Origin of the sequence: Flavobacterium sp. RHBU_24 (genome assembly GCF_046613695.1) — a bacterium.
Lineage (GTDB): Bacteria > Bacteroidota > Bacteroidia > Flavobacteriales > Flavobacteriaceae > Flavobacterium.
In genome coordinates this window covers 57,672-167,641 of record NZ_JBKJHD010000008.1, presented here as the reverse complement: position 1 = coordinate 167,641, position 109,970 = coordinate 57,672, and the positions used below count along the sequence as shown (strand labels likewise).

Below are 109,970 nucleotides of genomic sequence, written 5' to 3'. Positions count from 1 at the left end.
TTCTTATATATTCTAAGACTGATTGAGCTCTTGCTGAGGACAAATTAAGATTATAAAGATAACTTTCCTGATTTTTCTTTTTAGGAGCGATAGTATCAGTGTGACCTTCAATTCTTATTTCGCTTATATATTTCAAATTTTTATCGTCGAGAATAATTGCTTGGTACTTAGGCCATATATCAGAAATTTTGGATTTAAATGATGGCGTCATTTCTGCCGAACCGATTTCAAACAATTCTTCTGACTTATTTACTGTATCTTGTAAAAATTTAAGTGACATGTCTTTGTCAAGCTGCACATTTTTACTCTTAAAATCTTCTTTTAAGTCTTCTCCAATTGCATTATAAATTTCATCTTTAATAATTGTATCGGAAATACCCTCTAAGATATAGGCAACTGCTATGAATAAAAATATAACTGCTAAGCACGTCATAATATCTGAATATGCGACAAAATTGTGATCCGATTTCGTATGAGTACGTGCCATTATTATAGTGACTTTAAATTACTTTGGATTAGTTTTGGAATAGCCTCGTAATGTTTCTTAAACATCTCATCCATAGAAGCCATTGTTTTTTGGATACCTATCATGTATAATCTTTCCTCTTCGATATCAATGTTTCTCAAAGCTGCTAATTGATCGTTAAGCAGTTCTATATTTGCTCGTAAATTGGTAATGCCACTCAAATGACTTTTTGTATTTTCCAATTCCTTGGTAAATTGTTGTAGCGAATCTTTTATATGTCTTGAAGCCTCATTCAAATTAGTTGTGATTTCTTTGAAAGTTGAATCATTTACCATTACTGAATTTAAAGCATCTATTATATCATATAATTTGCCATTTTGAGCTAACAGATTGGAGTTCGTAATCACTATTTTCTCCAAGTTTAAATTCATGTCTTCAGTATACTTAACAATTTTTTCATATCGCTGGGCAAAATTTTCTATATAGAGCTTATTTTCCTTTTGCCAATTGTTCAGAGCATCAATAGAACTAGTAAGTTCGTTGAAATTTTGTTTGACAAGTAAACCAAGAGTGTCGCGGAAACCCGAATTCAAATCTGATATAACTTCTTCTAGTGCTTCAATTAAAGCATCATGATTTGATGTAGCTAAGTTTTCTCCAAACTTTGAAAGATTATCAGCCAGTTTTTTATTAGATTCTTGAATTTTGTTTATAAGCTCCTCTGAAAAAGCTCTATTTAAACTCGATATACCTTTATTTAAGTCTCCCAATAAAATATTAGTTTTTTGCATCTCTAAGAATTCCGGGGAGGCAGGTGGTTGTATATCACCATATTTATGAAGAATAGAGTTTACACGTTTTTTATATATTAGGGAAAATATCAGTCCCAATATAGTAACTATAAAGGCTAACTTGAGACCTTCTAAAAGATCATTCACACTCTCTTTAATTTCGCCAGCATTCGTTTTAAAACCAAATAATCCGATTACAATTCCACAACATGTACCTAACAAGCCAATTGTGACAAATGTACTAGGCATGTTTTCTAATTGATAGTAGTTTACAAATTTTCTAAACGAGGGATTTTTTGTTTTACTTATTATTGACTCGCAATAAATGGCATATCCGATTATTATTACGAAAGCTAAAACAATTATTATTAACTCTTTATTCATAAGGTTGATTATATTTTATACAAATAAATAAAATATTTATAATCCTTTTTTTGTGAGCTTAAAAAATAACCATTTTTTTTAATAAATAATCATTGCAGCTATTCACTCCTTTTCTACAATTTCAAACAATTTATACTTATCCTTCACTAATCGGTACTTCATACCTAGGTTAAGCTTATTTATTGGAAAATAACTTCTTAGTGTTTGTATGCTAATTTCTTCATCACCATGCTGGAAGTAACGTGATATCATCTTAACCCACACCATTTCAGTAGAAGGTCGTAACAACCGTACGCCATCTTTATTAGGAAGCCTGAGTTCACCCAATTGCTGTATAATGTCGACGAGTGTGTATAGATAACCTTTTGTAATGCGGATTTTTTGATCGGTCTCAAATACCTTCATTTCTTTAAGAAGCTGTTCTTTGTGTGCAAGCTGTTTTTTAAGTTCATTAATTTCAGAATTGTATCGAGTTATGGTAATATCTACGGGGTCAAGGTATCCATAGGTATTTATGGATATGAGATAATCCCTGAATATACGCAGCATTTTCAAATTAGCCCGGTTCCGTCCATGATTACGGGAAAACGGCGATTCTTTCCGTAACGCTTCAATATGGTCGGCTACAATTTCACGCACATGCGCATAAAACTCTGCTTCGCTACATTTGCCGCTACTTACAGCGTATTTTAAATGATAGCCATAAAACGCTTCCTGTTCATCGTTCCCTATTTGATACAACCTTGCCAGGAAATGGTTGTCATCGTATAAGTTCCAAAAGCCTACAGGGCTGCCAATATCGTATCGGTGTTGCCTTCTTGTAAATGGACGGCGTATTTTGAAATAGGTATCTTTCATAGCGGTATTTTTACAAATTACACTAATGCAAAGAGGCAGTCATAAAAGACTGCCTCTAACAAAGATACGAAATTATTTGCCTGTGAATTGGGCAGACAGTGTCTGACCTTTTGAAAAGCGCATACACTGTCTGCGCTTTTCAAACATGTGTTTTCTATCCTAAAACGACATTCAGACGTTCCTGTAGCCTACCCATATCTTCACTCAATTTACTTTCAACAACCTTGACATAAATCTGTGTAGTCCGGATACTGGTATGCCCAAGCATCTTGGAAACACTTTCAATCGGTACGCCGTTGCTCAAGGTAACAGTGGTCGCAAATGTATGGCGGGCAATATGGAACGTCAACGTTTTGGTTATACCACATATATCTGCAATCTCTTTCAGGTACCCATTCATGCGCTGGTTAGAGATAACAGGGAATACGGTACTGCTGTATTGTGCCCGTGGATCATCTTTGTATTTATCTACTAAAACCTTTGCCTGTGGCAATAGCGGTACACGGACACTGGTGTCTGTTTTAACCCTGCTGGTTGATAACCAAAGCCCGCCATCAATACCTTTGATGATATTTTCTTTAGTAAGCTGTGTCATGTCAATGTAGGCAAGTCCGGTATAACAGCTGAACAAAAACATATCACGCACATGCTCAAGCCTGTCAATTATAAATTCTTTGCTAGCCAGGCTTGCAAGTTCTTCCGCATTCAGGCACTGGCGTTCCACTTTATCAAAGTGCTTCTTAAAACTTGAAAAGGGGTCTTTAGGTAACCAATCTAAGGTAATAGCAAGGTTTACCATCTTGCGCAACCTTTCAATGTGCTTCATAATTCCATTGTTGTTAAGGGGCTTTTGATGGTCTTGGGGTATATAGGTAGCAAGATAGCTCTCAAAGTCCATTACAAAGCGGTAATTTAACTCTACAAGGGCAATATCATTCCGCTTGTACTTATCCTTCAGGAACTTTTCAATATACCTTTGGGTAGTAATATAATTCTTCATTGTGCCGGGCGCAAGTTTATGGGCTGCCTCCTGGTTATGGTAGACTATGAGTTTACCAAGTGTCATCGTTTCTTCGTCACCGCCAACGAACAAAGACTTTACCGCATCAACTGTTACAGTTTTACGTTGTTGTACCAAGTCATTATAGCCGTCGGCTATAATAGTGCGTACACGCTCGATGTGACTGTTGAGTTTTATTATCTCTTCACGTTTGCCCTTTGCACGCCCCTTTACGTCATCCCAGTCTTTAGGCTGGACTTTTTGTTTAAGGGAGATTTCAGACCTCCTTCCATTTACCGTTATGCGAGCATACACGGTCGCTTTTTCATTCTTTTGCTGTTTAGGCATCCTGATAATGAACTGGATACCAAATGTGTTCTTGCTTTTCATACCAAATACATTTTGGGTTAAACTGATACATTTTGCCCGAACCTGCTCAAAAGTGCTCACAGAAAGCGGATAAAAAGGGTATCAAATCGTAACAAAAAGCATTAAAATAATCGACACAATATATTGTATTACAATTATTTAAGTGCTAATAGGTGAGTAAATTTATAACTTCAAATTCGCTCACGCAATTGCTCACATTCAGATTGATATTCTTTGGTATTTACTGGTATGAAATAAAAACAAAAAACCCGCAAATACTGATGATTTGCGGGTTTTTGACTGCCGTTGAAGGCTTTTTAGTCGGGGTGGCAGGATTCGAACCTGCGACCTCCTGGTCCCAAACCAGGCGCGATGACCGGGCTACGCTACACCCCGAGTGGCTCTAGTGAAGTGTAAACTTCACTGAAAGCGGTTGCAAATATAGTATTAAATTATTATAGTCAACAGGTATAATGTATTTTTATTTTTGGATAGCCAAAACTGATGTTTTTTAGTGGTATATAAATATGATAAAAGCTACATTTGTACTTTATTAATAAATAGATTTCACGATATACATTATGCCTGATACTATAGAAAAAATTAAATGCCTTATAATAGGCTCGGGACCTGCGGGTTATACCGCGGCAATATATGCCGCCCGTGCAGATATGAACCCGGTACTATATACGGGCCTGGAGCCGGGAGGCCAGCTTACCACCACCACCGAGGTAGATAATTTTCCCGGTTACCCTGAAGGGATAGACGGGCCTACCATGATGATACAGCTGCAGCAGCAGGCAGAACGATTTGGTACACAAGTGCGTATAGGCATGGCTACGGCGGTAGAGTTTAGTACCGTAACAGGCGGGTGGCACAAAGTAACCATAGACGGCAACAAAGAAATTCTTGCCCATACCATAATTATATCTACCGGGGCAACTGCTAAATACCTGGGCCTGCCAAGCGAGCAGCGCCTGCGTGGTGGTGGTGTTTCGGCCTGTGCCGTGTGCGACGGTTTCTTTTATCGTGGGCAGGATGTAGCAATAGTGGGGGCGGGCGATACCGCTGCCGAAGAGGCTACTTACCTTGCTAACATCTGCAAAAACGTAACCATGCTTGTACGCAAGGATGTAATGCGGGCCAGTAAAGCCATGCAGCACCGCGTTGCTAATACACCAAACCTTACCGTATTGTACAATACTGAGGTTGACGAAGTATTGGGCGACCAGGTGGTTGAAGGGTTGCGTGTAGTAAATAATGTTACCGGCGCTAAAGAAGAGATTGCCATTACGGGATTATTTATTGCGATAGGGCATAAGCCAAATACCGATATTTTTAAAGGCCAGCTGGATATGGACGAAACAGGTTACCTGATTACAGAAGCCAAGTCGACCAAAACAAACCTGCCGGGCGTATTTGCATCGGGTGATGTGCAGGATAATATTTACCGCCAGGCAATTACTGCAGCAGGCACAGGCTGTATGGCAGCCCTTGACGCTGAGCGCTACCTTGCCGACCTTGAAAGCTAATTTACGCAATGCAACTGCCGGTATAAGGCAATTGATTACAGCTAATAATATAAATAGGCCGTTTAATTTTTTTTAAACGGCCTATTTATATTATCTGAATTAAGCTAATTAAAATCGCTCATTTTATTTTTTAATAATTTTTTGAGTATAAACAGTGCCATTGTCATCCTGCAAAGTCATCACATAAACGCCCTCAGGCAGAGCAGCTATGTTAATAGTTGACGTTTCCTTTGCAGAAAGCACCCGCTGGCCCAAATGGTTATAAATAGCAATACTTATAATTTTATTGGCGGCGTCAATATTTAAAATTCCGTTAGCCGGGTTAGGGTATACTTTTATGTTCTCTTGTTTAAAGTCTTTAACCGCCAGTGCTTCAGTAAATGCTGTAACCGCAGTGTTTGTTATAATGGGCGGATTAAAATCAAAATAAATATCTGCTGCCGCCTGGATGATATCTCCTACCGCCACATCGTGCTTTGGTTTAATCCTGTAGGCAATAAAACCATGTGAATCCGGCTCGTTACTGCTGCTGTCCGGGAGGTTGATGTTATTGAATATAAAACTCACATCACTTCCGTTGTGTATGTTTACCCTGCCGTCATGGCTAAGGCTTTCCAGTTGCATGGTGCTCCAGTCCAGTTTATCGTCCAGCACATGGTCTACGCGTACGTTAATGGCGCTTGCCGTACCCGTGTTTTGAAAGCGGATAAGATAGTGCAGGTATTTGTCGGCATTTTCTATTAACACCTCATCTCCTTCAATGCAGGTAATGTCATTAGGGTCATAAGAACCTACTACAATTTGATTGTATGAAATTACATTATCATCTTCCGTATAATCACCTTCTACAGGGTTTATGGTTGCAGTGGTTATCAAAACATCGTCAATATTTGTAATGGGTGGTGCAAAAACATTAAACCTCAAATCGATAGTTTTAACTTCAAAAGGGTTTAGCCCTGTAAAATCAAACGCTATGGCATTTGCAGATTGAGAGGATACCGTTTCGGTAGCATTAAGAAAACTTAATTTTGAGCCATCATATTCAAAAGATACAGTTCCGCTTAATTGTGTAGTACCTATGTTGCGGTATACCATGCGGTAACCCGTGTCAAAGCCCGGCCTTGGGTCGTTCATTATAGGATAAAAGCTTACGGCCAGATCATTTATGGCGGCTTGAGGCGTTACACAAAAATTTGCTTCGTCAGTATTTCCATAACCTGCAAAATCCGACTCGAAACTTGAGGGGCTGGCCTCATAGTATGCAGGTAACTGCGACGTAATTTGTGTTGTTACCGTTCCCACTCCGGTGGTATATATTTGATACTGCCCGTTTTCCTGGGAAAATGTAGCGTTTGTACCCGTGTTGTCAGATGCTACCAGCAAAATGCCACTCAGCACAGCGTCTGCTTCGGTACAGCCGTCGCCCAGCAAGTCGAAACGGACTGTGCCATTAATGCTGTTAGATACAGGAGCGCCTGAATTTTGATGCCATACAATTTTATCATCATGTTCTGAAATAGACACAATATCTACAGTATTATTGTTATCAATGTCAGCGGCAAACATATCAAAGGGGCTGTTGAGGCTTTGCGAAATTATCTGCTGGGTATTTTCAAAGTTGCCCTGCCCGTCTGTATTTTCATACCAGGCAACTACGCCACCGTCGCCCGCTGCGGAAGATGCTACATCTGTATCGCCATCATTATCAAAATCTGCCACAACAACGCTTTTAGGATCTGTAATTATCGTTGTAATTACTTGAATACCGCCAAAATTTCCGGAACCGTTCAGATTTTGAGACCATCCCACAAAAGCAGAAGCTGAATTTTCGCCTGTATACACTATGTCGTTATCTCCGTCATTATCTATATCAGCAATTTTTGTTGAAACAGATTCATAAGACCCATCTTCTATAATTTGCCTTGTGCTAAAGGTACCCTGGCCATTTAAATTAAGGTAATATAAAAGCCCATAGTTTGAGGCTACCGAAATATCCAGGTCGCCATCGCCATCCAAATCACCAAAATCGACAGCATACATGGCAAAATTATTTATATTATCTATGGTTTGCTGGGCACTGAAAGTACCCTGGTTATCCAGGTTTTCGTACCATGTAATTCTCCCGCTGCCTAAACCAAAAATGTCCTGGTCACCATCATTGTCAATATCCGACAGGTACACCCTGTACGCCAGGTAAAGATTATCGTCTATAATTTGTGGTGGTGCAAAATTTCCAAGTCCGTCGGTATTTTTAAACCAGACAATTTTGTCTTCTAACCGGGAGGTAGCTAAAACATCTGCAAAGCCATCGTTGTCTACATTACCGGCAAATACCGATTCTGCCCCGTTAACGGTATCAGATATAATTACCTGCGTATTATAAAAGTTACCGTTACCGTCAAGGTTTTTAAACCATGATACTTTATCATCCCAGTAGGACGCCGCAACAAGGTCTTTATCTCCGTCGCCGTCTATATCCTCTGCCACTACAACGCGCCCGCCATCTATATGTTTTGTAAGTATTGCAGGGGCATATACTCCTTCGCCGTTAGTATTTTTAAATAACGTTATGTTATTATCTATATTAGTTGCGGTAAGGAAATCCAGGTCGCCATCAGCATCCACATCAAAAAAATCCATAGACCGTATATCGCCTGAATTTGGGCCAATAAAAATTTCACCACTAAAATTTCCAAGGCCATCGGTATTTTCAAACCAGCCAATCTTTTGGTCGGTATTAGACCCAAATGCAACATCAAGGTCTCCGTCGCCATCTACATCGGCCAGCCTCACCACCGAAGCTGCATCGGCAGTAACAGACAACACCTGCTGCGGGCCAAAGGTACCGGCACCATCTACATTTTCATACCATGCAATTTTATCGTCCCCCGCCGAAGCAGATACTACATCCATGTCGCCGTCGCCGTCTATGTCGCCCGAATGTACAGCCATTACAGAGTTAACCGCATTAGATATTAACTGCATGGCCCCAAAGCTGCCCGTTCCGTTAGTATTCTTATACCAGGTAACACCCTGCGAACCTCCCTGTATGGAATAGGAAGATACAATATCCAGGTCGCCGTCGCCATCAATATCAGCAGGATGAAACCCGGGAATCCTTGATGTATTAGTTTCAATATTAAAACTGTTGCCTAAAGTGCCTAAGCCATCAGTGTTTTTAAATCCTTTCAGGTCCCCTTCTGATGAGGAAGACCAAATAATATCCAGGTCAGTGTCATTGTCAATATCCGCAGCCATCACAAAATTTGCCCTAAAAGCATAGGTTGCCTGCTTAAGTACAAATGTGCCGTTGCCATCGGTATTTTCAAACCAGGTTATCGTGTTGCCTAAGCTCGATGCCACTATTGCATCTACATCTCCATCGGCATCTAAATCAGCGGCATATACGCCCCATGCATTTTGAATTTCTGACGAGATGGTATGGGCGGCAAAGTCACCGCCGGCACCGTCGAGGTTCTCCAGCCAAACCAGCCTGCCCCCATAGTAGGATGAGGTAAGGACATCTGAATCTCCGTCACCGTCTAAATCCGCAGAAAAAACTGAATTTGGCGATTGCACATAGAGCGAGTTGTCCATAACAAGATGGTCCTCAAATTCAACCTGGGCATTTACAAACAGGGAGGTGAAGAATACTGCAAAAAGTGTAATTTTTGATTTCATAAGTTGGTTTTGTTGATGTGCAAATGTAAAAAAAGATTATAAATGAGTACCAAATATCGATATGGATTTATTTTGCATAAACCTGGTTTCTACGTTGCTATCTATAGGCAGAGCCAGTTTTGATACTACTCAAACCCTAAAAGACCGTAGAATTTTAGGCATTTCCGGTCTTATTCAGGTAACGCCTCGGGAGTATTGCCTAAAATCAGGTGGTGCAAAATTATACCTGCACCATTATTATTTGGTTACATATACCCAGCCGGTAATAGGTTCAGGGAAACCGGGCTCGTTAAGCTCAAGTACAAAGTAGTAGGTACTGTTTGGCACGGTAGTACCTTCCGGGCCTACCTTTTTTTCGTTGGCTATGCCGTCCCAGTCAGACATGCTGTGGTTGCCTGTCCATACCAGGTTGCCCCAGCGGTTGTATATCGTCATTTTAAAATTAAAGAACACATTACGCAATCCCTTTACAAAAAAGGTATCGTTAATGCCGTCGCCGTTTGGCGTAACGTAGTTGTAGGTTTCAGGCTTGCATTTCTCGGTACGCAGCAAAAAGGAGGCTGTGGTATGGCAGGTGCCGTTGTCGAGGCGTGCGTAAATGCGCTGTGGGTTCTGGCTGGTCTGGAACATCGTTGTGTTAAAAATACGGTCGAGGTCCTGGTCGGCCAGCTGCTGGGTGGGGTAGAACGTAACCGTTTCATTAGGGTAGTTCTTAAGCAGCTCTTCATACGCCGAAAAATCGAACACCCCTACACCAAAGCCCTGGTCGCACTGCACAATGTCTTCGGGCTGGGCAATTTCAGGCGATAGCACAAGGCTTGTAGGCAACGTGTTGCTGTTATTGGTTTCATCGAGCTCTATTACAATTCCTGTGCTGTCTCCTGTATCATCGGCTACAAAGGTAAGCTCAAAATCCAGCGGAACACCTACCGGTATGGTAAGCGTAATATAATTGCTTTCACTTTCTCCAATAGCTATGGTGTCAATGGTTTCGGTATAGTCTAAAAATACGCCATTAACGTAAATGCTTACCGGGGTTCCGGCAGGCAGCACATCCGTACCGTTAAAGTTACCTACCGTATAATGCACGTGTATAACGCGCGAGTTACACTGTTTGTATACATCTTCAATCACCACGGTAGCATCAGGGAAATAACAGTCGATAATACGCAGGGTAAACTGAGCCGTATCAAAACAGCCGTGCTCGTCTTCCAGTCGCACATATACTATTGTATCCGGAGCAACCACGTAGGCACCCGGCGTATCAATACCGGCAGTGCCGTTAAGGGCGTCATTTAGCGTGGGGTGAAAAGTAACAACATCTGTAGGGCTAACTTTTAATGACTGTGCGTAAGCCGAAAAATCAAAACTGCCCACACCGGAGCCGTTAAAGGTTTCGCAGGCCTCTATATCGGCGGGCTGTGTAAGTACCGGCGATACCCAAAGGTTAACATTTAGTACCGTGCTAAAGTTATTATTTTCATTGGTTTCCTGAACGATACCCGTGCCATTTCCGGTATCATCGGCCTTGAAATATATTTCAGCAACGGGCCCCATGGCATCAGGAATAGTTACTGTAATGCTTTGTACCAATGTACCGTTTATTGCAATATCAGCCGTGGTTAGGGTAGTGGCGAGGTATTGCGAATCGGCATATACCGAAATGGGTGTGCCCTGCGGCAATATGTCAAAGCTATCAGGGTTACCTACGGTAAAATTAAGCGTAATGGTACGTGAATCACACGCCTGCTGCACCGTGCCGACTTGCACCACCGCATCCGGGAACAGGCAGTCTATTGCGGTTAAAGTAAATGTGCCTATGGTATAGCAGCCGTTTTCATCTTCAAGCCTTACATATATGGTTTGCGGGTTGGTGCCGTTTGAGGTGTAATTCGCCGGGTTTGTAATGTTGTCATTACCGCCTATTTCGGCAGCGGCCTGCGTAGTGTAAAAAGTTACGGTATCGGTAGGCTCATCTTTCAGCGAAGTTTCATAACCTGAAAAATCAAAGATGCCCGTGTTAGTGCCGTTGTCGGTTTCACATGCGGTAAGGCCAGCTATCTGGGGCAATACCGGTGGCAGCCACAGCGATACCGGCAGTATAAAATTGTTGTTGTTTTCTATTATTTCCTGCACGGTATTGCCGTTATCTACAGTAAGCCTCAGGTTAAAATTCAGGGGCACGCCTGCAGGTATGGTAAGCGTTATCGTAGCGGTTTCGCTGCCGTTTATGGGCAATTCAGTAGTGGTAGCGGCGGTAGCCACAAGGGTGTTGCCTGCATAAAAGCCTATGGGTGTACCGGCAGGCAGCACATCAAGGCCGTCCTGGTTAGTAACCGTATATGTTATGGTTATAACACGGCTGCTGCACGCCTGCACCGGGTTAGTGGCGGTAATAACGGCATCAGGATAAATACAATCGTCAATTAGCAACTGGAACGAGCCATAGCCCACACAGCCGTTAGCATCCTGCACACGCACATATATGGTATCCGGGCCGGAGATATAATTTGTAATATTGCCAATGGCATTTTGGGGCACCTGCGCATCAGCCATTGAGGTATAAAAAGTAACCACATCCGTAGGGTCATCCTTAAGCGACTCGGCGTAGCCCGAAAAATCAAACTCGCCCGTATTAGCACCCGGCGCCGATTCGCAGGCGGTAAGGTTGCCCGGATTTACATTGGCCTGCGCCCAAAGTGTTTCGTTTATGGTAAGGCTGTTGTTTGTTTCGTCGGTTTCGGTAACGTTGAAATTATAGTCTACTATAAAAAGCAGTTGCAGGTCGTCAGGGTACCCGGCGGGTATGGCAAGGTTTAGCGTGCCGCTTTCGCTGCCGCCTATGGGCAGTTCTGCAGTAGTAGAAAAGGTAGCCAGCAGGTCGCCGTTTACGTATACACCTACCTGTGTACCGGCAGGCAGCACATCAGTACTGTTAACGTTGTGCACGGTGTAGTCTATAGCCAGGGTGCGGCTGTTGCATTGTTTTGTAATATCCTCTACGGTAATGGTGGCATCGGGCAGCTGGCTGTTTAATTTTGTGATGATGGCATTTACCATTACAAAATCGCCTATGCTCCCGTTTCCGGATGTAAGCTGTATGTCTGCACTTTCATCTCCAATGGCAATATAATTTTGTATATCATAAATGTCGAGGTCCATATTGTGCATGTCCTGTGCACCGGTTACTGTATTGGAGCCGTTAAATGCATTATCCGGTGGATTTATACTGTTGCTTAATATGTTGCCGTTTATACGCAGGGTTTCGTTTACATGCAGCCCGGCGTCACCTTCCCAGGCTACAAAGCCTATTTTAGCGCCATCGTTATCAATAACATTAAGACTTGGGAGGGTTATGTCTATACTAAGAGGTACATAGCCCAAGCCATCATACAAGTTAATCTGGTTTAGGGGTAGGCTTGGGTTTTCGTAAAACACAATAATAACCCATCCACCAAAGTTTGTCTTATTCCCGCAATACATATTATCGGTCACCACTTCAGTAAGATCGAGGTCTGTAAGGGTATAGGTGGCGTTTCCGGTAGCTTGTACCTGTGTGGTGACATCGGCCCATGCACCAAAATAATCCCTCGAAAAAGGATCTCCACCTAAAAATGCCTGAAGCAGAAAATCGCGTTCGGCAGTAATGTCCTGGCCGTTCAGCTTAACTTCAAAATCACCCGAACCGGATCCTGCCCAGTACAGGTAGGCCTTAAATACATTGTCGTCAGCAGAAAGGTTAAGCACTGCCGACGAGGAAGTATCGATTAGGCATGGGTCGCCGGTTGGAATGGTGTTGTTTTCAACAGGGTTTAGGGTATTCCCCACGAATGTAAAGTCATACCTGCCGTTAAACTGCTGGTAGAGGGCTATGTCCTGACAATAAACCAGTGGCGATATCAATAGCAGCAGAAAAAGTAGTAGTTGGTTTAATTTCACGGCACTATAAATTTTTCCTAAAATTATGAAAAATAAAACAATACAAAAGCAGTTATTAAGAATACAGTGTTAAAAGCACATATAATGCTTTATGAAGCCTGTTTTTGCTTAAAATTATTTACATTAGCACGATAATATATTGTTATGAAATTACCATTTTTATATTTTGACCCCGGTACCGGTGCCCTTATAGTGCAGGCAGCCGTGGCCGTGGGCGCATCGGTTATGCTGTTTTACAGGAGGATAGTAACCGGTGTGAAGTCGGTATTTGGCAAAAGGGAAGAAAAAGACCTTATGGGCGATATAGACGATACTACTGATGGAGAAAAACAGGCATAGCGCTTCTTATAGGGACCCTTCCGGCTATATAGAGGTGATGGACGGTGAAATCTTGAGGCATATAAACCCCGTTTATTTTGCCCAGTACCATAAAATAAAAGCCGCCGGTTTTTTTGATACCCTGTTTAAAAATAAACTGCTTATACCGCATACCGAAGTTGATGCCAATGCCCGCCGTATACTACTAAAACCTGATGTGGTACCTTTTATTACCTATCCCTACGAGTGGAGTTTTAGCCAGTACAAGCACGCGGCACTGCATACCCTTAAGCTGCAAAAATACTGCCTGCAGCACGGTTTTTCGCTTAAAGATGCCACTGCTTTTAATATTGCATTTTATAACGGCGCGCCCGTTTTTATAGATACCCTATCAATAGAAGATTATACTGATGGCCAGCCGTGGCGGGCATATAAGCAGTTCCTGATGCACTTTTTAGGGCCGCTGGTACTGGCTAAGTATTTTGGCAATGATATGCTAAAAACGTTGCAACAGTATATAGACGGCATGCCGCTGCAAAAGGTTGTGGCACTGCTGCCCTTTACCGCGCGGTTTAATGCGCTGTTATATACCAGCCTGTACCTTACCGCTAAGTATGAAGATAAATACAGCGTTGAGAATAAAGTACATAAGGAGAGCGCAGGCAGGTCTGCTGTTAGTAAAGCATCACAGGTTAAAATAATAGATGCCCTGTATGGCTATATAAAAGGCCTTACACTAAATGAAAAAACCGAATGGAAAAATTATTATTCGGTTACTAATTATGATGCTGCAGCCTTTGAGCATAAAAAGCATCTGGTTAAAGACTGGGTAAACAGGATACAGGCCAGAAAGATTATAGACCACGGCGGTAATGACGGTACCTTTTCCCGTGAGGTTATGGCGGGCGCAGAGTTAGTGCTTACTACTGATATTGATGCCAATGCGGTAAACCAAAATTACATACAGGTGCTTGAAAACAAAGAGGGGAACATCTATCCGATAGTAAGCGATATGATGAACCCCGCGCCGGCAATAGGGTTTGCCAATAACGAAAGGCAGTCGCTGGAAGCCCGTATAGCGGCGCAGCAGTTTGATGCCTCACTCGCGCTGGCACTTATCCACCACATATCGCTGAGCGGCAATGTACCTTTTTCCATGTCGGCAGCCTATTTTGCAAAGCTGTCACGTTACCTTATTATCGAGTTTCCCGACAGGGACGACTCCTGGGTAAGCTTTTTGCTGGACAGCAAGCGCGAATTTAAAGGGCATTTTGATTACTACAGCCCATCAAATTTTGAGCGGGACTACCAGGAATATTTTACCCTGAAAGAGAAAGAAGTTATACCCGGCACCAGCCGCACGCTATATTTATTTGAACGGAAATAATGATAGAGAAACTACGGCAAAAAATAATACGCTTCATTACAAGCCCCGATGATGCCCCGCTACTGGCAGGCATTGCCATAGGGATATATATGATAGCGCATTATTATGCTAAAAACCTGGCGCTTGCAGCCTCATGGGGGCATTTGTTGTTTTTTACCATATACTATTTAATTATACCTGCCGTGGTTTTATTTTTGGGTTACAAATTGTTTTCCCTAAAAAAACTATTGCCGTACCGCAGCCATTTTTTATTTGTAACCATACCGTTGTTTGTAGCGTTTTATTTACTGCAACTGAGTTTCCTGGGGGTATATAAGCGGTTTATATTTGCCGGTGTGCTTATAATAGTTGTGCTGGCTTCGCTGCGGATTGCCCGTTATTATAAGCTTTTTGTAGTACTATTACTGTTGCTTTCTTTATTTAATGTGGTTCCGGTGGCATACGCGGGATATAGCTATATAACGGCATCAGATGCATGGCAGCATCAGCCTGACGGTATACTTACAACACAGTTTAAGAAAAAGCCTAATGTATACTACATCCAGCCGGATGGCTATACAAATAAGCCCAACCTTGATGGTAGTATATACAATTTTGACAATACTGGTTTTGAAAACTATTTAAATAGCAACGGCTTTACAACCTACACAAATTACCGCTCTAATTATTACAGTACGCTGCTGTCTAACGCGTCTATGTTCAGTATGAAGCACCACTATTTGCAGCCGGATGTGGAAGAGTTTAACGCACGCAATATTATTATGGGCAACAATCCTGTGCTACAGGTATTTAAAAACAATGGCTATACAACCCATTTTATAACAGAGCGCCCATACCTGCTTATGAACCGGCCTGAGCTGGGCTACCATTCCGCTAACTTTAATTACAGCGAACTGCCGTACCTTAAGGATGCCTGGGAATATACCCGTGATGAGGTGGCCGATTTTAAAAATATGAAACCTGCACCGGGTCCCCATTTTTATTTTATTGAGAAAATGCTGCCGGGGCATATAGCGGTATTCGGTTCTAAAGGGGCGGATGATGAGCACGCTAAATACCTTAAAAAGGTGCGTGAGGCAAATACATGGTTAAAGAACCTGATAACCGAAATAGAAAAAAAGGACCCTCATGGGATTATTGTAATAGCAGCAGACCACGGTGGTTTTGTGGGGTTTGAAACCAGCCTGCAAAGCCAGACGAAAACGGATAACCCATTACTTGTAAAAAGCATGTATGGCGCGTTGTGTACCATAAAATGGAACGCTGATGGCCATGATGTGTATGATAAAAACCTTAAAACATCGGTAAACCTGTTCCGGGTGCTGTTTGCATTTTTATCGCAAGACACCGCTTTACTTGAAAATTTGCAGGAAGATGCCAGTTATATCGATGCTGTTCGGCCCGAAGGCAGGCACAGGTATATAGACGCGCAGGGTAACATTGTATTTCAAAAAATAGAGTAGATGTATACTATTGAGCGTTATAATAAAGACTATTTTGCCGATTGGAATACTTTTGTAAAGGATTCTAAAAACGGCACGTTTTTGTTTGACCGCAATTTTATGGAGTACCATTCCGACCGTTTTGACGACTTTTCGGTGTTAATTTTTGAAGGTAAAAAGCTCATGGCAGTATTCCCGGCGCATGTAAAGAATGGCACCGTATATTCGCACCTGGGGCTTACGTATGGCGGGCTGGCTCTTGATTTTAAAATTTACCTTCATGAAACGGTAACCCTTGTAAAAGAGTTGCTGTCCTATTACAACAGCCAGGGTATCGAAAAGCTGTATATAAAAACCATACCGTTTATATATCACAAAGCGCCTTCGCAGGAACAAGAGTATTGTATGTTTCTTACCGATGCAAAACTGGTGCGGCGCGATAGTGTTAGTGTTATAGAAAATTCCGCAGGTGTAAAGTTTAATAAATCGCGTATTGAAGCCATCCGGAAAAGCACACGTAATGGGCTGGTTATTTCAGAAGATAATAACCTGGAACTTTTTTGGAACGGCCTGCTGATACCTAACCTGCAACAGCGTTATGCCGCAGCACCGGTGCACACCCTTGCAGAGATAATGCTTTTAAAAGAACTCTTCCCCAATAACATCAGGCATTTTAATGTGTACCACGAAGGGAAGCTTGTAGCCGGCAGTACTGTTTTTGTAACCGATACGGTAGCCAAGCCGCAGTACATATCGGGTGATGATGAGCGTAATGCACTGGGCAGCCTCGATTTTTTATACGACTACCTCATTACTGACGCTTTTAAACATAAAAAGTTTTTTGATTTTGGCTGTTCTAACGTGCAACAGGGCAGGAAACTGAACAGCGGGGTAAGTTTTTGGAAGGAAAGCTATGGCGCGCGGACCATAGCGCACGATTTTTATGAAGTTGCAACCGCAAACCATACGTTGCTGGATAATGTATTGATTTAAACTATAATTGAAGCTCCTAAAAAAAATAATAGCTAATCCTATAATCAGGTTATCGTCTTTAAATTCGGTAAGTGTACTTATGCGTATTGCGGGGGGATTCCTTTCAAGTAAAATGATAGCTATTTTTTTAGGCCCTTCCGGGATGGCGTTGACGGGCAGCCTGCGTAACTTTCTCACTTCAGTAGATACTTTTTCTACGTTAGGGATACAAAATGGCATTATTACCTATACCGCGAAGTTTGAAAAAGAGGAGGAGCAGCTGGCAAGGGTTGTATCTACAACAATTATTACCCTGCTTATTTCAGCCATATTTTGTGGCGCGTTGCTAATAGTTCCGGCGACGGGGTGGAGTTCCTGGGTATTTAACGGCAATAGGGGGTATGCATGGATATTCAGGGTCTTAGGGTGTGTACTACCCTTATATAGCGGAAGTATCGTTTTTATTTCGTTCTTAAACGGGCTTGGCAAGCACCACAAAGTTATTTACCTTAATATCGCGGGAAATTTTTTCGGGGTGCTTGTTTCTGCACTGCTTATATGGAAAATGGGGGTGTCAGGGGCATTTTTAGGCCTGGTAGCTTCGCCTGTACTCTTAATGTTCCTTAGTATTTATCCCTTATACAGCAGCATAAACATGCGGCTTTTACTGCAAAGAAAATACTTTGATATTGCAACATTAAAAAACCTCTCTGCTTATAGCTTAATGAGTTTTGTTACCGCACTTGTGGCACCGGTGGTATACATATCGTTAAGGAACACTATTATTGACAACGCCGGCCTTAGGGAGGCAGGTTATTGGGAAGGCATGGGCAGGCTGTCTTCGTTTTACCTTACTTTTGTTACAACATTAATTACCGTTTATTTTTTGCCGAAACTCTCAAAAGCAGTAACAATAAACGAAACAAAAAGTATTTTCAGGAGTTATTATAAAATTGTGGTGCCCATATTTATTGCCGGCATTGTACTTATATATTTTCTTAAAAATCTCATTATAAAAATTACACTTTCAGCCGATTTTTTGCCCATGTCGGGCTTATTTGTGTGGCAATTATTCGGCGACTTGCTAAAGGTATGTTCTTTTATACTGGCCCAGGAATTCTTTGCGCGCAGGCTAACCAAAATGTATATTGGCACGGAGCTATTTTCGTTTGCGGTTTTTTATACCTCGGGGCGTATTTTAATTCCATATTTTGGGGCAGAGGGTGCCGCAATGGCCCATTTTGTTACTTATCTTATCTACTTTATGGTATTGCTTATTTTATTCAGGAAAAAAGTGTTTTAGTTTTTTTTTACCCCACACCTCCACATACCTCGCCGCAATCATTTTATATTCATGCTCTTTTTCTATAAAGGCACTGGCACGTTTTCCTATTGCTATAAGTTCATCAGGGTTTTCTATAAGGTGGCTTAATGCATCGGCAATAGCATTTGCATTGGGCAGGGCGTTTATATTTACAGGTTCAGTAAGGTGGTAATGTGCTGTAAATTCGGTTTCGGCGCCGGTAAAAACCACTTTGCCCTTAGCCATGGCTTCAAGGGCGTTATACCCCTGGTCATAAGCATATACCTGGTCCAGCAGTATGTGGGCGCGGTTGTACAGGTTAATATATTCGGCATAAGGTATGTTTTCGGTAATAATTATTTCTACCTTATCGGGATATTTATGCCTGATTATTTCTAAAGCTTGCTCAAAATAATGTATCCCTTTCTTCGTATAACTCAGCCGGTTGATGCCTAAAAATATAACCACTTTGCCAGTTACCGAAAGGGGCGAAAATGCTATCGCCTCAGTATTAATGGGGTTCGGTATAAAATGTGTGGGGTAGCCCATTGCCTGCATGGGCAGTTCATAATCCAGGTCGGATGTAATGATGGCGTTAGCCCTTCCTGCTATCCATGCAAACAGGTCGCGATGGGGTTTAGTAAGATATTTAAGGGAGTAGCTGTAATAATTTTTAAGGCTTTTATCTTTAAAGTAGGGTGTAAGTACAGAGTATTTTATTTTACCCGAAAGGTTGTATGCTATAACAGGCGTTTCGTCGCCGCACACCAGCAGGCTCATGCTGTCAGCATTTTGTGCAAACAATTTTTGCAGCAGCCGTTTTGCCAGCCATGGCGGGGTTTCGAGCGCGTCGCTGTTTATAAGCTGTACATGGTCGTAACCCTTTAATTTGGGCAGTAACCTATAAAACCGTATGCCTTTTTCCCAGCGTTCCAGGTCGGCACCTGTAAGTTTATACACGCCGTTCTTAAATTTTTTTAACCACCCGTTTTTAAAAAGTGCAGGGCTTACAGATAATCCGCTGGCATAGCCCTTAAACCCGTCGCCGGGGCTAACTATTACTGCAGTGTGGCCCAGCGCCTCAAGCCCTTCCTTAAGCGAATTGTGCAACCGGCTGTATTCGCCTACTAAAAGTATTTTCATCCGCGGCGGTTAAAATTTTTATATTTGCTGATGTAAATATAAAACATTGGCAGGAGCTTTTAAAAAATCGGATATCGAAATATTGCTGTCTACCATGCACAGGGACAGCCTCGATTTTTTAATACCTATGTTTCCGTTTGCACATTTTTCTGAATTTAAAATACTTATCATCAACCAGACTTCGCCGGATAAGCAGCTGATTTCACCATATCCCGGTGTGCGGGTTGTCAATTCGTTTGAAACGGGGCTGTCTAAAAGCAGGAACCTTGCGCTAAGCAATGCAACGGGCATTTTATGCGTTATAAGCGACGATGATGTGGTTTTTAAACCCGGATTAGAAACGGCCATACTCACTGCTTTTAATGAAACCCCTGCCGCCGCGCTAATAGCATTCAGGGCAGAAAACGGTGCGGGGCAACCGTATAAAAAATACCCATTGGAAAGGGTAAGCAACCCTCCGGCGCTAAAGAGGCTCAGCATCATGTCGATAGAAATGGTGGTAAACAAAAAAAGTATAGATAAATACAAGATAAAATTTGATGAACGTTTTGGCCTGGGCAGCCCGTTTATTATGGGCGAAGAAGCTATATTTGTAAACACACTTTACCAAAAGCCGGCTAAAATTGTAATGGAGCCGGCTACTATAGTTGCGCATAATGCCGCCGATACCCACAGCCGTATCCCGGTAGCGGGAAAGTACTATGTGCAGGGTGCGCTGTTTTCGGCACTGTATGGCTCTGGATGGATTTTTTGGGTACTTTTAAAACTGGCCTTTGAAATAAAGAATAAAAAAATAAAGCTTAGCAGGGTTATTAGCGCCATAAAGGCAGCCCGCAACGGCCGGAAAGCATATTTAAAAACATGAAGAATACCACGCTTAGCGATATTAGTATAATCGACTTTCCGGTAGTTAATGATTACCGGGGCAACCTTGCCTTTATACAGGAAGGTACCATACCCTATACATTTAAGCGCATATATTATCTTTTTGATGTGCCGGCGGGGGCAGAACGAGGCGGGCACTGCCACATTGCACAGCACGCCATACTTATAGCCCTGAGCGGCAGCTTTGATGTACTACTTGACGATGGCACCAATAGGCAAACCTTTACGCTTAACAGGCCCTCAAAAGGGCTGCATATTGTAAATGGTATTTGGCGGGAGCTGCAAAACTTTTCTTCAGGCGCGGTATGCCTGGTTATCGCGCAGGATGTTTTTGATGAGGCCGATTATATTAGAGAATACCCAGATTTTTTAGCTTCTAAACAATGAAGCTGCTCTACGTAGTACCGAGGCTGGGCGGTGCCGGGGGTATGCAACGGGTGTTGCTGCTCAAGGCGGGGTATCTTGCCGATAAACTGGGCTATGATATTACGGTACTTGTTACTAACCCTGATTTGCAGGAGATACTATTTGAGGTATCCCCCCGGTTAAAAATTGTTTACCTGCAGCCCCAAAGAGGCAATGTGTTTTCTTACTTTTTGTCGTATTGCAAAGGGGTTAAAAAAACGGTTTCCGGTATACAGCCAGACGTTGTGGTAATGTGTGATAATGGCTTAAAAAGTTTTTTTTTGCCGTGGTTGCTACCCAAAAAAATACCGCTCGTGTATGAAATGCATGCTTCGAGATTTTTGATAGAAAAGGAAATAAGGCAAAATAAGCTGCTCAGGATGATCCCCCCCCGTGCATTGCTCAATTTTGTTTTTTCACGGTACAGGCAGGTTGTTACCCTAACACAGGGAGGCAGAGCCGAATGGCAGTTTAAAAACAGTACTGTAATTTCAAATTCGTTATGGTTCAGCCCTGCGGGGCAAAACCCGCTTACGTCAAAAAAAATTATAGCTATGGGCAGGCACTCACAGGAAAAGGGATATGAAAGGATGTTTAATATTTGGAAAAAAGTATCGGAATATTTTCCTGACTGGACGCTCGAAATTTATGGAGCCTATAATCCTGATTACAATTTGATATTATTAGCGGATGAAAATAAGCTGGAAAATATTATTTTTTCGGAGCCGGTTAAAGATATTGAAGCAACGTACAGCCACGCATCCATTAGCATAATGACATCAGTTAGTGAAACCTTTGGCCTGGCGCTGTTAGAAGCTATGGCGTGCGGCGTGCCCTGTGTAGCTTATAATTGCCCCACAGGCCCTGCGGAACTAATATGTAATGGTGTAAACGGTTTTCTTGTAGAAGATGATGACGAACGTGGATTTATTAGCGCCCTACAGCAGCTTATGTATAGCCAGGAATTGCGGCTACAATTTGGCAAAGCCGCGAAACAGAAGGCAGCTATGTATAATTTAGAGGCCATTATGCAGCAGTGGAACAACTTGTTTACATCATTAGCTAATGGTGCATAAATAACCCAGCCGGTAAAGGTCTAAGCAAAAAAGATCATGGTTTTTATTCATTATCCGTTTTTTAAGCAGGGGTTCAAACAGCCTGAATGCTACCGCTACAACGCCGCGCAGCCTATATTTGCCCAGTTGCCTGTAGTAACGCAGTAGCGGATTGATGTTTTCTATGCCCTCTTTATCTGCCAGCAGTTCTTTGCGTATGCGTACTGATTCAAGGCATTTTGCAAAAAAAACAGTATCTTCTTCTAAACCCAGGTGGTAAATAGGATTATCTATATGCACTACTGCTACCTTGTTTTTATACAGGCTGTAACTAAAGTAGTTGTCCATGCCATAAAAATTGCGGTTTTCAGGGTAGTTGTTTTGCAGGAAAACGTGCTTTGAGGTTAAAAAATTTCCTGAAAATACGCTGGTATAGGGTTTTTTATTGCGCTCTGCGGCAGCTTTCTCTTCGCGGGCCCTCCCATATTTAAGGCGCAATGCGGGCTGCCCCGATTCCTGTTTATAAGCATAGCCACCCATAACCACGGTGTTACCCTTATTTATAAACGGAAGGTAACGGGTTATGAATGCGCCATCGGCGGGCATAACATCGGCGTCAAGGAAAAGCAGGGTGGTATATACTGCCGCTTCGGCCAGTTTTTTTCGGGTAAGGGTACGCCCCAGGTTAACTTTGTTTTGTATAAAACGGCAGTGGCTCCATACTGTTATCCCGCTGTTTTTAATACACAAAGGAGAGCCCGGGCTATCGTCTGCCACAATAATTTCAAAGTCAATGCCTGCCTTTAAACATTGTGTGTGTACTGCCTGTACCAGTGGTGTAACGTCATAGTTATAAGCAGGTACAAGTACAGAGAGCATTGTGTTAAAAGTTTGGGCAAAAGTAGTAAATAAAGCGATACCTGTTCTTATAAATTACGGCTATACCGTATATTTGGGGTCAAAGTTTATATAATGGACAGAACCGAAATAGCTACCCTGGTTTACAATACGCTACTGGAAAATAAAGCCCGCCTTATACAGCAGTACAGCGATAGTAAAGGCGCCATAGGGTATTTTTTTGTAGACGATGTATTGCCGGAGGCCCTCGCCCTCCAAATTTATACCGCTTTTCCCGCCACACATGATATGGTACTTAAAAAAAGCCTTCGCGAAGATAAGTATGTGGCCGCCCAGATGAATAAATATAACCCACTGCTGGAAGATGTTATTTATGCCTTTCAGGACAGGAGGGTAGTGCAACTGGTTTCTGAAATTTGTAATTTAAAAGATATTTACCCCGATGAGTACCTGTATGCGGGAGGCATTTCTGTCATGGCGCACAGGCAGTTCTTAAACCCCCACCTTGACAATTCGCACGATAAAGACCGGCAGCGCTGGCGCGTGCTAAACCTGCTGTATTATGTAACGCCGGGCTGGGAAGAGAGCTATGGCGGCAACCTTGAACTTTGGCCCGACGGGCTTAAAGGAAAGCAGGTTAGGGTGCACAGCAAGTTTAACAGGCTTGCGGTAATGGCTACGCATAATGCATCGCTGCACTCAGTTTCACCTGTCGTTTTTAACGGGGTAAGATGTTGTATATCAAACTACTATTTTTCTGACCATGCCCTGCATGAAGCTGATACCTTTCATGTAACGTCTTTTAGGGGCAGGCCTGAAAACAAGCTTACCGATATAGCGCTACAGCTTGATACCATGCTGCGTACCGGCATCCGTAAAATATTTAAAAAAGGTATTGTAGAAAACCCGCATGTGTATAAAAAAGGCGAAAAGTAAGTATTATACCGTCCGTTGCACCACCTCAAACACCGTACCTTCATCGCACTTAAGCGTCTTGGCCGGAAATTTCATAATCAGGGCATAGTCGTGCGTGGCCATTACTATGGTTTTGCCGTTTTGGTTTATTTCGCGCAGTAGCTGCATTACCTCTACACTGGTTTGCGGGTCAAGGTTACCGGTGGGCTCGTCGGCCAGTATCACTTCGGGGTCATTAAGCAATGCACGTGCCACGGCTACACGCTGCTGCTCCCCACCCGATATCTGGTGCGGCATTTTGTGCAGGGCATTTTTCATACCTACCTTATCCAGCACCTCGTTTATCTTAACGTCCATTTCGGTCTTTTCCTTCCAGCCGGTAGCTTTCAGTACAAAAAGCAGGTTTTCGTGCACTGTCCTGTCCGGCAATAGCTTAAAATCCTGAAATACGATACCTATTTTGCGGCGCAGGTAGGGTATATCGCGCTCACGGAGGTTGGCCAGGTCATAGTCTACGAATGTGCCTTGCCCTTCCCTTAGCTTAAGGTCGCCATACAGGGTTTTCATAAGGCTGCTTTTGCCAGAACCTGTTTTGCCGATGATGTAAATAAATTCACCGCGGTTAACGTCAAGGTCTATATTAGTAAGCACAGCGTTATGCTCCTGGTATATGTTTACACTTTTAAGCGATAATATGGGATGAGACATGGTGTTTGTAAAATTAGTTGTGTAAAAGTAGTAATAAACCTCGGGATACAAAATAAATTTAAACAGGGGCAGGCACAGTTATTGGTTAATTTTGGGTTAAAGTTTATACTATTATTACAACGCAAACAGTGCCTGTAGTATTGCAACAGCCCTGATTACGGCCGGTTTGGGCGTTTATTTCACAAAACCAGCCTCATACTAAAAGGGCAAAGGCCTCCGTTTGTTTATGTAAGAATTGGTATATTTGGCTTACCTAAAAACAAAACACACATGCGCAGACTAAACAGGCTATTGCTGCTTTCCATTCCCTTTGCGGCGCTGGGCCTCCGGGCACAGCAATCTACTATTTATACCCACCAGCTAAAAGAGTATGATAAGGCTGTAACACTGTACAACGACAAGCAGTACCAGGCGGCGCAGATACTTTTTGAGAAGGCAAAAGAAAACAATGACGAATCTGATGTGCAGGCAGACTGCGCGTTTTATATTGCCGAGTGCGCCATAAAGCTGAACCAGAAGAACGCCGATGTGCTGATGGAAGACTTTGTTGCAGACTACCCTGTAAGCACCCGCCAAAACCAGGCGTATGTAGATATTGCCGGGCTGTACTTTAGCCGTGGCAGCTATAAGCAGGCACTGGAATATTATGATAAGGTAGACGAAAACGCATTGGGCGATACTGACCGTGACCGGTATAACTTCCAGAAGGGGTACAGCTATTTTAGTAACGGCGATAAAAAGGAAGCCGACAAATACCTGCAAAAGGTTAAGGATTCTAAAGTGTATGGCAGCCAGGCGAAATATTACTTAGGTTTCCTTGCTTATGAAGGCGACGATTATAAAAAAGCCACGGCCTATTTTGAGCAGGTAGAGGATAAGGAAAAGTACAGCGAAAAGATGTCGTACTTTCAGGCGGATATGGCCTTTAAGGAAGGCAACTTCCAGAAAGCGATAGACCTGGGCTTACCACAATTGCCCAAAAGCGATGCCAATGAAAAAAGCGAACTCAGCAAAATTATTGGCGAAAGCTATTTTAACCTTGGGCAATATGATAAAGCCATCCCTTACCTTAAAAACTACAGGGGAACCAAAGGCAGGTGGAGCAATACCGACTTTTACCAGTTGGGTTACGCCTATTACAAGCAGAGCGATTATGCCAATGCGATAACCGAATTTAATAAAATAATAGGGGGTAAGGATGCCATTGCGCAAAACGCCTACTACCACCTTGGGGAAAGCTACCTGAAAAGCGGCCAGAAACAACAGGCGCTTAACGCGTTTAAGAATGCCAGCGAAATGGAGTTTGAGCCAAAGATTCAGGAGGATGCGTTCCTTAATTATGCAAAACTGAGCTATGAGATAGGCAACCCCTACCAGAGCGTACCGGGAGTGCTGGGCGCATTCCAGGAAAAATACCCTGCGTCGCCATTCCATCAGGAGATACAGAATTTGCTTATCGACTCGTATATCAGTTCTAAGAATTATACCGAGGCGCTTTCGTTATTAGAAAAAAATAAAACCCCTGAGAACAGGATCGCCTACCAGAAGGTAACCTTTTACCGGGGTATGGAATTGTATACCGATGGCAACTACCAGGAAGCGCTTGCCCTGTTTAAAAAGAGCATAGCCGAACAGCGCGACCCGCGGATTACAGCACGTGCAACATTCTGGCAGGGGGAAACCCAGTATGGGCTGGACCAGTTTAGCGAAGCCCTTATAAGCTTTAAACAGTTTAACGGTATGGCTGCGGCCAAGACTACGCCTGAGTATAAGAACATTAACTACAATATTGCCTACGCTTACTTTAAGCAGAAGGAATATGAACAGGCGGCTAAGTTTTTTGGCGATTATGTAGCCTCCGCTAAGGATGATAAAGTTCGCATAAACGATGCGTTGCTACGCCTTGGCGACAGCCAGTTCGTTACCGCAAAGTACTGGCCGGCTATGGAGGCCTACAACAAGGCGATTGAAATGAATGGTATAGACGGCGATTATGCGCTCTTCCAGAAAGCGCTGAGCTACGGCTTTGTGGCGCGTAACGAAAAGAAGATTGAAGACCTTACCGCCTTTGTGGCGAAGTACCCTAAATCTAAATATGCCGATGACGCGCTGTATGAACTGGGTAATACCTATGTAACCGAAAAGCAGACCCCGAAAGCCATAGCAGCGTATGAAAGGCTTATTGCCGAATATAAAACCAGCAGCTATGTAAGCAAGGCGCTTATGCGTGAAGCGCTAATATATTATAATGCCGAACAGGACAATAAAGCTCTTGCCAAGTTTAAAGAGGTGGTAGCTAAGTTCCCCAACACTCCTGAGAGTGTAGAGGCGGTACAAACAGCACGCCTTATATATGTAGACAATGGCCGTACCGATGAGTATGCCGCATGGGTAAAAACACTCAACTTTATAGATGTAAGCGATGCCGACCTTGATAACACCGCTTTTGAGGCTGCCGAAAAACAGTACCTGCAAAACAATACCAAGCAGGCCATAGCATCGCTAAGCAGTTATGTGGCTAAGTTCCCTAACGGGATATCGGCGCTTAAGGCGAATTTCTATTTGGCGCAGTCGTACTATGCCGATGGTCTTGAAGCCAACTCAATCCCAAACTATGAATATGTAATATCTAAGTCGCGCAGCGAGTTTACCGAGCAGGCGCTGGCAAGGCTTTCGCAAATTTATGTAAAGCAGGCAAATTGTGCTAAGGCAACCCCGGTACTTAAAAGGCTGGAGGCAGAGGCCGACTTTCCGCAGAACGTAACCTTCGCGCAGAGCAACCTGATGAAATGCTATTATGATACCGAAGATTATGCCAATGCCGTGGTATATGCTGATAAGGTTTTGGCAAACAGCAAAACCGAAGACCGTGTTAAAAGCGATGCGCAGATTATTGTAGCACGCTCGGCGGTTAAAACCAATGACGAGCCTAAAGCCCGTGCGGCGTATGCAAAACTGCTTACCATAGCAAAAGGCGAGCTTGCTGCCGAGGCGCTGTATTATGATGCCTACTTTAAAAATAAGGACAGCAAGTTTGATGATAGTAACAAAGCTGTGCAAAAGCTGAGTAAAGACTACAGCGGCTATAAATATTTTGGAGCAAAAGGCCTTGTGGTAATGGCTAAAAACTATTACGGCCTTAAAGACAGCTACCAGGCTACCTACATACTGGAGAGCGTTATCAAGAATTTTACAGCCTACGCAGATGTGGTGGAAGAGGCACAGAGCGAACTTGACAAAATCAAAGGCCAGGAAGCCCAACGCAATTCATCCATCCAAAACTAAGACACGCCATGAAGACAGCATATAAAATAGCCATAATAGCGGCAATTGCAGCCACACAGGGTGCATACGCGCAAAAGAAAGACGAAAATATAGGTACAGAGGTGGTAAACGTGGTTAAGCCGTATACCCCCACAATATCTGATGCCTTTAAAGTAAAGGAAACCCCGGTTATAGAAGACGAGGAGAACAGCACCAAAAAAGAGATACAGTATAACATCTTTTCGTATCCGGTAGCGTCAACATTCTCTCCCGCAAAGGGCAGGGCTGCGGCAGTAGATAAGGAAGCCCGCGAAAAATACTTTAATAACTATGCCACGCTGGGCCTGGGCAACTATGGTACCATAAACGGTGAGATATTTGTTACCCAAAACCTTGACGATGGCCAGTACGTGGGCGGGTTGCTGCGGCACCTTTCGTCGCAGGGAGGTATTGAGGGGGTAAAGCTCGACAATAATTACAGCAACACCGGCATAGACCTTACTTACGGCAACCGCCAGAAGGAATATACCTGGAGCACCGACCTGGGCTTTCAGCATCAGGGCTACAACTGGTATGGGTTGGATTATTCATTGTTTGATGAAAATGCGACGTCTACCGACCTTGATGTAAAACAAACCTATAACACGGCTTATGTGGGCGGTAAGCTTACCATGCGCGATGGCTTTTTTCATGAGGCACAGGCGCAGTACAAGCGCTTTTGGGATGGGTTTAACTCTGCCGAGAACCGGTTTTTTATTACGCCATCGTTCGATATAGACATATCTGAAACCAAAGTAAAGTTTGACGTGGTGGCGGATTATGTGGGTGGTGATTTTGATCATTACTATTTTGCCCAGGATGCCATAACCTACAGCAACTTTAACCTCGGCATACAGCCCAGCATACAGTACCAGAATAAAGATCTTGCAGTACAGTTTGGCGCAGGGGTGTTTTACAGCATGGGAAAACAGAATGAGGAGAGCAAAAATAAGGTATACATCTATCCGCAAGTTAAAGGTAGCTTTAAAGTGGTGGGCGACCTGATGGTGGCTTACGCCGGCGCGGAGGGTACGCTGAAACAAAACTCCTATGCCGACTTTGCCGGTCAAAACCCGTTTGTATCGCCTACGCTTACTGTAGCCCCTACAAACCAGCAATATGATATTTATGTAGGCTTAAAAGGTAAACTGGCCAGCGCTATAAGCTATAACCTGCGCGGCTCATACATGAACGAAGACGACCGGGCATTTTTTGCGGCTAACAATCCGCTGGAAATTGCCACCGGTGCTACTTCGCTTAAGGGATACCAGTATGGCAACTCATTCACACTTTTGTATGACAACCTGAAAACAGTGAGTTTCTTTGGCGAACTTAAAGCCGATTTTAGCAATACCGTACGTTTTGGTATTAACGGCACCTACTTTAATTATACAACAGACCAGGCCGAAGCTTGGAACCTGCCGTCTATTAAAGTAGGCGCTAACCTTGATGTAGACATTACCGAAAAATGGTATGCCGGTACAAACATATTCTTTGTGGGCGACCGTAAAGACCGTATATTTACAGTAAGTTCGCCTGATCCTGCTTTTTATGACCAGCAGGTGGTAACCCTTAAAAGCTATTTTGATGTAAATGCTAATGTAGGCTACCATTATAACGACCGCCTGACAGGCTTTATAAAGCTGAACAACATTACCGGCCAAAATTACCAAAAGTGGCTATACTACCCGGTGCAGGGTTTCCAGTTTATGCTGGGGGCAACGTATAAGTTTAATTTATAAGAACGCTATAACCCAAAGTTCCACAAAGAAGGCACAAAGATGCTCAAAGAGTAAAACCTTTGTGTAGCTTTGTGCCTTCTATGCGTTTCTTTGCGGAATAAAATAATATGGATTCACTCAAACACAAAATACTCGCTTACTACAAACAGCAGACGGGCGATAAACTTGATGCATTTCGTGATATGGTGGCCGCCCTAACCGAAGGCGCCGCTAACGATGCAAAAGGGTCTGCCGGAGATAAGCACGAAACGGCACTATCAATGATGCACCTGGAGCAGGAAAAGCTGAACCATAAGATTGCCGAATTTTTAGAGCAGAAAGCACTGCTCGATAAAATTAACCCTGACGTAATTAACGACAGGGTAGTGGTAGGCAGCCTGGTAAAGGCAAATGGCTTTCACCTGTTTGTAAGTACTGCACTGCCTAAGATAACAGTAGATGGGGTAAGCATCATAGCGCTGTCTCCCCAGTCGCCGCTGGGCGGTATGATGCTGGGTAAAGTTGTGGGCGATACTTTTGAGGTGAATGGAACGAAGTATCTTATCAGTGAGGTAGTGTAATCTGACTGGTAAATTGTATATACCTGAAGCAATTGTTTATTCCACGTGAAGGCGTGAAGTTAATAAGGGCATAGCTTGCGTCTTTGCACCTTTGCGTGAAAAAATACCTTATATCTTAGAACCATCGTCAAGATGGTTTTTTTATGTTTTGTAATCTATGACACGCTTATTACCCTACTTTGCTTATAGATTAATAGAAAACAGATACTTTAAATTTAAATATGAAAGCTTATTTATAGTATGTGTTTTATAATGTAAACCAAAACCGCAACTTTGTCTTGTTGAAATAGACCAAATAAAAGGTTTTAACATCAATTTTAAAGAGACGAGTAGTATGTGCGGAATTTTAGCAATTATAGGAAAGGGAAAAGACGAGGCGCTGGTAAAACAGTTATCTAAAAGGATGTCGCACCGCGGCCCGGATGAAAGTGATTTGCATGTGACCGAAAAAGGGCATATACTGAGCCATGAGCGTTTATCTATCATCGACCTGCATACCGGCAAACAGCCGATACAGGGCACTACCGATGCATGGATGGTACACAACGGCGAGATATACAACCACCAGCAGCTGCGCGATACCGTTCTTAAAGGGCACACGTTCCGCACTACTTCCGACTCTGAAGTTATCGTTCACCTGTATGAGGAGTTTGGTTATGATTTTTGCCACATGCTCGATGGTATGTTCACTTTTGTGGTGATAGACGGCGATGATTATATTGCAGGGCGTGACCCGCTTGGTGTTAAGCCGTTATATTACGGTGTTGACGACCGGGGCAGGATGTACTTTTCAAGCGAAATGAAGTCGATAGCCGACCAGTGCAAAACGTTCTCTACTTTCCCTCCGGGGCATTATTATACCGCTAAAACCGGATTTGTAAAATACTACAAGCCCGAGTGGGAAGATGCCGCAAAAGGTGTTGAAGAAGTGGACTACGAAGCCATTCGCACTACACTAACACAGGCGGTAGAAAAAAGGCTGATGAGCGATGTGCCTATCGGGGTGCTGCTTTCGGGCGGGCTCGATTCTTCGCTTACCTCTTCAATAGCCGCAAGGTTATTAAAGGATACCGGCAAGCCGCTGCACTCGTTCTCCATAGGCCTTGATGCCATGGCGCCCGATGCCGTTGCTGCCCGTTCGGTAGCCGAATTTTTAGGCACACAGCACCACGAAGTGCATTTTACCATAGAGCAGGGCATAGAGATACTTGATAAGTTAATCTGGCACCTCGAAACCTACGATGTTACCTCTATACGTGCCAGTACACCCATGTACTTTTTAAGTAAGGCAATTACCGAAAAAGGCATTAAGGTAGTACTGAGCGGTGAGGGGGCTGATGAGATATTTGGTGGGTACCTGTACTTCCGCAATGCGCCGTCGGCGGCGGAGTTCCACCAGGAAACAATAGACAGGGTACAAAAACTGTTTACGGCCGATTTGCTAAGGGCAGACAAGAGTACCATGGCGCACGGACTTGAGGCGCGCGTACCGTTCCTGGATAAAAAATTCCTGGAGCTGGCCATAAAAATTAAACCGGAAGAGAAACAGCCAAAGACCTACGATGGCGTTGAAAAATATATTTTAAGGAAAGCATTTGATACCCCTGAGCAGCCGTATTTGCCGGACAGCGTACTGTGGAGGCAAAAGGAGCAGTTTAGCGATGGGGTAGGGTATAACTGGATTGACACTTTAATAGAGTACTGCGCAAGCCAGGTTACGGATGAGGAGCTGGAAGCCGCCGCACAGCGTTTCCCGTACAACACCCCGGCCACTAAAGAGGCGTATTATTACAGGAGCGTGTTCCATAAGCATTTCCCGCAGGTAAGCGCCGCGCAAACCGTAAGGAAATGGATACCAAAGTGGCAGGCGAATACCGACCCAAGTGGCCGCGCCAATGCCGCACACGTACAAGCCGATACTGCCATAGCGCAACAGAAGATAGTAGTTTAATTTCAGGTTTTTGGAATTTAGTTTGTTTGTTTGTGGAGACACCCCTGCTAACGCGGGGGTGTTTTGTTTTTATATTTTATGACCGGCATATAAGTTTACGCAAAGGTTGCTTAGTTTTAATAAAATGTTAATAACTTAAAAGCTAATTAGAGGCGATTTGTAGCATTATCTGCCGCGTTTTGCTATATTTGTTCGTTAAACGTAAAATTTTGCAAAGGACATAAATTTATGAGCGAAGAAGCAAAGAAAAACAATTATTCGGCAGACAGCATACAGGCCCTTGAAGGGATGGAACACGTAAGGATGCGTCCGTCGATGTATATTGGTGATGTAGGTGTACGTGGGTTGCACCACCTTGTTTATGAGGTTGTTGATAACTCTATTGATGAAGCCATGGGCGGCTATTGCGACACCATAGGCGTGGCAATAAACGAGGATGGCTCTATAACTGTTGAAGATAACGGCCGTGGTATACCGGTCGACATGCATAAAAAAGAAGGCGTTAGCGCACTTGAGGTAGTAATGACCAAGATAGGCGCCGGCGGTAAGTTTGATAAAGACTCCTATAAAGTATCGGGCGGATTGCACGGCGTGGGGGTTTCGGTGGTAAACGCACTGAGTAACCATATGAAATCAACCGTTTTCCGCGACGGTAAGATTTATGAGCAGGAGTATGAAAAGGGTAAAGCCATGTATCCGGTAAAACAGGTAGGCGAAACCGAGCGCAGGGGTACTACACAAACCTTTTACCCGGATGATACCATTTTTACGCAGACTACCGAGTTTTCTTACGATACGCTTGCCGCACGTATGCGCGAGCTTTCGTTTCTTAACAAAGGGATAACCATAACGCTTACCGATAAAAGGAATAAAGACGATAAAGGCGAGTTTGTATCAGAAGTATATCATTCAGATGAGGGCTTAAAGGAATACATCCGTTTCCTGGACGCTAACCGCGAACCCATAATCAGCCATGTGATAAGCATGGAGAATGAAAAGGGCGAAATCCCGGTTGAGGTGGCACTTATATATAATACGAGTTATACCGAAAATATCTTCTCGTATGTAAACAACATTAACACGCATGAGGGCGGTACACACCTTTCGGGTTTCCGCAGGGGGCTTACCAATACCCTTAAGAAATATGCCGACAGCTCGGGCCTTTTAGATAAACTTAAGTTTGAAATTAGTGGTGATGACTTCCGCGAGGGGTTAACGGCTATTATTTCGGTTAAGGTACAGGAGCCGCAGTTTGAAGGCCAGACCAAAACCAAGCTGGGCAACCGCGAGGTAGTGGCGCCGGTAAGCCAGGCCGTGAGCGAAATGCTGGAGAACTACCTTGAAGAAAACCCTAACGATGCCCGTACTATAGTTCAAAAGGTAATACTTGCGGCGCAGGCACGCCACGCGGCCAAGAAAGCCCGTGAGATGGTGCAGCGCAAAACTGTTATGGGCGGCGGCGGATTGCCGGGTAAACTATCTGACTGCTCTGAGCAGGACCCTGAAAAATGCGAAGTATTCCTTGTAGAGGGCGACTCTGCGGGTGGTACCGCAAAACAGGGGCGCGACAGGGCATTCCAGGCCATACTTCCGCTAAGGGGTAAAATACTTAACGTAGAGAAAGCCATGCACCACAAGGTGTTTGAGAACGAAGAGATACGCAATATATTTACCGCGCTGGGTGTAACCATAGGCACGGCCGAAGACAGCAAGGCGCTGAACCTTGAAAAGCTGCGCTACCATAAAGTGGTTATTATGTGTGATGCCGACGTAGACGGCTCGCATATATCAACGCTTATACTTACATTCTTCTTCCGCTTTATGAAAGAGCTTATAGAAAATGGGCACGTATATATAGCGACCCCGCCATTATACCTGGTAAAAAAAGGTAACAAAAAGGAATATGCCTGGACGGAAAACCAGCGCGACCTTATTACAGAGCGCATGGGTGGCGGTACAGCCATACAGCGTTATAAAGGCCTTGGAGAGATGAACGCCGAGCAGCTTTGGGAAACCACGCTTAACCCGGAGTTCCGCACACTGCGCCAGGTGAATATCGACAGCCTGCCTGAGGCCGACAGGATATTCTCAATGCTTATGGGTGACGAGGTTCCGCCAAGGAGGGAATTTATAGAGAAGAACGCCGCTTATGCCAAGATAGATGCGTAAGCCGCTGTTAAAAATAGCTTCGGTTGTCACGTGCTTTGTTGCCACGGGACGCGTAAAGGCGCAAACTGATGTTGCGCAGGTAACACAGGAAATAGGGTATCTGATTGATGATGCCCTATTTTTTTCTGACCAGTATGTAACCCCCGCTACTGATGCGGCGGTATACCAGTCGTCTTCCGGATGGATTACCAGCCCCAGGAAAAAAAAGTTTGGCGAAGTACAGTTAGGTTTCCATACCAACGTATTTTTTACACCAAAACGCGACCAGCTGTTTGTAATACGCAACAGCGATTTTAAATTCTTCCAGCTTGAAAACGGTTCTTCGGCAGGTGTGCCCACAGCATTAGGCAATGATAACCAGGTATTTTTAAGCGGCACTCTGGGCGGCAGCGCGCTGCGCATGAAAACCCCCGAGGGCATGAACATGAATACCGTGGCTTATCCTTATTTACAGGGGTCGGTAGGCTTACCGTTCGGCACAGAGCTGGTTATTAAATTCTCCCCTCACGTAAAATTAAAAAAGAGCGACTACCAGGTGTATGGCGCGGGGCTTAAATACAACTTTAGCCAGTACATAAAATCATTTGAAGAACAAAAAATACACATGGCCGTTTTTGCCGGTTACAGCAAAGAGGAGGTTTCATTTAACTTCCTGGATGTGAAGACCGATTTTGGTACGCTGGGCATTAACACCATAACCGGCACGGTAGATACCTACCAGTTTCAGTACAGCGCGTCGCAGGAATTTGGGAAACTCGAGTTTATGGGAAGTATTATCGGTAACGTGAGCGACGTAAAATATACCGTAGACGGCGAAACGGGTACCATTGAAGAAATTATACCCCTGCAGCAGATACTTAACCAGCGTTTAAAGGAAATTTATAAAACCCGTACCAATTATATAGGAGAAATGTCCTGTTGTTATAATATTGGTAATTTTAATGTTCAAACTATCGTTGCTTTTGGTAAATTTGTAAATACGAATATCTCATTACAGTATTTATTTAAGTAACCAAACTAATAAAACATACCTTATGAAAGTAACAATAGTAGGTGCCGGAAACGTGGGCGCCACCTGTGCAGACGTAATTTCGTACCGCGGGATTGCAGGCGAAGTAGTGCTTCTTGATATTAAGGAAGGCTTTGCAGAGGGCAAAGCCATGGATATAATGCAATGCGCCTCTAACACGGGCTTTAATACCAAAGTTACCGGCGTAACAAACGATTACTCAAAAACAGCTAACAGCGCCGTGGTGGTTATAACATCGGGCGTGCCGCGCAAACCGGGCATGACCCGGGAGGAACTTATAGGCATTAACGCCGGTATTGTAAAGGGCGTTGCAGAAAATATCCTTAAATATTCGCCTGACGCCATAATTATAGTGGTTTCTAACCCTATGGATACCATGGCCTACCTTACGCTTAAGGCTACCGGCCTGCCTAAAAACAGGATTATAGGCATGGGTGGCGCGCTGGACAGCTCAAGGTTTAAATACTACCTTTCTAAAGCGCTTGATAAACCTATTAATGATATACAAGGCATGGTTATAGGCGGCCATGGCGATACTACCATGATACCGCTTACCAGGCTGGCCTCCTACAACGGCAGCCCGGTATCGAGTTTTTTAAGCCAGGATGTGCTTGATAAGGTAGCTGCAGACACTATGGTGGGTGGCGCTACGCTTACCGGGCTGTTAGGTACTTCGGCATGGTATGCGCCGGGGGCATCAGTAGCCTACCTGGTAGACAGCGTACTTAACGACCAGAAAAAAATGATAGCCTGCTCGGTATACCTGGAAGGGGAGTATGGCCAAAGCGATATATGCATAGGCGTGCCTTGTATTATAGGGGCTAACGGATGGGAAGAAATTGTAGATGTGCATCTTGATGATGCCGAAAAAGAAAAATTCAGTAAAAGTGCCGATGCTGTACGCAGCATGAACGCCGCACTTGCCGATATATCCTGATAGCAAAATACCAGAAAACATAAGGGCTGCCGGGCGCAGCCTTTTTTTTGGATATAATTTACAAATAAATTGGTTAATCTTATCGTAAATTATATATTTGCTCGTTTTTAAAAAAATGGAACAATTAATTTTTAGTAATAATGCAGAATAAGGGACTCGTAAAATTTTTCGCAATCCTCTTTGGTATATTATGTATCTACCAGCTTTCATTCACCTTTGTATCTTCGGGTATAGAGAAAGACGCTAAGGCATTTGCCAAAGGCGACAGTAACAAGGAAGTAGAATACCTGAACTCGATGAAGGATTCAGTGGTATATCCGGTACTTAATTATACTTATGATGAGGTAAGGAACAAACAAATTAACAAAGGGCTAGACCTTGAGGGAGGTATCAACGTAATGCTTGAAATCTCTGTAAAAGACATCCTTAAAGGGCTGACTAAAAATACAGAAAACGCTGTTTTTAACAGGGCCCTGGCGCGTGCTACTAAAGAAAGGGAGGGTAACCAGAGTTATCTTGACGCGTTTTTTATCGCATTTCAAAAAGAATCTAACGGCACTGTAAAACTAGCCTCGCCAGAGGTATTTACAAATACACTGAATACGGACATCAACAATACAATGTCTGATTCTGAAGTTCAGAAAATCATTACTAAAAAAGTAAGTGAGTCAGTAGACAGTGCTTTCCGTGTACTTTCTGAGCGTATTGACCAGTTTGGCGTAGTACAGCCTAACATACAGAAAATAGGCGAAACAGGCCGTATCATGATTGAGCTTCCCGGCGCTAAAGATATAGACCGCGTGAAGAAGCTTGTAAGCAACATGGCACAGCTTGAGTTTTGGGAAACATTTAAACTTAATGATTTACAAGGGTTTATAATCTCGGCTAACGAAGTACTTAAAAAAACCGAAGTTCCTGTTAAGGAAACGGCCACTACAGCTAACGACTCCCTTGATAAGATATTGGGTAAAAGCGATACCAGCGCTGTAGCGAAGGGTAATAACCCGTTGATGGACAAGATACAGTTTATGGGCGGTGCCATATTAGGTATGGTAAACGTTAAAGATACTGCTGCTGTAAGCGGTTATTTTAAAAGGGACGACATCAGGAGCCTGCTGCCTGCAGAGGCGCGTTTTGCACGCTTTGTTTACGGTAAAGAATCGAAAGCAAAAGAAACTAAGGGCCTTCTTGAACTTTATGCCTTAAAAACAAATAAGCAGCAAAAGCCGCCGCTTAGCGGAAGTGTTATTACCGGCGCTATTGCTACATTTGACCAGAGCAACCAGCCCGCGGTTTCTATGACCATGAGCCCTGTAGGTGCCCAGAAATGGGAAGAGCTTACCGGTAAAGCCTTTGTAGAAAAGGGCAATATAGCCATTGTGCTTGATAATGTGGTATATTCTGCACCGAGTGTAACCACAGGCCCTATTGCCGGTGGTAACTCTATCATCAGCGGTAGTTTTGAAGTTACAGAAACGACTGACTTAGCTAACATACTGCGTGCGGGTAAACTGCCTGCAAGCGCCGAAATTGTACAGTCGGAAATTGTAGGGCCGTCATTAGGACAGCAAGCTATAGATAACGGTATAAATTCTTCTATTGCAGGTTTGCTTATCGTATCGCTATGGATGATTGTTTACTACGGTAAAGCCGGCTGGTTTGCAAACGCCGCTCTTTTAGTTAACATCCTGTTTATATTTGGTGTACTTGCAAGTATTGGTGCAGTGCTTACACTACCGGGTATTGCGGGTATCGTGCTTACCATAGGTACCGCTGTAGATGCTAACATTATTATTTACGAGCGGGCTAAGGAGGAGCTGAGGCACGGTAAAACGCTGGAGGAGTCGGTTAAAACGGCCTTTAGCTGGAGGGGCGCCATGTCATCAATTATTGATGCTAACGTTACCCACGTGCTTACCGGTTTGGTACTTTTAATATTTGGTTCGGGCCCGGTTAAAGGTTTTGCAACCACACTATTGATAGGTATCTTTACCTCACTGTTTACCTCTATATTTATTACAAGGCTATTCCTTGACCATTATGTTAAGAAAGGTAAAGAGCTGTCTTTTGTAACGCCACTTTCTAAAAACTGGTTTACTAATTTCCATTTCGATTTCCTTGGAGCCAAGAAGTTTACCTACATATTCTCTTCACTGGTAGTAATAGGCAGCTGTATTTCATTTTATGTAAATGGATTAGACCAGGGTATTGACTTTGCCGGTGGGCGTAGCTTCCAGGTTAAGTTTGAAAAACCGGTACAGAGTGAGGAAATTAAAGAGCTGCTTAGCTCAAGCGCGGCATTTAACGAAAATGTGGATGTTAAGGTATTTGGTAACGACTCCCAGCTGCGTATTACCACAAAATATAAAATTGGCGAGAATACCAATGCTGCGGATACCGAAGTGAACAACAAGCTTTATGAGGCGCTTAAAAAATACTACTCAAAGGATATTACTTACGATGAGTTTATAAAAACAAGCGATGGTAAAACACTGGGTGTGCTTCAGGCAACAAAAGTAGGCCCTACAGTGGCAGATGATATTAAAACCAATGCCTACTGGGCGGTACTGGGCGCTATGGCGCTGGTATTTGTTTACCTTATGGTAAGTTTCCGCAGGTGGCAGTATTCACTTGGTGCAATCGCTGCGGTAGCGCACGACGTTATCTTTGTATTGGGCATCTACTCGGTTTGCTACAAGTTTATGCCGTTCCACATGGAGATGGACCAGCACTTTATCGCGGCCATCCTTACGGTAATTGGCTACTCGATGAACGATACCGTAATTGTATTCGACAGGGTACGTGAGTACCTGGCCGGTAACTCAAAAGGTACGTTTGACAGTATTGTAAATGCATCAATCAACACCACCATGAGCCGTACGGTTAATACATCATTAACCATGATATTGGTATTGGGTATCATGTTCATTTTTGGTGGCGACAGCATCCGCGGATTTATATTTGCCATGCTTGTAGGTATCGTGGTAGGTACCTATTCATCACTGTTTATTGCAACACCGGTACTTGTAGATACCATGCCTGCAAAAGACAAGGAAGCTATCGTTAAAAAACACAACGAAGCCCTTGAGGCAGAAACAGTATAGTATTATATTTGTTAAAAATTATAGAACCTTCCTATGTTAATAGGCAGGTTTTTTATTTATTTGCATACGTAAAGAAAAATATCTTCGTTATAATCTAAAAAAAAGGCATAGTTTTAGACACACCTTAACAGAAATAAAACTGACAAATAATATGATGAACCTAATGTTATTATTGCAGGACACTATACCTGCCGCTGTACAGGATACTTCCGCTGCCGCTGCAACGGGCGCAAAAGAGGAACCCATACGGTTCTTTGAAATGTTAATGAACGGGGGGATAATGGTAATACCTATCCTGCTGCTGCTGTTTTTTACACTGTACGTAATCATCGAAAGGGCCATCTACTATAACAAGGTTACAAAACATAACGAAGCGCTTATAAACGATATACGTTTTCAGCTAAGTTCCGGCAAAATTGAAGCCGCCCAGATGACCGCGAGCAAGGCAAATACCGCCGAAGGCAACATACTGGAAAGCGGCATAACGCTTATAGGCCGCCCGCTTAGCGAAATAGAAGGCATGATGGAAAAGCAGACCAACGTAGAAATAGGCATGATGGAAAAGAAACTGGGCTGGCTGGGCCTTGTTGCCGGTACCGCACCTATTCTTGGGTTCATTGGTACCATTGGCGGTGTTATCGTTATCTTTCACACTATATCCGTGGAAGGTGAGATAACTATTGATACCATATCTAAAGGGTTGTACCAAAAAATGATCAGTTCCGGCCTTGGGCTTGTAGTGGGTGTAATAGCTTACTCTGCGTACCACTATTTTAACGTGGTGATAGATAATTTTTCACTGCGTTTACAAAGGCAGGCCATACAATTTATAAATGCTATAACTACAGGTAAATAATGAGGGTTAAAAGAAATAAACGCTTCCATGCAGAAATCGCGGCTTCATCGCTTAGCGACATCATGTTTTTTTTGTTCCTGTTTTTTCTTATAGTATCTACCCTTGCTAATCCTAACGTAATAAAGCTGAGCCTGCCGAAGGCAAAAAGTACGGCACAGACAACTAAAAGCCACATCAGCCTTTCTATACAGGTTGAAGAAGGCAAAGGGAACAGGTATTACCTTGACCAGGCCCCCGTGGCATTTGATTCGCTGGGGTACAGGCTGGCACGGCACGTAGAGCAAACAAAAGACAGCACGGTTATTGTAAGGTTTCCGTATGACCTTAAAGTTCAGGACATGGTAAATGTTCTTGAAATTGGAGAAAGCCAGAAACTAAAATTTGTTATTGCCACCATCAAAAAACCATAATATGGCACAGTTGACTAAAGAGGAAAAAGAATCGGGCATCATTACAGTGTGCATATTTGCCATTGTAATGCTCCTGCTATTTGTCCTGAAGTTTGATGTGGACAAACAAGACGAAGAGAAAAAAGAAATTGTGGTAATGCTTGAAGAAGGCGGCGGTGGCGGTGGCGGTACTACCATAGACTTTGGCGACAGCGAAGTGGGGGCCGGCATACGCGATCAAAGCGAGGCAAAGAGCGCTGCTGCATCGGCACCATCGGCCTCAGCCCCGGCCGAAGAAGTAGTGGGCAGCGATGATGACAAAGCCGAGGCGGTAGCCAATACAAAACCTGTAGAGAACCGCTCTACACGCGTGGAAACCCCAAAGCCTGAAACTCCTAAAAAGCCCGTGGTACCTGCAAAGCCCCGTAACGAGGCGCTGGATAACCTGCTTAATGGCAGTAACGGCGGCGACGGCAATACCGGCCAGAGTGGCAACCAGGGCAGGAATAACGGCATAAGCAATGGCGGCTATGATGGCGACGGCGGTACCGGCGGTGGCCGTGGCGGCGGAACCGGTAGTGGTAATGGTACCGGTACAGGCCCCGGCAGCGGCTCAGGATCCGGTGGGGGTAGTGGTGCCGGTAACGGTACAGGTGTAGGCAACTACAAATTAGCGGGACGTAAAGTACTTACCAAGCCCGCCCCACGCTATACCTGTAACGAACAGGGTGTAGTGGTGGTAGCCATAGCGGTAGACCAAAGCGGTAAAGTGATATCGGCTAATGCGGGTGCACGTGGCACTACTAACTCCGCACGCTGCCTGGCCGACCAGGCTGAGGCTGCCGCCCTGAATACTAAATTTGACAGTAACCCCAATGCCGCAGAAAAGCAAACGGGTACTATTGTATATAACTTTAAGCTTACGGAATAAAGGCGTTGCATTGCAACGTTCTCAAAAAAAAACAGTCAACCTGAGCGTGTCGAAAGGCGGCTGTTTTTTTTAGTTCCTTTCTTCAGGTGCTTTCATTGCGAGCGGAGGAAAGGAACAGAGCGCGGCAATCTATTTATTCTGATGAGATTACTTCGTCAGTTTTGGCTATATACTAAGGTGCTTCGTTACTAACGTTAATTTTCTATTCTACCTATCACCTTCTCTTCAAAAGACAACGTATCAATTTTTGCATTAGCTACGCTAATTATAGTGGTATGAATAGCGTTAAATGTACCATTATGCCAAAGCCGGGTGAACTTGTAATCATTAATACTGTCCCAGTTAAAATCGGTCAGCTCAATTTCGGGTGACGTGATTTTAAACTGCCGTCTCAGGTTGGTAGGAGTCAGCGCTCCATTATCATAGTCATACAGGGCATATAATTTCAGGTCAAAAGTATCTTTTAAATATTCATGCGTGTTATTGTCATAGATTAAAACTCTGGCCGTTACCTCGTCTGTTGGGTAGGATTTTAAAAGTATAACATATAGCGTATGCTTTTCATCGAATAGGCGTATGGTTCGCAGATACGCATCTGCCTGTATTTTCGGGTCATCGCTAAGTACATTTTCATCCACAAAATCTTTTATGACCTTTTCAATTTTAAACACCTTATTATCATCTAAAGCCAGGCTGTGTTTATCATTATCTAAGTTAACAGTGGCAAGCCGTAACGGAAACTGACTGTCCAGAACATTAGCCCTGTATTTTTCGGAAATGGCTTGTCTTTCAAGCTTGTTTGAACAGCTATATAGTACAAAAAAAGTAATAGATAGCAAGTAAATTTTCTTCATAACAGAATTGATTGGTAGATAAATGTATAAATTTTATTCCAATTAATAGTAGTGCTATAAATCGGTGATAATCCATTAAATCAGTGTTATCTGTGTTCCTCCATACGCCTATAACAACCCCCTCAAAAATTCCCTTTCCTCCCCAATTTTCACCGCCTTTAAATACGCCGTACCCACAATAACCCCATCCACGCTTTCAAACGCGGTTTCCTTTTTTTCTTTACTGTCAATGCCAAAGCCAATAAACAGCGGCGTATCCCCACAAAGCTGCTTCAGCTCGGCGTAGCGGGCGCTCAGGGCACTGCTAATGGCATATCCCTGCCCGGTAATGCTGTTTTGCCCCACAAGGTACACAAAGCTGTTAGCGCAGGCCTGTGCGGTTTGCTGCACGCGGGAATCGGTAGTAAGCGGGGTAATGAGGAACGTAACGGGCACACCGTATTTTTCAAAAACGGCTTTATACTTTGTTTGATATAATTCTAACGAAAGGTCGGGCAATATCAGCGCCGCAATACTCAGCTTTTGGCAACGGCTTAAAAAGGCATCAAGGCCAAATTGAAGGACGGGGTTCAAATAGCCCATCAAAACCAACGGGATGTGTATTGCATCCTTCGCGGCTTCCAGCTGTTGCAGCAGCAGTTCCAGCTTCATGCCGTTTTGCAGGGCTATGGTACTGGTTTCCTGTATCACGGGGCCATCGGCCATAGGGTCGCTAAAGGGGATGCCCACCTCGGCAAAGTCTACGCCCAGTTCCTGCAATTGCAGCAGTTGGGGTACCAGGCTGTCACGTTCCGGGTAACCGGCAGTTACAAAAATGCTGACCTGTTTTTTATCTTTTTTAAACGGATTGCTCATAAGTTGGGGAATTTTTCCAGGTAGGTATTCATGTCCTTATCGCCGCGGCCGCTAAGGTTTACCACGATAACATCATCTTTTTTCAGTTCAATTTTAGCCAAAGCCGAAAGCGCGTGCGCACTTTCCAGCGCGGGGATAATACCTTCAAGCTGTGAAAGTTCCAGGGCGCTTTGCAGGGCTTCGTCGTCGGTTATGGATATGGCTTTTGCCCGCCCGGTGGCAATGGTATGCGCGTGCAGCGGCCCTATGCCCGGATAGTCAAGCCCCGCCGAAATAGAGTGCGGCTCGGTTACCTGCCCGTCGGCATCCTGCATCAGGAGCGTAAGGCTGCCATGCAATACCCCCGGCGTACCCAGCACACTTGTAGCGGCAGATTTACCGGAATCAATACCGTGCCCTGCCGCCTCTACAGCCACAAGTTCTACTTCAGGATTATCATAAAACCGGTAAAAAGCGCCTGCGGCGTTACTGCCCCCGCCCACACAGGCGACTACCTTATCGGGTGCGGATTTGCCTGTTTTTTCAAACAGCTGTTTCTCAATTTCTTTAGAAATAACCGACTGGAAATAGGCAACAATCTTAGGGTAGGGGTGCGGCCCCACGACGCTGCCTATAAGGTAATACGAATCGGGGTGGTTTATCCAGTGGCGGATGGCCTCGTTAGTAGCATCCTTCAGCGTCTTGCTTCCTGAAGTTGCGGGGCGCACCTCGGCACCCAGCATCTTCATGCGCTGCACGTTGGGCGCCTGGCGTTCAATGTCTTTTTCGCCCATGTAAACAATGCAGTTCAGCCCCATGAGCGCGCATACCGTAGCCGTAGCCACGCCGTGCTGGCCCGCGCCGGTTTCCGCAATAATGTCAGTTTTGCCCATGTGCTTTGCCAGAAGTATCTGGCCCACAGTGTTATTGACCTTATGCGCCCCGGTGTGGCACAGGTCTTCGCGCTTCAGGTAAATGTGCGCGCCATATTTTTCGCTCAGCCGGCCGGCATAATACAGCGGGGTAGGGCGGCCCACAAAGTCGCGCAGCAGGTGGGCGTATTCGGTTTCAAAGGCTTCGGTAAAGCAGTAGCTGTTAAAGGCTGTATCAAGTGCCTCCACATTCGGGCGCAACAATTCCGGCACATAAGCCCCGCCAAATTCGCCGTAAAAGCCCAGGTTATCAGTATCTAAATAAGATGTATTCATCTTTAATGTAGTTTTAAATTAATGTTAGGTGTACTGCAAGCGTTTTATAGTTTCATTTCGTTTATAAACCGGTCTATCAGCGCGGCATCTTTTATTTTTGGTGCTGTTTCAAAACGGCTGTTAAGGTCATAGCCTGCCAGCTTTGGGTGGCTGAACGCCTTTAACGCCCCAACCGAATCGTTTCCTATGCCGCCACTTAACAGGAACGGGGTATTACCCGTATAGTTTTTAAGGATTTCCCAGTCAAACGCTGCACCCGTGCCCCCATGTTGGTCGCTTTTGGTATCAAACAAAAAATAATCGGCCAGGCCTTCATAGGCCCCGGTTTTTTCAAGGTCGGCTTCCGATGCTATCCCAAAGGCTTTAATTATCCCTACGTCCTCCGGCAGTTGCCTTATATAGTCGGGCGATTCGCTTCCATGCAGCTGTACCGCGTCTAAGCCATGTTTTTCGATGTGTGCAATGACATACTCCGGCGGTGCATTCACAAAAACGCCTACCTTCTTTTTGGCTGTCGCCAAAGAGGTTTCGGTGTAGCGTTTTGACCCTTCAAAGAAAATGAAACCAAGATATGCTACCTTTGGTAACGTATTTACTTCGCGGGCGGTATAATTGCCGGATAGTCCGCACACTTTTATTATCATGGCCTTATGTTTTTGGTGAGTTCCGCCAAATGGCCCTGCCTGAGGATGCTTTCGCCAATAAGCGCCCCGCTGTAACCCGCTGCCCTCAGCCCGTCGATGTCCTCGCTTGTCTTTATTCCGGATGCCGAGATGAGCGGTACGTTTTTAGGCAAAATTTTTACCAGGTCAAACGAATGCTGTAAACTGGTTTGCTGTGCCTTAAGGTCGCGGTTGTTTACGGCGATAAGGTCGACATCAGGCGGGATATAGGTAACTTCCTCGGCAGTATGCACCTCATACAGTACTTCTAAACCTAGGCTGCGGGCCACGTTAGTAAGGTAGGTAGCGTCTTCGGGTTGCAGTACTGCACCAATAAGCAGGATTGCATCGGCACCTGTGGCTTTGGCTTGGTATAATTGTATTTCGTCTATAATAAATTCTTTTCGCAGCAGCGGCAATTTCACGACTTTCCGTGCTGCGGTAATATCGTCAACGCTTCCGCCAAAATAGTTGTAATCGGTTAGTATGGAAATGCCCGACGCGCCATTCTTTTCGTAAAACGAGGCTTGTTCGGTAATGTTTACATCCGTTTTTATTTCCCCGCCGCTCGGTGATTTTCGCTTTATTTCGGCAATAATGCCAAAACCCGAATCAGCGATATGCTGTTTTAGGGAAAGGGTTTCACGGGTAAAATTTTCGCTCTCGCGGAAGCGCTCGATGCTGTGGGATTGCTTTAGCAGCGCCACTTCCTTACGCTTATTGGCTATTATTTCATCTAATACATTCATGCTGCTATTTTTTTAAGATGGGTGATGGCCCTGCCCGAGAGCACTGCTTCGTACCCTTCGGCGAATGCCTGCTCAAAAGTTTTTTCAGGGCTGAAGGTTTGTAATGCCAGCGCCACGTTACCTGCCAGTACAATATTCTGCTGCTGTGTGCCTTTACCCGAAAGTAAGTCGGTAAGTATTTTAGCCGAAGCCTCAACCGTATCGCCGCCTGATATTTCGGGTAACGTAATAGTTTCCTGTAGCGGGTTGCTGCCCAAAAGTTCGTCGCGCTGCTGGCCCAATATGCGGGTTACGCCAATGAAGGTCAGTTCATCAAAGCCGTCCATGCCGTGCAGCACGGTAAACTCCTTGCGCTCATCTTTAAGCGCGTGCTGGTACTGTTTTGCAAGTTCGAGGGAATAAGTACCCGTAAGTTGGTGCGATGGGTGTGCGGGATTAACCAGCGGCCCCATGCTGTTAAAGAATGTGGCGATGCCCAGTGCCTTACGCAACGGTGCCACGGCCTTAAGTGCCGGATGAAACAGGGGCGCGTGCATAAAGCAGATGTTGGCTTCGTCAAGCTGTTGTTGCAGGCTGTCGCGGTCGTTAGTAAATGTATAGCCCAGCGACTCCAGCACATTGCTTGATCCGCACAGCGAACTCACGCCGTAGTTACCGTGTTTTACCACTTTGTGGCACAGGCTGGCCAGTACAAATGCCGTACAGGTAGAGATGTTAAACGTGTTCTTGCTATCACCACCGGTACCGCACACGTCGATGCTGTCGCCTACGTCAAATTTCATAGGTAATGCCAGTTCCAGCAGCGCCTCGCGAAAGCCCATAAGCTCGTCAAGCTGCAGGCCGCGCATTTGTATCCCTGTAATTATGGCTACGGTTTGGGCATCGTTGCTTTCGCCGTTGCCTATGCTTAGCATACACTGGCGTGCCTCAGCTTTGCTAAGGGGTGCGCGGGATATTATTTTTTCGAGTATTGTTTTCATATTGGATATCACAGAGTTACACAGAGAAGGCACAGAGGTTCACGGAGGATTAAGAGTTCTGTTTATTGTTTCATGGCATCTAACATCGAAGGCACAGTGTTACACGGAGAATTAAAACTCTGTGAACCTCTGTGGAACCTCCGTGTATCTCTGTGGCACAAATTCAAAATTTAAAATGCATCATTTAAAATAACAAAAGGCTCTCTAACCCAGTTCTCTATCATCGTACGCCCCTGCGGTGTTAACACCGATTCCGGGTGAAACTGCACACCGCTGGTAGGGTGGCTCGTGTGGCGCAGCGCCATTACGGTACCGTCTTCGGTTTGTGCGGTTATCTTAAGGAACGGACTGCCGTTTGGCGTTATTTTCCAGCTGTGGTAACGGCCTACGGGCAGTGTTTGCGGCAGGCCCTCAAACAGCGGATCATCGGTAAGGATGGTCATATCAGTGGCTTTGCCGTGCACCGGGGCGGGGCATTGTTCCAATATTCCGCCAAAAACCTCGGCAATGGCCTGGTGCCCAAGGCATACGCCCAGCATCTTTTTCTGGCCGGAATAGCGGCGTATTACCTCCAAAAGTTCACCTGCCTCGCTCGGGATGCCGGGGCCGGGGGAAAGGAGTATGGCATCGCAGGTATCGAGTTCGTCATAATCTACTTCGTTGTTACGCTGCACTACTACTTCTACATTATCGGTTTCGCGCACATAGCGCACCAGGTTGTATACAAAGGAGTCGAAATTATCTATTATACCGATTTTCATGGTTTAAAGTTTCAGGTTTAAAGTTTTAAGTTGTTTGCAGCGGTTATCGCCCTGCGTACAGCCCCGAGCTTGTTGGTTACTTCCTGTAGTTCGTTTTCGGGTACGGAGTCGAGCACCACACCAGCACCGGCACGGTAATGCAGTTCGTTATTTTTACTAAAGATACTGCGTATCACAATCGCAAGGTTCATATTCCCATCGGCACGGAGGAAGCCTATAGCGCCGCCGTAGTAGCCGCGTGGGGTGCTTTCGTAGCGGCTTATCAGTTCGAGAGCGTTGGGCTTGGGCGTACCCGATAGCGTACCCGCCGGGAAAGTACCGGAGAATAGCGGCAGTGCATTATTATCTTTTTGAATGTGCCCTACAACCTTACTCACCAGGTGGATGACATGCGAAAAATGCTGTACCTCTTTATAGCTGGCTATCTGTACACCGGTGCAAAAACGGCTCAGGTCGTTACGGGCAAGGTCTACCAGCATGGTGTGCTCGGCGTTCTCTTTTTCGTCGTTTATCAGGGCATCGGTATTGCGCTTGTCTTCGGCTTCGTTGCCCGTTTTACGTACCGTACCCGCTATGGGGTGTATGCTGGCCGTGCCGTTGTTCAGGCTTATCTGGGTTTCGGGGCTGCTGCCCATAATGCGGTAGCTTTCCATATCAGCATAGAACAGGTAGGGGGAGGGATTTAGCCTGCGCAACTGCCTGTACACCTGGAAGTCATCGCCAAAAAACGGCTGAGTAAATGGCCGCGATACCACCAACTGAAATACGTCGCCCCGGTAAATATGTTTCTTGGCATTGCTCACCAGATCAATAAAGTCATCATCGGTTAGGGGGGAGGTTTCTTCGCCTTTGGTTTCAAATGGCAATAGCGTAAACGTCTGCCTGCGCAGCAAGGCTTCAAAATCGGTATTGGGTACTATTTCTTCGGTAAGCGAATTGCGCAAAATCAGCCCGGTATCGTGGAAATGGTCGAGCACAATAAGGTATTCAAATAATATGAATTGCGCTAACGGCAGTCCCGTCAGGTCTTCTTTGGCCGACTTAACCGGCTCTTCAAAGTGTGCGTATTCAAAACTAAAGTAGCTTAAAAAAGCGTTGTGGTTTTGCGGGTTCTCGAAATTGTATTCCGCAATGATTTGCTGTATCTGGGTAGTGACTTTTTTGCGGTTAACTATCGGCTGCACCGTACGCGTACCGGCAATTTCTGTCACGATGGTATCTGTATAAACGCTTATCTCCGCCAAGGGGTTAAGCCCAATGTATGATGTACTGTCGGCACGCGAGTGGTAGTCGTTACCCTCCAGCAGGCAGGGCTTGCGATAGTGGTGGCGCAGGCCCAGGTACAGCCCTACGGGCGTGTAGAGGTCGGCGTTAAAGTGGTATGTCTGGGTATATATTTTCATTTCAAATTTGGGTATAAAAAAACGGCTTGCCGAATGTGACAAGCCGTGTATACGTTATATGGGAGTATATGCGTGTTTAGGCAACCGTCACTGAAGTGTGAAAGTGCCACCACCAAAATTTGTTTGCTGTTGCTGAAGTAATCATAATTCAAATGTAGTGAATGTGTTTTTAGTGACCAAATATTTTTGCATTAGTTTATTCGGTAATGCGGTGATTCGGTAATTTTGAGGAATGGAACGCGGATTGAGCGGATGTTTGCGGATTTTTATCTTTGCAACAAATCCCGTTTATCAAAAATATCCTGTAAAAATGTCAACACATCCTCATAAGGCGTTTCAGACCAGTGTCCGGTTTCGTAATTTACAACGAGATGATTCCAAACACAAATAACTCCATAATAATCAAGGGTTATCGCAAAATAGATTTTATCATCCGAGTATATGGCAAAACTATCTTCATCCTGCAAACTACCTACATGTGTACCAGTAAGGGCAACGGCTTTGTAAAATTTAAGATGTGTGAATACCTCCGGCAATTGTGCTTTTATGATTGAATACAATTCTTTGCCAAAACCGTCGTAACGCAGCTCAAAGCCTTGAAGGCTTTCCTCCTCATATATACGGCCTCCACATAGCAACTCTTTAATTATGTCCATTTTACAGTTAATTTGTCAGAGCAAATTTAGTCAAAAAAATCCCCGCCATTTAAAAAACAGCGGGGACAGCAATTATAATTCGAGTTAGTTAAGAACCGGATTATTGTTTTACAAACTGAAGCTCAAGCGCCAGTTTTACTTCTTCGCCCAGCATTACACCACCGGTTTCAAGGGCAGCATTCCAGCTAAGGCCAAAATCTTTACGGTTAATTTTACCTACTACTGAGAATCCCGATTTGATGTTGCCCCACGGGTCTTTCTGGATGCCGCCATATTCTACAGCAAGGGTTACCGGTTTGGTTTCGCCGTGTATGCTAAGGTCGCCGGTTACAACATACTCGCTTTCCTCTGCTTTCGCTACGCTGGTAGATTTAAAGGTGATGGTTGGGAACTGTGCAGCGTCAAAAAAGTCGGCGCTTTTAAGGTGGCCATCGCGGTCGGCATTGTTTGTGTTGATAGAATCTACATCAGCGCTAAAGCTGAATGAAGCATTATCAAAGTTGTCGTCATCTGACTCGGCAGTAGCTTCAAATTTTGTAAAGTTACCCGATACGTTAGTAAACATAAGGTGTTTTACTTTAAACGTAACTTCTGAGTGTGTAGGGTCTAATACCCATTTTGTTGTTGCCATGATTATTAAAATTTTATGGTTTTTATTATTTGTTATTTTATTTGTTTTGATGAAGCAAAGGTAGGCCGGTTAAACTGCCCCGGCATTGAACTAGGACAAGAAAAATATTTTTTTAAGAAAAGTTTATAATGTCATCGGTACTTCCATAAGCAGTACTTCTGCACCGGCTGAGTTTGCCTGAAGGTTAAACGCATCAACATCCCAAATGCCAAGGCCATCGCGCTCGTTTAGCGCTATAGTGCTTATGGTAATATCACCCTTAATTACAAAGGCATATACGCCGTTGCCTTTTTTCTTAAGTTTATAGTTGGTTGTAACACCTTTATCAAAAGTGCCCAGGTGGAACCACGCATCCTGGTGAATCCACACGCCGGCATCGTCCGCATTGGGCGAAAGTATCTGTTGTAGTTTGTTGTGCCTGTCGGCTTCTTTAAGCGTTATCTGGTCGTAGCGTGGGGTAACGTTGCGCTTGTTTGGGAACACCCATATCTGGAGGAACTTGGTAAGCCTGTCGCTGTTGCGGTTGTATTCGCTGTGCTGTATGCCCGTTCCGGCGCTCATTACCTGGATGTCGCCACGCTTAATTACGGCGGTATTGCCCATGCTGTCTTTATGCTCTAAATCGCCCTCCAGCGGAATGGAAATAATCTCCATGTTATCGTGCGGGTGGGTGCCAAAGCCCTTGCCGGCATCTACGCGGTCGTCGTTCAGTACACGCAGTACGCCAAAGTGCATACGGTCAGGGTTGTTATAATTGGCAAAGCTAAAGGTGTGGTGGGTGTCGAGCCAGCCGTGGCTGGCATGACCGCGCGTAGCGGCTTTGTGCAGTACGGTATTGTCCAGTATTTTAGAATTGGGGTTGGGCAGGTGGTTGTAGCCAATAGCATCTAACGGCTGTATCTCGTCAATGTCGTTTTTTAGCGTTTCGCCCAGTGCGGCAGATGCTACAAACATTCCGGTGCCCATAAGGCCTTTTTTTATAAAATCTCTCTTGTCCATGATTGCTGTGTTTTTAGTTGATTACAGTACAAATTTCAGGATTATGGTTGATGTGCGCATTGAACTATGACAAGAAAGCCGTCCCCTCCCCAGCCCTCCCCGAAAGGGAGGGAGTAGCTTCACTCAGAAATTTTTTGACTGTGATTTAGCGATATTTCCTAAGCGCTATTTAACATACTGTACCCGTCCGTTGGCTCCCTCCCTTTCGGGGAGGGCTGGGGAGGGGACAAAAATATCCAATAATTAAAAAAAATATTTTAGCTTGCAGCATCCAAACAAATTACCATGAACGTAATCATCATTGAAGACGAAAAACCTGCCGCACGCCTGCTGCACCGCAAGCTGCTAAAGCTGGGCATCGAGGCCGGTACCATGCTGCACTCCGTTGAAGAATCGCTGGCCTGGTTTGTCAATAACCCGCAGCCAGACCTTATTTTCCTGGACATACAGCTATCGGACGGGCTTTCGTTTGAGATATTTGAGGCCATGCCCATAACCAGCGCCGTGATTTTTACCACGGCTTATGATGAGTATGCCCTGCGCGCCTTTAAACTGAACAGTATCGACTACCTGCTCAAGCCCATTGACGAAGACGACCTGGAAGCTGCCGTGAATAAGTTTAAACAGCGGCTGCCCAAACAAGAACCCGTGTCGCTGGATTTTGACCAGATAAAGCGTATGATTGCGGGCAATACGGCTGAGAAAGTGTATAAAAAACGCTTTACCATAAAAATGGGCCAGCACCTTAAAATGATAAACGTAGCGGATGCCGAGTGCTTTTACAGCGAAAACAAGGGCACGTACATCCACACCACCGATAACCGCGACTACCTGCTGGAAAGTACGCTGGAGCAACTGGAAACGGAACTTGACCCGAAGCAGTTTTACCGGGTGAGCCGAAAGTTTATTGTGTCGGTATCAAATATTAAGGACATTGTGGTGTATACTAACAGCCGCCTGAAGGTAATACTGCCTACCTATAAGGACGACGAAGTAATTGTAAGCCGGGAGCGGGTAAACGATTTTAGGGAATGGCTGGGGTAGTCAATTTTTTAATTGACTAATTATTCAATGTAGCAATTTGAGGATTTTTAAATCTTTCAATTTTAAATCTTTCAATTTAAAAGGTACTTTTGCACCGCAACAACAACAACAACACAACAAAAATGACTACTGAACAACTGTACCTGCAGATACTTGAAAAAAAATCGTTCCTGAGCGTGGGGCTCGATGTGGATTTGACCAAGATTCCGCCGCATTTGCTGGAGACTGAGGACCCGATTTTTGAATTCAGCAAGGCCATTATTGATGCCACGCACGACCTTTGTGTGGCCTACAAGCCCAACATGGCCTTTTTTGAGGCATACGGGCTGAAAGGCTGGCAGGCGATGGAAAAGACCATTGCCTACATCAATAAAAACCACCCCGATATTTTTACCATAGCCGATGCCAAGCGTGGCGACATAGGCAACACCAGCGCCATGTATGCCAAGGCGTTTTTGCAGGATATGGATTTTGACTCCATCACCGTGGCGCCCTACATGGGCAAAGACAGCGTTGAGCCTTTCCTTACGTTTGAGGGCAAGTTTGCCATACTGCTGGCACTTACAAGTAATGAGGGCGCGTTTGATTTCCAAACCAAAGATGCCGGCGGAAAAGAACTCTACAAAACGGTGCTTGAAACCAGCAAAACCTGGGCCAACAGCCACAACCTGATGTATGTGGTGGGCGCTACCAAAGCCGAATATTTTACCGAAATACGCAACATTATCCCCGATAGTTTTATCCTGGTACCCGGTGTGGGCGCGCAGGGCGGCAGCCTCCAGGAGGTGTGCAAATATGGCATGAATGATAAAGTAGGCCTTTTGGTAAACTCATCGCGCGGAATTATTTACGCTTCAAAAGACGAAGATTTTGCCGAAAAAGCCCGTGAGGAAGCCCTGAAAATACAGCAGGAAATGGAAGAAATACTGGTTGCAGCGAGGCTGAAAGCGCTGAAATATAATATATAATTGTTTCAGGTTTCAGGTTTACTTCGTCCGTTCGGCTATCGCCTCGGGTCAGGTTCTTACTCAATCCTGAAAAACGTTATACTTCATCCAATCGGGTGAAGCTAAACCTGAAACCTGAAACGTGAAACAGATTGTTCAAACCAATGAAAACATACGTCGATCAGTTAGGAAATTCCATAGTTTTAGAGAAACCGCCGGTGCGCATTGTGTCGCTGGTGCCGTCACTTACGGAATTGCTTTTCGATTTGGGGCTGGAAGACAGGATTGTGGGGATAACCAAGTTCTGTGTGCACCCGTACCATTTAAAGTCTACCAAGGAGAAAATAGGGGGAACCAAAAAGGTGCATAACGAAAAAATACGCCTGCTGCAACCGGACATTATCATTGCCAATAAAGAAGAAAATACGCCCGGGATAGTCGAAGCCATGCAGGCCATAGCGCCGGTATATGTTACTGACATTAAAAGTATTGCCGATACACTGCACATGATAGCGGAGTTTGGGAAAATATTCGGCGTGCGTACTGCCGCGCAACAGTGGGTTGATAAGATAAGCTTTGGTTTACAGGATTTTGAAAAGTTTGTAAAAGATAAACCCTGGGAACGCTGCGCCTATTTTATCTGGAAAGACCCGTATATGGTGGCGGGAAACGGCACCTTCATCAATGAGATGCTGAAGCTGAACCATTTTACCAACATCTATGAAGCGCGTGAAGGCCGCTACCCCGAAGTAGTGGTGCAAAAAATGCGCATACAGGGCGACCCTGAGATTGTATTTTTATCGTCGGAGCCCTACCCGTTTAAAGATGAAGATGCCTTTGAACTTGGCCGCCATACGCACCACGCCAAAACCATTTTTGTAGATGGTGAAATGTTTAGCTGGTACGGGAGCCGCATTGTAAAAGCGTTTGCCTATTTTAAGCAGTTGCAGGAACGGGCGCAGGAACCGGTGTGATTCCTACCTCCCCATACTCACATATTGCGCCACATACTCATCGGCGGTAGGCAGGTTTTCGTAGCCGGTTTTACCCAGTTTTTTCCCGGTTTTATCTAATAATACTACAAACGGGAAAAACCCGTCGCGGTTGTATTTTTCGGCGAGGATAACCTTTTCGTCGTTAACATCAAACGGTTCGGGCATGCCTTTCTTTTCGGCGAAGTCGGCGCGCAGCAATACCCACTTTTTACTGGCCACTGCCTTAAAAGTTTCGCTGCTAAAAACCAGTTCGTCAAGGCGGGTGCAGGTATCGCACCAGTCCGGGCCCGAAAACAGCAGGAATATGGTTTTATTTTCGGCGGCAGCCTTACGTTTGGCAGCAGCAAAACTGGTGGTCCAGTCCTGGCTAAATCCCACGGCATAAGTCAGGAGGCACAAGGCTATAAGTGACTTTTTCATTTTCAGTTTTTTTGCAAATGTAGTAAACGGATTCAATTAATCCTCATTAAGCAATATCCATTCGTTATGAAAAAAGTAATCCCATTTTGCTGCTGCCAGGTCGGCCTTAGGGTCTATAATAAGCCGCTCAGGGTGGTTGTTTAACTTTACATAGGCGGTAACGTACACGGACACATCTTTGCCCTTTTTTGCATATTCCTGTTTTATAAGCTGTGCTGCCTGCCATATCATATCCGGTTTGGTGCTCATTTTATAAATCTGGAACGGCGTGTATAAATTGCTGATGTTGAATATCTTTTGCTTACCCTGCGGCCGCTCTGCCACCCTGAAGGTAACCCGGCCCGATTTTAATGTTAGCTTCATGCGCCAGGCAAGGCGGCTGCCTTCTTCGGTATAAAACACATTACCCTCTATGAGATAGGGGCGCAGGGGTAAAAACAGTTGTATTATAACATACGGAAAAAGGATGTATTTAATTATAGCATTATTTTTTGCGGTGGCAGCGTGGGTTGCTTCGTCAGCCGGTACCGGTGGTTTTTTAGGGAAAACCAGTTGCCTTGTTTTTTCCGGTGAAAAGAAAAAGGGGAGGAACGCTATAGACAGGAACGGAAAAATACCGATATTGAGCGTGTAAAAATTAAACAAATGAAAAAACACAGTGGCTGCTGCAGCCACTAAGCGGGTGCGATTGTACAGCAGGGCGGGAATAATAAGCAGGTCGAATACAATACCGCCCCACGAAATAAAAAGGTGAAACCAATGGTTTTGCGTGATGAACAGCCAGGCAGGATTTTGATGTGCTTTAAATACCAGCCCCATGTGGCTGCCATCCATCCAGTCAGGGTACAGTTTTGCCACCCCTGCAAAAAAGTATAACACAAATACCTGTACTATAATAATAACACGGCACCACTGTGGCATGCTGTATTTTTTAAGGGCAGGCTTAAGCCGGCAATCAATACTTGCATAGCGGTTTGCGGGCACTACCAGCATAAGCAGGCACAGCAGTATGATAAGGTAGTGGTGGTTATTGTAAGACGTTTTTTGCATTACATACAGTCCGCCCCAGAGCAGGGTAAAGGCGGTGAGGCTGTACCGGTATAATAGCCCCGCGCAGATGCATAGCCCCAAAATCCCCATTACTATGTGGTATATGTACATGCCGTAGCCGGGCAGGGGGTGTACCCATTCAAACCCTAAAAATGGGAAATGGTGCTTTGGCTCAACGTAAAGTACATAAATTTTATCGTCGTAAATGTCATAAAAACTTTGCCATGCCAGTAAAAAGCCAAAGCAAATACGGAACAAAACGAGGGGTGCGTTATCTACGCGTTTGTTTAAATAAGCCGCTACACTCACAAAGATTGATTTATTGGATACACAAATATATAAAAATGCCGTTACCCCAGGGGGCAACGGCATTTTCTAACTAACCCTAACTAACGAGAAAACATTTATTGAATTAAATTTAATAAAAGTAACTTCTGTTGTTGTTAAGTTTGTGTTAAGTGTATAATCTTGTTTATTAAGTAATTATCCTTTATTGTCCTGCAATGCAAAAACGCGTTGCAGTAACGTGGTAGTACGCTCTGCAATATTATTGCGAATGTCTTTTTCTTCTACGGCTATCATCTTAAAAACGCCCTCCAGGGCTTTGTTTGTAACATAGTCGGTAAGGTCGGGGTTCACTTTTGTAACCAGCGGAATGCTGTTATATTTAGTAATAATGTTTGCCCACACCTTATCTGCCCCTACCTTAGTAAACGACGATTTTATAACCGGGTTAAACCTGGCATACAGCTGGGTGGTAGTGGTGTTTTGCAGGTAGGTGGTAGCTGCGGTATCATTGCCCAGTAGTATATTTTTAGCGTCGGTAAAGGTCATTTGCTTTACGGCGGTTACAAATATGGGCGTAGCTTCTTTAACGGCATCTTCAGCGGCGCGGTTCATTACCTTAAGGCCCTCATCGGCAAGGCTGCCCAGGCCTATGCTGCGCAATCCTTTATCAACCTTTTGCAGTTCGGCGGGCAACAGGATTTTTACCATCTGGTTTTTATAAAAGCCGTCTGTAGCGGTAAGCTTGGTTACCTCTTTATCTATGCCTTTATCCAGCGCTTCCTTAAGCCCGGCGGCAATATCGGCATTAGTTAATATACCGCCTGCCTGCGGCAAACCGGCAACAGCCTGCTGTAATTCGGCACAGCCGGAAAACGTAAGGCACACGGCCAAAAGCGGTACTATAAGGATTTTTTTCATACGTGTAGGTTTTATATGGTAAAGCAACGCAATTTTTTAAAATTATCAATGGCCCGCAACGCTAATATTGTGCTAAATTTTTTACGAATTACCGCAACAGGCCTCGCTGTTTTAAATTAATTTTGCAGGAATGCCCGTGCATTTTAGCGGCGCACTTATTTTATTTCCATGGCTAAATTTATACCAAACTGTTTTTTGTTACCCTGCCTGTTTTTCAGCATACTGATGTCTTATGGGCAGTCGGACAGCCTGCTGATAAACCACGACAGTGTTGTATCGGTAACGCGGACCGACAGTACTTTTTCGCGCAGGCTTACGTATGACCTTAAAAATATGTTTGGCGGCGTAGTATATACCTATGCTTCCCCCTTTAGGTGGAAAAAAGAAAACCTTCCCGCCATAGCTGCTTTTGCGGGCGGTACAGGGTTGTTGCTGCTGGCCGACCAGGACGCGTCTACGTACTTTGTACGCCAGGGCGAAGGCATGCCTACAGCGCTGAAAGAGTTGGGTTTTTATATGGGTAAGCCGCAGTATAACTATACATTTAGCGCCGCCCTGTATTTTACGGGCCTAGTTACCAAAAGCGAAAAGCTGCGGCATACAGGGGTGCTCATCATTGCTTCTGCCACTGCGGGAGGGTTTATACAAACTATTTCTAAATCGGCGGCGGGCAGGGCACGGCCGTCTACAGGTTATGGGCATTTGCATTTTAAGCCATTTGGCAAAGGTGCGGGGTACCACTCGTTCCCGTCGGGGCATTCTATTTTATCTGCCACGGCCATTTATGCCATATCTAAGCAGTTTAGCAATCCCTGGGCAAAGGCGGGCATCCTTTCGGCAGGGCTTATTACGCCGGTATCGCGCCTATGGGATAATGCCCACTGGCTGAGCGATGTGGGCCTTGGTATAGGGGTAAGCATTGTTACGGTAGAGGCGGTAGAGCGTTACCTGATGCGGGGCGAAAAATATGATACGGCAAAAATAAAAGATCCACGTGCTAAGAAAATCTCGTGGAATTTAAGGGCCGGCTATAACCAAATGGGTGTGGTAGGGGTATTTTAAAAGAAACGCCGCAAAACAATAGCCCGAATTGCGGCTTACTATCTTAGAACCTCAGTGCCTCAGCACCTAAATAACGTTCTCTTACTTTTTATCCTGTGCCGCAAATACCTTTTTAAGCAGGTCTGTGGTGCGGGAAGCCGTGCTGGTACGTATCTTTTTTTCTTCTACGGTTATCATTTTATATACACCCTCAAGCGCCTTATTGGTAACATAATCGGTAAGGTCCGGGTTTACTTTGGTAACCAGGGGCAGGCTGTTGTATTTGGTAAGTATCTTTGCCCATACGGCATCAGCACCCACTTTATCTAATGACGTTTTTACCACGGGACTAAACTTGCCGTATAGCGGGGTAGCCGTTGTTTTTTCGAGGTACAGTGTAGCCGAATTATCAGCTCCCATGAGTATGTTTTTGGCATCGGTAAAGGTCATCGCCGTAATGGCATTTACAAAAATAGGGGTGGCTTCGCCCACGGCATCTTCGGCGGCGCGGTTAAGCACTTTAATACCTTCATCGGCAAGGCTGCCCATACCTATCTGGCGTAGTTTTTTGTCCACTTTTTGCAACTCGGCAGGCAGCAGTATCTTTACGGCCTCGTTTTTATAAAATCCGTCCTGAGCGGTAAGCTTGGTGACCTGCTCGGTTACACCTTTATTCAAGGCTTCTTTAAGTGCGGAGCCTATTTCATTAGTGCTTAGCCCTGATGTGCCTGTAGCGCTGTTTACCTTATCTTTAGCTTTGTTAACCAGGCCTTTAAGCTGGGCGTTTGCAGTAAAAGTGCCTATAGCGAAGCACATTAGGGCGGGGAATAGTAGTTTTTTCATAAACGTTAAAAAAAATGGTTCTGTAAAATATAACCCAAAAACCATTCCGCTATTTTTTAGTCTACCGCTTTTGTAGCTGTTTTTACCGAAATTTGGCCATCAAATTCCGCTGCTATATCGCAACCCCGCATCTGACTTCGGACTTTCAGCTTATAACTTTTTCTTCCCCACATTAAAAATAACAATTGCCACAGCGATTAGCGAGTAAGCTATAATCTGGATTGGGGCTATTTCTTCCCCATAATAAAAGGCCGCTAATAAAAAGCCAATGATTGGGTTAATGTACATGAGTATGCCCTGCGTGCCCGACGATATCCCTTTTATGGCAAACAGGTTAAGCAGCATGGGGATGATGGTAAACCCAATGGCAATGATGGCGATGTAGGTATAAAACACAGTTTCCTGTGGTAGCGGGCCACTAAAAGCAGGGTAAAATGGCAGTAGGAAGACGGCTGTAATAAGAAGCTGTAGCGACAGCAGCGTAAATTTATCAACTTCGGTAAATTTTTTCTGGATAACCAGGTACAATGCATAGCTGCCTGCTACTAACAGGCTGTAAAACAACTCGCTGCTGTGGTTGTAGCCCAGCATAATGCAGCTTACGGCACTTAATAGTATAGAAAACCATTGCAGCCGGGTAAGCCGTTCATGAAGGATAAAAAAAGCAAATACCGTGGTAAGCAGCGGGCACACCAGGTACGAAAACGAGGCCGCCTTTACGCTGATAAAGTTCATGACATAAATAAAGAAGAACCAGTTGGCCGCCAGCAATATTGAACTGGCTACGAGCAGTAACAGCAGGTTATACCGCTCTTTTTTAGGCAGCGATAAAAAGTAGCCGCCCGTTTTGCGCAGTGCCTTGTGGCGAAAGAGCAGGTTGCCGGCTGCCATTAAAAATACGCAGGTAAAAATGCGGTAAAAAAGGATGTCAGGGGCGGGGTAGTGGTGCAATGGGCGCAGCACAAAGCTGAACATGCCCCAGATGGTAAAGGCGGCTATTGCCGCGAGGTAGTATTTAGCGCGCATTTTTTTATTAGCGATTTATGCGCGCAAAGGTATTGGTTTTTGGCTTATCAAAGGGTTGGCCCAAAAGAAACTGGCAGGGATATTTTAAACCACCCGCTGTAAAAAAGACAGCAGGAGGCTAAGCAAATTTTGCGAATATATGGGCTTCCCTAATTTTGTAAATTTGTGAAAATCCGCGGCGAAAAAATTACCTTTGCTGATAATAACCCGTAACACGCACCATGAAAATAAATCTTAAATCCGGTATAGACGTCCTGCTCTTTGGCATGAAAGAAAAAGACGTAACCGCCCTGTATGGCGAACCGGACAGGAAATACAAAGACGACGAAAAAAACAGTATTTTTTTATATAACGATAAAAAGCTGCGGCTTACCTTTTATGCCGATGAAGATTTCAGGCTGGGGTATATTATAGCCTCCCACCCCGCGCTGGAGTTGTTTTCCACCACCCTTATAGGGAAAAAATGGGCAGAAATTGCAGCAGTGGCCCAAAATAACAATCTTAAATATTTTGAGGAAGAAACCTTTGACAGCGTGGTAAATTATTTTAATGAAGCTAACTGGCTTATACTACAGGCAGAATTTGATGAAATAATACGCGTAGAGCTGGGCGCCATTATAAACAGCAAAGATGAATTTGACTGGAAGTTTAAAAGCTGATTATCAATTTTAGTAATATAAAAAATGCCACCCTATTTGAGTGGCATTTTTTATATCGTGTAGTCTGTGACTATTGTTTAGGGGCTGCATCCGCTGCTGGTGCAGGCAGCATTTTAAGCTCAAATACCAGGTCGGCATTGGGCGGTATTTTACCCTGTGGCGCGCCGCGCTCACCATAGCCCAGGTGCGATGGTATAAAGATAACGGCCTCGTCGCCCGGCACCATTTTTTCAAGCCCTTCAAGGAAGCCCGGTATCATGCCGCTTTTTGTGCCTGTCTTAAAAGGGATAGGTGTATAAGCGCCCGCAGCGTCTTTTTGCGGGATATAATTACCATACTGCTTAGCAACGGCTGCGCTGCTTGAATCAAACAGAAAACCATCGGTAAGGAAGCCGGAATAGTCTACCAGTACCTGGGTACCGTCAGCAGGCTTGGTATAGCCTCCTTTTTTCGTTATCTTATACACAAGGCCCGACTGTGTTTTAATACCGCTTGCTTTATCAGATGCAAACGACGTTAACTTATCTTCTTTTGCCTTAGCAATAGCCGCTTCCCTGTTTTTTATTTCTACGGCATATTGCTCCCATACTTTGTCTGCCTTAAACTTTTTGGCATCCTTGCCCACTGGGGTAATTTTTACGCTTACTATCTTGTCGCCCTGTACTATGCTGTTTACTACATCCATACCCTGTACCACGTGGCCAAAAACGCTGTGTTTATTATCAAGGTGGGGGGTAGCATTGTGTGTTATAAAAAACTGGCTGCCATTAGTAGTAGGGCCGGCATTTGCCATGCTCAGTATACCGGGGCCGTCGTGCTTAAGGGTTTCATTAAATTCATCTTCAAATTTGTAGCCCGGCCCTCCGGAGCCATCGCCCTTAGGGTCGCCGCCCTGTATCATAAAATTAGCGATAACCCTGTGGAAGCTAAGGCCATCATAAAACTTTTTGCCTTTATATTCAGGGCTTACAAGGTTGTTTTTGCCCTGGGCAAGTGTTACAAAGTTAGCTACGGTAACGGGGGTTTTCTGGTATTCCAGCTGCAAAACAATAGTCCCTTTACTGGTAACCATTTCGGCATACAGCCCATCACCCAGTTGTTCTACCGGTACCGGCGCGGGGGCAGCCGCAGGGGTATTGTTGCACGAATAAAATAAAGCGATCAGGCTTAAAAAAAGACTCGTCATTGGTTTCATTTAATTTATTAATTCTCTTTTATTTGGGTTTCGGGTTTAATTTCATTCAGGGTAACGGTGCATACCAGCGGCTCGTTAATGCCTATACGGTCGTTATCGCCATGGTAGCCGTAGCCCATGTGCGATGGAAACAAAAAGGTTACTTTTTCTCCCGCGTTCATTAACTTAATGCCGTCGCGCAGGCCCATCATTATGTTTTGCTTGTCCACAAGGTATACCTGCGGCCTTAGCTCCGTTTCGCTGTATATAATATTGCCTTTAAGGTCTTTAACCTCATAGTCAAAATAGGCCACATCGCCGCGTTTTGGGCGCAGGGTATCGGTGGTGTTCTCTTTCTGGTAATAGTACCAGTACCCTTTATCGGAGGCAATATACTTAATATCCGGGTTACTTTTCATTACGGAATCTATAAGGTGCTCTTCGTTTGCTACAAGCGCTTTATTGCGTGCCACGCTTTCCTTCATAAACGTGCCGGAACTGCTTGATATGGGCTGCCGCGCCTGCTGCTGGCTGCACGCGGTAACGGCAAAGGCGGTAAGCACTACTATGGCTGCTATACTCTTTTTCATCATGCTTCAATTTTTATGGTTGCTAATGTAGCAATAAATTTTTGTATCGTAGCATGCAATGAGTCAGTGCTTCTGCCACCGGCGGCATTTATATGCCCGCCGCCGTCAAAATGCTCGCGCGCAAATTTGTTTACATCAAAATTGCCCTTAGAGCGGAACGATATTTTTATAATGCCCTCATCGCGGTTTTCGGTAAAAAAGGCGGTAAACACTATGCCTTTCATGCTAAGGCCATAGTTAACAATGCCCTCGGTATCGCCCTTGTTGTGGCCAAAGCTGTTGAGCTCAAACTGGCTAAGGCTGCTGTATGAGGTGTGGTACTCTGGCAGTACCTTCATATTATGCAGCGCGCGCGACAGTATTTGTATGCGGCTTAGAGAGTGGTTGTCAAACAACAGGCTGTGCACGGCGCTGTTATCTACGCCCAGGTCTATAAATTCTGCTACTATGCGGTGTGTGGTACCTGTGGTGGTGTGGAAACGGAACGAACCGCTATCGGTAACGATACCGGTATACAGGCAGGTGGCAATGGTGGTATCTATCAGGCTGCCTTCGCCCAGTTGCTGTATAAAGTGGTATACCATTTCGCAGGTAGAGCCGTAGCTTGTATCGCTAAAGGTAACCACGGCATAATCGTCTGGCTTCTGGTGGTGGTCTATCATTATAAACGGGGCAGTAAGCTTTTTCAGCTCCGGCGCCATCATGTCGCCCGTGCGGCCCAGGGTATTAAAATCGAGCGTAAAGACCAGCGCGGCCTCGTGTAAAATTTTCATGCACTGCTCAGGCTCCCTTTCAAAAACGGTTACTTTTTCTATTGATGGCATCCACGCCAGGAACTCAGGAAATTCATTAGGCACCATTACCGTAGCGGTATGCCCTTTTTTAAGTAAAAAATGGTACAGGCCCAGTGTAGATCCCATGGCATCGCCGTCGGGGTTTCGGTGCGGAATTATAACTATATTTTTAGGTGTATCCAGCAGTTGCTGCACCGTGCTTATCTCTTCGCTTGTAATCATGCTGCGAATTTACGTTTTTTTCTTATATAGCCAATTTTATGCCAATGATGGACAAAAATAAAAAGCAGGAGTACTTTACACATTTTCGTAAGGTCACACTATTAATTTCGCCAAAAAAATAATATGCTGTAACTAACCTATTTTGCTTATTTTTACCCTGTAACCAAATTAAACAAACTATGTACATTATTACAAAAACAGCTGTTAAAGCAGCAGTACTGGGGCTAACTGCCATTGCCGCAGCAGCAGGGTTTACCCACAAGCCCGAATGGAAAAACCTGTTAGATAAAAACCTTACAAAATGGGAAATGTACCTTAGCTACAGCCACAAGCCGGGGTATAAGGGCGAAATTCCCGTTGATGAAAATGGCAAGCCGGTGCAACCGGTGGGCTACAACAAGAACACCGCAAACGTATTTACCGTTATTGAAGAAAAGGGCGAACCCGTTTTGCGCGTTAGCGGCGAAATTTACGGCTGTGTGTTTACCAAGGCAGAATATGAAAATTACCATTTTAAAGCCCAGGTAAAATGGGGTAAAAAGAAATGGGACCCGCGCACCGATAAACTTATGGATTCAGGTATTTTATACCATTCGGTAGGGGAGTGTGGCAAAGATTACTGGCGTGCCTGGATGCTGTCGCAGGAGTTTCAGCTGATGGAAGGCCACATGGGCGACTACTGGAGCATAGCCAATGCCGCGATAGATGTGCGTGCTTATATACCCGAAGGCATTATGAACCCTGTTGCCAATGCAAAACAGCCGTTGCTGCCCATTGCCGCCGGTACGGGTATAGACGGTTTTTGCCTGCGCGGCGAAGACCATGAAAGCCCCATGGGCGAATGGACACAGGTAGAGCTTATCTGCTTTCAGGGCAAGAGCCTGCACATAGTAAACGGCCACGTGGTTATGGTACTGCAAAATTCGCGCTATGTAGAAAACGGAAAATCGTTTCCGCTCACAAAAGGTAAAATACAGCTGCAAAGCGAAGCCGCCGAAACATTTTATAAGGGGGTAATGATTAAAGAGCTGGCTACCCTGCCTGCGGAATATGCGGCATACTTTAAGTAATAGCATTTATCTATTAGGAGTTAAAATTAGAAATATCAAATTAAAGGGTATAATAGCCGCACTTCGACAAGCTCAGTGTGACTATTATACCCTTTAATTTTCCCCTAAGATTTCTTAAATATACAGTCAGGGAGAGCCTTTCGAAGCCAGTAGTATTCTATTTTGTGTAAAAATTCTTGAAATATACAGTCAGGCTGAGCCTGTCGAAGTCGGCTGTATATTTCAGGAATTTAAACGCTACACGTAAGCAGCGTTCAGAATTTATCGTATATAGTGTTTTAAAATAAAATAAAACAAAACGATGCAACGATTAGTTTAAACTACTGCTTTTCTTTTGACTTTATGAACTTTTACACTTTCGACTTATTTATAATCCCAGTATCTTATTGATTTTTGCTGTATCGGCAGCGCCGCCGGCAAAGTCGTCAAATGTTTTTTGCGTGGCTTCTATAATGTGGCTTGTAATAAACGGGGCACCTTCGCGCGCGCCCTGTTCCGGGCTTTTTATACAGCACTCCCATTCCATAACGGCCCATACATCGCAGCCATATTGCGTAAGCTTAGAAAAAATGCCTTTAAAGTCAATTTGCCCGTCGCCCGGCGACCGAAAGCGGCCCGCCCGGTCAACCCAGTCCGCATAGCCCCCGTATACGCCCTGCCTGCCCGTAGGGTTAAACTCAGCATCCTTAACGTGAAAGGCTTTAATAAACTCATGGTAATGGTCGATATAGTCAAGGTAGTCCAGCTGCTGCAATAAAAAGTGGCTCGGGTCATACAGCATGTTCACCCGCTTGTGGTTGCCCGTCGCGGCCAGGAACCGCTCAAACGAAATACCGTCGTGCAAATCTTCGCCCGGATGTATTTCATAACATATATCTACTCCGTTCTCGTCAAAGTGGTTCAGTATGGGCAGCCAGCGTCTGGCCAGTTCGTCAAAGCCCGCTTCCACCAGCCCCGGCGGGCGTTGCGGCCACGGGTACAGGGTATGCCAGAGCAGTGCCCCCGAAAAACTTGCATGTGCCGTAAGGCCCAGCCTGCGCGATGCCGTACCTGCTTTTTTAACGGTGGCTATGGCCCATTCGGTACGTGCTTTAGGGTTGTTTTTTACCGCCTGTGGGGCAAAATTATCAAACATAACATCATATGCCGGGTTAACCGCCACGAGCTGCCCCTGCAAATGGGTAGACAATTCGGTTATCTCTAAGCCGTAACCGTTTATCCTGCCCTTCAGCTCATCACAGTAGTCCTGGCTCTCTGCCGCAATGTTGAGGTCGATTAGCCATGCGTCTGACGTGGGCAGCTGTATGCCCTTATAACCCAGGCCTGCCGCCCACTGGCACAAGCCGTCTAACGAATTATATGGCGCGTTACCGCCTATAAATTGTGCCAGGAAAATACCCGGCCCTTTAAGTGTTTTCATGTTATGGTAATTTTGTCCATGCGGCGTTATTGCTGTCGCTATGCACCGCCGCGCTAATAAACTGTAAGCCCCTGAGGCCGTCATAAACGCTGGGGTAGCCTGTATTTTGAAGGGTTGTACCCTCTAAAACCGCAGTAAGGTGCTGTGCAAAACTGCGGTATACCGTGGCAAACGCCTCAAGGTAGCCTTCAGGGTGCCCGGCCGGTATGCGTGAAAGGGTAGCAGCCTCGGGGTAGAGGCCGTTACCGTTAGGGGTAAATATCTTTTTAGGCTGGTCAAGCCAGCGTGTTATTAGTTGGTTAGGGTTTTCCTGCTGCCATTCCAGGCTGCCCTTTTCGCCATACACGCGTATGGCAAGGTTGTTTTCTTCGCCTGCGGCAATTTGGGAGAATGACATCGTGCCTTTAGCGCCGTTATCCATACGCAGTAAAATATTGCCGTCGTCATCGAGTACGCGGCCTTCGCCAAAACGGCCCAGGTCGGCAGCAAGTTCGCTAATTTTAAGCCCGGTAATAAATTCGGTCAGGTTTTCGGCATGGGTGCCAATATCGCCCAGCGCCCCACCTATACCCGACTTTGAAGGGTCGGTGCGCCAGGCAGCCTGTTTATTATCGGTGCTTTCTACAGACGTGGCCAGCCACCCCTGCAGGTACTGCACCTGTATTTTGCGGATTTTACCCAAATCGCCGTGTGCTACCATAGCCTTCGCCTGGCGTACCATGGGGTGGGCGGTATAGTTATGGGTAAGGGCAAAAAGCAGCCCTGTTTCTTCAACGATGCTTATAAGCTCCCCGGCTTCGGCTATGGTAAGCGTCATGGGCTTGTCGCACACCACATGGAAACCGTTTTGCAGCGCCATTTTAGCAGGGGCAAAATGCATGTGGTTTGGCGTGGTAATGGCAATAAAATCCATACGCTCGCCTACGGGCAGTTCCTTTTCAGCCCTGATCATTTCTTCAAAACTGCCGTAACAGCGGTTTTCGGGTAAAAATAACGCCCTGCCGCTTTGCACAGACCGCTCCGCCGAACTGCTGAACGCGCCGCATACCAGCTCGATAAGGCCGTCTATGGCGGCAGCCTTGCGGTGTACATCGCCTATAAAAGAGCCTGTACCGCCGCCTACCATTCCCATTCTTAACTTCCTCATATAGGTTATGCTTTATATTCTATTTTTTCGTTTTTGAAGAAGAACGCAAACAGCACCATTACCACGAGCGCAAAACCCGCCGGGAATAACCAGATGGACTGCCACTGGTGTGTGCCGCCGTTGTTGTAGGTATCGGTAATAAGCCCCGCAACCCAAAACCCTATGAGCATGCCTACGCCATAGGTAGCCAGCGTTATAAGCCCCTGTGCCGCGCTCTTGTGCTTGTCGCCCGCCTTAGAGTTGGTATAGATTTGCCCCGATACAAAAAAGAAATCGTAGCACACGCCGTGTAGCGCAATGCCCGTTAACAGCATAAAAGACAGTTCGCCCGCATTGCCATAGGCAAATAATATATAGCGCAGCGCCCAGGCCAGCATGCCTGCCATAAGCGTGATTTTAATGCCAAAACGCCTGAAGAACAGGGGGAGCAGCAGCATAAAGCCCACCTCTGATGCCTGCCCTATAGTCATTTTACCGGTAGGGTTTGCCATGCCTATTTCGGCAAAAAACGGGTTGGCATTCTGGTAGTAAAAAGCCAGCGGGATGCATATTAATACCGATGATATAAAGAAAATTAAAAAGTTGCGGCTGCCCAGCAGCTTCAGGGCATCAAGGCCCAAAATCTCGGTTAGCGATGGTTTCTCCCCTGATACCGCTTTGGGCGGCGTTGCCGGCAGCGTAAAGCTGATTATGCCAAGGGTTAATGATGCTATTGCCGTCATTAAAAAGGTATTTTGCAGAAAACCCTGCTGTATGGCCTGTGGTGCATCCCAATGAAAGAAGTAGCTGATGGCAAGCCCGGCCACAATCCACCCTATGGTGCCCCAAACCCGTATGGGCGAAAATTCTTTGGCAGGGTCTTTCATCTGGTTAAACGACACGGAGTTAACCAGTGCCAGTGTTGGCATATAGGCTATCATGTAGCCCAGTACGTAGGGATAAAATGCATCAAAAGTAGTGGCCTTACTGAGCTGGTACATTAATAAAGCACCCGCAACATGCAGCACACCCAATATCTTTTCGGCGTTAAAAAACCGGTCGGCCACCAGGCCAATAACAAACGGCGCTATAATAGCCCCCCACGACTGTGTTGCGAATACCATGGCACTCTGTGCCCCTGTGGCATTAAGGTTATTGGCTAAAAAAGTGCCCAGGGTTACAAACCAGCCGCCCCACACAAAAAACTGCAAAAACATCATTAAAGAAAGCTGAAAGCGTATTTTTATATCCATAGCTGAGTATTAAAAAACCCCACTGCAAAGGCAAATGAGGTTATATTGTAGTTTGTTTTTTGTTACTTTAATTGTGCGGCAGCTTTTAACAGCAGGGCTTTAGTGGCCTTAATGCCGTCTTCTTCGCTAAGGCGGTTCCCTTCATACTCTATGCCTATCCTGCCCTTATAGCCGGCATCCTTAACTATTTTAAGCATCTTTACATAATCTATGGTGGTTTCATTGCCGGCGGCATCAAAATCAAACGTCTTGGCACTCACGCCGTGGGCAAAGGGCATCAGCTCCCGTACACCTTTGTATTTATCATATTCTTCTAAACACGGTGTGCCCCAGCGTTCGCCGCCTTCCCTTTTTACACAAAAATTGCCAAAATCAGGTAACGTACCGCAGTTTTTAAGGTTTATGGCTTTTATTACTTCGGTTAGCTTACCGCCGTCAGACGACAGCCCGCCATGGTTTTCTACTATAACGTTGATATTGCTTTTCGCGGCATAGTGCGCAAGCCTGCCTAATCCATCTGCCGAGGTTTCTTTCCAGATGGCAAAATCATTTTCGGCGCCGGTGCCAAATAAATTTACCCGTATGGCGTGGCACCCCAGTCCTGATGCGGCATCTACCCAACGGGAATGTTTGGCAATGGCTTCGTCGCGTGCGGATTTTTTCAGCGCGGCAAGTTCGCCCTCGTTATCTATCATTATCAGCACATTTTTAATGCCGTTGTCGCTGCTGCGGGCGTTGAGCACCTTTACAAGGTTGTTAATGCCGGCGGTAGCGTTAGCATTATCTATGGTATACAGCTGGCTTACATATTCTACGGCATCAAAGCCGAGTTGCCGTGCTTTTTTAGGGAAATCGAAGGGGTCTAAGGTTTTTGATTCCAGTATGGCCTTGTGCAGCGACCACTGGGCTAACGACAGTTTAAAAAAAGGCGCTTTTGCATCTTCTGTGTCATTAAAAAAATCGAGATGGGAAAGATAAGGCGCAAGGCCCACGGCCAGGCTGAATGTACCTGTGTTTTTAAGGAATGACCTTCTGTGCATAGAAATGGGTTTTTTATAATAGCAGGTGCTAAAGATAAAAATTAAATCGATATCGTAATACCAATTCGCAGTTTTATGTAAGGCGCTTACTTATAGACAATAAAAAAGCCCGCCGGTAAGGGCAGGCTTTGGGTAATGCAAACGCAAAATTATAATCCTGTAACTTCTTTGGGCACCTGGGCCACCTCGAAAAATAATCCGGCGGTACCGTAAAGATTTTGTGACAGTTCGATATAGTCTACCTCCCCGTTTGTAGTATACTCCTGGCTTTGTGGCCTGTAGCCAATAATTGTTACTACTTCAAACTCGTTTTCAGCATCAACCACGTGTATACAATTTTTGATTGTCTTACCGTCGCCGCTGCTTAAAATGGCATCTATAATCATTTCGGTTTGTGCTCTTTCTGTTTGTGCTTCGTCATACCTGCCCAGTTTCCCGAAGCAAAACTCGCGATACTGTTTTATTGTTATGCTAAAGGGCATATATTCTAATACGGTGGCTGTGTAATCCAGCACCATTTTATAGTCTTCGTCAGTAGGGTTGGGTTTTATTAGCACCTCATTTAATTTGGACAGTGCCGCTGTGCTTGCATCAATGTTGCCGTTGCTTTTGTTAAAAGCATAACCGTAATACAGGTGGCGGCGTTGCTCCAGCGTAAGGCTGGTATCGGCCTTTATGTAGCGCTCGCGGAGTTCCGGGTAGTAATACCCTGAATTTTTATCGGCAATATCTTTAGCTATTTTGTTATAATCAGGGCGGTAGGCCTCCTGGGCGGTGGCACTGAATCCTGTAACTAACAGGATAATCAGTAGGGTAAATATCTTCTTCATAAGTCCTCCGTTTTTTCTATACACTAAAATTACGGAGGCTCTTTCTTAAGTATTTTCTAATTGGCTTAGCGTTAATACTAATATGGGATTTATTTAACAAAGGGGGGATTGCCCTTAAAAGTTAAGAAGAGTGCTTGCAACGGTCTATCAAACAAGCCACAAAATTAAAACATTTCCCACCACAAAGTACTGAAGCCATTCGTTCAGTAAAATTATCCTGGACACAAAATAGCGCCATTGTGGAATACAAAACACAAAACACTGAATTTCAATGTATAAACATTTAACACATGATAACGACTGTTGAATAAATGGTGTAAGATAAGTGGAATATAAAAAATATGTATTTTGTAAATTTTTATCTACAAAAAATCCCGGCAGGGCGGGATTGATTTTCCTATCAAATTAACGAATTAACAAATTAACAAATTAACAAATTAACCTGTTTACATATTGCGTCGGTACTGCCCGCCCACCTCAAATAGGGCCGCGGTAATCTGCCCCAGGGAGCATACTTTAGTGGCTTCCATAAGCAGTTCGAAGATGTTTTTATTCTGTATCGCGGCCTCCTGAACGGCAGCCAGCTGCTCGTTAACCTGCTCAGCATAAGTGGTATGCAGGCTTTCCAGGGTTGCAATCTGGAACTGTTTTTCTTCCTCTGTAGCGCGGATTACTTCAGCCGGGATTACCGTAGGCGAACCTTTAGAACTTAAAAACGTGTTTACGCCTATAATAGGGAATTCACCTGTGTGCTTAAGTGTCTCATAATAAAGGCTTTCCTCCTGAATTTTAGAACGTTGGTACATGGTTTCCATAGCGCCCAGCACACCGCCACGCTCTGTAATGCGGTCAAATTCAGCCAGTACGGCCTCCTCAACCAAGTCGGTCAGCTCCTCTATAATAAACGAGCCCTGTATCGGGTTTTCGTTTTTGGCTAACCCTAGTTCCTTGTTGATAATCAGCTGGATAGCCATAGCGCGGCGCACGCTTTCCTCTGTTGGCGTAGTGATGGCCTCGTCATAGGCATTGGTATGCAGCGAATTACAGTTGTCGTAAATTGCGTAAAGTGCTTGTAATGTGGTTCTTATATCGTTAAAATCAATTTCCTGCGCGTGCAGTGAGCGGCCGGATGTTTGAATATGGTACTTGAGCATCTGTGCGCGCTCATTAGCATTATACTTGTTTTTCAGTGCTTTAGCCCAAATTTTACGCGCCACGCGGCCTATAACGGCATACTCCGGATCTACACCGTTACTAAAGAAAAATGAAAGGTTAGGCCCGAAATCATTGATGTTCATGCCACGGCTAAGGTAGTACTCTACATAGGTAAATCCGTTAGCTAACGTAAAGGCTAACTGGGTAATAGGGTTGGCACCGGCCTCCGCAATGTGGTAGCCTGATATTGAAACCGAATAGAAATTTCGTACATTTTTTTCGATAAAATACTCCTGCACGTCTCCCATAAGCCTAAGGGCAAATTCGGTACTGAAAATACAGGTATTCTGTGCCTGGTCTTCCTTCAATATATCCGCCTGAACGGTACCACGAACCTGGCTTAACGTACTGGTTTTTATTTGATTATAAACATCCGCAGGAAGAACCTGGTCTCCCGTAACGCCCAACAGCATCAGGCCAAGGCCGTCGTTACCTTGTGGTAGTTCGCCGTTGTAGCGGGGGCGTGTGGTGCCCTTGGCTTTATAAATGTCGTTTATTTTGTTATTTACCTCATCTTCAAGGCCGTTCTCTTTAATATACAGCTCGCATTGTTGGTCGATGGCGGCATTCATAAAGAAGCCAAGCAGCATGGGCGCGGGCCCGTTTATGGTCATACTAACCGAGGTTAACGCATGCGCCAGGTTAAAGCCTGAATAAAGCTTTTTGGCATCATCAAGGCAGCAGATGGATACCCCGGCATTGCCTATTTTACCATAAATATCGGGACGTAAATGCGGGTCGTTACCGTATAGCGTAACGCTGTCAAACGCTGTAGATAAGCGCTTTGCGGGCAATCCGGCACTCACGTAATGAAAGCGTTTATTGGTACGTTCCGGCCCACCCTCGCCGGCAAACATCCGTGACGGATCTTCGCCCTCACGCTTAAAGGGGTAGAGGCCCGATGTGAATGGGAATTCACCCGGCACATTTTCCTGCAGGCACCAGCGCAGTATGTCGCCCCATGCCTGGTATTTAGGTAACGAAACCTTAGGTATCTGGCTGTGGCTCAGGCTCTCGGTATGCGTTTGTATCTTGATTTCCTTGTCGCGTACCTTAAAAGTATAAACCGGGTTTTTATATTTATTAACCTTATCGTCCCACGTAAAGATAACCTCCCAGTTATACGGGTCGAGGTTCATCTTAACAAGGTCAAATTCAGCAATAAGCATCTTTACAAAGTCCTTGTCTGCCTGTGTGTTAGCCAGTACTTGGGTATCTATCCCGAATTTTGTAAGCGCTAACTTAAGCCCTGTAACCGACTCAATAGTCTTATAAATTCCATAGAGTTTTTGGGCTACTTCCTGCTGGCTAACAGCGGTTTGGTCGTATTTCCGGTTGTTCTCGGCAATCTCGCTCAGGTAGCGCGTACGGTGCGGCGGTATTACGAATATCTTTTCGCTCATTTCGCGCGTAATGGTAACCGTAGATTGCAGGTCAACGCCTGTTTTCTCTACTATTTTGTCCATTATTTTCTTGTAGAGCGTGTTCATGCCGGGGTCGTTAAACTGGCTGGCGATGGTACCAAATACCGGCAGTGTGTCCGGGTTTGCATCCCAAAGGTTGTGGTTGCGCTGGTACTGCTTTTTCACATCGCGCAAGGCGTCAAGCGAGCCTCTCTTGTCAAATTTGTTTATCGCTACAATATCGGCAAAGTCCAGCATATCAATCTTTTCCAGCTGGGTGGCAGCGCCAAATTCCGGTGTCATTACATATAAAGATACATCGCTGTGCTCTATTATTTCGGTATCGCTCTGGCCTATGCCTGAGGTCTCTAAAATGATCAGGTCGTACTGTGCGGCCTTAAGCACCTGTATGGCTTCAGCAACATATTTAGAAAGAGCAAGGTTGCTTTGGCGCGTAGCCAGCGAACGCATATATACCCGTGGGTTATTAATGGCATTCATACGGATGCGGTCGCCCAGCAACGCCCCGCCGGTCTTGCGTTTAGAGGGGTCTACCGAGATAAGCCCTATTGTTTTTTCGGGGAAATCGATAAGGAAACGGCGCACCAGTTCGTCAACCAATGACGACTTGCCCGCACCTCCGGTACCGGTTATGCCTAGCACCGGAGGCCCCCCAGCCCCCAAAGGGGGAGTTGCTGCCGGCGCGTGAAAAACTTTATAATATTCTTCAGGGTTATTTTCCGCTAAAGTAATAAGTCTTGCTATTGTATTTACTTCTTTGTTTTTCAGGTTCTCGTCAATTCCCCCTTTTGGGGTTAGGGGGCTTGGAGTGATATAATCTGCCCTTTCAACCAGGTCGTTTATCATGCCCTGCAACCCCAGCGCGCGGCCATCATCGGGCGAGTAAATACGGGTAATGCCGTACTCGTGCAGCTCTGAAATTTCAGAAGGAAGGATAACCCCGCCACCGCCACCGAATATCTTTATATGAGCGGCACCTTTCTCCCTGAGCAGGTCATGCATATACTTAAAGTACTCATTATGGCCGCCCTGGTAGGAGGTCATGGCAATAGCATTGGCGTCTTCCTGAATAGCGGTATTAACCACCTCCTCAACGCTGCGGTCGTGACCCAGGTGGATGACCTCAACGCCTGTGGCCTGTATAATGCGGCGCATGATGTTGATGGCAGCATCATGGCCGTCAAAAAGCGAAGCGGCGGTTACTATACGTACTTTATTTTTAGGAATATAAGGTGTTACTGGCTGCATGTTGAAATATATTCAATTTTAAGTGTGCAATTTAAGAAATTATTGAGAATAGTAAATATTTATATCCGTATAAATATCACCCTGAGCGGTAAATCATTAAATTTTGTATTTTTACGCTATGCAAATATCATTTACCACAAAAGAAGAAAGCAAAGCGGCCCAGCAGGCAGCCTTTTTAGCGCTTTCCGGTGGCGAGCGTATTATGAGTTTTGTGCGCCTGTCGAAAAAAATAATGGCATTTCAAACCTCAGCCCCGGAAAGAGGGAAAGATAATTTCTGGATTGATTTTACAAAGGAAAAGGAAAAATGACAGAAAACTGGGATGAAGAAATAGAACAGTTTGTTTTGTATGCTAATCAGGAACAAGTACGTATGCTTATGGTAGGTGGAGGTGCAGTCAACTTCCATGGTTATCAGCGCCATTCGGCAGATGTTGATTTTTGGATTGAACCCACACTTGAAAATTTCGCCAAACTTGTAAGTGTGTTTAACCGTATTGGCTTTGATATTGCTGATTGCAGCAAATCAATAAGCGGTAAATTTCTTCAATAAAATTGGGCAAAACACCCCGCCGGCATAGGCCGCTATAAAAAAATAGTTATACACCTTGCAGCCATAACCTCGTTTACCGCATGTTACTTATATCCTTTAATGTCCGCCGTTACTGCGCTTTTGCAATAAAACCTACGCGAATCAGGTACTATACTTTAATGGGTGCTTATTTAACTACCAGGTTAAGTGCGCTACTGTATCCGGTAACGGTAACACGGTATATCCCGGCGGCAAGGGATGAGATATCCACGCTGTCCTGTTCCGCTTTAAACGTATCGTCAACCAGTGTTTTACCGGAGGCGTCAGTTATTAAATACTGCCTGCCTATATATGTGGGTTTTACTGCAAAGTTTACGGTTTTCCCCGCTGGGTTGGGGTATATAATAATATCTTCAGTAGCATTGCCAATGGGTGGGGTGCCCAGGTAGCCTTCAAGATAACTGCCCAGGTTTACCGTAAAAAGCTGCTGCTCGGTATTTACAAATACCTGGTTAAAGTGTTCGCAACTCAGGTAATAATCCATTCCATTTTCGGTAGCTATCCCCTCTATCTGGGTAAAATTCTCTGAAACTGAAATTTTACGCTTGTTTGCGCTAAAAAAATCGTCGCCTTCATAATCATACAGCAGGTATATAAAGGGCGATAGGGTAGTGCTGTATCCGCACAGCGCCACGAGTTTTTGGCTTTCCAGCATTGCAGCCCCGGTTATAAGCCCATTAACATCAAATGTATCAAGTAGTTCCGCTATATGCGTGCCGGGGGTTTTAGGCAGCCTGTATACGCTGGTTTGATGGCTTACCCACTGCTTGGTAAACAGGTAAATATAGTTGGTACCCACAACCATAGCCTCGCAGTCAAAGTCGGTATTGTTGTTACCCGTGCCGGTAAACGAGGTTTGGTTAGCATAGCTGAAATTAATGTTCTGTATAACAGGGTCGCCTTGCAGGAGCCCGTTTTTTACTGTTTTTATGATGCGCAGGTTAGTACGGTTGCCGTTAACATTGTTGCCAAAGTCGCCTATATATACATAGGTTTCATCCTGTGCTATATCTTCCCAGTCCTGGTTTACCGTACCGGCTACGGTAAGGGTTTGGGTTATTTCGCCATTGGCAGGGCTTATTCGGTACAGGTTATTGTCGCCATCATCATTATGGGTATACACGCCGCCGTTCCATATAATTAACCCCGATGATTCTTCTACTGTATCGGGCATTTCAACCGATGCGACTACAGATACTGTAGACGATGGGTAGATGCATGAACCATCATTTTCGGTAGCATTTGCGTTGTAGTTTGAAGATAGCGGGTCAGTACAGCCGTATACCTGCGCATTTACATACGGTGTAAATAAAAGGAATGCCAAAAGGTGTAATATTAGTTTCATAAATTGCAATTATTATATTTATAAAGTTATTTAATCCGTACCTGCGTGACGCATAAATAAATCATAATTTTTTGGCCGATTATGCTTTGTTTTTAACAGGTTAGCGCACAGGCTGGGGTTTAAAATTCCTTACTAAACGTTAAATGGTTTTTGTGTGGTGGGAGATATGTTTAATTTCGATTTAAACATTAAAACAAACTGTTATGAACAAATTAATACGTGCGCTGATAGCCGGATGGGGTGCAAAAAAATTAGGTGGTGGCTGTATAGGCACCATAGTTGCATTTGTAGTAATATATTACCTGTTGGGGTATTGCGACAGGATGTAATATCCTTTGAATAGCATTATGGAACAGCCACAAAAAGCCGCAGTTGCCACAAGTTAATTGTGAAAATCAGGTGGCTATTTGTGGCAAATTTTATATTTAAGCGGCCAGGGCGTCTGTTATAGCTTTTTCGAGCGATAGGTATTTAAACTGGTAGCCTGAATCTATTATTTTACGTGCGCTTACGTGCTGGCTGTCAAACAGCAGTGTACTCATTTCACCCAGCACGGCTCTCATTACAAACTGCGGTATATTAGGCATAAAATAAGGCTTATCCAGTACTTTCGCAATGGTTTTAACAAGTTCATGCTGTGTTACAGGGTGGGGGGCTACCCCGTTATACACGCCTTCAAGCCCATTTTTAAGAATGTGCATGTACATACAGGCAAGGTCGTCTGCGTGTATCCACGATTGCACCTGTTTGCCGCTTCCAAAAGCCGAGCCTATACCCAGGCGTACCGGCCCGGCGAGTTCCTTAAGTACACCGCCCTTACCGCTTAGTACCAGGCCGGTACGCAGCTTAGCTACTTTTATACCCAGCGTGTTAATCTCGTCTGCCGCTGCTTCCCACTGTTGTACCACGGTACCTAAAAAGGAGCTATCGCGCTCAGGGCTGTCTTCATTATATACTTTATCCGTGCTGCTGGGGTAAACGCCGGTAGCGCTTGCACTTATAAAATGGTGTACGGTATTTTGGGTGTTTTTTAGCAGCGTGTACAGTACCTTAGTGCTTAGCACCCGGCTCTCAATAATTTCCTGTTTGTATTTAGTAGTCCACCGCTTGCTTATTGAGGCTCCTGCCAAGTGAATGATAACACCTACATTTTCAAGGCACTTTATATCAATATCACCTTTTATGGGATTCCAGTAAAAGCCTGTATAGTTTTTTTTGTCCTTTACCTTATCACGCGAAGTGGTAAGGTAATGTATGTGGTAGCCCTGCTTATGCAACACCTGGACGATATTTTTACCCACAAGCCCGGTAGCGCCGCTAATTAAAACCCTCATATCTATCTATTTTCTCGCTAAATTAAACCGTGGTTTATAATATATGGGCCAAATAACTTTTGTTTAACTTTTGTTTGTGATATTCCGCTATGTAACTATTGATGAATGCATAGTACACCCCTGAACATACAGCTAACGTGCGCTTTCGGTTTGAGTGTGCCTATTGCAAACCAGGTCAGTAAACCCTGAACACTGATGACTATTTGCGCTTAACGCTCCATTCAAAATCCAAAACGCTTACCACATCCCCGGATTCATCTACCCCGGTAGATTTCATCCAGAAGGTTTGGCCTTCGCCGGTTGCCAGTGTATGGGCTATAGCCTCGCCCACCAGGTGGCCATCGGTGCATGTAAAGGTTATTTTTCCCCTGGCTTTCTTGGTAAAAGTACTTTTATTATTAGCCACCAGCATCGATATTTTACGCCCGCTTTCGGCAATGTGCAGCATTACCAGCGCACCGGTAGTAAGTTCTGCCGCCATGGCCTGCACGGCAAAGTACATACTGTTAAAGGGGTTTTGGTTTATCCAGCGGTGCCTTACGCGCACGGCGCACAGCCGGCTGTCTATGTGCTGTACGCGCACCCCGGTTATATAGGCGGCAGGTAGCTTAAAAAGCAGGAAGGTATTGAGTTTAGAAGGGGTGAATTGCATATAAGCGTGGTTTTACAGCTAATATACGACATATTTTCAAACTGGTTAAATGTTAAAATTATGTTAAATCATACTACTATGTGATACAAACTACCTGATTAAAGATATATATTTGCATAAGAAATTAATGGTTATAAGATTATACTGTGTTAATACAGCTATTATAAGTATATGCAAAACGCCGGCATTGCATGGTTCAAGAGGAGTTAGTCATCAATCAGAATACCGCCTGCGGCCGGCAGCAGGCAAATCATCATCAAATCAAACCACGGGAGATTAATCATCAATCAAAAAACGAAACAGTAATGAAACAAATTATCATCACAGCCTTTGCAGCCCTTACCGGCATAGTAGCGCAGGCACAGGTAAAAGAAACGCGCATGGCGCACCCCATCAGTATGCTGCAGGTAAGCGACGGTATTACCGTAGTATTTAAGCAGGATAATAACGTACAGCTTGCAGCAGAGGCGGCAGACCGCAATACGCTGGATAACGTGGTTACCGAGTATAAAAAAGGCACGCTGCACATATACCTTAAGTCGCCTGATGAAACCGGTATGGCAACTGCAAACGGTGTTAAAGTATATATCAGCGGCGATGTAACAAGCGTTACCGCAGATAAAGGCGCTATCATAAAACTGGAAGGCGTACTAAATACTGCCAATCTTGATATAGCGCTTAGCTCCGGCGCTGTATGTACCGGGGAGGTTAACACCAGCGGTACCCTCCATATAACCGCAAAAGGCGGGGCAGGCTACCGGGGCGTTATTACCGCTGCCCATTTTAAGGGCAATGCAACAGGCGGGGCATATATAAAGGCTTCGGGACATGCGGATGATGTAAACATTGCATGCCAGGGCGGCTCGGTACAGGCCGGAAAGCTTTTTTGCAAAAAGGCTACGGTGCGGGCCACAAACGCGGCCTCAGTTAGCGTAAACGCTTCTGAATATGTGTATGCAGATGCCGACGGGTCGTCAGCAATCCGCTACTACGGAGAACCAAAAAATGCCGTTATTGGCACAAATAGTTATACAATTGTAAGGGAAACCGAAATGCTTACCCTTAACTAAAATAAATGAGAAATTATGAATGTTGAAAATACCAAAGCCCAGATGCGCAAGGGGGTACTGGAGTTTTGCATCCTCTCTGTACTAAGGGAAAAGGAAGCCTACACCAGCGAGATACTCGATACCCTTAAAAACGCCAAGCTGCTTGTGGTAGAGGGTACGGTTTACCCACTGCTTACAAGGCTTAAGAACGACGGATTGCTCAACTATCGTTGGGAAGAAAGCACTTCGGGCCCACCACGAAAGTACTACGGCCTTACCGATAACGGAAAAATATTTTTAAAAGAACTGAATAACACCTGGACGGAACTGAGCGACGCAGTTACAACAATTACCAGCCTAAAAGCACAAGATCATGAATAAAACAGTAAGTATTAATTTAGGGGGGATATTCTTCCATATAGATGAAGATGCCTACCAAAAGCTAAACCGCTATTTTGATGCGATAAAGCGTTCGCTTTCGCCCGATGGCAAAGACGAGATCATGAGTGATATTGAAGCCCGTATTGCCGAGCTGCTGTCAGAAAGGATAAAATCTGAAAAGCTCGTGGTAGGCCAGCGCGAAATAGACGAGATTATTACCATAATGGGCAAGCCGGAAGATTACCGCATAGACGAAGAAACCACTGGTGGTACTTATGATGGTGCCACAGGTAGTGCAGATAACACAGGGGCTGCCGGCAACAGTACAGGTGCATCAGGCTTTGAGTACTACCGTACCAAAAAGTTTTACCGCGATACCGATGGCGCCATGGTAAGCGGCGTGTGTGCGGGGCTGGGCCATTACTTCAGGCTGGAACCGCTATGGATACGCATTATATTTATCGTCGTGCTGATTGCTTCATTTGGTACTGCCGCCTTAGTATATATCCTTTTATGGATTTTAATACCACCGGCAATTACCACTACCGAAAAGCTTGAGATGCGTGGCGAACCCATAAACATATCTAACATCGAAAAAAAGGTTCGTGAAGAATTTGCGCAGGTGAGTGAAAGGTTAAAAAATGTTGACTATGATAAAATAGGCAGCAATGTTAAAACAAGTTTTGAACGTGTAGGCCATGGCGTAGGCGACGTGTTTAAAAGTATTTTTAAAGTTATTGGTAAAATACTGGGCGGGCTGCTTACCCTTTGGGCAGGCTTTACCCTGGGTGCCTTGCTGGTAGGCTTTATCATCGTACTTTTCGCCACCACGTCCGTTGCGCCGGGCTGGTATCCTTATGTAGAGTTAATTAACTCGGGCAGCGCCCCTGTCTGGTTAACCGCGGTAAGCCTTTTCTTTGCCATAGGCATACCATTTTTAGGCTTGTTTTTGCTGGGGCTAAGGGTACTTATACCAAACATGAAATCCATAGGCAGCACCGCGGGCTTTACCCTGCTGGTATTGTGGATAGCCAGTATTTGCGGATGTGCCTACTTTGGCATACAGCAAAGCGCCCAGTTTAGCAGTGAAGGTAAGGTAGTTACTAAAAGCGACCTTAATATTAGCAATGAAGATATTTTCAAAATAAAGTTTACTTTTGATAACTACTATGCAAAATCGGTAAACGATACCCGCACATTTGAACTGGTGCAGGACTCCCTGGGGCATGAGCTGATACTGAGCAATGAAGTACGCCTTTATGTACTGAAAGCCGAAGGAACTAAGCCGTATATACAAATAGAGCGTAAAGCACGGGGCGCAACTATAAATGATGCACGCGAAACTGCAAAAACTATAGATTATAGTTTTAAAGTTGAAGGAAATACATTAATTTTAAACAATTATTTACTTACCGATGCAGCCTCTAAATGGCACCAGCAGGAAGTAGAAGTATACTTATATATTCCGGAAGGCTACACATTTCAGGCAGACAGCAGTGTAAGGGACTATGACGCTACTGATAATGAATTCTTTGACCTGTGGTATGATAGCGACCAGCACACATATATGATGGGCGTGAACAAAGTAGAATGCTTTGACTGTGTGGAAACACAGGAAGGTGAGCCTACTGAAGAACTAGAAGTAGAAATAGATACCATAGTTGCGCCACAACCGCCCATGCCGTCAGAGGTTATACCTGCCAGCGAGGCACAACTACAGCAGGAGTTGAGAGCGAGGGAAATAGAGCTGCGCGAACGCGAAATGAACCTGAGGGAGCGCGAGCAACAGCTTAAAAATGCTAAAACAAACTAAAAATTATACATCATGATTAAAGTTATTCTACACCTTGCCAAGATTATAATAGCAGCCACTGCGGCACTACTGTTTGCATCGTGCACGGCAATAAACGGCAGCGGGAATGTAACCACAGAGAACCGTAAGGTTGAAGGCACGTTTACCAAAGTTTCGGTAAGCGGCGGGCTTGAGGCCTATATAAGCCAGGGCAACGTGGGCGAAATAACTGTAGAGACCGATGATAACCTGCAACAGTATATAAAAACTGAGGTTAGCGGCGGCGAGCTTAAAATTTATACCGATAAAAGCATAAGTCCGTCTAAGGCTACAAACATAAGGATAACGCTACCGGTTATAGAGGCTGTTTCGTCTGCAGGCGGATCTACGGTTAAAGGTAAAACAGTGTTTAAAAGCAATGCCATACTGCTGGAAAGCAGCAGCGGCAGCAACCTTGAAGTAAATGTTTCGGCGGTAAAAATAGATGCCGAATCGAGCAGTGGCAGTACCCTTAACGTTACGGGTACAGCAGATGAACTGATTGCCGAAAGCAGCAGCGGCAGCACCCTGAATGCGGGAGGGCTTACTGCCAAAAATGTAGATGCAGATGCCAGCAGCGGCAGCACCATAAATACGAAACCTGTAGAAAAGCTTACTGCCGAAGCCTCAAGCGGAAGCCATGTAGGCTATATAAAAACGCCGTCGAGCCTTAAAACAGATGTATCGTCAGGCGGGAGTGTTTCGCAAGAGTAAGTAAATTCAATCTGCATACGGAGTGCATAAAATACCCTTTTATTTTTCTGATTATAAAGCCTGCTTTTTTATAAAGGCAGGCTTTTCTTAATAGAATAAGTTCCGTTATATTAGCGTACTGGCCAGTATAACATGGCTCATTATCAGCAATCACGGTATTGAAGCAGCTAAGGAAAATTTTATCCGTGGAATGAAATACATAATGAATCCATCATAAGGGAAGGTTTAGGCAAGAACATGAAGTTTTATAGGACCTACAGCTACTCACACACGGACATGAAAAAAATAGCCATTAATGATTATGGCGTAAATCGCGATAAACTACACAGGCTGCTTACAATATACAGGGCACGGTTTAATGCCCTAAAATAATGGGCAACGTAATAAAAAAAATTAAGGCCATAAAATCAAGTTGCTCATATAGGCAGCTGTTTTTCGTTATATTTGCCTATACCAATAAAAATTACTGCTACAAACATGAAGAAATTTGCATTACTCGTGCTCTTGCTGGCTACCCCTCTGGCATTTGCGCAAAAAAGGGAGAAAATAAAAGGTTCTAAAAACGTAACCGTTACCCAAAAGGAAGTTGCCGCGTTTAACGATATAGAAGTAGAAGATAATATAGAGGCATACCTTGTGCAGGGCAGCACTACCGCCCTGGAAATTGAGGCCGATGATAACCTGCAGGATGTTATAACTGCCGAGGTAAAAGGCACTACACTACGGCTGTATACCACCAAGGAAATTAGCAGTGCCAAAAAAATAGCCGTGAGGGTAAACTGCACACCCCAGCTAAAAAAAATACTGGTAAAGCACAGCGCAATACTGTATGCGCTTAAAGACCTTGAAGCAGACAGCCTTGCCATAAAAAGCATTGATTATGCTAAGTTATACCTTAACGTAAAGGCGGGCGGGTATTTTAGCCTGAGCATGAACGATAAGTCAGAGGCGGAACTTAACCTTAAAACGAAGAAATCGGCTGTAGACATGAGCAAGAATGCAAAGCTGAAAGCCCTTATATCAAGTGCGGATTTTAAGCTGGATATGTACCAGAAAACCACCGCCGCCATAGAGGGGGATTGCCAGGCCGCTTTAGTGAGGCTGGACAACATGAGCGAATTTACCGCAAAAAAATTTACGGCAAAAACCATGGACCTTACTACGGAGAGTTATGCAAAAAGCAGCGTGATGGTAGAAGAGCAGCTCACCATGAGCGCCTCAGGAAAATCTGAAACATCGGTTTTCGGTAATCCTGAAAAGCTTATAATAACGCTTAAAAAGTTTGCCGATAGCGCGGTGTTGTATAAAAAAGAAGATACGGATAAGTAGCATTATAGGTCCATACCCGTGCCTGCTTACATCAAAAATCCTCATCAATAAGGCACTTATTAATAAGCGCACCTGCTTTATTGCCCGATGCCACCGCATTTGCAACAGACCGGAATAACGAAAGGCAATCGCCTGCCGCAAAAATTCCCGGAATTGAAGTTTCCTTGCATTTGTTAACCAGTATAAATCCTTTTTCGGTCATTTCAAGACCCAGTTTTTCGGGTATGCTGCATTGCTGCCTAAAGGGTAGCTGGGTATAAATAACCTCAGGGGTTTCAGGCAGGGTATCTTTAAAATTTATACTTACAATGTTGCCGTCATTTTGCGCAATATCAGTAATTTCATTTTCAATAACTAAAATGCCGTGGCTGTTTAGCTTTAAAACTTCTTCAGGGCTTAGGGTACTGGTGCCGTTAGTATACAGTGTTAGTTCATCGGTCCAGTTGCGTATCACTTTGGCCAACTCATAGCCCATATCCCCATTACCTATAACCGCTGTTTTAAGGCGTTTATGCTCAAATCCATGGCAGTAGGGGCAGTGCAATATGCTAATGCCCCAGCATTCATCAAAGCCGGGTATGTTAGGGATAAGGTCGGTAACGCCGGTAGCAAACAATATTTTGCGAGAGGTATAAGTAGTGCCATTAGCAGTTACCTCAAAGCTTTTTTCATAAGGGATTACGTCTTCAGCAAGCCCTTCTATAAAGTTAACGGTAGGGTAGGCCTGTACCTGCTCACGGCTAATGCGTGTAAGCTCAACGGGTGGCCTGCCATCATTGGTTATAAAGTTATGGGCATGCGGGGCTTTTTTATTACAGGGGTTGCCGCTGTCTATAATCAGCACTTTGCGTAAAGAACGCCCTAATGCCATAGCAGCAGAAAGGCCTGCATAACTGCCACCTATAATTATAACATCATACTTTGGGGTACTTTCTTCTCTTTGCATATATTAAAGTTACCAAAGAGAAGGGGTATTGCAATATGCTTTAACGAAAACTTATAAAGCTAACGTTTTCTTTTTCGTGTAGCCATATACCCTGTTACGGCTTCGGAAGTAGTAAGCCAGTTGCGGCCTTCTTTATAAGCATCTATTTTACCTTGCCGTGCCAGCAGGCTTACATATTCCTGACCATAAGGGAACCCCGGCTCTTCCACAAGTTTAGATATTTCTATATACTCATTATCATTGCCCGGCAGGGCATTTACATAAATAGTAAGCGTGCGTTCTAAGGCCTGCACCATAAGCAGCATTAATTTTTCATACTTGCCATTATTCGCCTGGTTAAGGGCATCATAGTATTTTTTGCGGTCATTTTTTAAAATAATCGCGGGTGGAAACCCCCTGCGCATAAGCAGCAGGTTCATGGCCAGGCGTACGGTACGCCCATTGCCATCAAAAAAAGGGTGTATCCATACCAGCTTATGATGAAAAACCGTGGCAAGCTCTATGTCATTTAGCCCTAATGGATTATCATTTACAAAAGTAACCAGTTCAGTAATCAGGTCACTTACTTTTCGGGCATTAGGAGGAACGAAGTTAGCCCCAGCAATCCTCACCCCCCCATTGCGCAGCCTGCCTGCAATGTCATCTTCTATACTGCGCAATACATAACTGTGCAGCGTAAGTATGTCAATATCCCTGAGTATATATTCATCATTAACAATGCTATACAGGTGCTCAATAGCCCGCTCATGGTTTTTAGCCTCAAAATGCTCTCTTAGCGATTTGCCCTTAATGGTAATGCCTTCCTGTAAAATCATCTGTGTTTCACGAAGGTTAAGTGTATTTCCCTCAATACTGTTAGAGTTGTAGGTCCACTCTATGGTAAGGCTTTCACGGATTTTACTTAAGGCAATAGCGGGTAGTGGCCTGCTTTTAGTCAGCAAGGCGTGTTTTTCATACAACCGGTCAAATTGAGGCTGTAGTTCATTGCGGTATGTTGTATCTATATCCCACATACCACAAAGGTACTAAATTTATTTTAGTATCGGATATGTATATAATTATATTTATCCGATAATAGCTACTCGATAATAAGTTCCTTTAGTTTTTGCCTGTAGGCCTCGAGCACTTTTTCTTTGTAGATAAATCCGTAATAGCGTTCATCTTTGAGTATGGGCAGGTAGTGGGTATGCGCCGCTTCAAATTTTTCCATAATCATTTCAAGCGAATCCTCTACCAGCGCCACATCATCCGGAACGGTTATCAACTCTTCCATCTTAGCATATTTCATCTTAAACGGACTGAACACCAAATGGCGTACCTTATCAAAATCTACCACGCCTATAAGCCGCTTTTTCTCGTTAACTACGGCAAACTGCGTATAATGTGTTCCCGTTAAAAGCTTTACCACTTCATCCGGTTGCTGTGTGGGCAGCAGGGTAGGGATGTCTGTGCAAATAACCTCCATAATATCAATGGTACCCAGTATGTTTTTGTCTTTATCTGATGTAAACACCTGCCCCTTGTTAGCCAGGTGTTTTACGTCCATACTATAGGTTTCAAACTGCTTTGATACCGCAAAGCTGATAGACGATACAATCATAAGCGGCAGCATAAGGTTGTAGCCTCCGGTAATCTCGCCAATAAGGAAAATTGCCGTTAGCGGTGCATGAAAAAGCCCGCTGAGTATACCGGCCATGCCTACAATTGTAAAATTGCTTACCGGCAGGTTAGTAAACCCAAGCAGCCCAAAAAACTTAGCTACCACAAAGCCTAAATATGACCCCACAAACAATGATGGGGCAAAGTTACCACCGTTACCGCCGCTGGAAAGTGTAAGGCCGGTAGCAATAGCTTTTATAAACATGGTACCCCCAATAAAGAGCAGCAATATCCAGGGACTTTTTTCAAAGCCTTCTAATAAGGTGTTATCCAGTAGTACTTCGGGGTGTGGTGCGCTCAGTGTTTTGATGCTCTCATAACCTTCGCCAAAAAGTGTAGGGAACAGGAATATTAAAAGGGCTAAGGGAATAGCACCGTATAGTGCCTTGCGGTAACCGTGTATTTTTAGTTTATGGAAATGCCCCTCTACCCACTGGAATGCACGTGCGTGGTACAGCGACACAAAGCCGGCCAGGATGCCTAACAGTATATAAAAGGGAATGTTGTGGTAATCAAACTCCTGCCGCTGCTTGAAGGAAAGTAAAACCTCTTCGTTAAGCAATATAGTAGATATGATTGCGCCCGTAGCGGAGGATATTATTATGGGGATAAATGCCGAGATAGAAACATCGGTAAGCACTACCTCTATAGCAAAAAGTACCCCCGCTATAGGCGCGTTAAAGGCAGCGGCTATACCGGCCGCCACACCGCAGGCCAGCAGCAATATACGGTCTTTGCGGTGCAGTTTATACTTACGCGCAAAGTTAGACCCAAACGCCGCACCCGTAATGGTAATGGGCGATTCCAGCCCTGCGGAGCCTCCCAGGCCCACTGTTAACGAGCTGGTTATAATTTGCGCATACATTTGTTTTCGGGGCATAATGCCGCCTTTTTTAGCCACCGCCACCAGTATACGCGAGCTGCCTTTTTCTATTTTGTTGTTAAGTATGCGTTTTATAATAAATACCGTCAGTACTATGCCTGCGATAGGCAAAAGGCTATTAATATATGGTAGCTTTAGGTAACCATTTATATAGGTGGCAAAACGGAAAACGTTATGGGCAAAGCTCTTTAATATAATTACTGCAAATGCAGTTGAGGCGCCCACGATAACACACGACAGGTATATAAAGTGCCTTTCATTCAAAAGGCTTTTAAGCAGGAACAATAAAGCTTCTAAACGGGCAAGGTTATGGCGTAACCAAAGCCGGGGTTTGGAGTCTTTTCGGGTAGACATGTAGTAAGTGGAATTAGCGAATGTTCAATAAAATGCTAATATACTCCAATTAAGAAAAAAATAATAGCTTTTTTATAAGTTTTTTAAGGCTTCACGTTTGCTCAGCGGCTTTAAATTTGCATTTATTACAAATGTTTTTACAGCTTCGGGATTGCTCTTTGCATACTCGCGCAAAGCCCAGCCTATGGCTTTTTGTATAAAAAATTCTTTCGAAGCGCTGTGCTTTTCACAAAGGCTAAAGAGGAGCAGCGCATCGGTCTGTTTTTTATAATCCAGCTGGAATATAATAGCGCTACGGTTCAGCCACATGTTACCTGAAGTTGAAAACCGGGCTATTACACCTTCCGTCTCTTCCGGGTAGTGTTTCAGGTAGCCGCCCAGCAGGTATTTTGCCATGGCATCAACGCTGTCCCACCATGATTTTGTGGTTAACAGGTGTTCAATAAGTTCAATATCTTCGGGAATAAATTTCTTATCAAGCTGTTTTATCAGTATGTCTATAGCCGTGTGGTGGTATTCGCGCTCGGGAAGTTCAAACAGCTTAAGGGAAATGTCGCGGGCATGATAGGTAACTTCCTGCTTATTAGCTGCATGCGCAGCTTTAAGGATGCTACGCCGCAGCGCTGCCTTTATACCTAAAAACGGGAAATGGTTTTTCATGTAAGCTTCCATAGCCACGGCATTTTCGGCGGATTTATTTTGGCTGAAGCCTCTTTGTAAATCGAGTATAAAATCCATGTTTATAATGCTGCAAGCTTAGTTACTACATGCTGCTTCATGTCCTCAAAAAAAGCAGTAAACTCTGCTTCATATTCAGCGTAAAACTCATTAAGCTCATTAATAGCGCTTGTCATTCCTGATTTTTTTTGGGTACGGTGATCCATTTGCATAAGCGTGCGCGCTATCCCTTCAAGGCTTGCATAACTCACCAGCCAGTTGTGCTGTACCATGTGCGGAACCATGCCCTGGCTGCGGGGCGGCAGTATAGCAAAATTAGTGTGTAGCAATGCATAGAACTCCCGGGCATAATCGGCAAGGGGTATGGCATGGTAGTTTTGCCAGTTCTTTGCCAAAAAATGGTCGTAAAAAATATCCATAATAACCCCTGCATAGTGGTGGTAGTTGGCATGCAGCCGCCTGGTACCCTGACGGAATATAGGGTGTGCATCGGTAAAAGTATCGATAGCGCGGTGCAGCATAATGCCCTTCTGTATTTCAGGGTGAAAATCAGTAGGCTGCCCGTGTATGCCGTCTGCTATAAAGTTGCCTATTCTTAAGTTGTCGTTGTCTCCTGAAAGGTAAATGTGCGCAAGGAAATTCATAAGCCCGAAGATAGTATATAAAGTCGAAAGAGGAAAGCCTAAAAGTTGAAAGTCCGGGGTCGGATGTCCGAAGTCCGATGTTTGTTGCGCTTTCCCTGCATCGGACTTCGGGCTTTGGACATCTAACAAAATCCGTATCTTTGCCACCACAAAAAGAATACAGATAACAATGACATTAATAAAATCAATATCCGGCATACGCGGCACCATAGGTGGCACTACAGGTGATAACCTTACCCCGGTAGATGCGGTAAAATTTGCTTCGGCTTACGGCACTTTCCTTAAAAATAATTCAGATAAAGATAAACTTACGGTTGTTATAGGCCGCGATGCACGCATTTCAGGCCCAATGATTCACAACCTTGTAGTGAATACGCTGGTAGGTTTAGGCATTGACGTAATCGACCTTGGCCTGAGCACCACGCCAACTGTAGAAATAGCAGTACCTCTTGAAAAAGCCGATGGCGGCATTATACTTACCGCAAGCCATAACCCCAAGCAATGGAACGCGCTTAAGTTACTAAATGAAAAAGGCGAATTCCTGAACGGTGCCGATGGCGCTAAAATTCTCGAAATAGCCCAAGATGAATCATTTACTTTTGCCGATGTAGACAGCCTGGGTGAAGTAACCCAGAATGATGCCTATATGGACATACACATAGATGAGGTGCTCGACCTGCCGCTCGTGAATGCTGATATTGTAAGAGAGAAGAAATATAAAGTAGTGGTAGACGGCGTTAACTCGTCGGGCGGTATCATTATCCCTAAATTACTGGAACAAATGGGTGTTGAAGTAGTACGGCTATATTGCACACCAAACGGCCACTTTCCGCACAATCCTGAGCCACTTAAGGAGCACCTGGGCGATATTTGTAAACTTGTTGTAGAAGAGCAGGCCGACTTTGGTATTGTGGTAGACCCCGATGTAGACCGCCTGGCCTTTATAAGCAATGATGGCGAAATGTTTGGCGAGGAATATACCCTGGTGGCCGTAGCCGATTATGTACTGGGCAAAACGCCGGGCAATACGGTTAGCAACATGTCATCAAGCCGCGCGCTGCGGGATATTACAAAAAAGCATGGCGGTACCTATGAAGCCAGCGCCGTGGGCGAGGTTAACGTGGTAGAACTGATGAAAAAGAACAACGCCATTATAGGCGGCGAGGGCAACGGCGGTATCATTTACCCGGAGTCGCACTACGGGCGCGATTCTATAGTGGGTGTAGCACTGTTCCTGACTTATTTAGCCGAAAATAATATTACTGATGTAGCGGCCCTGCGTGCAAGTTATCCGCAGTACTACATGAGCAAAAACAAGATAGAACTTACACCGCAGATAGATGTCGACGCCATTTTAGAAGCAATGACCGCCAAATATGCGCACGAAGATATTACCACTATAGATGGCGTAAAAATAGACTTTGCCGAAGAATGGGTACACCTGCGCAAGAGCAACACCGAGCCCATCATACGCATTTATACCGAAGCGCAGACACAGGAGAAAGCAGATGCGCTTGCGTTGAGGATTATAGATGAGATAAAGGCGGTAGCAGGGATTTAGTTTTAAGTTTACGGTAGACAGTTCACAGTTTACAGTCTGTCATCCTGAACGGAGCGCAGCGGAGGTGAAGGATCTCACAAAAAATAAGAACAGTTGTTGATAGTTATCAGCAGCTGTTTTTTTATATATTTGAATACCAATACAACCAATTATGAATAAGTTACTTTATCTACTCTTTTTTTTCTCCTTGAGTAGCATCGCTCAGCAACAGGACTGCGGCTGGTACGACACCATGAAACCCGAAGAGCGTATGAAGCAGTTTCCGTTTAATAAGGCGAGGCGGATTACCCTGGTTAGCTATCCCGGGGCAATGTCCCTAAAAAAGGCAGCGGGGAACCAACTTATATAAGAACATAAATATAAAGTGGGGAAAAGCTGACCACTATGGAAGCCTCGATAACTACAAGATTACTGACGAGAAAGAGATTACCGGAAAAGATGTAGACGACCTGAGTAACCTCCTTTTCAATTATACGATTAGAAAGGGTTATAAACGAAATGTAATTGCGGAAATCAAGTGCTATATGCCCCGGAATGGCGTGGTGTTTTATGATGAAAAGGACAAGGTTATCTGCTTTTTAGAAATTTGCTTCGACTGTAAACAGTACAATATTACCCCGGAGGTTGGAGATATTAATTATCTTAATAAAGTAGCCGACTGCGGTTTTGAAAGGGTTGACTACCTTAAGGAAATTTTCAAAAGAAACGGACTTAAGTCAGGCTTAGAGGATAATTAAAACAAACTTCCCTGAGCATCAACAGTATAAAATCCCGGCTTTAATTTACCTGTGCGCAACAGGTTTACATACTCGTGCGCCTGGCGGGTAGGCTCGGGTATACGGTGGTTTTTAACGCAGTTTGTAATAATATTTAGGCTATCCGGCACCGAAACCTTGTGTCCGGGTGAGATATAGACTTCTTTTACATCTTTCTTTGTCCGTAACGCATAGCCTAGCAGTTCGCCCGTGTGAGTACTGTTTATGGGGCTGTGGTTAAACTTCTCATTTCCAAGTTCAGGGAATTTCCCAAAGAGCATATTCTTGGCACAGCCTATGGCAGGGCAATCGGCGAGCAGGCCAAAGTGCGACGCAATACCCATGCGGCGCGGGTGGGTAATGCCCTGCCCGTCGAGCACCATAACGTCAGGTTTTTGCGGGACCTGCTGCCATGCTTCTAACAATGCAGGTACTTCCCTGAAGCCCAGGTAGCCCGGTATGTAGGGGAATGTTGTTTTTGCCTGTACGAGCGAATACGACTGCACCACCATCTGCGGGTAGCTTAGTACGATAATGCCGGCATAAACGATATCAGTGTCTTTATTATGGGATATATCTGCACCGGCGATGGTAGTGATTTGCTTGGGGAACGTTTCCAGTGAAAGAAACTGCCGCATGTGGTTTTGCAGGTCTGTTGCCTCGCCTACGGAAATGGTATTGTAATCAGGTATTTGCATAAAGGGTTATATGCAATTTTTATTCCATTTTTACGAGGTATATTTTTACCAAAGGCACAAAGATTTCACTAAGAACACAAGGCTTTGTGTGATTATTATACTACAATTAAGCCCACAAAGCTTTGTGAACTCCCGCTGCAAGCGGTTACCCAATTGTGCACTCCGTTTAAATCTTAGTGTGCCTTGTGGTAAAATTAAATGGAAAAACTAAAACACTATCAGGTTAATATCGGTATAATTAATGCTGAACCATTCGCCTATGCTGCGGTTGGTAAGCCTGCCGTGGTACATATACACGCCGTTCTTAAGCCCGGCATCGCAGCGCAGGGCGCTTTCCAGCCCACCGTCGTCTGACATTTGCAGTAAAAACGGGCTGATGATATTACTTACAGATAATGAAGCCGTTTTGCTATACCGCGACGGGATGTTTGGCACACAATAATGTGTAACATTATGCTTTACAAAAGTAGGTTTTTCATGGGTGGTAACTTCGCTGGTTTCAAAACAGCCGCCGGTATCTATAGAAATGTCTATAATAACCGCGCCGCGCTTCATACGCTCTACCATAGTTTCGGTCACTACAACCGGGCTGCGGTCTTTACCACGCATGGCGCCTATGGCTACATCACAGCGCATCAGGGCTTTAAGAACAGATTTTTCTTGTATGGTGCTGGTAAATATACGCTGGTTCAGGTTGTTTTGCAGCCTGCGCAGCTTGTTAATACTGTTATCAAACACCTTTACACTCGCACCCAGGCCTATGGCGGCTTTGGCGGCAAACTCAGCGGCGGTGCCGGCGCCAAGGATTACAACTTCGGTAGGGGGTACGCCGTTAATGTTGCCAAAGAGCAGGCCTTTACCCAGCTTCTGGCTTATCATAAGTTCGGCGGCTATAAGTACAGAGGCGGTGCCGGCTATTTCGCTAAGCGATTTTACGGCAGGGTAGGAGCCGTCTATGTCTTTTATAAATTCAAAAGCAAGGGCGGTTATCCTGCGGCTTTCCAGTGCCTGGAAGTATTCTTTCTTTTGGGTTTTTAGCTGTATGGCACTAATGAGCAGTGTTTCATGGTTCATCATTTCTATCTCCTGTACTGTAGGCGGCTCTACTTTAAGGATGATGGGGCAGCCAAAAACTTTTTTTGTATCATGCGTTATATCGGCACCGGCATCGCTGTATTCTTTGTCGGTATAACTGGCGGTAAGGCCCGCGCCGCTTTCTAAAAGTACCCTGTGCCCATGTGCCACAAGCGAACTCACGGCATCGGGCGTAAGACAGATGCGGCGTTCCTGGTAAGACGTTTCTTTTGGCAAACCTATAAAAAGCTCCCCTCGCTGCCGCGCTACTTCAAGCGTCTCTTCCTGCGGCAGCAGTTGTTGTTTTGTAAAAGGTGTTATCGACATGATGGCTATGAAAAAAACTGATACAATGTACAAAAATTTTGTGTACGCCCACTGCCTATTTTATTACAAGATTACGCCTGCCGTCGGGCAGGGTTTTAAGGCTTATGGCAGTGTGGTCCAGAGGGATAAGGTTTGGCGTTTTTTCCGGCCATTCTATCAGGCATAAATTACCGCTGTAAAAATATTCGTCAATTCCCATATCATACGCCTCCTCCTCGCTGTTAAGGCGGTAAAGGTCGAAGTGGTACAGTATGCGCCCATCGGTGGTGGCATATTCGTTTACCAGCGAAAAAGTGGGGCTTCCGGTCATATCGGTTACGCCCAGCTGCTTTGCCAGCGCCTTTATAAACGTAGTTTTACCGGCACCCATTTCGCCATGAAAAAGGATTATATTTTTTATGTTTTGTGCCAGCACCTGCTGTGCCGCGCTGTCTATTTCCGCAAGGGAAAAAGTGATTTCCATAATTTTAAATTCCAAATAACAAATGATAAATAGCAAATGAGAAGTTCCAAATCTCAAATTATAAACGACAAAACTCCGGGTCCGTTCACCAAGCAGGCGAACTGTAAAAATAAACCTGAAACTTTAAACCTGAAACAAAAATTACTTCGGGTTAAACACTAAAAACGGAATAATCATTTCCTCTAATGATATACCGCCATGCTGGTAGGTGTTCCTGTAATAGCTCACGTAGTGGTTATAGTTGTTTACATAGGCCAGGAAAAGGTCGTTCTTGGCAAAAATATACGAGCTGCTCATGTTTATGGTAGGTAGTTGTACCGCTTTAGGGTCTTTAACGTGGTACACATCCTTATCTTCAAAGGTAAGGCTGCGCCCGGTTTTGTAACGCAGGTTAAGGCTGGTGTTGCGGTCGCCTATTACCTTGCTCGGGTTTTTAACGTTAATGGTACCGTGGTCGGTTGTAATAATCAGGCGCATGCCCATTTGCTGTGCCTGCTGTATCATTTCAAGCAATGGCGAATTGCGGAACCAGCTCAGCGTTAACGAACGGTAGGCCTTATCGTTACCGGCCAGTTCTTTTACCACATCCATCTCTGTTTTGGCATGGCTCAGCATGTCTACAAAGTTATATACTATGGTGGTAATGTCGTTATTTTTAAGGCCCTTAAAGTTGTCTACCAGCTTTTTACCGTCTTTAAAGTTGGTAATTTTATAGTATTCCTGCTTCAGCGCGCTAAGGCCCAGGCGGCGTAGCTGCTCAGTAAGGAACTCGCCTTCATAGAGGTTTTTACCGCCTTCTTCCACGTCGTTTTTCCAGTACTGCGGATATTTTTTCTCCATTTCGAGCGGGGTAAGCCCACTGAAGATGGCGTTACGCGCGTACTGTGTAGCCGTAGGTAATATTGAGAAGTAAGCGCTCTCTTTTTCAAGCTTGTAGTGGTTGTTTACCACGCTTTCAAACGCCTTCCACTGATCCCAGCGCAGGTTGTCTATTACTACAAAAAGTATGGGCTGTTTCTTTTTAATTTCGGGGATAACCAGTTCGCGGAACAGGTTGTGGCTCAGTACCGGCTTATCGGCTTTTGGCTCAAACCAGTCTTCGTAATTACGCTCTATGAACTTGCCAAACTGAAAGTTAGCCTCCGCCTTCTGGCTTTCCAGTATTTCTACCATGCTTTGGTCTTCAATATTTTCCAGTTCCATTTCCCAGAATATGAGCCTTTTATACATGTCTACCCAATCCTCATAGGTGTTCACCATACCCATATCCATAGATATTTTGCGGAATTCCTTTTGGTAATCCAAAGTAGTTTTGCTCGATACCAGGCGCGAGTTATCAAGGTTCTTTTTTAGCGAAAGCAGTATCTGGCTGGGGTTGACCGGCTTGATGAGGTAATCGGCAATTTTAGAGCCAATGGCCTCTTCCATAATCAGCTCTTCCTCGCTCTTGGTGATCATGATAACGGGCACCGAAGATTTTTTTTCCTTAATCTCTGCCAGTACCTCCAGGCCGCTAAGGCCGGGCATATTTTCGTCGAGGAACACAATGTCAAAATTCTGCTCGTCAAACAGTTCCAGCGCGTCCTGGCCATTATTTGCAGTGGTTACCTTGTAGTTCTTTTTCTCAAGGAAAAGTATGTGGGGCTTGAGCATGTCTATCTCATCATCAACCCATAATATATTTATCTCATTCATGTGTATGAAAGAATTTTCGTTCGTATTATAACGTATGCAAGTTAGGTTTATTTGGCGATTTTAGTATTAATTTTTTTATAAAATACAGTTTGTTAAATTGTGTATTTATGATATATTTGATAAGGACAATGAGCCATTCGGAATTACATAAATATTTATTATTAGCCAATAACTCTAAATTTTGATGAAAAAAATCAGTTGGATTTTAATATGTTTACCATTAATTGTTTTTGGACAAGAAAAGTCCAAATTTTGGTACGAAAATGATTTTACTATTGAGACTCTTAAAATTCTGGCAACTGGAATTATAACATTTGTTATATCATATATCATATTTAAGTTAGAAAAGAAAAAGAAAGAAAAAAAGCAAATTTCATACGATAAAGAAATCAAAAATGGTCTTTTAGAGGTTGATAAGAGTATTCAAAATTATATAACTGTTAAATATAAAAATGATTCGACTGAACATCTATCCATGGTTGTTGTAAACATTGAAAATACGGGCGATTTGGTTGTGAAAAATCAACAAATTAGATTTTGGTTTGGTGAAAATAATAAGGTCATAGACACTTTTAATCCCCCTGCAAAACCTGAATTATTTTTGTCAGAGCTACATTCTTCCAAGCATTTTGAAAAAATATATAAAATTGGTCATTTTGAGAAACATCAATTAGTTAATTTTATTTTTATAATTGAAGGTAAAATAGATGACGTAAAATTAGAACCTTTTAATGAGGAGGGGAATGTAGAGTTTAATCCGCGAACAGTAAATAAGAAGAGAGAGGACAAGGTTGTCTTGCAAAGGTTTTTTATTATCGGTTTTTTTTATTTTACTATTCCTTCAACACTTTCTGGTATTACACAAATCGGAGATTTATTAGCAGCATTGATAAGCCTAATTTTCATAGTTTTGTGGTATCCTGTATTTTATCGCACAGTCGTTATTTTTATTGACTTGTTATTTTCAAAATCTAAAACTTCAACAAATGTTGTTTTTAATGGAGATAGGAATGTATATTCACAAGATATTACAGAACGTAGAGATATAAAATAAATGGTATTGTAATATCATTAAGTATCACAATTATTATTCAGCATACACCCCCGGATCTAAATAAAACATTTTTTTCCAGCTCTGGTGGCTGCCGTCAGTGCGCCATGGGTAGGGCACAAGCGTGGCAATGCTGTAGTCCAGGTGGGGTGGTTTAAAGTGAAAACGCTCCCATCCGGCAGGAGTGAACTGTAAACTTTAAATTTTTTTAAAACTTTCGGTACAAAATTACGCTACATTTTCGGGCAAAGTACTGACGCCGTTTGTTCAGTAAAACGCTTGCAGTTGAAAATTTTCCATTTTTGGCACTTTTCACATTTATTGCCCACAGTGTGTAAAAAATACCTACACAATGTGTAACAAACACCTTCACACTGTGCAATATGAGTGGATAATGAAAAAATGATGGATTATATAAAACAAAAAAGGCCTGCTTATCAGCAGACCCTTCCTTCAATAACCTAAGTAACAAAAAATAACGTTATCATTGTTTTTCTTCGGTGTTTGAAGATTTCCTGGTAGAAGTATTTTTGGCTTGTCTATCGGCTTGTTCTTTTTCGGCGGCAGCACGTTCTTCCTGTTCTTTTTTCTCAGCTTCCTCATTGCGCCTGCGTTCTTCCCGCGCTTTTTTAGCATCGGTTTCTACCTGACGCTCAGTTACCGGGGTGGGCATCTGGTCAAGGCGTTCCTGCTCATTACCCTGCTGCGCAAAGGCAGGCATTGCAAAACAAAATAGGAATATGGTTAGTAAATGCTTCATTGCTGTATTGCTTATTTTGTAAAATTAAACATTTTAAATGGGTGTTTTGCCACTCATATTGCTGATTAACCTATGTTTAACGTAGTATATTAATAAGCGTTAAAAGGATTACAAAAGCTTTGCAATGCACGTTAAATCATCCCAATTACACCATCACATCTCAGGATTTAGTATATTTGTTAAAATTATTACTGAGCGTGAGCCAAATCAATAAGCTAAAGATACTTAACGACCCTATTTACGGGTTCATATCCATAACCAACCCGCTGATATACGACCTTATACAGCACCCTTATTTTCAAAGGTTAAGGCGCATATCGCAAATGGGCCTGTCTTACCTGGTGTACCCCGGGGCGCACCATACCCGATTTCACCACGCCCTGGGCTGCATGCACATTATGCAGCGCACCATAGAGGTGCTGCGCTCTAAGGGTGTGTTAATAAGCAAAGACGAAGAAAACGCCCTGTGCATTGCCATACTGCTGCACGACATAGGGCACGGCCCCTTTAGCCACGCCATGGAACACAGCATTGTAGAAAACATAAGCCATGAGGATATTTCGCTGCTGTTTATGGACAGCCTTAACGAAACCTTTGAGGGTACACTTACACTGGCCATACAGATATTCCGGGGGCAGTACCACCGCAGGTTCATGCTGCAGCTCATATCAAGCCAGCTCGATATGGACCGTATGGACTACCTGAAGCGCGACAGTTTTTACAGTGGTGTGGCAGAGGGAAACATTAACAGCGAGCGCCTTATACAAATGTTTAACGTGGCCGGCGACCAGCTGGTTATTGAGGAGAAAGGCATCTACAGCGTAGAAAAATTTATCGTGGCACGCCGCCTGATGTACTGGCAGGCCTACCTGCACAAAACCAGTGTAGCCGCCGAAATGATACTTACCAAGATATTAAAGCGTGCCAAAGAGCTGACACATGGCGGTATAACCTTAACCGCCAGCGCGCCGCTCCAATTCTTTCTTGAAAACAAGATTAGCAAAGAAGATTTTAACGCAGCTATACTACAGCAGTTTAGCTACCTGGATGATTTTGATATCATCAGCGCTATAAAAGCCTGGCAGTTTAACGATGATTTTGTGCTCAGCGAGTTGAGCAAGATGATTATTAACCGCGACCTGCCTAAAATAAAGCTGCAAAATGATAAGGCGGGCAGGGAAGAGGTAACTGCCCTGCGTGAAAAAACTGCAAAAAGGCTGGGTATTAGCGAAAGGGAAGCACGATATTTTGTTTTTGAGGGCAAAATAAAGAACCAGGCCTATAATAAGGAGGGCGAACCCATACATATATTGCGAAAAGACCGCACGCTGATGGACGTGGTAGAGGCATCAGACCAGCTGAACCTTAAGGCATTATCTAAGCCGGTAACAAAGTACTACCTGTGTTATCCGAAAGTACTTTTTGAAGAGGCGGCGGTTTAATTTTATTTTATATTTTTGTCGGGATGAAATTTACAGCAGAACAAATAGCAGGTATACTGGAAGGCGACATTGTGGGCAACCCACTTGCCGAAGTAAATAAGCTGGCCAAGATAGAGGAGGGTACCCAGGGTACCATCACTTTTTTGGCTAACCCTAAGTACCTGCCGCATATTTATACCACACAGGCAAGCATTACCATAGTTAACCGTAGCTTTGAGCCGGAAGGCCAAATTACCACCACACTTATTAAGGTAGACGATGCTTATGCGTCGTTTTCTAAGTTGCTGGAGTATTACAACCAGGTAAAACTGATGAAAAGCGGCATAGAGCAGCCTTCATTTGTATCAGAAAACGTTTCTTATGGCGAAAACCTGTACCTTGGCGCTTTTTGCTACATAGGTAAGAACGTTAAAATAGGTAATAATGTAAAAATTTACCCTAATACCTTTGTGGGCGACAACGTTACCATAGGCGATAATACCATATTGTTTGCCGGGGTACGCGTGTATAGCGAAACGGAGATAGGTAGCGGGTGCACGATACATTCGGGTGCTATTGTAGGGTCAGACGGGTTTGGCTTTGTGCCAAATGACGAAGGTGTATACAGCAAGGTACCCCAAATAGGCAACGTTATTATAGAGGATAATGTAGATATAGGTTCGTGCACTACCATAGACAGGGCAACCCTGGGTGCTACAATTATTAAAAAAGGCGTAAAGCTGGACAACCAGATACAGATAGCCCATAATGTTATTATAGGCGAAAATACGGTTATAGCCTCGCAAACCGGTGTGGCCGGCAGTGCAAAAATTGGTAAAAATTGCGTAATAGGCGGCCAGGTAGGCATAGTAGGCCACATAACCATAGGCAACAACGTGCGCATACAGGCCCAGAGCGGAGTGGGCAAAAGCCTGCCCGATGGCGATATTGTACAGGGCAGCCCCGCAATGCCATATAACGATTTTAGCAAATCGTATGTACATTTCCGGAACCTGCCTAAGATAGTTGGTGCGGTAGAAGACCTTAAAAAAGTAAACAAGTTATAAAGAAGGAGTAAACTATAAAGACATATATGATGGTGAAACAAACCACAATAAAAAGTGAGATTTCATTAAAGGGCGTAGGCCTGCATACCGGTAAAGAAGTAACAATGACCTTTAAGCCCGCGCCCGTAAACAACGGGTTTACTTTTGTAAGGGTAGATTTAGAAGGACATCCGGTAATAGAAGCCGATGCTAACTATGTGGTTAACACCCAGCGTGGTACCAACCTTGAAAAGAAAGGGGTAAAAATACAAACCTCAGAGCATGTGCTTGCCGCCTTTGTGGGCTGCGATGTAGATAATGTTATCATAGAGCTTGATGCCAGCGAACCGCCTATTATGGATGGCTCGTCTAAGTTTTTTGTAGAAGCTATAGAGCAGGCGGGCGTAGAGGAGCAGGATGCCGAACGTAAAGTATATGTTGTAAAAGAAGTAATTTCGTTTACCGATGAAAACACAGGCAGCGAAATAATTGTAATGCCTGCGGACGACTACCAGATAACCACCATGGTAGATTTTGGTACAAAAGTATTAGGTACACAAAATGCCACCCTTAAAAATATAACAGATTTTAAGGCCGAGATAGCCGATGCCCGCACCTTTAGCTTCCTTCATGAGCTTGAAGCCTTACTGGAGCATGGGCTTATTAAAGGCGGCGACCTTAATAATGCCATTGTTTATGTAGACAAGGAAATTTCTCCGGAAACTATGGAGAACCTTAAAGTAGCCTTTGGCAAAGACAGCATAGCGGTAAAGCCAAACGGTATATTAGACAACCTTACACTACATTATCCTAACGAGGCAGCACGCCACAAGCTGCTTGACGTTATAGGCGACCTTGCCCTTGTAGGCATGCGCATACGGGGTAAGGTAATAGCTAATAAGCCCGGACATTTTGTAAACACGCAGTTTGCCAAAAAACTGGCCAAGATAATTAAGATAGAGCAGCGCAACCAGGTACCGGTATACGACCTGTATAAAGAGCCCTTTATGGACATCCATAAAATTATGGCCATGCTGCCCCACAGGCCGCCGTTTTTATTGGTAGACAGGATTCTTGAAATGAGCGCATCCCATGTGGTAGGGCTTAAGAATGTTACCATGAATGAAAACTTTTTTATAGGCCATTTTCCGGGTGCGCCGGTAATGCCGGGTGTGCTTATTGTTGAGGCCATGGCGCAAACCGGGGGAATACTAGTATTGAGTACTGTGCCAGACCCTGAAAATTACCTTACCTATTTTATGAAAATGGATAATGTAAAGTTCAAGCAAAAGGTACTACCGGGAGATACGCTGGTATTTAAGTGCGAACTTGTATCGCCCATCCGCAGGGGTATATGCCACATGCAGGCCAATGCCTATGCAAACGGAAGGCTTGTTGCCGAAGCCGAACTGATGGCGCAAATAGTTAAATCAAACTAAACAGAACACCATGAATCAACCCTTAGCATACGTACACCCCGGAGCCAAAATTGCCAAAAATGTAGTAATAGAGCCGTTTACCACCATACACAATAATGTAGAGATAGGCGAAGGCACCTGGATAGGTTCTAACGTTACCATTATGGAAGGTGCCAGGATAGGGAAGAACTGCAATATATTTCCGGGGGCTGTAATATCAGCCGTACCGCAGGACCTTAAATTTGGCGGAGAAGATTCGCTTGCCATCATTGGCGACAATACCACAGTGCGCGAATGTGTAACCATAAACAGGGGTACGGTAGCGTCGGGCGTTACTAAAATAGGCAGTAACTGCCTTATTATGGCCGCCGCCCACGTAGCGCATGACTGCCATATAGGCGACAACGCAATCATTGTAAATGGTGTATTGCTTGGCGGCCACGTTACCATTGGCGATTATGCCATTATAGGAGGCTTATCGGCGGTGCACCAGTTTATTAGCGTGGGTGCCCATGCCATGATATCCGGCGGGTCATTACTGCGTAAGGATGTACCTCCTTTTACCAAAGCGGCTAAGGAGCCGGTTAGTTATGTGGGTATTAACTCAGTAGGCTTAAGAAGAAGGGGCTTTACACCCGAAAAAATACGCGAAATACAGGAAATATACCGCATACTGTACCAAAAAAACTACAATACTACCCAGGCGGTAAGTTATATAGAGGCCGAGATGGAAGCCACACCGGAGCGTGATGAGATACTTTTGTTCATCCGTAATTCATCAAGGGGTATTATGAAGGGCTATACCGGTATATCGTAGTTTTTTCGGTTATTCGTGGATTTGTTGATTCGGTAATTCGGAGCTACAAATTACGTATAATCATTATTATCGAATTCAACAAATTAACAATAAAGGTACTGCGAGGTACAAATTACCAAATAACCGCATTACCAAATAAACAATAAAAATAAACATTATAATGGCAACTACATCAGATATCAGGAACGGTTTATGCATCAGGTTCAACCACGACATTTATAAGATAATAGAATTCCTTCATGTTAAGCCCGGTAAAGGCCCCGCTTTTGTGCGTACAAAGCTAAAAAGCCTTACTAACGGTAAAGTGCTTGACAACACGTTTTCAGCAGGCCATAAAATTGATGATGTACGGGTAGAGACACACAAATTTCAGTTCCTTTATCCGGAAGGTGACCAGTACCATTTTATGCATACCGAAACCTATGAGCAGATATCGCTGCACAGGGATATCCTTGATGCGCCGGATTTGCTTAAAGAAGGTGAAACCGTTATGGTTATCATCAATGCTGAGACTGAGGCACCGCTGTCTGTAGACATGCCCGCATCGGTAGTGCTTGAAGTTACCTATGCTGAGCCGGGCGTTAAAGGAAATACGGCTACTAACGCCACCAAGCCTGCAAAAGTAGAAACGGGTGCATCGGTAAACGTACCACTGTTTATTAACGAGGGCGATAAGATCAAGATTGATACTGCTACAGGCGCTTATATGGAGCGTGTGAAGGAGTAGTTTTTTACTGTTGATTTGTTAATTCGGTAATTCGAAACCTCAAGTCAACAATCCATGAATTAACAAATCGACAGAATAAATGAAATTTCCTCAGATATATGCGCTTAAGGATATCGCTGCCATTATAGGCTGCGAATATGTGGGAGATTCTAACTTCCCGGTACACGGCATGAACGAGATTCACGTAGTAGAACCGGGCGACATTGTTTTTGTAGACCACCCTAAATATTATGACAAGGCATTACAGTCGGCGGCAACTATAGTGCTTATAAACAAGCAGGTAGATTGCCCTGAAGGGAAGGCGCTTATACTTTCGGACGACCCTTTTCGGGACTTTAACGAACTAACAAGGCACTTTAGGCCATTTCAGTCGGCAAATCTGTCTGTTTCGCAGAGTGCGCAGATAGGGGAGGGTACAGCAATACAGCCCAATACGTTTGTAGGCAATAATGTTGTTATTGGAAAAAACTGCCTTATACACAGCAATGTAGCTATTTACGATAATACTGTTATAGGCGATAATGTTATGATACATGCCGGTACCGTTATAGGCGGCGATGCATTTTATTATAAAAAGCGTCCGGAGGGGTTTGACCAGTTGTTATCGGGTGGCCGCGTGGTAATTGAAGATAATGTGGGTATAGGCGCGGCATGTACCATTGATAAAGGCGTGACCGGCGATACCACCATAGGCGCAGGAACAAAAATAGACAACCAGGTGCACATAGGCCACGATACCGTTATTGGCAAAAAATGCCTTATAGCGTCTCAAACCGGTATAGCAGGATGTGTTATAGTAGAGGATGAAGTAACCATGTGGGGCCAGGTAGGCGTTACCAGCGCTATAACCATAGGCGCAAAAGCGGTTATACTTGCTCAGTCGGGCGTATCAAAATCGCTTGAGGGTGGCAAGGTATACTTTGGCTCCCCGGCAGAAGAGTCGAGAGAAAAGCTAAAGCAGATGGCACATGTAAAACGCATACCGGAGCTACTTGAAAAATTAAAATAGTATTAATGGCACCTAAAGAAGTTGTAGAAGCATATTACCGTGATATGTTTGAACCTATCGGCATTAAGCCTCACCTGCACCCTGAATGCAAGGTGTACTGGAACAATTCTGCCGGTTTTAAAGAGCTTACAGCAGACGGCCTTATCAGCATGATAGCGCACCTTAAAGCACGTTTTCTTACATCGCGCCTTGAGTTAACGCATATTATTGCTGAAGGGCAGCAGGTTGCCGTGCGTTATGCACATAACATTACCGCACCGGATACTTTAGAGGAAATAACATTTGCCTACTCTATGGCAATATGGGAAATACAGGACGATAAAATGTACAGGGGTTATATAGTGAGCCACCTTGAATAAAAGAAAGTTATGACCCCTAAAGAAATAGTAATTGCATATTACGAAAATATACTAAAACCCGATATGATACGCCCGTACCTGCATCCGCAAATGCGGGTTCAATGGACCGGCGAACGCGGGTATTTAGAACTTTCCGCAGATGAACTGCTCGCTATGATAGCCCAGTTTTCTGTCCGTTATGCAAGTGCGCGTTTTGAGCTTACCCATATTATAGAGGAAGAAAACAGGGTAGCAGTGCGCTATGAGCATTATGTATGCACGCTTGAGGAACCGGGCAAAGAAATACTGTTTTCAAGGGCTATTGGGTTTTGGCGGACAAAAGAAGAAAAAATGTATTTTGGGTATGTGTCGAGCTATAGGGTACAGTAGTATGATAAAAGCCCTAACTGATACAAAGCAAAAAAAGCAGGTATTACCTACCAGGATTACCTGCTTTTTCTGTTTTGTTACAAAGGTTATAACTTATAAAGCATGGACAGGTTACAGGCAGCTCCCTACAGTATCATTTTTCAGCACGCTCGATACTGTGCCACTATGGGTACATACAGCACTTTTTGTTTCTGCACTTGCGTTACTGGGCCGCAATTGCCATAAAACCCTCCCGCAGGCTGATTGTTTTATTCCTTTTGGCAGAAACCGGCTCTGTATTGCTCGATGCACTTCGCCTGCAGCCATGGGAGTACATGTACCTGTTTATATTCCTTTTTAGCGCCATATATATAAACCAACCACAAAAGTATTACCGGGCGTTGCTGTTAGTGTTGTCATCTACCTATATTTTTACCGGCATACATAAATTTAGTGGTGCTTTTCTAAACAATGTCTGGGATAGCTTTTTGCTGTATCGGCTGTTTGGTTTTACAAAGCCTCACATAAGCCCCGTATTGCATTATTCCGGGCTACTGCTGGGCAGTATGGAGTTTGCCTGTGGCCTTGCACTGTTGCTTTTTACAAACAAGCGTTTACCTGCCTGCCTGCTTATCAGTATGCATGCCGTTATCCTGATTGTTCTTGGCATTATGCTTAAAGGGCATAATTATTCTGTTTTTCCGTGGAATGTGCTTATGATGTTCCTGCTTATTTATATTTATAAAGAACAAACGGCGCTTAGGAGCGGTTTTTCAGGCTATTTAGCCCCACCATATTTTTTATTGTTTGTGTTTTGGTTTGCACTACCATTGGCAAACGTATTTGGCTACTGGGCACATTATTTGTCATCAGGTATGTATACGGGTAAAACCCCCCAAGGTTTATGTATGTGTTGATACGGCACACATGGCAAAGTTAAGGCCTGCATTTTTCATTAAAAATCATAATAAATATTGTACTTACGGAGCTACGATAAGTATTGCCCGGTGGTCAGAAAAGGAAACAGGCGTAATGCCCTTTCCTGAATTTTGGTATTATAAAAGAATTTTGAAAAGGCTAAAAGCAACATACCCCGGCAGTAACCTCATAATGTACTATAGTAAATATCCTGATAAAGGTGTAAAAGAAATTAAGTAATATTCTTGCAAAATAGCAGGAGAATTATTTAAAAAAACCTTCAGGGGTATTAGTTAAAAACCTATTTTTGTATCGCAAAAGATAAAAAACAATAATCAATATATTATGAGTGTTTTAGTTAATAAGGATTCCAAAATAATTGTGCAGGGTTTTACAGGAAGCGAAGGAACGTTTCATGCTACCCAGATGATCGAGTATGGTACTAATGTTGTAGGCGGTGTTACCCCTGGTAAAGGCGGTACAACACACCTTGACAAGCCTGTTTTTAACACAGTTAAAGACGCTGTAGAGATAGCAGGCGCAGATACTACCATTATATTTGTTCCGCCGGCGTTTGCTGCCGACGCAATTATGGAAGCCGCTGAAGCAGGTATTAAGGTAATTATAGCAATTACCGAAGGTATACCTGTTGCAGATATGATTAAAGCGTATGATTATATACAAGGCAAAGACTGCCGCCTTATAGGCCCTAACTGCCCGGGTGTTATTACCCCGGAAGAGGCTAAAGTGGGCATTATGCCGGGTTTTATCTTTAAAAAAGGAAAGGTAGGTATTGTTTCTAAATCAGGTACCCTTACATATGAAGCTGCAGACCAGGTTGTAAAACAGGGCCTTGGTATTACTACGGCAATAGGTATAGGTGGCGACCCAATCATTGGTACTACTACCAAAGAGGCTGTTGAACTACTTATGAACGACCCTGAAACTGAAGCCATCATCATGATAGGTGAGATAGGCGGTCAGCTTGAGGCCGACGCTGCGCGCTGGGTAAAAGAAAACGGTAACCGCAAGCCGGTTATTGGCTTTATTGCAGGTGAAACTGCCCCTAAAGGCCGTACCATGGGCCACGCGGGTGCTATTGTAGGCGGCGCAGACGATACAGCCGAAGCTAAAAAACGCATCATGAGAGAATGTGGCATACACGTGGTTGACTCCCCTGCTGAAATAGGTAAAAAAGTTAAAGAAGTATTGGGCTAAACCCCAACTGCAAACAAATAGTAAGAGAGCCGGGTGATTTATTTCATCCGGCTTTTTTATTGATTGTATATTGTATTAATGTGCAGCGTGTCACCCTCTGCCCGTAAAGGTACGAGTTGTAGTTTGCTTCGGCTTATATAGTAGGTATTGGTAAAAATGCTGTCAGTAATTTTAAGAATATCGCTCCGGTTAAGATACAAGGTATCATTTTTAATGGTATAATCTCCCTGATATGCGTCAGAACCATGATTCCAATGTGTTTTTGCAACAAATGTTTCGTTTTTATATAACGTAAGGTTGCCACCATATCGAACAGGAGATGTTGTTTCAATCTCCATTATAGGATTGATCCAGAATTTTCCATTGCCATCGCCTGAATTTAAAATTAATTTTGATAAAGAAAGGAAACTTATTAACGTTACAGGGACTATAAAGTCAGCTTCCTTCCTCCCTTTTATGGCGAGATAAATATTTTTAGTTATCCATATCAATGCCATTATCAAAATTATTACGGCTATAAAATAGAATACAAAATTAGTGTAAACACCTATGCTGTAATCGCCCACCGGTGCAATTACCCACACTCCAAATAAGCAGAGGCTGATAAAGATGCAGTAGGATATAGAAATTTTCATTAAAGTGAATTGTAAGGTTGGTGATGCATTCAACGTTAAATTGAACACAGTATTGCATTCATATAATATTTACTTCGCACTCTCATCAACCTCAATCTCCAAAGACAATGATTGCTGATAAGGACAGCAAGTTTAATCCCATGTAAAAGCACAGAATAACGGGTATTTTTTTCATTCAATATTCTTATAGCCGAGTAGCATAATCAATTATTATTAATCCGCGTTACCTTATCTATACCGTCAATCTTCCTGATGTTTTCTATAAGTTTTTTCAGGATTGTATTGTTTTGTACCACAACGGTAAGTTGCCCGTTAAACACGCCGGCATTGCCGCTAAGCGATATGCTTTGTATGTTTACGTGCATATTGTTAGAAATTACCTTAGTAAGCTCATTTGTAAGCCCCAGGCTGTCCATACCCTGTATTTTTAGCGTTGCCTTAAATTCTTCCTGGCTGCTGTCTATCCATTTGGCCGGGATAATGCGGTAGGCGTAGTTGCTCTGTAGCCTTATGGCATTGGGGCAGTCTTTTTTGTGGACTTTTATCCCCTCATTTATTGTTACAAATCCAAAAACCTCATCGCCCGGTATTGGGTTACAGCAACTGGCCAGTTTATAATCGAGCTTGTCTTCGTTTTTGCCAAACACCAAAAGGTCATAATTTCGGCTTATCTCGTCTTTTTGCACCTGTTCCGGTGCTACTACCGGCGATTTCTTTATCTTACCCTTAAAGAAGTTCATAAACGTATTGCTCTTAAGGGCTGCGTAGTCCTTAAGCTGCTGGTTGTCTATGGTACCTACACCTATCCGGAAAAACAGGTCGAGGCTGGTTTTTAATTTAAAGTAGTTAACCAGCTCATTAACTACCGCCTCATTAAGCGTTATTTTTAAGTGGCGTAACTTACGGGTAAGCAATTCCTTACCTTCTTCCGCAATTTTTTTAGTATTTTCGTTTAGTACATTTTTAATCTTGTTCTTTGCCCTAGCGGTGGTTACATAATCCAGCCAGTGTGAATTTGGCTTTTGGTTTGCCGATGTTATTACCTCTACCTGGTCGCCGCTGTTCAGCACGTGGTTAAGCGGCACAAGCTTGCCATTAACCCGCGTGCCCCTGGTATGTATGCCCACCTCTGAATGTACGCTGAATGCAAAATCCAGCGAAGTAGCGCCTTTAGGCAGCGATTTTATCTGGCCCTTTGGGGTAAATACATATATTTCCTTGGCGTATAGGTTAAGCTTAAAGTCTTCAACAAAGTCTACCGCGTTAGATGATGTGTTTTCAAGCGCCTCCTTAAGCAGGTTCAGCCAGGTTTCCAGCCCGTGTTCCTCCTCACTGCCGTTAGCGCCCTGCTTGTACTTATAGTGCGCCGCATAGCCTTTCTCGGCAACTTCGTCCATACGCTCGCTCCGCACCTGTATCTCTACCCAGCGGCCCTTAGGCCCCATCACGGTAATGTGCAGTGCCTCATAGCCGGTACTCTTGGGAGACGATATCCAGTCGCGCAGCCTGCTGGGGCTGGGGCGGTAATGGTCTGTTACTATCGAATATATTTTCCAGGCAAGAAATTTTTCGTCATGGGTGTTTGACTTATAAATAATACGCAGTGCAAACTTGTCATATACCTCGTCAAAGGTTACGCCCTGCGACAATATCTTTCGCCGTATGGAGTAAATAGACTTTGGCCTGCCCTTTATAGTATATTCTATGCCTTCCGCGGTTAGCGATGCCTTCAACACGTCGGATATTGCCTTTATATAAGCATCCTGCTCTTCCTTGGTTTCCTTTATCTTGCCCAGGATGTCGTTGTATACTGCGGGTTCGGTATACTTAAGGCCCAGGTCTTCCAGCTGGTTTTTAATGTTATACAGCCCCAGGCGGTGTGCCAGCGGGGCATATATATACAGCGTTTCCGAAGCTATTTTTGCCTGTTTGTCTTCTACCATGCTGTCCATGGTCTGCATGTTGTGCAGGCGGTCGGCCAGTTTTATAAGTATTACGCGCACATCATCATTAAGGGTAAGCAGCATCTTGCGGAAGTTCTCTGCCTGCATGCTTATTTCCTGGTCGGTTTTTACCTGGGCTATCTTGGTGAGCCCCTCTACAATCTGAGCCACCTTAGGGTTAAACATCTTCCTGATGTCCTCAACGGTAATGTTTGTATCTTCTACAACATCGTGCAGCAGGGCAGAGGCTATAGATGTGGCGCCAAGGCCAATTTCTGACGCTACAATTTTGGCCACCGCTATAGGGTGGAAAATGTAGGCCTCGCCACTTTTGCGGCGCTGGTCTTTATGGGCATCAACGGCCACATCAAATGCCTTGCGTATCAGTTTCTTATCTTCCTCGGTAAGGGTCTGGTAACTAATGCGCAGTAGTTCTTTATATTCTTTGGCAATTGCCTTATTTTCCTGCTCGGTATCAATCTCTATCATACGGTCTGTCATCTGCATTAAAAGTACGGAAAATATTTATGAATTACAAGAGCGGAATTGCGTTGCACGGTAGGTTATTTGGATATTTTACAGGAGTAAAATAAGATGCGTGAAGCAAAAAAAGCCCCGCAAAATGCGGAGCTCTTTAGCAGACACTGAGAAAAACAAAAAATAATTAGTTTATACCTCCTGATACATTGATTATCTGGCCGGTAATCCATGCGGAAGCATCGCTGGCAAGGAATGTAACGGCGCGGGCTATATCGTCAGGCTGGCCTATGCGGCCCAGTGGGGTTGTGGCAACTATAGCCTGTTCAAACTCGCTGCCGGAGAAGCCAGAACTTTTAGTACCTTCAGTTTCAGTAAGCCCCGGGGCCACCACATTTACACGGATCTTTTTAGGCCCAAGTTCTTTAGAAAGGGCTTTAGAGACAGTATCAAGCGCGCCTTTAGTGGCAGAATACACGGTTGAATTTGCAAACGGGTTCTGGCCCACCACAGAGCTGATATTGATAATGCTGCCTCCGGTTTCAGGAAAATGCTTAACTGCGTGCTGCGCTGTAAGTATAGGCCCGTATACATTTGTAGTAAACTGGCGGTCATATTCTTCGCGGGTTATCTCTTCAAGAGCGCCCCACTGATAAATACCGGCGTTGTTTACTAATATGTCTACCCTGCCGTATGCTTTTACCGCTTCGTTAAACAGGCGTTTTACATCTTCAGCTTCAGATACGCTGCCCTGTACGGCAATTGCCTTTCCGCCGCCGGATGTTATGTGGTTAACGGCGTTATCTGCCCCTGCCTTATCTGAGGCATAATTTACTACCACTGCCGCTCCGGCCGCAGCTAAATCTTTTGCTATTCCGGCTCCTATGCCTTTGCTGGCGCCTGTTACTATGGCTACTTTGCCTTCTAACTGTAAACTCATGGTTATCGAATAATTAATTTATATATTTATATTTATCTATGTAAATAAGTCAAAAAATAGGCAGAAAATCCTGCCCTTGTTTGCTTATAATTACACTGCAATATTACGAAATAAATAAATACATTTAAATTTTTCTATATATTATTTTCAACCAGTGAATTTA

At 44.4% G+C, this 109,970-nt stretch carries 100 protein-coding genes and 1 tRNA gene (1 of these 101 only partly in view); 49 read left to right on the top strand and 52 right to left on the bottom strand.

The window, feature by feature from the left end; genetic code table 11:
- The 5 genes from ACLI09_RS10295 to ACLI09_RS10275 all read right to left on the bottom strand — a co-directional run.
- Nucleotides 1-487, bottom strand: a 487-nt coding sequence (locus tag ACLI09_RS10295; RefSeq protein WP_411419531.1) for an OmpA family protein, incomplete at its 3' end; no start/stop codon positions are given.
- 2 nt (nucleotides 488-489) lie between these two features.
- A complete protein-coding gene (locus ACLI09_RS10290; RefSeq protein ID WP_411419530.1) occupies nucleotides 490-1,641 on the bottom strand; it encodes a MotA/TolQ/ExbB proton channel family protein in 1,152 nt (383 codons plus the stop codon).
- Between the two features lie 102 nt (nucleotides 1,642-1,743).
- Nucleotides 1,744-2,499 (bottom strand): hypothetical protein, encoded by a 756-nt coding sequence (locus ACLI09_RS10285; protein WP_411419529.1) that lies wholly within the window; start codon nucleotides 2,497-2,499, stop codon nucleotides 1,744-1,746.
- Between the two features lie 154 nt (nucleotides 2,500-2,653).
- A complete protein-coding gene (locus tag ACLI09_RS10280) occupies nucleotides 2,654-3,847 on the bottom strand; it encodes a site-specific integrase (protein WP_411419535.1) in 1,194 nt (397 codons plus the stop codon).
- Nucleotides 3,848-4,189: 342 nt separating this feature from the next.
- Nucleotides 4,190-4,264: transfer RNA gene (locus ACLI09_RS10275), tRNA-Pro, on the bottom strand.
- A gap of 185 nt (nucleotides 4,265-4,449) precedes the next feature.
- Between ACLI09_RS10275 and trxB the strand changes: the two genes are divergently transcribed.
- Nucleotides 4,450-5,400, top strand: coding sequence for a thioredoxin-disulfide reductase (gene trxB / locus ACLI09_RS10270; protein WP_411419528.1), 951 nt, complete (start codon nucleotides 4,450-4,452; stop codon nucleotides 5,398-5,400).
- A gap of 123 nt (nucleotides 5,401-5,523) precedes the next feature.
- Here trxB and ACLI09_RS10265 read toward each other — a convergent pair whose 3' ends face one another.
- Complete coding sequence (locus ACLI09_RS10265) at nucleotides 5,524-9,081, bottom strand: T9SS type A sorting domain-containing protein (protein WP_411419527.1); 3,558 nt, start codon at nucleotides 9,079-9,081, stop codon at nucleotides 5,524-5,526.
- 237 nt (nucleotides 9,082-9,318) lie between these two features.
- Nucleotides 9,319-13,020 carry a CARDB domain-containing protein gene (locus tag ACLI09_RS10260; protein ID WP_411419526.1) on the bottom strand — a complete coding sequence of 1,234 codons (3,702 nt, stop codon included), beginning with the start codon at nucleotides 13,018-13,020 and terminating at the stop codon, nucleotides 9,319-9,321.
- Nucleotides 13,021-13,164: 144 nt separating this feature from the next.
- Here ACLI09_RS10260 and ACLI09_RS10255 point away from each other — a divergent pair, with 144 nt between their 5' ends.
- Genes ACLI09_RS10255 through ACLI09_RS10235 form a run of 5 tightly spaced genes read left to right on the top strand, consistent with a single transcriptional unit; the run spans nucleotide 13,165 to nucleotide 18,442 of the window.
- Complete coding sequence (locus ACLI09_RS10255; RefSeq protein WP_411419525.1) at nucleotides 13,165-13,359, top strand: hypothetical protein; 195 nt, start codon at nucleotides 13,165-13,167, stop codon at nucleotides 13,357-13,359.
- On the top strand, nucleotides 13,340-14,725 hold the full coding sequence (locus ACLI09_RS10250) for a class I SAM-dependent methyltransferase (protein ID WP_411419524.1): 1,386 nt from the start codon (nucleotides 13,340-13,342) through the stop codon (nucleotides 14,723-14,725). Before ACLI09_RS10255 ends, ACLI09_RS10250 begins: the two co-directional genes overlap by 20 nt.
- Nucleotides 14,725-16,188 (top strand): hypothetical protein, encoded by a 1,464-nt coding sequence (locus tag ACLI09_RS10245; protein WP_411419523.1) that lies wholly within the window; start codon nucleotides 14,725-14,727, stop codon nucleotides 16,186-16,188. Before ACLI09_RS10250 ends, ACLI09_RS10245 begins: the two co-directional genes overlap by 1 nt.
- Entirely contained in the window at nucleotides 16,189-17,160 is a 972-nt protein-coding gene (locus tag ACLI09_RS10240; protein ID WP_411419522.1) for a GNAT family N-acetyltransferase, read from the top strand.
- Between the two features lie 7 nt (nucleotides 17,161-17,167).
- Complete coding sequence (locus ACLI09_RS10235) at nucleotides 17,168-18,442, top strand: O-antigen translocase (protein WP_411419521.1); 1,275 nt, start codon at nucleotides 17,168-17,170, stop codon at nucleotides 18,440-18,442.
- Here the strand turns inward: ACLI09_RS10235 and ACLI09_RS10230 are convergent.
- Nucleotides 18,419-19,585, bottom strand: coding sequence for a glycosyltransferase (locus tag ACLI09_RS10230; RefSeq protein WP_411419520.1), 1,167 nt, complete (start codon nucleotides 19,583-19,585; stop codon nucleotides 18,419-18,421). The two genes, ACLI09_RS10235 and ACLI09_RS10230, sit on opposite strands and share 24 nt — an antisense overlap.
- A gap of 46 nt (nucleotides 19,586-19,631) precedes the next feature.
- Here ACLI09_RS10230 and ACLI09_RS10225 point away from each other — a divergent pair, with 46 nt between their 5' ends.
- From ACLI09_RS10225 to ACLI09_RS10215, 3 genes are read left to right on the top strand one after another with little or no spacing between them, the layout of a single operon-like run.
- Entirely contained in the window at nucleotides 19,632-20,450 is an 819-nt protein-coding gene (locus ACLI09_RS10225) for a glycosyltransferase (protein WP_411419519.1), read from the top strand.
- Nucleotides 20,447-20,857, top strand: a complete 411-nt coding sequence (locus ACLI09_RS10220; RefSeq protein ID WP_411419518.1) for a sugar 3,4-ketoisomerase — start codon at nucleotides 20,447-20,449, stop codon at nucleotides 20,855-20,857. The genes ACLI09_RS10225 and ACLI09_RS10220 overlap by 4 nt, the downstream gene beginning before the upstream one ends.
- Nucleotides 20,854-21,951, top strand: coding sequence for a glycosyltransferase (locus tag ACLI09_RS10215; protein ID WP_411419517.1), 1,098 nt, complete (start codon nucleotides 20,854-20,856; stop codon nucleotides 21,949-21,951). Before ACLI09_RS10220 ends, ACLI09_RS10215 begins: the two co-directional genes overlap by 4 nt.
- On the opposite strand, the gene ACLI09_RS10210 is transcribed toward ACLI09_RS10215, so the two are convergent.
- Nucleotides 21,934-22,809: a glycosyltransferase family 2 protein gene (locus ACLI09_RS10210; RefSeq protein ID WP_411419516.1), complete on the bottom strand. Its 876-nt coding sequence runs from the start codon at nucleotides 22,807-22,809 to the stop codon at nucleotides 21,934-21,936. The two genes, ACLI09_RS10215 and ACLI09_RS10210, sit on opposite strands and share 18 nt — an antisense overlap.
- 93 nt (nucleotides 22,810-22,902) lie before the next feature.
- Here ACLI09_RS10210 and ACLI09_RS10205 point away from each other — a divergent pair, with 93 nt between their 5' ends.
- Complete coding sequence (locus tag ACLI09_RS10205; protein ID WP_411419515.1) at nucleotides 22,903-23,724, top strand: 2OG-Fe(II) oxygenase; 822 nt, start codon at nucleotides 22,903-22,905, stop codon at nucleotides 23,722-23,724.
- Nucleotides 23,725-23,727: 3 nt separating this feature from the next.
- Here ACLI09_RS10205 and ACLI09_RS10200 read toward each other — a convergent pair whose 3' ends face one another.
- Nucleotides 23,728-24,411 carry a cell division ATP-binding protein FtsE gene (locus ACLI09_RS10200; protein ID WP_411419514.1) on the bottom strand — a complete coding sequence of 228 codons (684 nt, stop codon included), beginning with the start codon at nucleotides 24,409-24,411 and terminating at the stop codon, nucleotides 23,728-23,730.
- A 270-nt stretch (nucleotides 24,412-24,681) separates the two neighbouring features.
- Between ACLI09_RS10200 and ACLI09_RS10195 the strand changes: the two genes are divergently transcribed.
- From ACLI09_RS10195 to ACLI09_RS10145, 11 genes are all read left to right on the top strand, one after another.
- Entirely contained in the window at nucleotides 24,682-27,696 is a 3,015-nt protein-coding gene (locus tag ACLI09_RS10195; RefSeq protein ID WP_411419513.1) for a tetratricopeptide repeat protein, read from the top strand.
- An 8-nt stretch (nucleotides 27,697-27,704) separates the two neighbouring features.
- Nucleotides 27,705-29,456 carry a TonB-dependent receptor gene (locus ACLI09_RS10190; RefSeq protein ID WP_411419512.1) on the top strand — a complete coding sequence of 584 codons (1,752 nt, stop codon included), beginning with the start codon at nucleotides 27,705-27,707 and terminating at the stop codon, nucleotides 29,454-29,456.
- 107 nt (nucleotides 29,457-29,563) lie between these two features.
- A complete protein-coding gene (locus ACLI09_RS10185; protein WP_411419511.1) occupies nucleotides 29,564-30,016 on the top strand; it encodes a hypothetical protein in 453 nt (150 codons plus the stop codon).
- A 334-nt stretch (nucleotides 30,017-30,350) separates the two neighbouring features.
- Nucleotides 30,351-31,967: an asparagine synthase B gene (gene asnB, locus ACLI09_RS10180; protein ID WP_411419510.1), complete on the top strand. Its 1,617-nt coding sequence runs from the start codon at nucleotides 30,351-30,353 to the stop codon at nucleotides 31,965-31,967.
- 228 nt (nucleotides 31,968-32,195) lie between these two features.
- A complete protein-coding gene (gene gyrB, locus ACLI09_RS10175; RefSeq protein ID WP_411419509.1) occupies nucleotides 32,196-34,136 on the top strand; it encodes a DNA topoisomerase (ATP-hydrolyzing) subunit B in 1,941 nt (646 codons plus the stop codon).
- The gene (locus ACLI09_RS10170) at nucleotides 34,129-35,148 is read left to right on the top strand and encodes a DUF6588 family protein (RefSeq protein WP_411419508.1); all 1,020 of its coding nucleotides are present in this window, start codon (nucleotides 34,129-34,131) and stop codon (nucleotides 35,146-35,148) included. The genes gyrB and ACLI09_RS10170 overlap by 8 nt, the downstream gene beginning before the upstream one ends.
- Nucleotides 35,149-35,170: 22 nt before the next feature.
- On the top strand, nucleotides 35,171-36,103 hold the full coding sequence (locus ACLI09_RS10165) for a malate dehydrogenase (protein WP_411419507.1): 933 nt from the start codon (nucleotides 35,171-35,173) through the stop codon (nucleotides 36,101-36,103).
- Between the two features lie 140 nt (nucleotides 36,104-36,243).
- Nucleotides 36,244-39,207 (top strand): protein translocase subunit SecDF, encoded by a 2,964-nt coding sequence (secDF, locus tag ACLI09_RS10160; protein ID WP_411419506.1) that lies wholly within the window; start codon nucleotides 36,244-36,246, stop codon nucleotides 39,205-39,207.
- Between the two features lie 151 nt (nucleotides 39,208-39,358).
- Nucleotides 39,359-40,063, top strand: coding sequence for a MotA/TolQ/ExbB proton channel family protein (locus ACLI09_RS10155; protein WP_411419505.1), 705 nt, complete (start codon nucleotides 39,359-39,361; stop codon nucleotides 40,061-40,063).
- Entirely contained in the window at nucleotides 40,063-40,473 is a 411-nt protein-coding gene (locus tag ACLI09_RS10150; protein ID WP_411419504.1) for an ExbD/TolR family protein, read from the top strand. The genes ACLI09_RS10155 and ACLI09_RS10150 overlap by 1 nt, the downstream gene beginning before the upstream one ends.
- A gap of 1 nt (nucleotide 40,474) precedes the next feature.
- Nucleotides 40,475-41,383, top strand: coding sequence for an energy transducer TonB (locus ACLI09_RS10145; RefSeq protein WP_411419503.1), 909 nt, complete (start codon nucleotides 40,475-40,477; stop codon nucleotides 41,381-41,383).
- 194 nt (nucleotides 41,384-41,577) lie between these two features.
- Here the strand turns inward: ACLI09_RS10145 and ACLI09_RS10140 are convergent, their stop codons facing one another.
- The 11 genes from ACLI09_RS10140 to ACLI09_RS10090 form a co-directional block, all read right to left on the bottom strand.
- The gene (locus ACLI09_RS10140) at nucleotides 41,578-42,237 is read right to left on the bottom strand and encodes a hypothetical protein (protein WP_411419502.1); all 660 of its coding nucleotides are present in this window, start codon (nucleotides 42,235-42,237) and stop codon (nucleotides 41,578-41,580) included.
- A gap of 108 nt (nucleotides 42,238-42,345) precedes the next feature.
- A complete protein-coding gene (trpA, locus tag ACLI09_RS10135) occupies nucleotides 42,346-43,092 on the bottom strand; it encodes a tryptophan synthase subunit alpha (protein ID WP_411419501.1) in 747 nt (248 codons plus the stop codon).
- Nucleotides 43,089-44,279 carry a tryptophan synthase subunit beta gene (trpB, locus tag ACLI09_RS10130; protein ID WP_411419500.1) on the bottom strand — a complete coding sequence of 397 codons (1,191 nt, stop codon included), beginning with the start codon at nucleotides 44,277-44,279 and terminating at the stop codon, nucleotides 43,089-43,091. Before trpB ends, trpA begins: the two co-directional genes overlap by 4 nt.
- Before the next feature lie 44 nt (nucleotides 44,280-44,323).
- Nucleotides 44,324-44,923 (bottom strand): phosphoribosylanthranilate isomerase, encoded by a 600-nt coding sequence (locus tag ACLI09_RS10125; RefSeq protein ID WP_411419499.1) that lies wholly within the window; start codon nucleotides 44,921-44,923, stop codon nucleotides 44,324-44,326.
- Nucleotides 44,920-45,690: an indole-3-glycerol phosphate synthase TrpC gene (gene trpC / locus ACLI09_RS10120; RefSeq protein ID WP_411419498.1), complete on the bottom strand. Its 771-nt coding sequence runs from the start codon at nucleotides 45,688-45,690 to the stop codon at nucleotides 44,920-44,922. Before trpC ends, ACLI09_RS10125 begins: the two co-directional genes overlap by 4 nt.
- Nucleotides 45,687-46,670: an anthranilate phosphoribosyltransferase gene (gene trpD / locus ACLI09_RS10115; protein ID WP_411419497.1), complete on the bottom strand. Its 984-nt coding sequence runs from the start codon at nucleotides 46,668-46,670 to the stop codon at nucleotides 45,687-45,689. Before trpD ends, trpC begins: the two co-directional genes overlap by 4 nt.
- A gap of 170 nt (nucleotides 46,671-46,840) precedes the next feature.
- Nucleotides 46,841-47,431: an anthranilate synthase component II gene (locus ACLI09_RS10110; RefSeq protein ID WP_411419496.1), complete on the bottom strand. Its 591-nt coding sequence runs from the start codon at nucleotides 47,429-47,431 to the stop codon at nucleotides 46,841-46,843.
- 17 nt (nucleotides 47,432-47,448) lie between these two features.
- Nucleotides 47,449-48,834, bottom strand: a complete 1,386-nt coding sequence (locus ACLI09_RS10105) for an anthranilate synthase component I family protein (RefSeq protein ID WP_411419495.1) — start codon at nucleotides 48,832-48,834, stop codon at nucleotides 47,449-47,451.
- Nucleotides 48,835-49,100: 266 nt separating this feature from the next.
- Complete coding sequence (locus tag ACLI09_RS10100; protein WP_411419494.1) at nucleotides 49,101-49,490, bottom strand: hypothetical protein; 390 nt, start codon at nucleotides 49,488-49,490, stop codon at nucleotides 49,101-49,103.
- Nucleotides 49,491-49,590: 100 nt separating this feature from the next.
- A complete protein-coding gene (locus tag ACLI09_RS10095) occupies nucleotides 49,591-50,121 on the bottom strand; it encodes a YceI family protein (RefSeq protein ID WP_411419493.1) in 531 nt (176 codons plus the stop codon).
- A 123-nt stretch (nucleotides 50,122-50,244) separates the two neighbouring features.
- Nucleotides 50,245-50,964 (bottom strand): pirin family protein, encoded by a 720-nt coding sequence (locus tag ACLI09_RS10090; RefSeq protein ID WP_411419534.1) that lies wholly within the window; start codon nucleotides 50,962-50,964, stop codon nucleotides 50,245-50,247.
- Nucleotides 50,965-51,405: 441 nt separating this feature from the next.
- Here ACLI09_RS10090 and ACLI09_RS10085 point away from each other — a divergent pair, with 441 nt between their 5' ends.
- The 3 genes from ACLI09_RS10085 (at nucleotide 51,406) to ACLI09_RS10075 (ending at nucleotide 54,085) form a co-directional block, all read left to right on the top strand.
- Entirely contained in the window at nucleotides 51,406-52,164 is a 759-nt protein-coding gene (locus ACLI09_RS10085) for a LytR/AlgR family response regulator transcription factor (RefSeq protein ID WP_411419492.1), read from the top strand.
- A gap of 122 nt (nucleotides 52,165-52,286) precedes the next feature.
- Nucleotides 52,287-53,132, top strand: a complete 846-nt coding sequence (pyrF, locus tag ACLI09_RS10080; RefSeq protein WP_411419491.1) for an orotidine-5'-phosphate decarboxylase — start codon at nucleotides 52,287-52,289, stop codon at nucleotides 53,130-53,132.
- A gap of 143 nt (nucleotides 53,133-53,275) precedes the next feature.
- Complete coding sequence (locus tag ACLI09_RS10075; RefSeq protein WP_411419490.1) at nucleotides 53,276-54,085, top strand: ABC transporter substrate-binding protein; 810 nt, start codon at nucleotides 53,276-53,278, stop codon at nucleotides 54,083-54,085.
- 3 nt (nucleotides 54,086-54,088) lie between these two features.
- Here ACLI09_RS10075 and ACLI09_RS10070 read toward each other — a convergent pair whose 3' ends face one another.
- The 3 genes from ACLI09_RS10070 to ACLI09_RS10060 all read right to left on the bottom strand — a co-directional run bounded on the left by ACLI09_RS10070 (nucleotide 54,089) and on the right by ACLI09_RS10060 (nucleotide 56,782).
- The gene (locus ACLI09_RS10070; protein WP_411419489.1) at nucleotides 54,089-54,526 is read right to left on the bottom strand and encodes a thioredoxin family protein; all 438 of its coding nucleotides are present in this window, start codon (nucleotides 54,524-54,526) and stop codon (nucleotides 54,089-54,091) included.
- A gap of 36 nt (nucleotides 54,527-54,562) precedes the next feature.
- Nucleotides 54,563-55,885 carry an HTTM domain-containing protein gene (locus ACLI09_RS10065; RefSeq protein WP_411419488.1) on the bottom strand — a complete coding sequence of 441 codons (1,323 nt, stop codon included), beginning with the start codon at nucleotides 55,883-55,885 and terminating at the stop codon, nucleotides 54,563-54,565.
- Between the two features lie 174 nt (nucleotides 55,886-56,059).
- Nucleotides 56,060-56,782 carry a DUF4197 domain-containing protein gene (locus ACLI09_RS10060; protein WP_411419487.1) on the bottom strand — a complete coding sequence of 241 codons (723 nt, stop codon included), beginning with the start codon at nucleotides 56,780-56,782 and terminating at the stop codon, nucleotides 56,060-56,062.
- A gap of 168 nt (nucleotides 56,783-56,950) precedes the next feature.
- Between ACLI09_RS10060 and ACLI09_RS10055 the strand changes: the two genes are divergently transcribed.
- Nucleotides 56,951-57,844, top strand: a complete 894-nt coding sequence (locus tag ACLI09_RS10055; protein WP_411419486.1) for a phosphatase PAP2 family protein — start codon at nucleotides 56,951-56,953, stop codon at nucleotides 57,842-57,844.
- A gap of 81 nt (nucleotides 57,845-57,925) precedes the next feature.
- Here ACLI09_RS10055 and ACLI09_RS10050 read toward each other — a convergent pair whose 3' ends face one another.
- Both ACLI09_RS10050 and ACLI09_RS10045 read right to left on the bottom strand, forming a co-directional pair.
- Complete coding sequence (locus ACLI09_RS10050) at nucleotides 57,926-58,666, bottom strand: DUF4197 domain-containing protein (protein WP_411419485.1); 741 nt, start codon at nucleotides 58,664-58,666, stop codon at nucleotides 57,926-57,928.
- A 150-nt stretch (nucleotides 58,667-58,816) separates the two neighbouring features.
- Complete coding sequence (locus tag ACLI09_RS10045) at nucleotides 58,817-59,692, bottom strand: EamA family transporter (protein ID WP_411419484.1); 876 nt, start codon at nucleotides 59,690-59,692, stop codon at nucleotides 58,817-58,819.
- 221 nt (nucleotides 59,693-59,913) lie between these two features.
- Here ACLI09_RS10045 and ACLI09_RS10040 point away from each other — a divergent pair, with 221 nt between their 5' ends.
- Nucleotides 59,914-60,351 carry a hypothetical protein gene (locus ACLI09_RS10040; RefSeq protein ID WP_411419483.1) on the top strand — a complete coding sequence of 146 codons (438 nt, stop codon included), beginning with the start codon at nucleotides 59,914-59,916 and terminating at the stop codon, nucleotides 60,349-60,351.
- Nucleotides 60,352-60,421: 70 nt separating this feature from the next.
- On the opposite strand, the gene ACLI09_RS10035 is transcribed toward ACLI09_RS10040, so the two are convergent.
- From ACLI09_RS10035 to ACLI09_RS10025, 3 genes are read right to left on the bottom strand one after another with little or no spacing between them, the layout of a single operon-like run.
- Nucleotides 60,422-61,537 carry a peptidylprolyl isomerase gene (locus ACLI09_RS10035; RefSeq protein ID WP_411419482.1) on the bottom strand — a complete coding sequence of 372 codons (1,116 nt, stop codon included), beginning with the start codon at nucleotides 61,535-61,537 and terminating at the stop codon, nucleotides 60,422-60,424.
- 17 nt (nucleotides 61,538-61,554) lie between these two features.
- On the bottom strand, nucleotides 61,555-62,118 hold the full coding sequence (gene gldI / locus ACLI09_RS10030; protein WP_411419481.1) for a gliding motility-associated peptidyl-prolyl isomerase GldI: 564 nt from the start codon (nucleotides 62,116-62,118) through the stop codon (nucleotides 61,555-61,557).
- Nucleotides 62,115-63,131: a DHH family phosphoesterase gene (locus ACLI09_RS10025; protein ID WP_411419480.1), complete on the bottom strand. Its 1,017-nt coding sequence runs from the start codon at nucleotides 63,129-63,131 to the stop codon at nucleotides 62,115-62,117. Before ACLI09_RS10025 ends, gldI begins: the two co-directional genes overlap by 4 nt.
- A gap of 179 nt (nucleotides 63,132-63,310) precedes the next feature.
- On the opposite strand from ACLI09_RS10025, the gene ACLI09_RS10020 reads away from it, so the two are divergent.
- Nucleotides 63,311-64,201 (top strand): DUF1080 domain-containing protein, encoded by an 891-nt coding sequence (locus ACLI09_RS10020; protein WP_411419479.1) that lies wholly within the window; start codon nucleotides 63,311-63,313, stop codon nucleotides 64,199-64,201.
- 367 nt (nucleotides 64,202-64,568) lie between these two features.
- Here ACLI09_RS10020 and ACLI09_RS10015 read toward each other — a convergent pair whose 3' ends face one another.
- The 6 genes from ACLI09_RS10015 to ACLI09_RS09990 all read right to left on the bottom strand — a co-directional run bounded on the left by ACLI09_RS10015 (nucleotide 64,569) and on the right by ACLI09_RS09990 (nucleotide 73,757).
- Nucleotides 64,569-65,621 (bottom strand): sugar phosphate isomerase/epimerase family protein, encoded by a 1,053-nt coding sequence (locus tag ACLI09_RS10015; protein ID WP_411419478.1) that lies wholly within the window; start codon nucleotides 65,619-65,621, stop codon nucleotides 64,569-64,571.
- Between the two features lies 1 nt (nucleotide 65,622).
- Entirely contained in the window at nucleotides 65,623-66,768 is a 1,146-nt protein-coding gene (locus ACLI09_RS10010) for a Gfo/Idh/MocA family protein (protein WP_411419477.1), read from the bottom strand.
- 5 nt (nucleotides 66,769-66,773) lie between these two features.
- A complete protein-coding gene (locus ACLI09_RS10005; RefSeq protein ID WP_411419476.1) occupies nucleotides 66,774-68,000 on the bottom strand; it encodes a nucleoside permease in 1,227 nt (408 codons plus the stop codon).
- Nucleotides 68,001-68,062: 62 nt separating this feature from the next.
- Nucleotides 68,063-69,040, bottom strand: coding sequence for a sugar phosphate isomerase/epimerase family protein (locus tag ACLI09_RS10000; RefSeq protein ID WP_411419475.1), 978 nt, complete (start codon nucleotides 69,038-69,040; stop codon nucleotides 68,063-68,065).
- A gap of 149 nt (nucleotides 69,041-69,189) precedes the next feature.
- A complete protein-coding gene (locus ACLI09_RS09995) occupies nucleotides 69,190-69,870 on the bottom strand; it encodes a DUF4919 domain-containing protein (protein ID WP_411419474.1) in 681 nt (226 codons plus the stop codon).
- 446 nt (nucleotides 69,871-70,316) lie between these two features.
- Nucleotides 70,317-73,757 (bottom strand): methylmalonyl-CoA mutase family protein, encoded by a 3,441-nt coding sequence (locus ACLI09_RS09990; protein WP_411419473.1) that lies wholly within the window; start codon nucleotides 73,755-73,757, stop codon nucleotides 70,317-70,319.
- A 118-nt stretch (nucleotides 73,758-73,875) separates the two neighbouring features.
- Here ACLI09_RS09990 and ACLI09_RS09985 point away from each other — a divergent pair, with 118 nt between their 5' ends.
- Complete coding sequence (locus ACLI09_RS09985) at nucleotides 73,876-74,067, top strand: hypothetical protein (protein ID WP_411419472.1); 192 nt, start codon at nucleotides 73,876-73,878, stop codon at nucleotides 74,065-74,067.
- Complete coding sequence (locus ACLI09_RS09980) at nucleotides 74,064-74,309, top strand: hypothetical protein (protein WP_411419471.1); 246 nt, start codon at nucleotides 74,064-74,066, stop codon at nucleotides 74,307-74,309. Before ACLI09_RS09985 ends, ACLI09_RS09980 begins: the two co-directional genes overlap by 4 nt.
- Before the next feature lie 166 nt (nucleotides 74,310-74,475).
- Here the strand turns inward: ACLI09_RS09980 and ACLI09_RS09975 are convergent, their stop codons facing one another.
- On the bottom strand, nucleotides 74,476-75,693 hold the full coding sequence (locus ACLI09_RS09975) for a T9SS type A sorting domain-containing protein (protein WP_411419470.1): 1,218 nt from the start codon (nucleotides 75,691-75,693) through the stop codon (nucleotides 74,476-74,478).
- A gap of 203 nt (nucleotides 75,694-75,896) precedes the next feature.
- Here ACLI09_RS09975 and ACLI09_RS09970 point away from each other — a divergent pair, with 203 nt between their 5' ends.
- Nucleotides 75,897-76,022, top strand: a complete 126-nt coding sequence (locus ACLI09_RS09970; RefSeq protein ID WP_411419469.1) for a hypothetical protein — start codon at nucleotides 75,897-75,899, stop codon at nucleotides 76,020-76,022.
- A gap of 96 nt (nucleotides 76,023-76,118) precedes the next feature.
- Here ACLI09_RS09970 and ACLI09_RS09965 read toward each other — a convergent pair whose 3' ends face one another.
- Both ACLI09_RS09965 and ACLI09_RS09960 read right to left on the bottom strand, forming a co-directional pair.
- Nucleotides 76,119-77,027: a TIGR01777 family oxidoreductase gene (locus ACLI09_RS09965; protein ID WP_411419468.1), complete on the bottom strand. Its 909-nt coding sequence runs from the start codon at nucleotides 77,025-77,027 to the stop codon at nucleotides 76,119-76,121.
- Nucleotides 77,028-77,226: 199 nt separating this feature from the next.
- Entirely contained in the window at nucleotides 77,227-77,679 is a 453-nt protein-coding gene (locus ACLI09_RS09960; protein WP_411419467.1) for a DUF4442 domain-containing protein, read from the bottom strand.
- Nucleotides 77,680-77,984: 305 nt separating this feature from the next.
- Between ACLI09_RS09960 and ACLI09_RS09955 the strand changes: the two genes are divergently transcribed.
- The 5 genes from ACLI09_RS09955 to ACLI09_RS09935 all read left to right on the top strand — a co-directional run bounded on the left by ACLI09_RS09955 (nucleotide 77,985) and on the right by ACLI09_RS09935 (nucleotide 82,983).
- Nucleotides 77,985-78,749 (top strand): GIN domain-containing protein, encoded by a 765-nt coding sequence (locus tag ACLI09_RS09955; RefSeq protein WP_411419466.1) that lies wholly within the window; start codon nucleotides 77,985-77,987, stop codon nucleotides 78,747-78,749.
- Nucleotides 78,750-78,764: 15 nt separating this feature from the next.
- On the top strand, nucleotides 78,765-79,109 hold the full coding sequence (locus tag ACLI09_RS09950; RefSeq protein ID WP_411419465.1) for a PadR family transcriptional regulator: 345 nt from the start codon (nucleotides 78,765-78,767) through the stop codon (nucleotides 79,107-79,109).
- The gene (locus tag ACLI09_RS09945; protein WP_411419464.1) at nucleotides 79,102-80,922 is read left to right on the top strand and encodes a PspC domain-containing protein; all 1,821 of its coding nucleotides are present in this window, start codon (nucleotides 79,102-79,104) and stop codon (nucleotides 80,920-80,922) included. The genes ACLI09_RS09950 and ACLI09_RS09945 overlap by 8 nt, the downstream gene beginning before the upstream one ends.
- Nucleotides 80,923-80,934: 12 nt before the next feature.
- Nucleotides 80,935-81,654: a head GIN domain-containing protein gene (locus ACLI09_RS09940; RefSeq protein WP_411419463.1), complete on the top strand. Its 720-nt coding sequence runs from the start codon at nucleotides 80,935-80,937 to the stop codon at nucleotides 81,652-81,654.
- Nucleotides 81,655-82,131: 477 nt separating this feature from the next.
- On the top strand, nucleotides 82,132-82,983 hold the full coding sequence (locus ACLI09_RS09935) for a GIN domain-containing protein (RefSeq protein ID WP_411419462.1): 852 nt from the start codon (nucleotides 82,132-82,134) through the stop codon (nucleotides 82,981-82,983).
- A 31-nt stretch (nucleotides 82,984-83,014) separates the two neighbouring features.
- Here the strand turns inward: ACLI09_RS09935 and ACLI09_RS09930 are convergent, their stop codons facing one another.
- From ACLI09_RS09930 to ACLI09_RS09910, 5 genes are all read right to left on the bottom strand, one after another.
- Complete coding sequence (locus ACLI09_RS09930; RefSeq protein ID WP_411419461.1) at nucleotides 83,015-83,929, bottom strand: NAD(P)/FAD-dependent oxidoreductase; 915 nt, start codon at nucleotides 83,927-83,929, stop codon at nucleotides 83,015-83,017.
- A 59-nt stretch (nucleotides 83,930-83,988) separates the two neighbouring features.
- Nucleotides 83,989-84,942 carry a Fic family protein gene (locus ACLI09_RS09925; protein WP_411419460.1) on the bottom strand — a complete coding sequence of 318 codons (954 nt, stop codon included), beginning with the start codon at nucleotides 84,940-84,942 and terminating at the stop codon, nucleotides 83,989-83,991.
- Between the two features lie 65 nt (nucleotides 84,943-85,007).
- On the bottom strand, nucleotides 85,008-86,825 hold the full coding sequence (locus ACLI09_RS09920) for a chloride channel protein (RefSeq protein WP_411419459.1): 1,818 nt from the start codon (nucleotides 86,823-86,825) through the stop codon (nucleotides 85,008-85,010).
- 72 nt (nucleotides 86,826-86,897) lie between these two features.
- Nucleotides 86,898-87,563, bottom strand: a complete 666-nt coding sequence (locus tag ACLI09_RS09915) for a DNA alkylation repair protein (RefSeq protein WP_411419458.1) — start codon at nucleotides 87,561-87,563, stop codon at nucleotides 86,898-86,900.
- A gap of 2 nt (nucleotides 87,564-87,565) precedes the next feature.
- On the bottom strand, nucleotides 87,566-88,147 hold the full coding sequence (locus tag ACLI09_RS09910; RefSeq protein ID WP_411419457.1) for an ACP phosphodiesterase: 582 nt from the start codon (nucleotides 88,145-88,147) through the stop codon (nucleotides 87,566-87,568).
- Nucleotides 88,148-88,316: 169 nt separating this feature from the next.
- Between ACLI09_RS09910 and glmM the strand changes: the two genes are divergently transcribed.
- The 3 genes from glmM (at nucleotide 88,317) to ACLI09_RS09895 (ending at nucleotide 90,445) form a co-directional block, all read left to right on the top strand.
- Nucleotides 88,317-89,708, top strand: a complete 1,392-nt coding sequence (glmM, locus tag ACLI09_RS09905; protein WP_411419456.1) for a phosphoglucosamine mutase — start codon at nucleotides 88,317-88,319, stop codon at nucleotides 89,706-89,708.
- 151 nt (nucleotides 89,709-89,859) lie between these two features.
- Nucleotides 89,860-90,057, top strand: coding sequence for a hypothetical protein (locus ACLI09_RS09900; RefSeq protein WP_411419455.1), 198 nt, complete (start codon nucleotides 89,860-89,862; stop codon nucleotides 90,055-90,057).
- A gap of 175 nt (nucleotides 90,058-90,232) precedes the next feature.
- Nucleotides 90,233-90,445, top strand: coding sequence for a hypothetical protein (locus tag ACLI09_RS09895; protein ID WP_411419454.1), 213 nt, complete (start codon nucleotides 90,233-90,235; stop codon nucleotides 90,443-90,445).
- Here ACLI09_RS09895 and nfi read toward each other — a convergent pair.
- The 4 genes from nfi to ACLI09_RS09875 form a co-directional block, all read right to left on the bottom strand.
- Nucleotides 90,442-91,161: a deoxyribonuclease V gene (gene nfi, locus ACLI09_RS09890; RefSeq protein ID WP_411419453.1), complete on the bottom strand. Its 720-nt coding sequence runs from the start codon at nucleotides 91,159-91,161 to the stop codon at nucleotides 90,442-90,444. The genes ACLI09_RS09895 and nfi overlap by 4 nt on opposite strands.
- A 207-nt stretch (nucleotides 91,162-91,368) precedes the next feature.
- Nucleotides 91,369-92,562, bottom strand: a complete 1,194-nt coding sequence (locus ACLI09_RS09885; protein WP_411419452.1) for an alanine dehydrogenase — start codon at nucleotides 92,560-92,562, stop codon at nucleotides 91,369-91,371.
- Between the two features lie 55 nt (nucleotides 92,563-92,617).
- The gene (tsaE, locus tag ACLI09_RS09880; protein WP_411419451.1) at nucleotides 92,618-93,025 is read right to left on the bottom strand and encodes a tRNA (adenosine(37)-N6)-threonylcarbamoyltransferase complex ATPase subunit type 1 TsaE; all 408 of its coding nucleotides are present in this window, start codon (nucleotides 93,023-93,025) and stop codon (nucleotides 92,618-92,620) included.
- Nucleotides 93,026-93,166: 141 nt separating this feature from the next.
- A complete protein-coding gene (locus tag ACLI09_RS09875; protein ID WP_411419450.1) occupies nucleotides 93,167-94,720 on the bottom strand; it encodes a response regulator in 1,554 nt (517 codons plus the stop codon).
- 184 nt (nucleotides 94,721-94,904) lie between these two features.
- Between ACLI09_RS09875 and ACLI09_RS09870 the strand changes: the two genes are divergently transcribed.
- On the top strand, nucleotides 94,905-95,774 hold the full coding sequence (locus tag ACLI09_RS09870) for a hypothetical protein (RefSeq protein WP_411419449.1): 870 nt from the start codon (nucleotides 94,905-94,907) through the stop codon (nucleotides 95,772-95,774).
- Nucleotides 95,775-96,255: 481 nt separating this feature from the next.
- Here the strand turns inward: ACLI09_RS09870 and ACLI09_RS09865 are convergent, their stop codons facing one another.
- The gene (locus tag ACLI09_RS09865) at nucleotides 96,256-96,531 is read right to left on the bottom strand and encodes a hypothetical protein (protein WP_411419448.1); all 276 of its coding nucleotides are present in this window, start codon (nucleotides 96,529-96,531) and stop codon (nucleotides 96,256-96,258) included.
- A 197-nt stretch (nucleotides 96,532-96,728) separates the two neighbouring features.
- Between ACLI09_RS09865 and ACLI09_RS09860 the strand changes: the two genes are divergently transcribed.
- The 10 genes from ACLI09_RS09860 (at nucleotide 96,729) to sucD (ending at nucleotide 105,812) form a co-directional block, all read left to right on the top strand.
- Nucleotides 96,729-97,973, top strand: a complete 1,245-nt coding sequence (locus tag ACLI09_RS09860) for an HD domain-containing protein (RefSeq protein WP_411419447.1) — start codon at nucleotides 96,729-96,731, stop codon at nucleotides 97,971-97,973.
- 23 nt (nucleotides 97,974-97,996) lie between these two features.
- On the top strand, nucleotides 97,997-99,019 hold the full coding sequence (lpxD, locus tag ACLI09_RS09855; RefSeq protein ID WP_411419446.1) for a UDP-3-O-(3-hydroxymyristoyl)glucosamine N-acyltransferase: 1,023 nt from the start codon (nucleotides 97,997-97,999) through the stop codon (nucleotides 99,017-99,019).
- A 29-nt stretch (nucleotides 99,020-99,048) separates the two neighbouring features.
- Nucleotides 99,049-100,437: a bifunctional UDP-3-O-[3-hydroxymyristoyl] N-acetylglucosamine deacetylase/3-hydroxyacyl-ACP dehydratase gene (locus tag ACLI09_RS09850; RefSeq protein ID WP_411419533.1), complete on the top strand. Its 1,389-nt coding sequence runs from the start codon at nucleotides 99,049-99,051 to the stop codon at nucleotides 100,435-100,437.
- A gap of 10 nt (nucleotides 100,438-100,447) precedes the next feature.
- Nucleotides 100,448-101,233 (top strand): acyl-ACP--UDP-N-acetylglucosamine O-acyltransferase, encoded by a 786-nt coding sequence (gene lpxA, locus ACLI09_RS09845; RefSeq protein WP_411419445.1) that lies wholly within the window; start codon nucleotides 100,448-100,450, stop codon nucleotides 101,231-101,233.
- Nucleotides 101,234-101,393: 160 nt separating this feature from the next.
- Entirely contained in the window at nucleotides 101,394-101,960 is a 567-nt protein-coding gene (gene efp / locus ACLI09_RS09840) for an elongation factor P (RefSeq protein WP_411419444.1), read from the top strand.
- A gap of 79 nt (nucleotides 101,961-102,039) precedes the next feature.
- Nucleotides 102,040-102,969, top strand: a complete 930-nt coding sequence (locus ACLI09_RS09835; protein ID WP_411419443.1) for a UDP-3-O-(3-hydroxymyristoyl)glucosamine N-acyltransferase — start codon at nucleotides 102,040-102,042, stop codon at nucleotides 102,967-102,969.
- Nucleotides 102,970-102,974: 5 nt separating this feature from the next.
- Nucleotides 102,975-103,328, top strand: coding sequence for a nuclear transport factor 2 family protein (locus tag ACLI09_RS09830; RefSeq protein WP_411419442.1), 354 nt, complete (start codon nucleotides 102,975-102,977; stop codon nucleotides 103,326-103,328).
- A gap of 9 nt (nucleotides 103,329-103,337) precedes the next feature.
- Nucleotides 103,338-103,697, top strand: coding sequence for a nuclear transport factor 2 family protein (locus ACLI09_RS09825; RefSeq protein WP_411419441.1), 360 nt, complete (start codon nucleotides 103,338-103,340; stop codon nucleotides 103,695-103,697).
- 185 nt (nucleotides 103,698-103,882) lie between these two features.
- A complete protein-coding gene (locus ACLI09_RS09820; protein WP_411419440.1) occupies nucleotides 103,883-104,593 on the top strand; it encodes a hypothetical protein in 711 nt (236 codons plus the stop codon).
- 346 nt (nucleotides 104,594-104,939) lie between these two features.
- On the top strand, nucleotides 104,940-105,812 hold the full coding sequence (gene sucD / locus ACLI09_RS09815; RefSeq protein ID WP_411419439.1) for a succinate--CoA ligase subunit alpha: 873 nt from the start codon (nucleotides 104,940-104,942) through the stop codon (nucleotides 105,810-105,812).
- Nucleotides 105,813-105,868: 56 nt separating this feature from the next.
- Here sucD and ACLI09_RS09810 read toward each other — a convergent pair whose 3' ends face one another.
- The 4 genes from ACLI09_RS09810 to ACLI09_RS09795 form a co-directional block, all read right to left on the bottom strand.
- A complete protein-coding gene (locus ACLI09_RS09810; protein ID WP_411419438.1) occupies nucleotides 105,869-106,447 on the bottom strand; it encodes a hypothetical protein in 579 nt (192 codons plus the stop codon).
- Nucleotides 106,448-106,650: 203 nt separating this feature from the next.
- Nucleotides 106,651-108,879, bottom strand: a complete 2,229-nt coding sequence (locus tag ACLI09_RS09805; RefSeq protein ID WP_411419532.1) for a RelA/SpoT family protein — start codon at nucleotides 108,877-108,879, stop codon at nucleotides 106,651-106,653.
- Nucleotides 108,880-109,054: 175 nt separating this feature from the next.
- Nucleotides 109,055-109,807 carry an SDR family NAD(P)-dependent oxidoreductase gene (locus ACLI09_RS09800; RefSeq protein ID WP_411419437.1) on the bottom strand — a complete coding sequence of 251 codons (753 nt, stop codon included), beginning with the start codon at nucleotides 109,805-109,807 and terminating at the stop codon, nucleotides 109,055-109,057.
- A gap of 134 nt (nucleotides 109,808-109,941) precedes the next feature.
- Nucleotides 109,942-109,970, bottom strand: partial view of an ArsR/SmtB family transcription factor gene (locus ACLI09_RS09795; protein WP_411419436.1) — the 3' end only. Its footprint extends 253 nt past the window's final position; the window shows 29 of its 282 coding nt (coding positions 254-282); its start codon lies off the right edge, out of view; the stop codon is at nucleotides 109,942-109,944.

Coding starts and splice junctions, on each gene's coding strand:
- ACLI09_RS10165 (WP_411419507.1), top strand. CDS start 35,171: ATGAAAGTAACAATAGTAGGTGCCGGAAACGTGGGCGCCACCTGTGCA.
- ACLI09_RS09910 (WP_411419457.1), bottom strand. CDS start 88,147: ATGAATTTCCTTGCGCACATTTACCTTTCAGGAGACAACGACAACTTA.
- ACLI09_RS10200 (WP_411419514.1), bottom strand. CDS start 24,411: ATGTCTCATCCCATATTATCGCTTAAAAGTGTAAACATATACCAGGAG.
- ACLI09_RS09990 (WP_411419473.1), bottom strand. CDS start 73,757: ATGCAGCCAGTAACACCTTATATTCCTAAAAATAAAGTACGTATAGTA.
- trpC (WP_411419498.1), bottom strand. CDS start 45,690: ATGAATGTATTAGATGAAATAATAGCCAATAAGCGTAAGGAAGTGGCG.
- ACLI09_RS09830 (WP_411419442.1), top strand. CDS start 102,975: ATGGCACCTAAAGAAGTTGTAGAAGCATATTACCGTGATATGTTTGAA.
- ACLI09_RS10215 (WP_411419517.1), top strand. CDS start 20,854: ATGAAGCTGCTCTACGTAGTACCGAGGCTGGGCGGTGCCGGGGGTATG.
- ACLI09_RS09965 (WP_411419468.1), bottom strand. CDS start 77,027: ATGAGGGTTTTAATTAGCGGCGCTACCGGGCTTGTGGGTAAAAATATC.
- ACLI09_RS09825 (WP_411419441.1), top strand. CDS start 103,338: ATGACCCCTAAAGAAATAGTAATTGCATATTACGAAAATATACTAAAA.
- secDF (WP_411419506.1), top strand. CDS start 36,244: ATGCAGAATAAGGGACTCGTAAAATTTTTCGCAATCCTCTTTGGTATA.
- ACLI09_RS10085 (WP_411419492.1), top strand. CDS start 51,406: ATGAACGTAATCATCATTGAAGACGAAAAACCTGCCGCACGCCTGCTG.
- nfi (WP_411419453.1), bottom strand. CDS start 91,161: ATGCAAATACCTGATTACAATACCATTTCCGTAGGCGAGGCAACAGAC.
- ACLI09_RS10015 (WP_411419478.1), bottom strand. CDS start 65,621: ATGAAAACACTTAAAGGGCCGGGTATTTTCCTGGCACAATTTATAGGC.
- ACLI09_RS09805 (WP_411419532.1), bottom strand. CDS start 108,879: ATGATAGAGATTGATACCGAGCAGGAAAATAAGGCAATTGCCAAAGAA.
- ACLI09_RS10060 (WP_411419487.1), bottom strand. CDS start 56,782: ATGAAAAAAATCCTTATAGTACCGCTTTTGGCCGTGTGCCTTACGTTT.
- trxB (WP_411419528.1), top strand. CDS start 4,450: ATGCCTGATACTATAGAAAAAATTAAATGCCTTATAATAGGCTCGGGA.
- ACLI09_RS09975 (WP_411419470.1), bottom strand. CDS start 75,693: ATGAAACTAATATTACACCTTTTGGCATTCCTTTTATTTACACCGTAT.
- gyrB (WP_411419509.1), top strand. CDS start 32,196: ATGAGCGAAGAAGCAAAGAAAAACAATTATTCGGCAGACAGCATACAG.
- ACLI09_RS10145 (WP_411419503.1), top strand. CDS start 40,475: ATGGCACAGTTGACTAAAGAGGAAAAAGAATCGGGCATCATTACAGTG.
- ACLI09_RS09835 (WP_411419443.1), top strand. CDS start 102,040: ATGAAATTTCCTCAGATATATGCGCTTAAGGATATCGCTGCCATTATA.
- ACLI09_RS10285 (WP_411419529.1), bottom strand. CDS start 2,499: ATGAAAGATACCTATTTCAAAATACGCCGTCCATTTACAAGAAGGCAA.
- ACLI09_RS09940 (WP_411419463.1), top strand. CDS start 80,935: ATGATTAAAGTTATTCTACACCTTGCCAAGATTATAATAGCAGCCACT.
- asnB (WP_411419510.1), top strand. CDS start 30,351: ATGTGCGGAATTTTAGCAATTATAGGAAAGGGAAAAGACGAGGCGCTG.
- ACLI09_RS10205 (WP_411419515.1), top strand. CDS start 22,903: ATGGACAGAACCGAAATAGCTACCCTGGTTTACAATACGCTACTGGAA.
- ACLI09_RS10250 (WP_411419524.1), top strand. CDS start 13,340: ATGGAGAAAAACAGGCATAGCGCTTCTTATAGGGACCCTTCCGGCTAT.
- trpB (WP_411419500.1), bottom strand. CDS start 44,279: ATGAATACATCTTATTTAGATACTGATAACCTGGGCTTTTACGGCGAA.
- ACLI09_RS10220 (WP_411419518.1), top strand. CDS start 20,447: ATGAAGAATACCACGCTTAGCGATATTAGTATAATCGACTTTCCGGTA.
- ACLI09_RS10075 (WP_411419490.1), top strand. CDS start 53,276: ATGAAAACATACGTCGATCAGTTAGGAAATTCCATAGTTTTAGAGAAA.
- ACLI09_RS09885 (WP_411419452.1), bottom strand. CDS start 92,562: ATGTCGATAACACCTTTTACAAAACAACAACTGCTGCCGCAGGAAGAG.
- efp (WP_411419444.1), top strand. CDS start 101,394: ATGGCAACTACATCAGATATCAGGAACGGTTTATGCATCAGGTTCAAC.
- ACLI09_RS09970 (WP_411419469.1), top strand. CDS start 75,897: ATGAACAAATTAATACGTGCGCTGATAGCCGGATGGGGTGCAAAAAAA.
- trpA (WP_411419501.1), bottom strand. CDS start 43,092: ATGAGCAATCCGTTTAAAAAAGATAAAAAACAGGTCAGCATTTTTGTA.
- ACLI09_RS10040 (WP_411419483.1), top strand. CDS start 59,914: ATGAAAATAAATCTTAAATCCGGTATAGACGTCCTGCTCTTTGGCATG.
- ACLI09_RS09925 (WP_411419460.1), bottom strand. CDS start 84,942: ATGTGGGATATAGATACAACATACCGCAATGAACTACAGCCTCAATTT.
- sucD (WP_411419439.1), top strand. CDS start 104,940: ATGAGTGTTTTAGTTAATAAGGATTCCAAAATAATTGTGCAGGGTTTT.
- ACLI09_RS10280 (WP_411419535.1), bottom strand. CDS start 3,847: ATGCCTAAACAGCAAAAGAATGAAAAAGCGACCGTGTATGCTCGCATA.
- lpxD (WP_411419446.1), top strand. CDS start 97,997: ATGAAATTTACAGCAGAACAAATAGCAGGTATACTGGAAGGCGACATT.
- pyrF (WP_411419491.1), top strand. CDS start 52,287: ATGACTACTGAACAACTGTACCTGCAGATACTTGAAAAAAAATCGTTC.
- ACLI09_RS10050 (WP_411419485.1), bottom strand. CDS start 58,666: ATGAAAAAACTACTATTCCCCGCCCTAATGTGCTTCGCTATAGGCACT.
- ACLI09_RS09995 (WP_411419474.1), bottom strand. CDS start 69,870: ATGAAGAAGATATTTACCCTACTGATTATCCTGTTAGTTACAGGATTC.
- ACLI09_RS10190 (WP_411419512.1), top strand. CDS start 27,705: ATGAAGACAGCATATAAAATAGCCATAATAGCGGCAATTGCAGCCACA.
- ACLI09_RS09920 (WP_411419459.1), bottom strand. CDS start 86,825: ATGTCTACCCGAAAAGACTCCAAACCCCGGCTTTGGTTACGCCATAAC.
- ACLI09_RS09955 (WP_411419466.1), top strand. CDS start 77,985: ATGAAACAAATTATCATCACAGCCTTTGCAGCCCTTACCGGCATAGTA.
- ACLI09_RS10005 (WP_411419476.1), bottom strand. CDS start 68,000: ATGGATATAAAAATACGCTTTCAGCTTTCTTTAATGATGTTTTTGCAG.
- ACLI09_RS09870 (WP_411419449.1), top strand. CDS start 94,905: ATGAAAAAAATCAGTTGGATTTTAATATGTTTACCATTAATTGTTTTT.
- ACLI09_RS09950 (WP_411419465.1), top strand. CDS start 78,765: ATGAATGTTGAAAATACCAAAGCCCAGATGCGCAAGGGGGTACTGGAG.
- ACLI09_RS10010 (WP_411419477.1), bottom strand. CDS start 66,768: ATGAGGAAGTTAAGAATGGGAATGGTAGGCGGCGGTACAGGCTCTTTT.
- ACLI09_RS10230 (WP_411419520.1), bottom strand. CDS start 19,585: ATGAAAATACTTTTAGTAGGCGAATACAGCCGGTTGCACAATTCGCTT.
- ACLI09_RS10155 (WP_411419505.1), top strand. CDS start 39,359: ATGATGAACCTAATGTTATTATTGCAGGACACTATACCTGCCGCTGTA.
- ACLI09_RS10125 (WP_411419499.1), bottom strand. CDS start 44,923: ATGATAATAAAAGTGTGCGGACTATCCGGCAATTATACCGCCCGCGAA.
- ACLI09_RS09930 (WP_411419461.1), bottom strand. CDS start 83,929: ATGCAAAGAGAAGAAAGTACCCCAAAGTATGATGTTATAATTATAGGT.
- ACLI09_RS09900 (WP_411419455.1), top strand. CDS start 89,860: ATGAATAAGTTACTTTATCTACTCTTTTTTTTCTCCTTGAGTAGCATC.
- ACLI09_RS10245 (WP_411419523.1), top strand. CDS start 14,725: ATGATAGAGAAACTACGGCAAAAAATAATACGCTTCATTACAAGCCCC.
- ACLI09_RS10240 (WP_411419522.1), top strand. CDS start 16,189: ATGTATACTATTGAGCGTTATAATAAAGACTATTTTGCCGATTGGAAT.
- ACLI09_RS09915 (WP_411419458.1), bottom strand. CDS start 87,563: ATGGATTTTATACTCGATTTACAAAGAGGCTTCAGCCAAAATAAATCC.
- ACLI09_RS10255 (WP_411419525.1), top strand. CDS start 13,165: ATGAAATTACCATTTTTATATTTTGACCCCGGTACCGGTGCCCTTATA.
- ACLI09_RS10070 (WP_411419489.1), bottom strand. CDS start 54,526: ATGAAAAAGTCACTTATAGCCTTGTGCCTCCTGACTTATGCCGTGGGA.
- ACLI09_RS10265 (WP_411419527.1), bottom strand. CDS start 9,081: ATGAAATCAAAAATTACACTTTTTGCAGTATTCTTCACCTCCCTGTTT.
- ACLI09_RS10100 (WP_411419494.1), bottom strand. CDS start 49,490: ATGGACATAATTAAAGAGTTGCTATGTGGAGGCCGTATATATGAGGAG.
- ACLI09_RS10210 (WP_411419516.1), bottom strand. CDS start 22,809: ATGCTCTCTGTACTTGTACCTGCTTATAACTATGACGTTACACCACTG.
- ACLI09_RS10000 (WP_411419475.1), bottom strand. CDS start 69,040: ATGCACAGAAGGTCATTCCTTAAAAACACAGGTACATTCAGCCTGGCC.
- trpD (WP_411419497.1), bottom strand. CDS start 46,670: ATGAAAACAATACTCGAAAAAATAATATCCCGCGCACCCCTTAGCAAA.
- ACLI09_RS09980 (WP_411419471.1), top strand. CDS start 74,064: ATGACAGAAAACTGGGATGAAGAAATAGAACAGTTTGTTTTGTATGCT.
- ACLI09_RS10140 (WP_411419502.1), bottom strand. CDS start 42,237: ATGAAGAAAATTTACTTGCTATCTATTACTTTTTTTGTACTATATAGC.
- ACLI09_RS09945 (WP_411419464.1), top strand. CDS start 79,102: ATGAATAAAACAGTAAGTATTAATTTAGGGGGGATATTCTTCCATATA.
- ACLI09_RS10020 (WP_411419479.1), top strand. CDS start 63,311: ATGTACATTATTACAAAAACAGCTGTTAAAGCAGCAGTACTGGGGCTA.
- ACLI09_RS10035 (WP_411419482.1), bottom strand. CDS start 61,537: ATGACGAGTCTTTTTTTAAGCCTGATCGCTTTATTTTATTCGTGCAAC.
- ACLI09_RS09895 (WP_411419454.1), top strand. CDS start 90,233: ATGCCCCGGAATGGCGTGGTGTTTTATGATGAAAAGGACAAGGTTATC.
- ACLI09_RS10290 (WP_411419530.1), bottom strand. CDS start 1,641: ATGAATAAAGAGTTAATAATAATTGTTTTAGCTTTCGTAATAATAATC.
- ACLI09_RS10195 (WP_411419513.1), top strand. CDS start 24,682: ATGCGCAGACTAAACAGGCTATTGCTGCTTTCCATTCCCTTTGCGGCG.
- ACLI09_RS09800 (WP_411419437.1), bottom strand. CDS start 109,807: ATGAGTTTACAGTTAGAAGGCAAAGTAGCCATAGTAACAGGCGCCAGC.
- ACLI09_RS10185 (WP_411419511.1), top strand. CDS start 29,564: ATGGATTCACTCAAACACAAAATACTCGCTTACTACAAACAGCAGACG.
- tsaE (WP_411419451.1), bottom strand. CDS start 93,025: ATGGAAATCACTTTTTCCCTTGCGGAAATAGACAGCGCGGCACAGCAG.
- gldI (WP_411419481.1), bottom strand. CDS start 62,118: ATGATGAAAAAGAGTATAGCAGCCATAGTAGTGCTTACCGCCTTTGCC.
- ACLI09_RS09850 (WP_411419533.1), top strand. CDS start 99,049: ATGGTGAAACAAACCACAATAAAAAGTGAGATTTCATTAAAGGGCGTA.
- ACLI09_RS09935 (WP_411419462.1), top strand. CDS start 82,132: ATGAAGAAATTTGCATTACTCGTGCTCTTGCTGGCTACCCCTCTGGCA.
- lpxA (WP_411419445.1), top strand. CDS start 100,448: ATGAATCAACCCTTAGCATACGTACACCCCGGAGCCAAAATTGCCAAA.
- ACLI09_RS10110 (WP_411419496.1), bottom strand. CDS start 47,431: ATGAAAATCGGTATAATAGATAATTTCGACTCCTTTGTATACAACCTG.
- ACLI09_RS09865 (WP_411419448.1), bottom strand. CDS start 96,531: ATGAAGCATTTACTAACCATATTCCTATTTTGTTTTGCAATGCCTGCC.
- ACLI09_RS10105 (WP_411419495.1), bottom strand. CDS start 48,834: ATGAAAATATATACCCAGACATACCACTTTAACGCCGACCTCTACACG.
- ACLI09_RS09875 (WP_411419450.1), bottom strand. CDS start 94,720: ATGAATGAGATAAATATATTATGGGTTGATGATGAGATAGACATGCTC.
- ACLI09_RS10045 (WP_411419484.1), bottom strand. CDS start 59,692: ATGCGCGCTAAATACTACCTCGCGGCAATAGCCGCCTTTACCATCTGG.
- ACLI09_RS09810 (WP_411419438.1), bottom strand. CDS start 106,447: ATGAAAATTTCTATATCCTACTGCATCTTTATCAGCCTCTGCTTATTT.
- ACLI09_RS10170 (WP_411419508.1), top strand. CDS start 34,129: ATGCGTAAGCCGCTGTTAAAAATAGCTTCGGTTGTCACGTGCTTTGTT.
- ACLI09_RS09985 (WP_411419472.1), top strand. CDS start 73,876: ATGCAAATATCATTTACCACAAAAGAAGAAAGCAAAGCGGCCCAGCAG.
- ACLI09_RS10025 (WP_411419480.1), bottom strand. CDS start 63,131: ATGATTACAAGCGAAGAGATAAGCACGGTGCAGCAACTGCTGGATACA.
- glmM (WP_411419456.1), top strand. CDS start 88,317: ATGACATTAATAAAATCAATATCCGGCATACGCGGCACCATAGGTGGC.
- ACLI09_RS10095 (WP_411419493.1), bottom strand. CDS start 50,121: ATGGCAACAACAAAATGGGTATTAGACCCTACACACTCAGAAGTTACG.
- ACLI09_RS10150 (WP_411419504.1), top strand. CDS start 40,063: ATGAGGGTTAAAAGAAATAAACGCTTCCATGCAGAAATCGCGGCTTCA.
- ACLI09_RS09960 (WP_411419467.1), bottom strand. CDS start 77,679: ATGCAATTCACCCCTTCTAAACTCAATACCTTCCTGCTTTTTAAGCTA.
- ACLI09_RS10055 (WP_411419486.1), top strand. CDS start 56,951: ATGGCTAAATTTATACCAAACTGTTTTTTGTTACCCTGCCTGTTTTTC.